Source organism: Exiguobacterium sp. s36 (assembly GCF_018618345.1).
Taxonomy (GTDB): domain Bacteria; phylum Bacillota; class Bacilli; order Exiguobacteriales; family Exiguobacteriaceae; genus Exiguobacterium; species Exiguobacterium chiriqhucha.
This window is the reverse complement of the sequence record NZ_JACSLW010000001.1, coordinates 807,402-922,744: the sequence shown is the minus strand read 5'-3', so window position 1 is coordinate 922,744 and position 115,343 is coordinate 807,402. Positions and strand designations below refer to the sequence as shown.

Annotated in this window: 116 protein-coding genes and 1 pseudogene (2 of these 117 cut by a window edge); 65 read left to right on the top strand and 52 right to left on the bottom strand. The window is 50.2% G+C overall.

The annotated features are described in order from the left end of the window. Both KNP95_RS04575 and KNP95_RS04570 read left to right on the top strand, forming a co-directional pair. Positions 1–1,282 carry the 3' portion of an ABC transporter substrate-binding protein gene (locus KNP95_RS04575; RefSeq protein ID WP_131471406.1) on the top strand. 29 nt of this gene lie to the left of the window's left edge, so the window shows 1,282 of its 1,311 coding nt (coding positions 30–1,311); the start codon falls outside the window, past its left edge; its stop codon occupies positions 1,280–1,282. 1 nt (position 1,283) lies between these two features. After that, positions 1,284–1,973, top strand: coding sequence for a glycerophosphodiester phosphodiesterase (locus tag KNP95_RS04570; RefSeq protein WP_214835723.1), 690 nt, complete (start codon positions 1,284–1,286; stop codon positions 1,971–1,973). A gap of 35 nt (positions 1,974–2,008) precedes the next feature. Here the strand turns inward: KNP95_RS04570 and KNP95_RS04565 are convergent, their stop codons facing one another. The 3 genes from KNP95_RS04565 to KNP95_RS04560 are packed head-to-tail and all read right to left on the bottom strand — an operon-like array spanning position 2,009 to position 5,629. Continuing rightward, positions 2,009–2,935 carry a glycoside hydrolase family 32 protein gene (locus KNP95_RS04565; protein ID WP_251138461.1) on the bottom strand — a complete coding sequence of 309 codons (927 nt, stop codon included), beginning with the start codon at positions 2,933–2,935 and terminating at the stop codon, positions 2,009–2,011. Beyond that, positions 2,925–3,293: a glycoside hydrolase family 32 protein gene (locus tag KNP95_RS16040; RefSeq protein ID WP_251138460.1), complete on the bottom strand. Its 369-nt coding sequence runs from the start codon at positions 3,291–3,293 to the stop codon at positions 2,925–2,927. Before KNP95_RS16040 ends, KNP95_RS04565 begins: the two co-directional genes overlap by 11 nt. Continuing rightward, on the bottom strand, positions 3,290–5,629 hold the full coding sequence (locus tag KNP95_RS04560) for a glycoside hydrolase family 65 protein (protein WP_214835966.1): 2,340 nt from the start codon (positions 5,627–5,629) through the stop codon (positions 3,290–3,292). The genes KNP95_RS16040 and KNP95_RS04560 overlap by 4 nt, the downstream gene beginning before the upstream one ends. Before the next feature lie 171 nt (positions 5,630–5,800). Between KNP95_RS04560 and KNP95_RS04555 the strand changes: the two genes are divergently transcribed. Beyond that, positions 5,801–6,514, top strand: coding sequence for a DUF1189 domain-containing protein (locus tag KNP95_RS04555; RefSeq protein WP_214835721.1), 714 nt, complete (start codon positions 5,801–5,803; stop codon positions 6,512–6,514). Here KNP95_RS04555 and KNP95_RS04550 read toward each other — a convergent pair whose 3' ends face one another. Beyond that, positions 6,515–7,531 (bottom strand): LacI family DNA-binding transcriptional regulator, encoded by a 1,017-nt coding sequence (locus tag KNP95_RS04550; protein WP_214835719.1) that lies wholly within the window; start codon positions 7,529–7,531, stop codon positions 6,515–6,517. Between the two features lie 230 nt (positions 7,532–7,761). Here KNP95_RS04550 and KNP95_RS04545 point away from each other — a divergent pair, with 230 nt between their 5' ends. Genes KNP95_RS04545 through KNP95_RS04525 form a run of 5 tightly spaced genes read left to right on the top strand, consistent with a single transcriptional unit; the run spans position 7,762 to position 13,233 of the window. Beyond that, on the top strand, positions 7,762–9,039 hold the full coding sequence (locus KNP95_RS04545) for an ABC transporter substrate-binding protein (RefSeq protein ID WP_214835717.1): 1,278 nt from the start codon (positions 7,762–7,764) through the stop codon (positions 9,037–9,039). 60 nt (positions 9,040–9,099) lie between these two features. Further along, positions 9,100–10,065: a carbohydrate ABC transporter permease gene (locus tag KNP95_RS04540; RefSeq protein WP_214835715.1), complete on the top strand. Its 966-nt coding sequence runs from the start codon at positions 9,100–9,102 to the stop codon at positions 10,063–10,065. A 12-nt stretch (positions 10,066–10,077) separates the two neighbouring features. Further along, the gene (locus KNP95_RS04535; protein ID WP_084592872.1) at positions 10,078–10,902 is read left to right on the top strand and encodes a carbohydrate ABC transporter permease; all 825 of its coding nucleotides are present in this window, start codon (positions 10,078–10,080) and stop codon (positions 10,900–10,902) included. 11 nt (positions 10,903–10,913) lie between these two features. Next, positions 10,914–11,564 carry a beta-phosphoglucomutase gene (pgmB, locus tag KNP95_RS04530; RefSeq protein WP_214835713.1) on the top strand — a complete coding sequence of 217 codons (651 nt, stop codon included), beginning with the start codon at positions 10,914–10,916 and terminating at the stop codon, positions 11,562–11,564. A gap of 55 nt (positions 11,565–11,619) precedes the next feature. Further along, positions 11,620–13,233 (top strand): glycoside hydrolase family 13 protein, encoded by a 1,614-nt coding sequence (locus tag KNP95_RS04525; RefSeq protein WP_214835712.1) that lies wholly within the window; start codon positions 11,620–11,622, stop codon positions 13,231–13,233. A gap of 11 nt (positions 13,234–13,244) precedes the next feature. Here KNP95_RS04525 and KNP95_RS04520 read toward each other — a convergent pair whose 3' ends face one another. The 6 genes from KNP95_RS04520 to KNP95_RS04495 form a co-directional block, all read right to left on the bottom strand. Next, a complete protein-coding gene (locus KNP95_RS04520; RefSeq protein ID WP_158001036.1) occupies positions 13,245–13,397 on the bottom strand; it encodes a hypothetical protein in 153 nt (50 codons plus the stop codon). 49 nt (positions 13,398–13,446) lie between these two features. Then, positions 13,447–13,593, bottom strand: a complete 147-nt coding sequence (locus tag KNP95_RS04515; protein WP_021066172.1) for a hypothetical protein — start codon at positions 13,591–13,593, stop codon at positions 13,447–13,449. Positions 13,594–13,669: 76 nt separating this feature from the next. Beyond that, complete coding sequence (locus KNP95_RS04510) at positions 13,670–14,836, bottom strand: sensor histidine kinase (RefSeq protein ID WP_251138459.1); 1,167 nt, start codon at positions 14,834–14,836, stop codon at positions 13,670–13,672. A gap of 204 nt (positions 14,837–15,040) precedes the next feature. After that, positions 15,041–15,730 (bottom strand): peptidoglycan DD-metalloendopeptidase family protein, encoded by a 690-nt coding sequence (locus tag KNP95_RS04505; protein WP_214835709.1) that lies wholly within the window; start codon positions 15,728–15,730, stop codon positions 15,041–15,043. A 427-nt stretch (positions 15,731–16,157) separates the two neighbouring features. Next, on the bottom strand, positions 16,158–16,739 hold the full coding sequence (locus tag KNP95_RS04500) for a YdhK family protein (RefSeq protein WP_214835706.1): 582 nt from the start codon (positions 16,737–16,739) through the stop codon (positions 16,158–16,160). A gap of 26 nt (positions 16,740–16,765) precedes the next feature. Beyond that, on the bottom strand, positions 16,766–18,265 hold the full coding sequence (locus KNP95_RS04495; protein WP_251138458.1) for a multicopper oxidase family protein: 1,500 nt from the start codon (positions 18,263–18,265) through the stop codon (positions 16,766–16,768). A 282-nt stretch (positions 18,266–18,547) separates the two neighbouring features. On the opposite strand from KNP95_RS04495, the gene KNP95_RS04490 reads away from it, so the two are divergent. Beyond that, positions 18,548–20,404 carry a heavy metal translocating P-type ATPase gene (locus tag KNP95_RS04490; RefSeq protein WP_483299316.1) on the top strand — a complete coding sequence of 619 codons (1,857 nt, stop codon included), beginning with the start codon at positions 18,548–18,550 and terminating at the stop codon, positions 20,402–20,404. A gap of 59 nt (positions 20,405–20,463) precedes the next feature. Then, positions 20,464–21,420, top strand: coding sequence for a F510_1955 family glycosylhydrolase (locus KNP95_RS04485; protein WP_214835703.1), 957 nt, complete (start codon positions 20,464–20,466; stop codon positions 21,418–21,420). 37 nt (positions 21,421–21,457) lie between these two features. Here KNP95_RS04485 and KNP95_RS04480 read toward each other — a convergent pair whose 3' ends face one another. The 3 genes from KNP95_RS04480 to KNP95_RS04470 all read right to left on the bottom strand — a co-directional run bounded on the left by KNP95_RS04480 (position 21,458) and on the right by KNP95_RS04470 (position 25,057). Next, on the bottom strand, positions 21,458–22,852 hold the full coding sequence (locus tag KNP95_RS04480; protein ID WP_214835700.1) for a sensor histidine kinase: 1,395 nt from the start codon (positions 22,850–22,852) through the stop codon (positions 21,458–21,460). Then, positions 22,849–23,526 carry a response regulator transcription factor gene (locus KNP95_RS04475; RefSeq protein ID WP_021066180.1) on the bottom strand — a complete coding sequence of 226 codons (678 nt, stop codon included), beginning with the start codon at positions 23,524–23,526 and terminating at the stop codon, positions 22,849–22,851. Before KNP95_RS04475 ends, KNP95_RS04480 begins: the two co-directional genes overlap by 4 nt. Positions 23,527–23,602: 76 nt before the next feature. Then, a complete protein-coding gene (locus tag KNP95_RS04470; RefSeq protein WP_214835696.1) occupies positions 23,603–25,057 on the bottom strand; it encodes a UDP-N-acetylmuramoyl-L-alanyl-D-glutamate--2,6-diaminopimelate ligase in 1,455 nt (484 codons plus the stop codon). A 172-nt stretch (positions 25,058–25,229) separates the two neighbouring features. Here KNP95_RS04470 and KNP95_RS04465 point away from each other — a divergent pair, with 172 nt between their 5' ends. Further along, on the top strand, positions 25,230–25,727 hold the full coding sequence (locus tag KNP95_RS04465; protein WP_058764755.1) for a DUF305 domain-containing protein: 498 nt from the start codon (positions 25,230–25,232) through the stop codon (positions 25,725–25,727). A 14-nt stretch (positions 25,728–25,741) separates the two neighbouring features. Here KNP95_RS04465 and KNP95_RS04460 read toward each other — a convergent pair whose 3' ends face one another. The 5 genes from KNP95_RS04460 to KNP95_RS04440 form a co-directional block, all read right to left on the bottom strand. Continuing rightward, positions 25,742–25,945: a hypothetical protein gene (locus KNP95_RS04460; RefSeq protein ID WP_214835694.1), complete on the bottom strand. Its 204-nt coding sequence runs from the start codon at positions 25,943–25,945 to the stop codon at positions 25,742–25,744. A 325-nt stretch (positions 25,946–26,270) separates the two neighbouring features. Continuing rightward, positions 26,271–27,188: a TerC family protein gene (locus KNP95_RS04455; RefSeq protein WP_058764751.1), complete on the bottom strand. Its 918-nt coding sequence runs from the start codon at positions 27,186–27,188 to the stop codon at positions 26,271–26,273. A 130-nt stretch (positions 27,189–27,318) separates the two neighbouring features. Beyond that, entirely contained in the window at positions 27,319–27,942 is a 624-nt protein-coding gene (locus KNP95_RS04450; protein WP_021066186.1) for a DedA family protein, read from the bottom strand. A 90-nt stretch (positions 27,943–28,032) separates the two neighbouring features. Further along, positions 28,033–29,013 (bottom strand): aldo/keto reductase, encoded by a 981-nt coding sequence (locus tag KNP95_RS04445; RefSeq protein WP_214835692.1) that lies wholly within the window; start codon positions 29,011–29,013, stop codon positions 28,033–28,035. Positions 29,014–29,026: 13 nt separating this feature from the next. Further along, positions 29,027–29,272, bottom strand: a complete 246-nt coding sequence (locus KNP95_RS04440) for a hypothetical protein (RefSeq protein WP_214714411.1) — start codon at positions 29,270–29,272, stop codon at positions 29,027–29,029. 156 nt (positions 29,273–29,428) lie between these two features. Between KNP95_RS04440 and KNP95_RS04435 the strand changes: the two genes are divergently transcribed. Beyond that, entirely contained in the window at positions 29,429–30,310 is an 882-nt protein-coding gene (locus KNP95_RS04435; protein WP_021066189.1) for an AraC family transcriptional regulator, read from the top strand. Between the two features lie 145 nt (positions 30,311–30,455). Then, positions 30,456–31,292, top strand: a complete 837-nt coding sequence (locus KNP95_RS04430) for a Cof-type HAD-IIB family hydrolase (RefSeq protein ID WP_214835690.1) — start codon at positions 30,456–30,458, stop codon at positions 31,290–31,292. Positions 31,293–31,314: 22 nt separating this feature from the next. On the opposite strand, the gene KNP95_RS04425 is transcribed toward KNP95_RS04430, so the two are convergent. Next, positions 31,315–31,749, bottom strand: coding sequence for an Rrf2 family transcriptional regulator (locus KNP95_RS04425; RefSeq protein ID WP_021066191.1), 435 nt, complete (start codon positions 31,747–31,749; stop codon positions 31,315–31,317). Between the two features lie 148 nt (positions 31,750–31,897). Between KNP95_RS04425 and KNP95_RS04420 the strand changes: the two genes are divergently transcribed. Next, entirely contained in the window at positions 31,898–32,758 is an 861-nt protein-coding gene (locus tag KNP95_RS04420; RefSeq protein WP_214835688.1) for an SDR family oxidoreductase, read from the top strand. Between the two features lie 157 nt (positions 32,759–32,915). After that, positions 32,916–33,092, top strand: a complete 177-nt coding sequence (locus KNP95_RS04415; RefSeq protein WP_214835686.1) for a hypothetical protein — start codon at positions 32,916–32,918, stop codon at positions 33,090–33,092. A gap of 35 nt (positions 33,093–33,127) precedes the next feature. On the opposite strand, the gene KNP95_RS04410 is transcribed toward KNP95_RS04415, so the two are convergent. Continuing rightward, entirely contained in the window at positions 33,128–34,654 is a 1,527-nt protein-coding gene (locus KNP95_RS04410; RefSeq protein ID WP_214835685.1) for a methyl-accepting chemotaxis protein, read from the bottom strand. A gap of 113 nt (positions 34,655–34,767) precedes the next feature. Then, the gene (locus KNP95_RS04405; RefSeq protein ID WP_214835683.1) at positions 34,768–35,415 is read right to left on the bottom strand and encodes a TVP38/TMEM64 family protein; all 648 of its coding nucleotides are present in this window, start codon (positions 35,413–35,415) and stop codon (positions 34,768–34,770) included. 205 nt (positions 35,416–35,620) lie between these two features. Between KNP95_RS04405 and KNP95_RS04400 the strand changes: the two genes are divergently transcribed. From KNP95_RS04400 to KNP95_RS04390, 3 genes are all read left to right on the top strand, one after another. After that, a complete protein-coding gene (locus tag KNP95_RS04400) occupies positions 35,621–37,330 on the top strand; it encodes a methyl-accepting chemotaxis protein (RefSeq protein WP_214835682.1) in 1,710 nt (569 codons plus the stop codon). Positions 37,331–37,908: 578 nt separating this feature from the next. Then, the gene (locus KNP95_RS04395) at positions 37,909–39,129 is read left to right on the top strand and encodes an ABC transporter permease (RefSeq protein WP_214835679.1); all 1,221 of its coding nucleotides are present in this window, start codon (positions 37,909–37,911) and stop codon (positions 39,127–39,129) included. Next, a complete protein-coding gene (locus tag KNP95_RS04390) occupies positions 39,126–39,788 on the top strand; it encodes an ABC transporter ATP-binding protein (RefSeq protein ID WP_034779127.1) in 663 nt (220 codons plus the stop codon). Before KNP95_RS04395 ends, KNP95_RS04390 begins: the two co-directional genes overlap by 4 nt. A 52-nt stretch (positions 39,789–39,840) precedes the next feature. Here KNP95_RS04390 and KNP95_RS04385 read toward each other — a convergent pair whose 3' ends face one another. Together KNP95_RS04385 and KNP95_RS04380 are read right to left on the bottom strand one after the other, a co-directional pair. Continuing rightward, positions 39,841–40,263, bottom strand: a complete 423-nt coding sequence (locus tag KNP95_RS04385) for a DUF1801 domain-containing protein (RefSeq protein ID WP_214835677.1) — start codon at positions 40,261–40,263, stop codon at positions 39,841–39,843. Continuing rightward, entirely contained in the window at positions 40,263–40,619 is a 357-nt protein-coding gene (locus tag KNP95_RS04380; RefSeq protein WP_214835674.1) for a DUF2200 domain-containing protein, read from the bottom strand. The genes KNP95_RS04385 and KNP95_RS04380 overlap by 1 nt, the downstream gene beginning before the upstream one ends. Before the next feature lie 141 nt (positions 40,620–40,760). On the opposite strand from KNP95_RS04380, the gene KNP95_RS04375 reads away from it, so the two are divergent. Together KNP95_RS04375 and paiA are read left to right on the top strand one after the other, a co-directional pair. After that, positions 40,761–41,213, top strand: coding sequence for a MarR family winged helix-turn-helix transcriptional regulator (locus KNP95_RS04375; RefSeq protein WP_214751200.1), 453 nt, complete (start codon positions 40,761–40,763; stop codon positions 41,211–41,213). An 8-nt stretch (positions 41,214–41,221) separates the two neighbouring features. Continuing rightward, entirely contained in the window at positions 41,222–41,743 is a 522-nt protein-coding gene (paiA, locus tag KNP95_RS04370) for a spermidine/spermine N(1)-acetyltransferase (RefSeq protein ID WP_214802428.1), read from the top strand. On the opposite strand, the gene KNP95_RS04365 is transcribed toward paiA, so the two are convergent. Then, complete coding sequence (locus KNP95_RS04365) at positions 41,718–42,404, bottom strand: haloacid dehalogenase type II (protein WP_034779117.1); 687 nt, start codon at positions 42,402–42,404, stop codon at positions 41,718–41,720. The genes paiA and KNP95_RS04365 overlap by 26 nt on opposite strands. A gap of 79 nt (positions 42,405–42,483) precedes the next feature. Here KNP95_RS04365 and KNP95_RS04360 point away from each other — a divergent pair, with 79 nt between their 5' ends. The 5 genes from KNP95_RS04360 (at position 42,484) to KNP95_RS04340 (ending at position 46,964) form a co-directional block, all read left to right on the top strand. Further along, positions 42,484–43,104 (top strand): FMN-binding negative transcriptional regulator, encoded by a 621-nt coding sequence (locus tag KNP95_RS04360; RefSeq protein WP_251138457.1) that lies wholly within the window; start codon positions 42,484–42,486, stop codon positions 43,102–43,104. Positions 43,105–43,209: 105 nt separating this feature from the next. Continuing rightward, a complete protein-coding gene (locus KNP95_RS04355) occupies positions 43,210–43,707 on the top strand; it encodes a hypothetical protein (RefSeq protein ID WP_214830302.1) in 498 nt (165 codons plus the stop codon). Between the two features lie 167 nt (positions 43,708–43,874). Continuing rightward, on the top strand, positions 43,875–44,912 hold the full coding sequence (locus tag KNP95_RS04350; protein ID WP_034779111.1) for an iron-siderophore ABC transporter substrate-binding protein: 1,038 nt from the start codon (positions 43,875–43,877) through the stop codon (positions 44,910–44,912). 10 nt (positions 44,913–44,922) lie between these two features. After that, positions 44,923–45,936, top strand: a complete 1,014-nt coding sequence (locus KNP95_RS04345; protein ID WP_034797063.1) for a FecCD family ABC transporter permease — start codon at positions 44,923–44,925, stop codon at positions 45,934–45,936. Then, complete coding sequence (locus KNP95_RS04340; protein WP_029594756.1) at positions 45,933–46,964, top strand: FecCD family ABC transporter permease; 1,032 nt, start codon at positions 45,933–45,935, stop codon at positions 46,962–46,964. Before KNP95_RS04345 ends, KNP95_RS04340 begins: the two co-directional genes overlap by 4 nt. Before the next feature lie 46 nt (positions 46,965–47,010). Here the strand turns inward: KNP95_RS04340 and KNP95_RS04335 are convergent, their stop codons facing one another. Further along, entirely contained in the window at positions 47,011–47,760 is a 750-nt protein-coding gene (locus KNP95_RS04335; protein ID WP_214835671.1) for an SDR family oxidoreductase, read from the bottom strand. 141 nt (positions 47,761–47,901) lie between these two features. On the opposite strand from KNP95_RS04335, the gene KNP95_RS04330 reads away from it, so the two are divergent. Further along, positions 47,902–48,471 carry a TetR/AcrR family transcriptional regulator gene (locus KNP95_RS04330; RefSeq protein ID WP_214835668.1) on the top strand — a complete coding sequence of 190 codons (570 nt, stop codon included), beginning with the start codon at positions 47,902–47,904 and terminating at the stop codon, positions 48,469–48,471. Here the strand turns inward: KNP95_RS04330 and KNP95_RS04325 are convergent. Then, positions 48,468–49,346: a LysR family transcriptional regulator gene (locus tag KNP95_RS04325; protein WP_214835665.1), complete on the bottom strand. Its 879-nt coding sequence runs from the start codon at positions 49,344–49,346 to the stop codon at positions 48,468–48,470. The two genes, KNP95_RS04330 and KNP95_RS04325, sit on opposite strands and share 4 nt — an antisense overlap. 104 nt (positions 49,347–49,450) lie before the next feature. Between KNP95_RS04325 and KNP95_RS04320 the strand changes: the two genes are divergently transcribed. From KNP95_RS04320 to KNP95_RS04305, 4 genes are all read left to right on the top strand, one after another. Further along, positions 49,451–50,182 (top strand): SDR family oxidoreductase, encoded by a 732-nt coding sequence (locus tag KNP95_RS04320; protein ID WP_131471375.1) that lies wholly within the window; start codon positions 49,451–49,453, stop codon positions 50,180–50,182. Further along, on the top strand, positions 50,182–50,742 hold the full coding sequence (locus KNP95_RS04315) for a sugar O-acetyltransferase (protein WP_214835662.1): 561 nt from the start codon (positions 50,182–50,184) through the stop codon (positions 50,740–50,742). Before KNP95_RS04320 ends, KNP95_RS04315 begins: the two co-directional genes overlap by 1 nt. Positions 50,743–50,804: 62 nt before the next feature. Continuing rightward, the gene (locus KNP95_RS04310) at positions 50,805–51,170 is read left to right on the top strand and encodes a cyclophilin-like fold protein (protein WP_214835659.1); all 366 of its coding nucleotides are present in this window, start codon (positions 50,805–50,807) and stop codon (positions 51,168–51,170) included. Between the two features lie 133 nt (positions 51,171–51,303). Further along, entirely contained in the window at positions 51,304–51,702 is a 399-nt protein-coding gene (locus tag KNP95_RS04305) for a cytidine deaminase (protein ID WP_021066236.1), read from the top strand. Between the two features lie 36 nt (positions 51,703–51,738). Here KNP95_RS04305 and KNP95_RS04300 read toward each other — a convergent pair whose 3' ends face one another. The 3 genes from KNP95_RS04300 to KNP95_RS04290 all read right to left on the bottom strand — a co-directional run bounded on the left by KNP95_RS04300 (position 51,739) and on the right by KNP95_RS04290 (position 54,780). Further along, complete coding sequence (locus KNP95_RS04300) at positions 51,739–52,461, bottom strand: polysaccharide deacetylase family protein (protein ID WP_214835656.1); 723 nt, start codon at positions 52,459–52,461, stop codon at positions 51,739–51,741. Between the two features lie 714 nt (positions 52,462–53,175). Continuing rightward, positions 53,176–53,892 (bottom strand): polysaccharide deacetylase family protein, encoded by a 717-nt coding sequence (locus tag KNP95_RS04295; protein WP_214835653.1) that lies wholly within the window; start codon positions 53,890–53,892, stop codon positions 53,176–53,178. A gap of 129 nt (positions 53,893–54,021) precedes the next feature. Then, complete coding sequence (locus KNP95_RS04290; protein ID WP_214835650.1) at positions 54,022–54,780, bottom strand: MBL fold metallo-hydrolase; 759 nt, start codon at positions 54,778–54,780, stop codon at positions 54,022–54,024. A gap of 118 nt (positions 54,781–54,898) precedes the next feature. Here KNP95_RS04290 and KNP95_RS04285 point away from each other — a divergent pair, with 118 nt between their 5' ends. Next, positions 54,899–55,306: an Lrp/AsnC family transcriptional regulator gene (locus KNP95_RS04285; RefSeq protein ID WP_029594764.1), complete on the top strand. Its 408-nt coding sequence runs from the start codon at positions 54,899–54,901 to the stop codon at positions 55,304–55,306. Between the two features lie 37 nt (positions 55,307–55,343). Here the strand turns inward: KNP95_RS04285 and KNP95_RS04280 are convergent, their stop codons facing one another. Next, positions 55,344–56,063, bottom strand: coding sequence for a GntR family transcriptional regulator (locus KNP95_RS04280; protein WP_029594765.1), 720 nt, complete (start codon positions 56,061–56,063; stop codon positions 55,344–55,346). Positions 56,064–56,209: 146 nt separating this feature from the next. Here KNP95_RS04280 and KNP95_RS04275 point away from each other — a divergent pair, with 146 nt between their 5' ends. Beyond that, complete coding sequence (locus KNP95_RS04275) at positions 56,210–57,559, top strand: 6-phospho-alpha-glucosidase (protein ID WP_214835649.1); 1,350 nt, start codon at positions 56,210–56,212, stop codon at positions 57,557–57,559. Between the two features lie 116 nt (positions 57,560–57,675). Continuing rightward, a complete protein-coding gene (locus KNP95_RS04270; protein ID WP_214835647.1) occupies positions 57,676–59,184 on the top strand; it encodes a PTS transporter subunit EIIC in 1,509 nt (502 codons plus the stop codon). Between the two features lie 51 nt (positions 59,185–59,235). On the opposite strand, the gene KNP95_RS04265 is transcribed toward KNP95_RS04270, so the two are convergent. After that, entirely contained in the window at positions 59,236–59,505 is a 270-nt protein-coding gene (locus KNP95_RS04265; RefSeq protein WP_214830310.1) for a hypothetical protein, read from the bottom strand. 84 nt (positions 59,506–59,589) lie between these two features. Then, positions 59,590–60,480, bottom strand: coding sequence for a helix-turn-helix transcriptional regulator (locus KNP95_RS04260; protein WP_214835645.1), 891 nt, complete (start codon positions 60,478–60,480; stop codon positions 59,590–59,592). A gap of 75 nt (positions 60,481–60,555) precedes the next feature. Here KNP95_RS04260 and KNP95_RS04255 point away from each other — a divergent pair, with 75 nt between their 5' ends. Continuing rightward, positions 60,556–61,074 carry a dihydrofolate reductase family protein gene (locus KNP95_RS04255; protein WP_214835643.1) on the top strand — a complete coding sequence of 173 codons (519 nt, stop codon included), beginning with the start codon at positions 60,556–60,558 and terminating at the stop codon, positions 61,072–61,074. 119 nt (positions 61,075–61,193) lie between these two features. Then, positions 61,194–61,616 carry a hypothetical protein gene (locus tag KNP95_RS04250; RefSeq protein WP_214835641.1) on the top strand — a complete coding sequence of 141 codons (423 nt, stop codon included), beginning with the start codon at positions 61,194–61,196 and terminating at the stop codon, positions 61,614–61,616. 36 nt (positions 61,617–61,652) lie between these two features. Here KNP95_RS04250 and KNP95_RS04245 read toward each other — a convergent pair. After that, positions 61,653–61,994 (bottom strand): annotated as a pseudogene (locus tag KNP95_RS04245) (FGGY-family carbohydrate kinase); the annotation flags it as partial. 98 nt (positions 61,995–62,092) lie between these two features. Between KNP95_RS04245 and KNP95_RS04240 the strand changes: the two are divergent. Next, complete coding sequence (locus KNP95_RS04240; protein ID WP_214835639.1) at positions 62,093–63,700, top strand: hypothetical protein; 1,608 nt, start codon at positions 62,093–62,095, stop codon at positions 63,698–63,700. 333 nt (positions 63,701–64,033) lie between these two features. Here KNP95_RS04240 and gntK read toward each other — a convergent pair whose 3' ends face one another. The 4 genes from gntK to KNP95_RS04220 form a co-directional block, all read right to left on the bottom strand. Beyond that, positions 64,034–65,539 carry a gluconokinase gene (gene gntK / locus KNP95_RS04235; RefSeq protein WP_214835636.1) on the bottom strand — a complete coding sequence of 502 codons (1,506 nt, stop codon included), beginning with the start codon at positions 65,537–65,539 and terminating at the stop codon, positions 64,034–64,036. A gap of 11 nt (positions 65,540–65,550) precedes the next feature. Beyond that, entirely contained in the window at positions 65,551–66,894 is a 1,344-nt protein-coding gene (locus KNP95_RS04230) for a GntT/GntP/DsdX family permease (RefSeq protein ID WP_214835633.1), read from the bottom strand. Positions 66,895–66,976: 82 nt separating this feature from the next. Beyond that, the gene (gnd, locus tag KNP95_RS04225; protein WP_021066251.1) at positions 66,977–67,861 is read right to left on the bottom strand and encodes a phosphogluconate dehydrogenase (NAD(+)-dependent, decarboxylating); all 885 of its coding nucleotides are present in this window, start codon (positions 67,859–67,861) and stop codon (positions 66,977–66,979) included. A gap of 138 nt (positions 67,862–67,999) precedes the next feature. Next, the gene (locus tag KNP95_RS04220) at positions 68,000–70,426 is read right to left on the bottom strand and encodes a bifunctional diguanylate cyclase/phosphodiesterase (RefSeq protein ID WP_285801144.1); all 2,427 of its coding nucleotides are present in this window, start codon (positions 70,424–70,426) and stop codon (positions 68,000–68,002) included. Between the two features lie 247 nt (positions 70,427–70,673). Between KNP95_RS04220 and KNP95_RS04215 the strand changes: the two genes are divergently transcribed. After that, positions 70,674–74,054 carry an InlB B-repeat-containing protein gene (locus KNP95_RS04215; RefSeq protein WP_214835630.1) on the top strand — a complete coding sequence of 1,127 codons (3,381 nt, stop codon included), beginning with the start codon at positions 70,674–70,676 and terminating at the stop codon, positions 74,052–74,054. A gap of 91 nt (positions 74,055–74,145) precedes the next feature. Further along, the gene (locus tag KNP95_RS04210) at positions 74,146–74,994 is read left to right on the top strand and encodes a MurR/RpiR family transcriptional regulator (protein ID WP_029594780.1); all 849 of its coding nucleotides are present in this window, start codon (positions 74,146–74,148) and stop codon (positions 74,992–74,994) included. A gap of 29 nt (positions 74,995–75,023) precedes the next feature. Here the strand turns inward: KNP95_RS04210 and KNP95_RS04205 are convergent, their stop codons facing one another. Further along, positions 75,024–75,902, bottom strand: coding sequence for a manganese catalase (locus tag KNP95_RS04205; protein ID WP_214714365.1), 879 nt, complete (start codon positions 75,900–75,902; stop codon positions 75,024–75,026). Positions 75,903–76,103: 201 nt separating this feature from the next. Here KNP95_RS04205 and KNP95_RS04200 point away from each other — a divergent pair, with 201 nt between their 5' ends. From KNP95_RS04200 to KNP95_RS04175, 6 genes are all read left to right on the top strand, one after another. Continuing rightward, positions 76,104–76,499 (top strand): hypothetical protein, encoded by a 396-nt coding sequence (locus KNP95_RS04200; protein ID WP_214835627.1) that lies wholly within the window; start codon positions 76,104–76,106, stop codon positions 76,497–76,499. 93 nt (positions 76,500–76,592) lie between these two features. Then, on the top strand, positions 76,593–78,113 hold the full coding sequence (locus tag KNP95_RS04195; protein WP_214835624.1) for an FAD-dependent oxidoreductase: 1,521 nt from the start codon (positions 76,593–76,595) through the stop codon (positions 78,111–78,113). Positions 78,114–78,327: 214 nt separating this feature from the next. Then, entirely contained in the window at positions 78,328–78,714 is a 387-nt protein-coding gene (locus KNP95_RS04190; protein ID WP_214835621.1) for a DUF2512 family protein, read from the top strand. 15 nt (positions 78,715–78,729) lie between these two features. Then, positions 78,730–78,930 carry a hypothetical protein gene (locus KNP95_RS04185; RefSeq protein WP_029594786.1) on the top strand — a complete coding sequence of 67 codons (201 nt, stop codon included), beginning with the start codon at positions 78,730–78,732 and terminating at the stop codon, positions 78,928–78,930. Positions 78,931–78,943: 13 nt separating this feature from the next. Continuing rightward, positions 78,944–79,240, top strand: coding sequence for a spore coat protein (locus KNP95_RS04180; protein WP_058764647.1), 297 nt, complete (start codon positions 78,944–78,946; stop codon positions 79,238–79,240). A gap of 88 nt (positions 79,241–79,328) precedes the next feature. Then, positions 79,329–80,921: an FMN-binding glutamate synthase family protein gene (locus KNP95_RS04175; protein WP_214835618.1), complete on the top strand. Its 1,593-nt coding sequence runs from the start codon at positions 79,329–79,331 to the stop codon at positions 80,919–80,921. 6 nt (positions 80,922–80,927) lie between these two features. Here KNP95_RS04175 and KNP95_RS04170 read toward each other — a convergent pair whose 3' ends face one another. Beyond that, on the bottom strand, positions 80,928–82,127 hold the full coding sequence (locus KNP95_RS04170; protein ID WP_214835615.1) for an MDR family MFS transporter: 1,200 nt from the start codon (positions 82,125–82,127) through the stop codon (positions 80,928–80,930). Positions 82,128–82,398: 271 nt separating this feature from the next. Here KNP95_RS04170 and KNP95_RS04165 point away from each other — a divergent pair, with 271 nt between their 5' ends. Beyond that, complete coding sequence (locus tag KNP95_RS04165; RefSeq protein WP_214835612.1) at positions 82,399–83,013, top strand: flavodoxin family protein; 615 nt, start codon at positions 82,399–82,401, stop codon at positions 83,011–83,013. A 42-nt stretch (positions 83,014–83,055) separates the two neighbouring features. Here KNP95_RS04165 and KNP95_RS04160 read toward each other — a convergent pair whose 3' ends face one another. From KNP95_RS04160 to KNP95_RS04150, 3 genes are all read right to left on the bottom strand, one after another. After that, entirely contained in the window at positions 83,056–83,544 is a 489-nt protein-coding gene (locus KNP95_RS04160) for a hypothetical protein (protein ID WP_214835611.1), read from the bottom strand. 207 nt (positions 83,545–83,751) lie between these two features. Beyond that, a complete protein-coding gene (gnd, locus tag KNP95_RS04155) occupies positions 83,752–84,633 on the bottom strand; it encodes a phosphogluconate dehydrogenase (NAD(+)-dependent, decarboxylating) (protein ID WP_214835608.1) in 882 nt (293 codons plus the stop codon). A gap of 61 nt (positions 84,634–84,694) precedes the next feature. Then, positions 84,695–84,907 carry a hypothetical protein gene (locus KNP95_RS04150; RefSeq protein ID WP_029594793.1) on the bottom strand — a complete coding sequence of 71 codons (213 nt, stop codon included), beginning with the start codon at positions 84,905–84,907 and terminating at the stop codon, positions 84,695–84,697. A gap of 435 nt (positions 84,908–85,342) precedes the next feature. Between KNP95_RS04150 and KNP95_RS04145 the strand changes: the two genes are divergently transcribed. The 5 genes from KNP95_RS04145 (at position 85,343) to KNP95_RS04125 (ending at position 89,996) form a co-directional block, all read left to right on the top strand. Further along, on the top strand, positions 85,343–86,296 hold the full coding sequence (locus tag KNP95_RS04145; protein WP_214835606.1) for an LCP family glycopolymer transferase: 954 nt from the start codon (positions 85,343–85,345) through the stop codon (positions 86,294–86,296). 61 nt (positions 86,297–86,357) lie between these two features. Further along, complete coding sequence (locus tag KNP95_RS04140) at positions 86,358–87,212, top strand: YihY/virulence factor BrkB family protein (protein WP_353048975.1); 855 nt, start codon at positions 86,358–86,360, stop codon at positions 87,210–87,212. Between the two features lie 103 nt (positions 87,213–87,315). Beyond that, on the top strand, positions 87,316–88,239 hold the full coding sequence (locus KNP95_RS04135; protein ID WP_214835604.1) for an LCP family glycopolymer transferase: 924 nt from the start codon (positions 87,316–87,318) through the stop codon (positions 88,237–88,239). 81 nt (positions 88,240–88,320) lie between these two features. Then, entirely contained in the window at positions 88,321–89,517 is a 1,197-nt protein-coding gene (locus KNP95_RS04130) for an alpha-amylase family glycosyl hydrolase (RefSeq protein WP_214835603.1), read from the top strand. Between the two features lie 128 nt (positions 89,518–89,645). Continuing rightward, positions 89,646–89,996 (top strand): hypothetical protein, encoded by a 351-nt coding sequence (locus KNP95_RS04125; RefSeq protein WP_214835601.1) that lies wholly within the window; start codon positions 89,646–89,648, stop codon positions 89,994–89,996. 23 nt (positions 89,997–90,019) lie between these two features. Here the strand turns inward: KNP95_RS04125 and galE are convergent, their stop codons facing one another. Both galE and KNP95_RS04115 read right to left on the bottom strand, forming a co-directional pair. Beyond that, the gene (gene galE / locus KNP95_RS04120; RefSeq protein ID WP_214835599.1) at positions 90,020–91,036 is read right to left on the bottom strand and encodes a UDP-glucose 4-epimerase GalE; all 1,017 of its coding nucleotides are present in this window, start codon (positions 91,034–91,036) and stop codon (positions 90,020–90,022) included. Positions 91,037–91,070: 34 nt separating this feature from the next. Next, entirely contained in the window at positions 91,071–92,303 is a 1,233-nt protein-coding gene (locus KNP95_RS04115) for a hypothetical protein (RefSeq protein ID WP_214835597.1), read from the bottom strand. Between the two features lie 195 nt (positions 92,304–92,498). Between KNP95_RS04115 and KNP95_RS04110 the strand changes: the two genes are divergently transcribed. The 13 genes from KNP95_RS04110 to KNP95_RS04050 all read left to right on the top strand — a co-directional run bounded on the left by KNP95_RS04110 (position 92,499) and on the right by KNP95_RS04050 (position 104,123). Beyond that, positions 92,499–93,221, top strand: coding sequence for a YveK family protein (locus KNP95_RS04110; protein WP_214835595.1), 723 nt, complete (start codon positions 92,499–92,501; stop codon positions 93,219–93,221). Next, entirely contained in the window at positions 93,214–93,930 is a 717-nt protein-coding gene (locus tag KNP95_RS04105; RefSeq protein WP_214835593.1) for a CpsD/CapB family tyrosine-protein kinase, read from the top strand. The genes KNP95_RS04110 and KNP95_RS04105 overlap by 8 nt, the downstream gene beginning before the upstream one ends. A gap of 14 nt (positions 93,931–93,944) precedes the next feature. Further along, entirely contained in the window at positions 93,945–94,712 is a 768-nt protein-coding gene (locus KNP95_RS04100) for a tyrosine-protein phosphatase (protein ID WP_214835591.1), read from the top strand. A 214-nt stretch (positions 94,713–94,926) separates the two neighbouring features. Beyond that, the gene (galU, locus tag KNP95_RS04095; protein ID WP_214835589.1) at positions 94,927–95,820 is read left to right on the top strand and encodes a UTP--glucose-1-phosphate uridylyltransferase GalU; all 894 of its coding nucleotides are present in this window, start codon (positions 94,927–94,929) and stop codon (positions 95,818–95,820) included. Between the two features lie 126 nt (positions 95,821–95,946). Continuing rightward, a complete protein-coding gene (locus KNP95_RS04090; RefSeq protein WP_214835945.1) occupies positions 95,947–96,579 on the top strand; it encodes a sugar transferase in 633 nt (210 codons plus the stop codon). Between the two features lie 2 nt (positions 96,580–96,581). After that, positions 96,582–97,052 (top strand): PssD/Cps14F family polysaccharide biosynthesis glycosyltransferase, encoded by a 471-nt coding sequence (gene pssD, locus KNP95_RS04085; RefSeq protein ID WP_353048974.1) that lies wholly within the window; start codon positions 96,582–96,584, stop codon positions 97,050–97,052. After that, positions 97,049–97,534, top strand: a complete 486-nt coding sequence (gene pssE, locus KNP95_RS04080) for a PssE/Cps14G family polysaccharide biosynthesis glycosyltransferase (RefSeq protein ID WP_214835587.1) — start codon at positions 97,049–97,051, stop codon at positions 97,532–97,534. The genes pssD and pssE overlap by 4 nt, the downstream gene beginning before the upstream one ends. 22 nt (positions 97,535–97,556) lie before the next feature. Next, on the top strand, positions 97,557–98,624 hold the full coding sequence (locus tag KNP95_RS04075) for a glycosyltransferase family 4 protein (protein WP_214835585.1): 1,068 nt from the start codon (positions 97,557–97,559) through the stop codon (positions 98,622–98,624). Then, a complete protein-coding gene (locus KNP95_RS04070) occupies positions 98,621–99,721 on the top strand; it encodes a glycosyltransferase family 4 protein (protein ID WP_214835583.1) in 1,101 nt (366 codons plus the stop codon). The genes KNP95_RS04075 and KNP95_RS04070 overlap by 4 nt, the downstream gene beginning before the upstream one ends. Before the next feature lie 20 nt (positions 99,722–99,741). Next, positions 99,742–100,989: a lipopolysaccharide biosynthesis protein gene (locus tag KNP95_RS04065; RefSeq protein WP_214835581.1), complete on the top strand. Its 1,248-nt coding sequence runs from the start codon at positions 99,742–99,744 to the stop codon at positions 100,987–100,989. A gap of 92 nt (positions 100,990–101,081) precedes the next feature. Continuing rightward, a complete protein-coding gene (locus KNP95_RS04060; RefSeq protein ID WP_214835580.1) occupies positions 101,082–102,416 on the top strand; it encodes an O-antigen ligase family protein in 1,335 nt (444 codons plus the stop codon). Beyond that, a complete protein-coding gene (locus KNP95_RS04055; protein ID WP_251138455.1) occupies positions 102,397–102,927 on the top strand; it encodes an acyltransferase in 531 nt (176 codons plus the stop codon). The genes KNP95_RS04060 and KNP95_RS04055 overlap by 20 nt, the downstream gene beginning before the upstream one ends. A gap of 29 nt (positions 102,928–102,956) precedes the next feature. After that, a complete protein-coding gene (locus tag KNP95_RS04050) occupies positions 102,957–104,123 on the top strand; it encodes a nucleotide sugar dehydrogenase (protein ID WP_214835578.1) in 1,167 nt (388 codons plus the stop codon). A 43-nt stretch (positions 104,124–104,166) separates the two neighbouring features. On the opposite strand, the gene KNP95_RS04045 is transcribed toward KNP95_RS04050, so the two are convergent. Together KNP95_RS04045 and KNP95_RS04040 are read right to left on the bottom strand one after the other, a co-directional pair. Continuing rightward, positions 104,167–105,042, bottom strand: coding sequence for a tyrosine-type recombinase/integrase (locus tag KNP95_RS04045; protein ID WP_214835577.1), 876 nt, complete (start codon positions 105,040–105,042; stop codon positions 104,167–104,169). 5 nt (positions 105,043–105,047) lie between these two features. Continuing rightward, a complete protein-coding gene (locus tag KNP95_RS04040) occupies positions 105,048–105,500 on the bottom strand; it encodes a sigma factor (protein ID WP_214835576.1) in 453 nt (150 codons plus the stop codon). Between the two features lie 268 nt (positions 105,501–105,768). Here KNP95_RS04040 and KNP95_RS04035 point away from each other — a divergent pair, with 268 nt between their 5' ends. Continuing rightward, positions 105,769–106,629 (top strand): NAD-dependent epimerase/dehydratase family protein, encoded by an 861-nt coding sequence (locus KNP95_RS04035; protein ID WP_214835574.1) that lies wholly within the window; start codon positions 105,769–105,771, stop codon positions 106,627–106,629. A gap of 91 nt (positions 106,630–106,720) precedes the next feature. On the opposite strand, the gene KNP95_RS04030 is transcribed toward KNP95_RS04035, so the two are convergent. The 6 genes from KNP95_RS04030 to KNP95_RS04005 form a co-directional block, all read right to left on the bottom strand. Next, complete coding sequence (locus KNP95_RS04030; RefSeq protein WP_214835572.1) at positions 106,721–108,046, bottom strand: glycoside hydrolase family 43 protein; 1,326 nt, start codon at positions 108,044–108,046, stop codon at positions 106,721–106,723. A 49-nt stretch (positions 108,047–108,095) separates the two neighbouring features. Continuing rightward, on the bottom strand, positions 108,096–109,880 hold the full coding sequence (locus KNP95_RS04025; protein WP_214835570.1) for a glycoside hydrolase family 2 protein: 1,785 nt from the start codon (positions 109,878–109,880) through the stop codon (positions 108,096–108,098). 21 nt (positions 109,881–109,901) lie between these two features. Then, on the bottom strand, positions 109,902–110,828 hold the full coding sequence (locus KNP95_RS04020) for a glycoside hydrolase family 43 protein (protein WP_214835568.1): 927 nt from the start codon (positions 110,826–110,828) through the stop codon (positions 109,902–109,904). Between the two features lie 10 nt (positions 110,829–110,838). Further along, complete coding sequence (locus KNP95_RS04015; RefSeq protein ID WP_214835566.1) at positions 110,839–111,669, bottom strand: carbohydrate ABC transporter permease; 831 nt, start codon at positions 111,667–111,669, stop codon at positions 110,839–110,841. After that, a complete protein-coding gene (locus KNP95_RS04010; RefSeq protein ID WP_251138490.1) occupies positions 111,666–112,679 on the bottom strand; it encodes a carbohydrate ABC transporter permease in 1,014 nt (337 codons plus the stop codon). Before KNP95_RS04010 ends, KNP95_RS04015 begins: the two co-directional genes overlap by 4 nt. A 71-nt stretch (positions 112,680–112,750) precedes the next feature. After that, positions 112,751–114,007, bottom strand: a complete 1,257-nt coding sequence (locus KNP95_RS04005; protein WP_214835562.1) for a type 2 periplasmic-binding domain-containing protein — start codon at positions 114,005–114,007, stop codon at positions 112,751–112,753. Positions 114,008–114,298: 291 nt separating this feature from the next. Here KNP95_RS04005 and KNP95_RS04000 point away from each other — a divergent pair, with 291 nt between their 5' ends. Next, a protein-coding gene (locus KNP95_RS04000) for a galactokinase (RefSeq protein ID WP_214835560.1) crosses the window boundary here: on the top strand, positions 114,299–115,343 show its 5' portion. Its footprint extends 140 nt past the window's final position; the window shows 1,045 of its 1,185 coding nt (coding positions 1–1,045); the start codon lies at positions 114,299–114,301; its stop codon lies off the right edge, out of view.

Here is a 115,343-nt window from a genome sequence, read left to right as displayed (position 1 = left end):
GGCCAGTTCGGTATTATTGCTCGGGGCATGTGGCAGTCAAGAAGCGGAAGAGGCAGCGGCGACCACGACGACGGATGGGAAGACAGAAGTCGTGTTTTGGCACGCGATGAGCGGGGACTTAGAGACCGCACTCAACAACCAAGTCGACGCTTTCAACGAGTCACAGGACGACTATGAAGTGAAACCGGTGTTCCAAGGCACGTATGAAGAGGCGCTCACGAAGTTCAACGCCGTCGCAGGGTCACCGGACGCACCGGCCATCATGCAGACGTTCGAGGTCGGCACGAAGTATATGATCGACTCGAACAAAATCACGCCGGTCCAGGAGTTCATCGACAAAGAGGACTTCGATACGGGCGTCTGGGAAGAGAACATCTTGAGCTATTACCAAGTCGACGGCAAGCAGTACTCGATGCCGTTCAACTCGTCGACACCGGTGCTCATCTACAACAAAGACGCGTTCGAAAAAGCAGGCCTCGACCCAGAGAAAGCGCCGCGCACGTATGACGAGCTGAAGCAAGCGGCGAAGGCACTGACGACCGACGGGCAGACCGGCTTCACGATGCTCAACTACGGTTGGTTCTTCGAGCAACTTGTCGCCGCGCAAGGCGGGCTCTATGTCGACAACGACAACGGCCGTAGCGGGGCACCTACGAAAGCTGTCTTTGATGGGGAAGAAGGGCAGAACGCCTTCAACTTGATTAAAGAGATGTATGACGAGAAGACGTTCATGAACGTCGGTCAAAACTGGGACGACATGCGTGCCGCTTTCCAATCCGGAAAAGTTGCCATGTATCTCGACTCGTCGGCTGGGATTCGTACCGTGGCGGACAACGCTGACTTCGAGGTCGGGGCGTCGTATTTGCCGGTGCCGAACGAAGCCGATCGTGAAGGTGTCATCATCGGTGGGGCGTCGCTCTGGATGGGTGACGGGATCGCCGACGAGACGAAGCAGGGCGCATGGGAGTTCATGAAGTATGCGGCATCGAAAGAAGCCCAGGCCAAATGGCACGTCGAGACGGGCTACTTCGCCATCAACCCAGAGGCGTATGACGAGCCGATCGTCAAAGAGATGTGGGCCGAGTACCCGCAACTGAAAGTGACGGTCGATCAATTGAGTGAGACGAAAGCCTCGCCAGCGACACAAGGCGCCCTCATCTCGACGTTCCCGCAGTCACGTCAAAGCGTCGTCAACGCGATGGAGAGCCTATACCAAGGCGTATCGGTCGAAGAGGCATTGAAGCGCGCGGCCGATGAGACGACTTCCACCTTGGGACAATGATATGTTGATTTACGCACATCGCGGCTATAGCGCCAAGTATCCGGAGAACACAATCAGCGCGTTCAAGGCGGCGTTTCCTCACGTCGACGGCATTGAGCTCGATGTCCAATTGACGCGCGACGGACGCCTCGTCGTGATCCATGACGAGACGGTCGACCGGACGACGAACGGAAGCGGCTTCGTCAAAGATATGACGCTTCGGCAGCTCCGCTTGCTCCGGACGGAGAGCGGGGAACGGATCCCGACGCTCGAGGAAGTACTCGTCTTGATTGAACCGTCCGACGTCACGCTCAATATCGAGCTGAAGACAGATCAATTTGATTATGAAGGAATCGAGTATCTGACGTGGCTCGCCGTCACCGAGTTCAAGTTAGAAGAGCGCGTCGTCTTCTCGTCGTTCAACCCGGACACGCTCGTCCGGTTACGGGACGTCGCCCGCGAGGCGCGAATCGCCGTCTTAACCGGGGACGGGCATCCACAGCTCGTCGAGTTCGTCGAACGAGTCGGTGCCGAGGCGGTCCATGCCCAGCCGGCATTTATCGGGACGAGGGATGCGGCGATGATTCGCGAACAAAATCGGTTGCTTCGCCTGTACACCATCAATGACCCGAGCGAGCTGCCGGACACGACCGGTGTCGACGCCATCATGACGGACGAGGTCGAGCGGTTTCAATCAAGGTCGCATCACTAAATAACACCCGAGACACTGGTCTCGGGTGTTATTGGTTAGAAGCGGTGTAAGGTTGCCGATAGGTCGCCATGTAGTTGATGGGTGCGTGAGGACGTCGAATAGACCCGACTCGAGAAGACGAATTCCCCATCGTTCACGAATACCTCCATGGAAGACGCGTCGACGAAGATTCGGAACGTCGTGCCCATTGCCTGTAGCCGACGGACATCTGTGCCTCGTGTCAATTCGAGCCAATCGCCTGTCTTCGAGAAAGTAGCGGCTTTCCCAAAACAGTCGAATTGAAAATCGCCATGTGTCGAAAGCGACAATTCGAACGCATTTCCTTCGAACTTCGGACCAGCCAACACATGACTCTGTTGTCGAAGCGAAATCATCTCTTCAATCGGTGTCATATATATATGACCGTCGCGAAGTGACGGTTCACGAGGAATCGTCATCTGGTTCGTCCATCCCTCGGCTTGTTCCGGCCAGTCGCGTTCCCACATCGCGTTCCAGCCGATTAATATTCGACGGCCGCGCTTGTCGAGAAATGTTTGAGCCGCGTAAAAGTCATGGCCATAATCGAGCTCGGTGAACGGACCGTGCGTGAAACGCGGGAGTTCGAGATCGAGCGTGCCGACGAAATAACCGCATTGATGCAAATTGTGATACCGGTCCCCGTCGGGCTCCATTCCTTGGGGGGATAGAAGCAAGACGTCTTGACCGTCAAGCGAGAAGAGATCGGGGCATTCCCACATCCAACCGTGGCGTCCGGTTTCGCCGGCAATGACGCCGCGCTCAGACCAATGGATAGCGTCATCAGAGTCGTACAAGACGACTTTCCCGTCCGTCGCGTCACGTGTGCCAAGCACCATATAGAAACGACCATCTACTTCCCATACTTTCGGGTCCCGGACGTGAGCGTTTCCCTGTTGTGGTATTTCAGAAATGAGCGGATTCTCCGCAGCCTTTTCAAACGTCAAACGTCACGCCGTCGACGGACGTGGCGAGGCACTGGACTTGATGTAGCGCCTCCCGCTTCTCGTCGAGCCATGTGTTGCCGGTATAGTAGAGATGAAGGACTCCGTCTTTCACCAAGGCGCTTCCGGAGAAGACGCCGTCACGGTCATAGTCATGATCTGGCCGAAGCGCTATCGGTTTGTGCTCCCAATGAAAGAGGTCGGTCGATGTGGCGTGTCCCCAGTGCATATCGTCCCACTCCACACCGAACGGATGATATTGATAAAACAAATGATAGACACCGTTGGACTGACAGAGTCCGTTCGGGTCGTTCATCCAACCGAAGGGCGGAGCGAAATGGTAACGGGGACGATAGCTCATACGGACAACACTTCGCTTGTGAACGTATCCGTGATTTCTCGTGTCTCTCCGTACACTTCGATGACGAGCGGTTCGGTCGAAGGCGTGCGACGCGTGATTGTGACTTGATCTTGAGACGCTTGAACGTTGAGCGTCTCACCTTTCCAATCAATCGAGTACGTGAGGGCGTTCCACGCTTTCGGGAGCATTGGCGAGATGCGCAAGTTTCCACCTGTCATCCGGACACCGCCGAATCCGTTGACGACTGCTTGCCAAATCCCACCGAGCGACGCTGCGTGGATTCCTGCGTCAGACGTCTTCATGTTCGGGCCGAGATCGATTTCAGACGCGCGACGGAACAAGTCGTAAGCGAGTTCTTGGTCTCCGAGGTCAGAGGCGAGGACGCTGTGTGTCGACAGAGAGAGCGACGAATCATGTAGCGTCTTCGGCTCATAGTACTCCCAGTTGGCACGTTTGACGTCTGTCGAGAACAAGTCTTCGAGCAAGTACATCAAAATCATGACGTCTGCTTGTTTCGATACCTGAATCTCATTCACTTGCTCGAGATTGTAGTCGTAGAACATCGAGCCGACGTTTTCTTGATTTTTGTATTTCGTCAAATCGATGATTTCTTTCTGCAAATACGTATCATCTTGTGGCAAGACACCGTCTTCACGGACTTGCGGTAAGTAAATCAAATCAAGGACGTGGCGGAACCGTTCGACAGCCGTCTCAAGGTCGAGCTTTTCGTTCAACCGCTGGAATAGCTCTGGTTTCTCATTGCGGAGCAGTTCCACGTATTCAATCGCTGTTTGGATGTTCCAGTGCGCCGTATAGTTCGTGAACGCGTTGTTGTCGACATGTTCCTTATATTCATCGGGACCGACGACTTGATTGATCTCATAACGACCCTCCGCTTCATCCCACTCAAGTCGGCTCGCCCAGAACTTAGCCGTATCGATGAGCAATTCATAGCCGTAACTGTCCATGAAGTCTTGGTCACCAGTGACATGATAGTACTGCCAAGCCGCGAACGCGATGTCAGACGTGATATGTTGCTCGATAAAACCAGACCATATTTTTGTGGCTTCACCTGTCACGATGTCGGCTGCACCCCAGACCGGTGTGACTTCACCGTCGTCGAGCCATGCCGATTCCCAAGGGAACATCGCGCCTTCATATCCGTTCTCTTTCGCTTTTCGGTGCGCTCCTGGCAACGAGAGATAACGATATTCGAGCAAACTACGTGCGATTTTAGGGTTTGTGTACGTGTAGTAAGGTAAGACAAAGATTTCTGTGTCCCAGAACGTATGCCCTTTATAACCTTCACCTGATAAACCTTTCGCCGCGACGTTCATCCGATTGTCATGTTTCGGTGTCATGACTGCCAAATGATATTGGGCGAACCGAACGGCCAACTGATCGAACATTTCTTCTGAGTCGATAGTGATCGGTGCGTGCGACCAGACGAGATTGTCCCAAGCATTGACGTGATCGATAAACAAACGGTCATAGCCACGTGCTTCGACTTCACGCGTCACACTCAAAGCATAGTTTGCAAGTTCTGCTGTCGTTTCTACTGTCAATTCTTGATCACGGGAAGTGAAAACAGTCGAATATTTCTCGATTGTCAGCGTCTCGTTCGCCGGGATGACAATGTTTGAATAGTCGAAGAAGATTTGGCGACGGTCCATCTTGATGATGGATTTCGGTTCGAATAATTCATTTTGACTGAATCGGTGGACGCTATGGAAAGCAAAGTCGATGCCGGATTCTGTCGTCGTTTGTAACTGCTGCATGAATCGACCGTCATAGAGACGTTTGTCGCCTTCTAAAAAGTGTTGGACCCCACTGTTAGTCATTTGTCCATTGATCCCGGATGTCATCGTCAACACGCTCTCTTGCTTTGGTGTGACGGTGACACGTTGGGCAATGACATGCAAGTTGGCCATCGATACGAAACGGTGGAAGACGAGATCATAGACGCCACCGTCAGGACTCTGCCACGTCACTTCACGAACTAGCTCGGCTTGTTTCAAATTTAACGTGCGGCGGTAGGCGAGGATCTCACCTTGCGTCAAATCAAAGCGGACTCCATTCAATGTGAACTCCATCCATAACACATCCGCCGCATTCGGCAGTTCTGTTACTTCGTTGTCAGCAAATTTGTTGAATGTTCCAGCGACGAATAAATTTCGTTGCTCGTTGGCATAGTGTTCCTCCGTAACCGAACGAAGTCCCATATAGCCGTTTCCGAGTGAAAAGACGGCTTCCCCTTTACCGAGCCATTTAGTGCGGAACCCGTCCTCTGAGACGAGCCAATGTTGTAACTCTCCAGTACCAGTCGTATAGTTCATCAGTGTATTCGTCACCTTGTAACCTCCTGTATGATAAAGCGCTTTCTTGATTCGACCCCATTCTATCCGAAACGTTTCGGATATTCAATACCAATTTTATTTTAATTCCTTTTCTTAGCTTGGAAAACGTGATTAAATGGGGTCAGAAACGTTTTAGAAAAGAGGTTTGACATGGAGCAGGTGATTGCTAGTCTTGGGTTTCAATTCGAAAAGGTACAAGCGTGGAGAAAACAATCAATCTGGAAGTCAATCTTCTATGTGATCATCGCGGTGTTATTGGCGAATGTGCTCGTATTTGGTTTGAAATGGGTGAACCAATCGAACGAAATAGCGACGGATTTGCCGGCTTTTACGGTCACGGATCAAGGAATCCGTTATGAAGAACCGTTCATGTTTAACATGGGAGTGCTGGATTTGGCAGTGATGGTAGGAGAGGAGCGTGAAACGGATGCGTTGCAGACGCTCTTGTTGGTGGATTCGGGCTGGGTATTCAAACGTAGTGGTGTTTCGACTGAGTTGAAGGAATACAGTAGCTTGCTCGTTTTTTTAGGCGAGGCGGAATTGACGGAACGAGATGTCGCACGAATTCTAGAGGATTTGAAATGGTTCTACCCGCTCTACATTTATGGGGCGATCGTCGTGGACGTGTTGATTCATCTCGTCGTCATTTCTTTCCTTGCCCTCGCAGGACTCGGATTCCGTCGCTTCGTGCCGATTCGCTACAAAGAGGCGTGGACGATTACGGCTTATGGCATCACGGCGCCGCTGTTAGTGCGAACGGTCATCGCTTTATTACCGGTCACTGTGCCGATGCTATCTGTTTTATATTGGGCGACCGTCGGCATCTTTGCGTTTATGACGATACGAAAAATCGGCGATGAGTGATCATCGCCGATTTTTTGCGACCGATTCTCTTAGAATCAGCTCATTATTGACGAACGCCTCGTGCGGCACGTCTTGTCCCTCGACGATATGGACGACCATCGAAGCGGCCTTCCGTCCCATCTCGTACGGCTGTTGGCCGACAGTGGTGAGGGGCGGGGACACATATTGGGACAATAAGATGTTATCGAACCCGATAATTGATAGATCTTCTGGCACATTCAAGCCGAGTTCGCGCGTGGCTTGAAGGACACCGAGCGCCATCACATCGGAAGCGCAGAAGAATGCGGTAACCTCAGGATGGTTCAGTAAAAACGGCAAGGCAGCGCCTTTGGAAGCGAGTTCTTCGAAATCACCGTTCAATACGTATTCATCACGAAGTTCGATCCCATTTTCTTGAAGCACTTGACGATACGCGTCATACCGGACCGTCGAGACATATGCGTGGGCGGCGCCGTTCATGAAGGCGATGTGACGATGTCCGAGTCGAATCAAATAGCGGACGGCCTGTTTGGCGCTTTCGAGTTGATTCGAAGTCACGTATCCGGTGTTCACGCCTTCGACAGGAATATCGACTAGCACGCAAGGAACAGTGCTCTCGATGGCTTCGAGCAAGTATGGGTCATCGCGTTTCAACCCTTGGATGACGACACCGTCAAGCTGGCGTTCGGCGCACATCTGACCGTATGTTTTATTTTTTTGTTTAGAAGTCGTCGTCGAGAGGAGGACGAACTCATAATCGAGCGTGGACAGCTCATCCGATACGCCACAGAGCGTCTCGAACAGAAAATTATCCTTCACACTTTCTCGTTTCAAGTCGGTGACGAGAAAGCCGATTGTCTTTGATTGCTTCTTCACTAAGCTACGGGCGAGGATGTTCGGACTGTAACCGAGCTCTTTAGCGACGCTCATAATCTTGTCCCGCGTCTCTTTATTTACATCGTCATACCCGTTCAATGCACGGGACACGGTCGTGACGGAAAAGCCTGACGCTTTGGAGACATCTTTCAAAGTGGCCATGGTGGTAGACTCCTTCTCTATGAAAACGTTATGGTTAATATTCAAATTTGATTTAGATATCTATAGTCTAGACGCATAGTGCGAGGTCTGTAAACCTCTAAAAATGGGGCTTTGTAACCCGTTTAAAAATAATACTTGATTTCCGAAACGTTTCGGGTATAAAATCAGGTTGTGAGTTGAAAGCGGTTACTTTAATTCGAGTTTGATCATCCATGAGGAGGAAATTACACATGAATAAAAAAGTATCAAAGCCATTATCTGTTTTCATGCTATCGGGTCTTGTCTTTACTGCCGCATGTGGCGGCGAGGAGGAAGCACAAGTCGCTTCAGACCCGTCTGAGCTCGAAGGAAAAGAAATCACGGTCGGGACATGGAAAGGGACAGACGCTGAAGTCAAAGCGTTCGATGAATTGCTAGCGGCTTTCACGGACAAGACGGGCATCAAAGTGAAGAAGAAAGTGTATAACGACTATCAAACGCAACTTCAAACAGACCTTGTAGGCGGAACAGCACCAGACGTCTTTTACGTTGATGCGTTTCTCGCTCCTGAACTTTCGAAGCAAGGGGTGCTCGAGCCACTCGATCAATATGTAGAGCAAACCGAAAAAGATTTAGGCGACTTTTATGAGCCGGCCATCAATGCGTTCAAATCGGAAGACCAATTGTTCGGGCTACCGAAAGACTACTCGACGCTCGGTCTCTATTATAACAAGAAGATGATTGAGGATGCCGGATTCACAGCGGACGATATTCCGACGGAGATGGAAGAACTTCCTGGGTTCTTGAAAGAGTTGCAGGGCGAGCTCCCATCGGGTGTGACACCAGCCATCACATCATCTGAGTTGGCGCGTCATATGTTCGTACTTCAATCAGGTGGCACAGATATCGTCGATGGAGACGGGAAAGCGGTCTTGTCGCAACAAGATCAAATCGCTGCCTTGCAACCGCTTGTGGATGCCTATCAAGACAAACTTGTTCAACGTCCAGCCGACCTTGGTCAAGGTTGGGCCGGTGACTCGTTCGGGGCTGAAAAAGCTGCCATCATGATTGAAGGGAACTGGGCGATTTCACATATCCAGCAGAACTTCCCGGATGTCGAGATGGGAACGAAAGAAGTTCCGACGATCGGTGGCGATAGCGGTTCGATGATGTTCACGGTATCGTACTCACTCAATAGTGATTCGGAAGAAAAAGCCGCGGGTTGGGAGTTTATCGATTACGCGACTTCAAAAGATGGCATGAAAATCTGGTCTGAAGGGGCAGGCGTCTTGCCGTCACTCAAATCAATTGCAGAAGAGCTTAACCTTCAAGACGATGAGTTGAAAGCGCCGTTTGTTGCTGCTGGAGCGTATGCGACTCCTTGGCAAAAAGGGGACTCACTCTCAATCGTTGCCCGTGAATACAATAACTTGTTGCCGGCAGCTCTAAAAGGCGACATGACGCTTGAAGAAGCGATGAAAAAAGCAGAAGAGACAGCGAATAAAGACATCGAGACGCAATTGCAATAAAGAAACAATTGGGCTCGCGTAACCGCGCGAGCCTCGTTGTGTTCGGAGAGGGAGGATCATATGGGCACACAGCTCGAAATCAATCGGCGTACGGATGCGGCATCGCAAGCACCACCGCCTAAAAAGAAAAAAGGTAGTGAGCGCAACCGTCGTGAATCGATGCAGGGCCTCACGTTCATGTTGCCGACGCTGATCATCTTAGTGACATTCACGTTACTTCCGATTGCGTACTCGCTGTTTTTGTCGTTTACGCGCGTCAATTTATTTGGCGGCATCGATTTCCAATGGGTCGGCTTTGAAAACTACGTCAACGCGTGGAACGATGACCGGGTCTGGACCGCATTGAAAAATACGTTCCGATATGCGTTGTTCGTCGTACCGATTCAAACGGCGATTGCCCTGTTGATGGCTGCCGTCCTTAATTCAGGGATTCGGTTTCAAAACACGTTCCGGACGATTTACTTCTTGCCGACACTCACATCGAGTTCGGCGCTCACGATGATTTTCATGTTCTTATTCAGTTTGAACGGTCCAATTAACAACGTCCTCGTCAGTCTTGGGTTTCTCGAGGCACCCGTCAACTTCATCAACGAGACCGACTTTGCGCTCACGACCATCATGGTCATGAACATCTGGTCGACGGTGCCGTTCTTCATGACAATTTATTTGGCGGGACTGCAAGATATTCCATCGTCACTCTATGAAGCGGCGTCACTCGATGGGGCGAACGCATGGCAAAAATTGATGAAGATCACGGTACCGAACTTGACGCCGGTCACAAACTACGTCTTATTGATGGGGATTATCGGTTGCTTCCAATTGTTCGATCAGGCGTATATCATCTCCGGAGGAACCGGGGGACCGAACAATGCGACGCTCACCTTCTCGCTCATCATCTATCAATATGCGTTTAAGACGATCGGGACGATGGGCTATGCGTCAGCGCTGGCTATCATCTTGACGGTCATCATTTTCACGGTGTCGATGCTTGCCCGTAAGTTGAACAAGGAAGAATCCAACTATTAAGGAGGAATGGATATGAAAAAGAAAAAATGGCCGCGTATCGTGATGTACGTCATTCTCATCTCCTACGCGCTCGTCACACTGTATCCATTCCTATGGGCAGTGCTCGCATCGTTCAAACCGTATAGTGAGATTGTGGCCGGGGGACTGACGCTATGGCCGGAAAACCCGACACTCGCCAACTTTGAACATATCTTTACGAAAGACCCACTGTTCCCGCGTTGGATCCTGAACTCGTTTCTGATTGCGACGGTCGGGACAATCGTGAACGTCATCTTCAACACGATGGCGGGTTATTCACTCGCGCGGCTTCGGTTCCCAGGACGGAACTATTTATTCCTCTTGATCCTCGCAGTCATGATGGTACCGGGACAGATTTTGCTCATCCCGAACTATTTGATTATGCGCTCGCTCGGGATTCTCGATACGTATTCCGCCTTGATTATTCCCGGGGCAATCAACTTCGCGTACATCTTCTTGATGCGACAGTTCTTCATCAACTTCCCTCGCGAAGTCGAAGAAGCGGCACAAGTCGATGGCCTCAACCGGTTTCAGACGTTTTGGCGCATCGTTTTTCCGATGGCGAAAGCTTCGGTCGCGACGCAAGCCGTCTTCGTATTCCTTGGCTTCTGGAACGAGTTCTTAAAACCGCTCCTCTACATCACGTCGCCTGAGAAATACACGCTGACGCTCGGGCTGCAGTCGTTCCAAAGTCAAAACGCAACACAGTGGAACTACATCATGGCAGCTTCGGTCGTCAGTATCATTCCAATCATCATTTTGTATATCTTGCTGAATAAGTACTTCATGCAAGGATTGCGAATCGGTGGGGACAAATAAGGAGATTGACAATGAAAGCTTTCATTTTTGATTTAGACGGTGTCATCACCGATAGTGCCGAATATCATTATTTGGCTTGGAAAGCACTCGGCGAAGACCTTGGCATCCCGTTTGACCGTGAGTTCAATGAGACGCTCAAAGGCGTTAGCCGGACCGAGTCGCTCGAACGGATCCTTCGCCTCGGAGGCCGAGAGAACGATTTTTCACTCGAAGAGAAGGAACGACTCGCCACGAAAAAGAATGAACACTATGTCTCACTCATCTCGAAGATTACGAGCGATGATATTCTGCCAGGAGTCGAGACGTTTTTAAGCGAACTAAAAGAGGCAGGCTATAAGATTGGGATGGCGTCGGCGTCAAAGAACGCTCACATGGTGACGCGCCAGCTCGGCTTGCTCCATGCGTTTGACCATATCGTCGATGCAGCAACCGTCGTGGATTCGAAACCACATCCAGAAGTGTTCTTGAAAGCGGCCGAAGCGCTAGCTGTCGAACCGAAAGATTGTGTCGGTGTCGAGGATGCCGTCGCCGGAATCACAGCGATTCATGCGGCCGGTATGTTTGCCGTCGGTATCGGCGATCCGCTTGTATTGACCGAAGCGGACATTGTCTTCACGGATACGACCGGTCTTACGCTCGATAACGTGTTAACGCGGATTTGAAAAACGAGACCTCGAGTGGTAACGCTCGAGGTATTTTTAATGAGGGGGAGATGAAATGAAGCGAACATGGTGGAAAGAGGCCGTCGTCTATCAAGTGTATTGGCGGAGCTTCTTGGATACGAACGAGGATGGCTACGGCGACTTAGAAGGGGTGCGCCGAAAGTTGCCATATATCAAAGAACTCGGGGCGGACGTCGTGTGGTTGAACCCGTTCTATGTCTCACCAGACAAAGATAACGGCTATGATATTGCCGACTACTACCGGGTCATGGACAAGGCGGGCACGATGGAAGACTTCGAGCGTTTGCTTCAGGAAGCGCACGCAATTGGGCTAAAGGTCATCCTAGACCTCGTCGTCAATCATACATCTGATCAGCATGCATGGTTTTTAGAGGCGAAAGCATCGGTCGACTCACCAAAACGAGACTACTACATCTGGCATGACCCTGTAGACGGAAAAGCACCAAACAACTGGCGCTCGTACTTTGCGCCGTCGTGCTGGGAGTATCATGCGGAGAGCGGGCAATATTATTATCACTCGTTCGCCGTCGAACAACCGGATTTGAACTGGGAGAATGCGGAGTTGCGGCATGAGATTTACAAAATGATGCGCTTCTGGCTCGATCAAGGCATCGACGGATTCCGGATGGACGTCATCAATTTGCTGGCGAAACGGAAGAATTTGTCGGATGTCGCCAACCCCTATGACTTGAGTTACTTGGCGAACAATCCTGGCATCCATGACTACCTTCAAGAGATGCACGAGCAAGTGCTGCAGCATTATGATTGCATGACGGTCGGCGAGATTCCGTTCGTGACCCCGGCCGAAGGGGCACTCTATGTTGATGAGTCGCGCCGTGAACTCGACACGTTGTTCCATTTCCAAATCGCCGACGAGATGCCGACGTGGGACATGTTGCGATTCAAGGAGATTCAACGTGATTGGTATGAAGGGTTGAGAGGACGGGGTTGGAACTCACAGTTCTTGAACAACCACGACCATACAAGGCAAGTGACGCGTTATGGCAATGACGGGGAACATCGCGTCGCCTCAGCGAAACTGCTCGCCACGCTCACGCATACGCTTCCGGGCATGCCGTACATCTATCAGGGCGAGGAGATTGGCATGACCGGTGTCACGTTTGACTCGATTGACGATTATCAAGATATCGCCATGCGAAATCGATACGCCGAAGAAGTGGCGAAGGGGCGTGAACCGAAAGAGGTATTGGCGAGCCTGCAATTACTCAGTCGGGATAATTCGCGGACGCCGATGCAGTGGAACGGTCAATCCGAAGCGGGCTTCACTAGTGGCAGTCCTTGGATGACTATCAACCCGAACTACGTCGAGTTGAACGTCGAGGCGGACTTGGCGCGTGAAGATTCCATCTTCCGCTACTATCAGCAGTTGATCCGACTGCGGAAATCGCATGAGGCGCTCATTTATGGCGACTTTACAGACTTGCTCCTACAAGACGAATCGTTGCATCTGTATGAACGGACGTTAGGAGACGAGCGGTTCATCATTATCTTGAACCATTCGGATCATCCCCACGATCTTCCGATTCAGACAGAGGGATACGAGCTCGTCCTGCAAAACCTCATCAATGACACCCATCAAATGATGCCACACGAGGCACGGATCTACATGACAAAGACCGCTCAATGAAGCGGTCTTTGTCATGTCTTCTTCGGCGAATCACTAAAAGCAAAATACAACCCGACGCCAATTGCGAGTCCAATCAAGTAGTGATCGAGCGCGATGGCAGTCGAGACACCGACGCCGAGGGCGAGCGGAAAGGCGTAGCTGCCGGTCGTTTGTTTATTGGACATGGAGCATGCCTCCTTTGTCCAATTACTACGGGCGCCGCCTCAAAAAGTTTCAAGCCTTCTTCTTCGTCCCTTGGAACGCGAAGAACATCGCGATGCCAATCCCGAGTCCGAGCCACCAGTTGTCGAACAACAGTCCGAAAATGAGAATAAAGGCGACGGCGACCGGGAGTGCCAAAAAGCCACGTTGACGTTTCATGCGAATCATCCTTTCTACGTTTCTCTTCTCGTCTGTTCCCGCTTTAAAGGTGATTCATTCAAAAAAGACGGTCTTGTCAGTCGGACGTCTCCCGTTCGGCGAGTGACGTCGCATGCGTCGAACTATTGGGATATAAGTAGATGGAGAACGTCGTGCCTTCCCCGTACACGGAGTCGGCATGGATGCCCCAGCCGTGCGCTTCGGCGATCCGTTTACAGATGCGAAGGCCGAGACCGGTCCCTTTGATCGGGCGGTGTGCATCCGAGTCGACCCGGTAATACTCATCGAACACATACGGGATGGCGTCACTCGGGATGCCGATTCCGGTGTCACGGACCGACAGGACATACGTGTCGTCTTCGGTCGTCAGCTCGACGTAGACCGTGCCGCCGTTCGGCGAATACTTGATCGCGTTCCCAATCAAGTTATGGAGCAGTTGCAACAGCTTCTCCTGATCGGCCTCGAGGGTCATGTCATCCGCAGACAAGATGACGTCATGCTGCGGTGCCGTCGCTTCATAGTGCGCGACGACGTCCTCGAGCAATGGTCGCAAGTCGAACGTCGACAACGACAAGAGCTCCACGGAATAGTTCGCGCGCTGATAATCGAGGAAGTTATCGACGAGGCGCTCGAGGCGCTCGGCCTCCCGTTTGACGAGCGTCAACATCCCATGCGTCTTTTCATCGTCGTGATGTTGATACATGAGCAGCTCTGCATAACCGTTGATGGCCGTGAGCGGGGAACGGAACTCGTGGGACAGTTCGGCCAAGAAGGTGTCTTTCTGCTCCTCGAAGCGGATCGAGTCTGTGATGTCTCGCCACATGAGGAATGCGCCGCGCGGCGTATGTGTGAAGTTCACAATGACTTGCATCGTTCGCTCGCCGATGCGGAGCGACTTCGCGTCCATGCTCGGACAACAGCCGAACCGGTTCGTCATGAGCTCCTCCCAAAACAGCGTTACATCCGTCATATTTGCACCGTTCCGCTCGAACGCTTCGTGGAAGAAGCGGGTCATATCTTCCGGACGCGAGAAACGCTGGGTGACCATCGAGGGACAGATGGCACGAAGCTGTTCATTCGAATACAGATGGTTTCGTGTGAAGTCGATATAACAGACCGCATCTTGAGCTTCTTCGACAATCGAGTGAATCGTTAACGTGTGGGGTACATGGGTCCGATTCATTCGCTTCGCCGTCGAGCGTCCATGGTACCGGCGAGCCGGATAGAATGACTTTCGAGTCATCGCGCGAACCTCCCTTCGATATAAAGCTATATATATACGTAAAGTAATATCCGACATACTCCTTTATTATACGATATTCGCCGATGATTCCCTATACCCCCCATAGACCTAGCTAGAAATGGGACACAACCGGGATAGTCGGACGGAATGCGCACGATTCTAGGAAAAAACACCTTCCTCGGATGTTAGAGGAAGGTGTTAGGATTAGAACAACGTATACGGGTTGACGCTATTCGCAGCCGTCGAGCTACTGTAGACATACTTATTTTTGTGAATCTCGAAATGGAGGTGGCTTCCGAACGAGTTGCCGGTATTGCCGACCGTTCCGATGTTCGCGCCTTTGGCGATTGTCTGTCCTTTGACGACGTTCAAGCGGTCCATGTGGGCGTAGACGCTCGTGTATGCTTGACCGTTGATTGTATGCGAAATCATGACGTGGTTGCCGTACGCACCGTAATTGCGGGCGACGATGACTTGTCCAGTTGCTGCTGCTTGGACTGGCGTGCCTTTCGCGGCCGCCAAATCAATGCCGTTATGGAATGTGTAGCCGTACTTGCCGCTCGCTGGCCCGTAGCCTTGCGTCAACGTGCCTTTCGTCGGTATGATGAAAGGGGCGCTATATTTTTTTACATATGTACTTGCGACGTATTTGGTGCTGCCGTTATAACTGATTTTTGTCCATGAACCGGTCGCGCCTAGATACTTGAATGTTTGGCCGAGTGTGGCGCTACCGACTTTTTGATAAGTCGTCGCAGGGCCGGTACGGACATTCAAAACATTCGTCGTGACTTTGACTTTATACGATGTCGAAGCCTCTACCGGTGTCGAGGCAGGAAGTGTCAAGCCGGAAACGAGAAGAGCGCCTAATGTGATCGTCATAAGTTGTTTTTTCATGGTATGGTAAATCCTTTCAATTATGTAACAATGCGACAAAACAATGATAATTACCTTACAAAAAAATTTTACCATCAAAAAATAGTTTCAAATATGTCATTTATATTTCAAAAAAGTATAATCGTTATGAAAACGATTGTGTATTTTAGAAAGTCCAGTCATATCAACGGAAATGAGACATACAACGTTTTGTTGATAAAAGAATATATGCCTAAAATTCAAAAAAACTCCGTTTTCTCGTAGTTTAGCTTTTGAAAAACAGGGTAATTTAATTTAGTTTAGCCTAAATCAAAAAGAGGTCGATGAGAATCAACCCCTTTTGTCAGTTGCTTCCTTGAAATGCTTCGTCCCATACATAAGAAAAACCGAGGCATGTGCCCCGGTTTAGCTTGCCTGTTCTTACTGAGAAAGTGTGACCACGTTTCAATTAAGGTGCTGACAATTCTTCCTCGGTGACCCATTTGTGGTTGGTCACTTCTTCACCGGATTCTAACGTGAAGTCGACCATATAGACAGTCGTCTCTTCGACAGAATCGATTGTACCAGTCGTGCCGCCCATACCGCTCATATGCTCGGCATCGACTTCCACCTCATCGCCGACTTCATACGGGTCGTTCTGTGCATCCTCAATCTCTTCATGGATGATCCATTTATGGTCTTTGACGCGCTCACCGCCATGCATCGGGTCATACGAGATACTGTAGGCGACTGTATCGTAGGTGCCGACGATGGTCGCTTCCGCGCCTTCCATGCCGGGCATATGGGCCTCGGTGATGACGGCTTTGTCCCCAACCGCGAACGTCGGGTTCTCTGCTGACTTCAAGCCATCGGGGACGTCACCAGACCCGGACATATCCATTCCGGAATGGTCGTTGCCGTCCATCGTCTCTTCCATTTGATCATTCATGTTCGTATCAGTATTCGTCGTGTCGTCTTCACCACAAGCAACGAGTAAACCGCTCAGCGAGAGTGCCATCGTCATCATGCCAAGTTTCTTATTCCATTTCATTTATATTCCCTCCAAGTTAAGTGTGATTAGTCTACTTTCAATTGTCCCATCATCCCGTTTTCCTCATGTTCGAGGATATGGCAGTGATACATGAACGTCCCTGTCTCTCGAAACGTCATTTCAATTTTTACTTTCTCGCCCGGTGCGACGGCGACCGTATCTTTCCAGCCACGTTCGTTGTCAGGCGGAGGCTTGCCGTCCCGTTCAAGTATCCGGAATTGGACGCCATGGACGTGGAACGGGTGGGTCATCCCGCCCATCATGTCTTCTCGGTTATAAATTTCCCACACCTCGGTCGAGCCTTGCCGGACGTTAATGTCAATCCGGTCAGGGTCGAACTGTTTGCCGTCAATCGTCACCATATTGCCCATCCCGAACAACGTGAGCCGGCGGTCGGCCTCGCTCGACTCGTTAGCGACAGGGGCTTCCGTGAAAGCATCCGTCCAATCACCGTCTTGCTCGGTATGGTCGCGCACCGTGAACGTCGTGAACGGAATCCGGTCAGCTTGAAGAGCGATATTGTCCCCGATCGACAAGTCGGAGAAGTCGATTAAAATCTCGACACGTTCGCTAGGTGTGAGCGTCAACGTCTCAAGCGAAACCGGTCGATCGAGCAATCCGCCGTCAGTCGCGATTTGAGTGAACGCCTCCCCGTTCGATAGGGAGAAGTCGAAATTTCGGGCGTTAGAGCCGTTGACGAGACGGACGCGTAACGTATTCGTCGTCACGTCGAACGTTGTATTGATCGCTCCGTTCGCAATCAACGTATCACCGACCGTCCCATCGACGTTCATCTGACGGTCGTAATCGAGTTGTCCGTCGTCTGTGAAGAGACGGTCTTGAACGATGAGCGGGATGTCATCGACACCGTATTCATTCGGCAACCCGGTCTCCGCTTGATCCGTCACGTACAAGAGTCCGGCCAAACCAAGGTATACTTGTTCGGCCGTCGCGCCCATCGGATGTGGGTGGAACCAGAGTGTGCCCGGTTCTTGGTCGATGTCGAGACGAACTTGTCTTTGTTCGCCCGGGGCAATCGATTGATGGGGTCCGCCGTCTTCGGCTCCCGGGATGACGAGACCGTGCCAATGGAACGAGGTCGGTTCATCGAGCTGATTGATTGTATTGATATAGACGGTCTTTCCAGCTGGCAATTCAATCATCGGTCCGAGCAAATTCCCGTTATAGCCGAGCGTCTCGGTACTGACACCTTGATTGAAAAATCGGTGCTCGCCACGTTCGGTACGAACCGTATAATAGAGCGCCTCGTCCGTGACACGGTCAGGTTGTAGCCGTTCCGGGATGGGGAGTCGTTGATTCGGTTCGTTCGACGCGACGAGCTCGACGGTACCCCCACGTCCCATCCCGCCGTTGCCATGCATCATGCCACCATCGTTTCGATCTCCCATGAATGAACCGTTGCCCATCATCCAGTTTCCAGGAGCAAACGTGAATAAAAGCAAGAACAATCCAATCACGATACTGACTATACCCATCCCGATGACCCATTTCATTACGCGGTTCATAAGGTATCATCCTTTCGGTTAAAAGCGAGAGCCTATTTAGTTATACCAACAAGTTATGAAATATTTGTTAAACGGAAAATAAGTTTTTATATACTATATAGGGGTATATGGTATACATAGGAGGTGGTCAACGTGGAACATTCACACCACGCGTCATCTCATCATGAACACGGGGAAGCGCATGACTCGCACGCCGGCGGACATGAAGGGATGATTGAAGAGTATAAGCGTCGATTTTTCGTCTCGTTAGGGCTGACGATCCCGATTCTCATCTTGTCAGATATGATTCAAGAGTGGGCCGATTTCGAACTCACGTTTCCTTATGAAAAGGAGACGCTATTCGTGTTGGCGACGATTGTGTACGTCTACGGAGGGTGGCCATTTTTGAAAGGGAGCATCGATGAATTGCGTCAACGAAATCCGGGGATGATGATGCTGATTGGACTTGCCATCAGCGTCGCGTACTTCTATAGTGTTGCCATCGTGTTCGGATATGGGCATGGACATGACTTCTTTTGGGAGTTGGCGACGTTAATCGTCATCATGTTGCTCGGGCACTGGATTGAGATGCGCTCAATCATGGGTGCGTCGAACGCGTTGCAACAGCTCGTTCGTCTATTACCGAGCGTGGCACACCGCATCAACGGGAGTGACATCGAGGACGTTCCCGTCTCGGCGCTCGCTGCTGGGGATTTGATTCTCGTCAAACCGGGCGAGCAGATTCCTGTCGACGGGGAACTGCTGAAAGGGCGGACGACGGTAGATGAGTCGATGTTGACCGGTGAATCGATGCCTGTCGAAAAAGAGACAGGGGATGTCGTCATCGCAGGATCAATCAACCAAGAAGGTAGCATGACGATTTCGACGACAAGCACGGGAGAGAGCACATACTTGGCGAAAGTCATCGACTTGGTCAAAGAAGCTCAGGAATCCAAATCGAAAACGCAAAACCTAGCCAATCGGGCCGCCAAGTTCTTGTTTTATGTCGCCGTCGGATCGGGAGTGCTGACGTTCGCCATTTGGGTCGCCCTCGGATATCCGGTCAGTATGGCCGTCGAACGAATGGTCACCGTCATGGTCATCTCATGTCCGCACGCGCTCGGTCTCGCGTCTCCGCTCGTCGTGGCGGTCTCGACAGCCCTGTCGGCGAAACGCGGACTGTTGATTCGGAATCGGACCCAATTCGAAGAGGCGCGTCATCTCGATGCGGTCATTTTCGATAAGACGGGAACGTTGACGCAAGGCGATTTCGGGGTGACGGACATTGAGGCCGCATCTGCTCATACAGAAGAGGACGTGTTACGTCTGGCCGCCGCGGTCGAGACGGCCTCGCAGCATCCGCTCGCACGAGGCATTCTTCGGGAAGCGGAAGCACGCAAATTGACGTTGCCTGAAGTCGTCGATTTCGCTTCAATCACGGGGGTTGGATTAGAAGGACAGGTAGAGGGAGGTCACGTTCAAGTCGTCAGCCCCCGCTATATTCGGAAGCATGAGCTCTCAATTGACGAAACGGCGTTCGACCAGTTATCAGCCGCCGGGAAGACCGTCGTCTTCACGATTCGAGACGGAGACTTGGTCGGTATGATCGCCTTGGCGGACATGGTTCGCGATGAAGCGAAAGAGACGGTCCGAGCGTTGAAAGACCGGGGCGTCCGTTCGATCATGCTCACTGGTGACAACCGAAAAGTGGCCGACTGGGTGGCGTCGCAACTTCATATCGAGGAAGTGTACGCCGAAGTGTTGCCGGATGATAAATCACGGCAAGTGCAAACCGTCCAAGCCGATGGCAGCAAAGTGGCGATGGTCGGGGACGGCATTAATGATGCACCGGCTTTGGCCCAAGCGGACGTCGGCATTGCCATCGGGAGCGGCACCGACGTCGCCGTCGAAACGGCCGATATCGTTCTCGTCCGGAGCAACCCGAAAGACGTGCTGTCGATTCTCGACTTGTCTCGCAACACATACAACAAGATGATTCAGAATCTGTGGTGGGCCGCCGGCTATAACATCGTCGCCATCCCGCTCGCGGCCGGTGTGTTGGCCCCAATCGGCATCATCTTGTCACCGGCCGTCGGTGCCGTGCTCATGAGTCTCAGTACCGTCATCGTCGCGCTCAATGCCCGGACGCTCAAGCTTTAACAATTCTTTCATCTTTGGTCTCTATAATGAGGAGGATGCTAAAGATGGAGGGAACTATTATGAAACGAAAGCTATTCGTACCGATGTTTTTGACGACTGTATTTCTTGCCTCGTGTGGGGGTGCGACACCAGCGAGCGAGTCGAAGGAACCGGTCACGGAAGAAAAAGAGACGTCGACGGAACAGGTGCCGGACCGCTGGACAGCGACAAAAACAGGCATCGTGGTCTCGCATATCCACGGTGCCGGCTTTTGGCCAGACGGGCGTCCGGTCATCGCGACGCATACGGGACTGATGGAATTCAGAGAAGACGGCTGGTACGAATTGTCGTCGAACCGTCACGACTATATGGGCTTCGAGCTCGTCAAAGACGGATTCTATGCGAGCGGTCACCCGGCACAGGATTCGCCGTATAAAAATCCGCTCGGTGTCGTCCGCGGGACCGATAAAGGGGAGACGCTCGAGATTCGTTCGCTAGAGGGCGAGGCCGATTTTCACTACATGAGTGCGGGCTTTGAATCCGAGAGCCTTTACGTGTATTTAGAAACGGCGACAAGTGAACTCGAACCAGATTTTTATCGGTCGCTCGACGGTGGTAAGTCGTTTGAGCCGATGAAGATGGATGGGATCGAAGGTCGAGGCATCGCCGGCATCACAGCCGATGCGAGCGAACCGAAACGCGTCTTCGTCTATGGCCCGGACGGCATCCTCGTCTCAGACGACGGGGGAGACACGTTCGAGGCGTTCAACAATCAAGGAAATATCGTCACGATGGCCGCAGCAAAGGGGCAACTGGCGTATATCGCTAAAACAGGTGCCTCGTTCGATCTTGTGGTCTCGGATTTGACCGACGAGACGGAGACGACCGTTGAGCTGCCCTCGCTGAACGCGGACAGCGTCCCGATCGAACTGGTCAGCCAAAACGGGCGATTTTTGCTAGCGACATCGGATAACAGTGTGTACGTCTTTGAAGACGAGGAATGGACGCAACTGTTGCAAGCAGGGAAAGTGAAATGAAAAAAATCCGGCACCTGAGCTCAGGTGCCGGATTTTTTTAGTGGAGCGGAAGCGTGATGGTGAACATCGTCCCAGATGAATCAGAGGCGACGGTCAACGTACCATCATGCAACCGGATGATTTGATGGGCGATGGCAAGTCCGAGTCCACTGCCACCCGTACGACGGGAGCGTGATTTTTCGACCCGGTACAGGCGATCGAAGATGTAAGGCAGATCTTCTTGAGGGATACCTTTCCCATCGTCTTGAATCGTGAAGTGGAGTGCTTCATCCGTAAGTTGCATATCGAATCGGACGTGGTGTGCCTCGCTATGTTGAATTGCGTTGTGGGCGATGGAGCGGAACACTTGTAAGATGCGATGTCGATCTAACTGCAAGACGACGTCCTTGGAGGAACAGTCGGTGCTGCTAGCAAACGCGATCGGTGTCACTCGGAACATCGTGGAGAGCACGCGTTGCAAATCGTCGCAGAGCGCACCGACGGCCACGGGTTCGCGATGCAACGTGAACGTGTTCTCGTCCAACTGGGCGAGCTGGAACGCGTTCTCGACGAGCTCGGTCAACGCTTGGCTCTCTTCGAGAATCGTCTGAATCGACTGTTCTTTTAACGACTCTGGCGTCTGCGGTTTGGATGCGATTTCGGCATATCCTTGCAGATACGTGAGCGGCGTTTTAATCTCGTGGGCAAGGTCGGACAAGAACTGATTTCGTTCTTTCCGGAGACGAGCCAGTTCAAGCGACATCGCTTCAATTGAGCGGGCCAACTCGCCGATCTCATCCTCTCGGGACGTCGGCAGGGTCAACGTCTCGGGATTCGTCAACACATCCTCGGTCGCTCGGCGCAACAGCTGAATCGGATTTGAAATCAACCGGCTCAGCAAGACGAACGTCATGATGGTGATGACGAGGGCGATGCCGGTGATATAAAGAAACCGGAGCTGGAGCCGATGGCTGATGCCATGAATAATCTCGGTCGGTAGAAACATATACACATACCCGTAGCGGGTGTCGCCTTCCATCGCATCAATCGGGGTCCGTACCGCGAGATACGGTTCGTTCTCCCAATCGTCTTCGAGGATGGTCGTCACATCGGCATCCCCTCGCTCTGCTTCAGTTTGGACGAGCACCGAGAGCGGGTCGGGGAAGCGGTTGGATGTCTGTAGAATCGAGTGGTCGGGAGCGGTGATGGCGACTTTCGTATCGGTCTCGCTCTCCATCGTCGCGACGTGGCCAATCGTCTCTTCATCAAAACTCATCGCCAGTACGCTCGCATGGCTTTCCGCTCTCGATTCGAGCCGGTCGATTTCTTCGACAACACGTTCACCTAGGAGCGTATGGTAGAGCAATAAGAACAAGACGCCTTCAATCAATAACGTCGTCAATAAAAAGATCAGGCTGATTCGGAACGGGAGGCTATTACGTCGGAATGTCATGAGTCCGACCGCTCCTCGGTCCAGCGATATCCGCGTCCCCACACCGTCTTCAAATAATCGTCAATCGGGAAGCCGGCCTCACCGAGTTTGTCGCGAATCATGCGGATATGGGCATCGACCGTGCGCGGGTCCGATTCGGATGAGTAGGGCCACACCAAGTCGTATAAATCCATCCGGTTGTATAGCCGGTTCGGATGTTGCAAGAACAGTTTCAAGATGGCCGTCGCTTTCGGCGTCATGACGACTTCTTGTTCTCGATAGAGGATCCGTCCGCTCGCTTCCTCATAGCGCAGCTGTCCGTAGTTCACATTGGTGACACGGCTCCGTCGCAACACCGCACGAATCCGGGCCAGGAGCACATTTCCTTCGAACGGCTTCGTGACATAATCGTCGGCACCTGCGTCTAACCCACGGATTGTGGTCTCACTGTCCGAGCGGGCCGTCAACAAGACGACGGGCAGTTCGGCATCGAGCGCCTTGATTTGGCGGCACAACGTGATCCCATCGACGCCGGGCATCATGATGTCGAGCATCACCAAGTCCGGACGTTCGGAAATCCGTTCCATCGCTTCTCGTCCGTCAGCGGCCTCGATACAGGTGTAGCCGTCGCCTTCTAAGAATAAGCGGAGCAACCGTCTCATTTTCATTTCGTCATCGACAATCAAAATTTTCATATGTGGTCCTCCTATGATTCTGAGCCGTCTCGTCTACGTAACGGTTTCGAGAGAAGGGGAACGTTCTCCTTGTCCCTCAGGGCAGTTCGGGCGATTGAAGAAAGCATCGGACGAGTGCGGGTTCGTCGAACGGCACGGCCTCGTCTCCGATGCGCTCGACGCGGTCATGCCCTTTCCCGAATAAGACACCACAGTCGTAGTCGTCCATCCGTTCGCAGAAGAACCGGATGGCTGCTTCGCGTTCGTCGAAACGTGCAAGCTCGGCAGATTGTTCGGTCGCCAAATCGTCAAGGATTTGTTGCGGATCTTCGTGACGTGGGTCATGGACCGTCAAAATCATAACTGCGCCTGAAGCAACGACGACCTCTGTCATGATGTTTCGCTTCATTCGGTCACGTTCGCCGGCAGCACTGAGCAGCACGAGTACACGAGGGTAGCGGTTCGTCAATGCCGTCACGACTTGTTTGATGGCGTCCGGCGTATGTCCATAGTCGATATAGACCGATTGTTCGATTCCGGTCACTCGTTCGAGGCGTCCGCTCGGCAACGTCAACTTCTTAACATGAGGAAGGACCTCTGCCAACGGAACCCCGGTTTGCAGGACAATGCTGATGGCGCACAACGTGTTATCGAGGTTATAGTCCTCATAGAATGGGAGGGGAGATTGGACCGCTTCGTCACCCAATTCGAGCATGAACTGCTCGTCTTTTCGATGCCCGACCAAGTCCGCGGCAGTCGACTGACGGCTGAACAAAAACGAGTTGGCGGCGGACGGTGCCATCGACAACATGAGCGTGTGATGCGGATCATCTTCATTGACGATCCCACATCCAGACTCCGTCAACTGTGCAAACAACTGGGCTTTCGTGTAGGCGTACGTTACCATCGTCCCATGATAGTCCAAGTGATCGTGGGACAGGTTGAGGAATGAAGTCGTCTCGAACTCCAAGCCGGCAATCCGTGCCTCCGCGATGGCCTGAGACGAGACTTCCATCAGACAGTCGGTGACACCTGACTCGACCATGGCGTGAAGGTGGCGATTGATGGTCAACGGGTCAGGCGTCGTGTTCGGTGTCTCAAACGTCTTCCCGGCGTACGTGATGCCGAGTGTGCCGATGAGTCCGGCTGACATGCCGACGTGATCAAACAATTGATGGGCGAGCGCCGTCGTCGTCGTTTTTCCGTTCGTCCCGGTGACGCCATGCAGACGAAGTCGCGTCGAGGGATGGTCATAAAACGCACTGGCGAGTTCGGCGAGGGCATGTTTCGTATCTTTACAATAGATGACAGGTACCTGGGCCTCAATCGGACGTTCGGCGACGATGGCGACCGCCCCGTTATGAATCGCCTCGTTCACGTAGTCATGGCCATCATGGCGATAGCCTGAGATACAAACAAATAAAAAATTTTGTTTAATTTCTTTTGAGGAGAAGGAAATGCCCTCAATCATCGTTTCGGCAGGGTTGTCTAAATATGTCCATGTCACGAGCTGTTTCAGCTCTGTCAACAGGTCTTGCAAGGTTTTCAACACTTCGAATTTCTCCTTTGTCGGCAAAGTCCATTTTGACAGTATAGCCCTTGTTTGTGAAAAAGAAGTGAAATGAGAGGAGGTCTCGTGTCGTGCATGAGGTCTCGATGTTTTAACAAAAATGGATTAGGCAATCAATTGTGTAGACAGACCATCAGCAAAGGAGGAGTAGACGATGAAACCTTACGCAAAATTCGGAGTGATGATTCTCGTGTCGACATTCCTCATGTATTGGCTCATGTATTTGAACGTGTTCCAACTCGACCACGTCTTCTTCAGTCAGACACGTTTGTATATGGCGCTCATCATGGGATCGGTCATGGCGTTCGTCATGTTGCTGTTCATGTGGGGCATGTACAAAAATAAGAAGTTGAACGCCATCATCTTGAGTGTGAGCGCGCTCGTGTTCGGGCTCTCGCTATGGCTCGTCCGGAGCCAGACGACGGTCGATGACGTCAGTTGGATGAAAGCGATGATCCCGCACCATTCGATCGCCATCTTGACGAGCGAGCGGGCCGAGATCGAGGATCCGCGCGTGAAACAGTTGTCTGAAGACATCATTGAAGCACAGCGGCGTGAAATTGAAGAGATGAAGCGGTTGATTGAAGAGTTAGAGAAGGAAGAAGAGGAAGCAGCAAAAGAAGCTAAATCGACAACAACAGCGACCGAGTGATACGGTCGCTGTTGTCATGTGTCGGGATGAAGTTGGGCCTCAATCAATGCGACGGCGATCGTCAGCGCTTGAATTCGCCGTTTGGCGAGTGTCAGTTGTGACTTGTAGCGCTCGGGGTGATCTTTCGCCTCGAGCGTCGTCACCGTCTCTTGCAGCTTGTGGAGAATCGAATCGATTTGACGTTTCGCCTCTGTCAGTTCTGTCGTTGAATAATCCATAGGTCCTCCTAGATGGGTTTTCTTCAGTATACATAAGAAAAACCGAGGCGATTGCCCCGGTTTAGCGTATTTGCGGTATATATTTTCTAGTACGGCGGTTTGTCGAGCGCGGTGCGACGAGGAAGAAGATTCCTAACATCACACCGACCCCAAGTCCCCAAAGACTGTTGAACAAAAGCATCAACACGATCCCGAAGACGAGTCCAATACTCACATCACCCATACGGTCAAACATTTGTAACCACCTTTTCTGTGTTTGCTAGACTAAAGGTTTACCCACAATTGAGAAGTGAACCACCTGGGAGGCTAGCACATCTCCCTTTTGTTATACGTGATTTTTCTGACCAGGTTTCGTTTTATAGAAACTATAGACGACACTGATCAAGATGACGAGGACGATTGCGCCAAGCGACATCCAAATCGGCATTTTGTATACGTCGCCCAATACCATCTTCGCTCCGATGAAGACGAGCATGAAGCTGAGCCCGTGCTTCAAGTAGTAGAAACGGTCAATCAAGTTGGCGAGGACGAAGTAGAGGCTACGGAGTCCAAGAATCGCCATGATGTTCGCATAGAAGATGATATACGGGTCACGCGAGTAGGCAAAGCTTGCCGCGACGGAGTCGACGGCGAAGACGATATCCGACAGCTCGATGAAGATGAGCGCGATGAACAGCGGTGTGAAGAACAGTTTGCCGTTGATGCGTTTCGTGAACTTACCAGACGAGATGTCTTGCGTGATTGGCAAGCGGCGCTCGAGCCAACGGATCGTCTTGTTCTCTTCGAGCGACTCGTCCTTGCCGATGTTTTTGAACATCATCCATCCTGTATAGATGAGGAAGGCACCGAACACGTAATAGACCCAACCGAAGTTCTCTAACAACGACACCCCGGCGACGATAAAGACGGCCCGGAAGAAGATTGCCCCGAGAATGCCCCAGAACAACACCTTGTGCTGATACTTGAGCGGAATCGCGAAGTAGGCGAACACGAGCGAGAAGACGAACACGTTATCGATGGCGAGTGCCTTCTCGATGAAGTAGACGCTCGCATATTCTGTCGCGACGGTGCTGCCTTGCGAGTAGAACAACCAACCGCCGAACGCGATGGCGATCCCGATCCAGACGAACGTCCATGTCCATGCCTCACGGAGCGAGACTTCGTGTGCCTTGCGGTGGAACACCCCGAGGTCAAGCGCGAGCATGAAGATGACGAGTGCCAAAAAGGCGATGAGTAATGTCAACAATAATTCCTCCTTTTTAAGTTCGTGTGAACTCTATATGTTTAATTTAAGGTCATAAGAACTTAAAGTCAAGAGGGTAAACTGCGATTCCACAAAAAAACACTCCGAATCGATTTCGGAGTGTGCAAACTTAACGCTGTTCAGAGCGACGTGACCAGATGACCCGGACGATGAAAGCGCCTAGTCCGAGAAGGATGACGGCGAGGACGCCATACATGACATGCGAATACGTCTCGATATGGCCGAGCCACACTTGCCAATTCTCCCCGACGTACACGCCGACAAAGATGAGCACCGTGTTCCAAATGAGCGTCCCGAGTGTCGTCAGCATCAAAAATTTGACGAACGGCATGTTCGACATGCCGGCCGGAATCGAGATGAGGCTACGGACGACGGGGACGAATCGACCGAAAAAGACGAGTTTCGGTCCAAAGCGGTCGAACCAGCGATCGGCCATGCGGACGTCATCCACTTTCAAATAGAGACGTTTGCCGTAACGCGCGACCCATGACTCGAGACGCTCCTTGTCGAAAAATAATCCGACGCTATACAAAACGATGGCTCCGATGACCGCACCGACCGTCGCGGCGAGAATCATCCAGACGGGTGTAAGCGTGGTCGTTGTCGTGAAGAAGCCGCCGAATATTAAAATGAGCTCGGACGGGATAGGTGGGAAGACGTTCTCGATAAAGATGAGGAAGAGCACGCCCCAATAGCCGAACTGCTCAATCATTTGTTGAATCCATTGTTCCATGAATCGGTTCTCCTTGCGTATTGTGACATCTCTGTCTACTTTACCCGACGGCAATGAGCACGCCCATACGACTTGAGGTTGAATTTTGACTCAAATCGCACCGACGACTGCGTGTGGAATGTACGGTTCTTCGAGCGAAGCCATCTCTTCTTTTGTCAACGTGACGGCCAACGCACCGACCGCCTCGTCCAAATGACGCTGCTTCGTGGCACCGACGATTGGCGAGGTGACCGTGTCTTGTTGCAAGAGCCAGGCGAGGGCGACTTGTGTCCGGGTAATTCCCCGCGTCTCAGCGATTGCGGCGACCCGCTCGATGATGAGCCGGTCGGCGTCCATCGTCGCGTCATACTTCGAACGTTGAATCACGTCCGTCTCAGAGCGGTGGGTCACGGTCGACACGTCGCGTGTCAGGCGCCCCGAGGCGAGCGGACTGTACGGTGTGACCCCAATTTTCTCTTCCCGGCAGAGCGGCAGCATTTCACGCTCTTCTTCCCGATAAATCAAGTTCAAATGGTTTTGCATCGACACGAACCGGGTCCAGTTGTTTCGTTCCGCCACGTGGAGCGCTTTTTGGAACTGCCAGGCGTACATTGCCGATGCACCGATATAGCGGGCCTTCCCGGATTTGACGACGTCATGGAGCGCCTCCATCGTCTCTTCGATTGGTGTGTCATAGTCCCAGCGGTGGATGATATACAGGTCGACGTAATCGGTGCCGAGCCGTTTCAAACTATGATCGATTTCCGACAGAATCGCCTTCCGCGACAAGCCGCCACCGTTCGGACCGTCGTGCATTCGACCGTGAACTTTTGTCGCGAGAACGATCTCGTCCCGGTTCGCATAATCCCGAAGCGCACGTCCGACGTATTCCTCGCTCGTGCCTTTCGAGTAGATGTTTGCCGTGTCAAAGAAGTTGATACCGAGGTCGAGTGCTTGTTTGATGATCGGACGGGTCGCCGCCTCATCGAGTACCCAGTCATGAATCCATCGGTTCGCGTCGCCAAAGCCCATACAGCCGAGACAGAGCCTTGAGACATCGAGTCCCGTATTGCCAAGTTTTACGTATTCCATGAAAATGCCTCCTTCAAAGTTGATACGTGGAGAGGAACCGTTCGAACTCATCCACGGTGCTGTCGTCGTTGACGGTCAATCGTAATTCGGTATGGGTGTCGATCGGAAGCGCTAGCGCCTCGACAAGTGCCTCTGGCGTCGGTTCGAGTCGGAATGAATCGAGCCGAATCACCACGTTATGGGCAAGTGCGAAATGCGCACAACGGGTGAGCAATGTCGCGAAGCCACGTTCGACCGTCACGTGATACGTCTTTTCCATGTCGATTCCCCTCCTTTGCCACCAGTATGACGCGAGATGTGGGGCGGGCGTTAGCGCGTTCATGTCGTGTTTTTGCCTAATCCTCTCAACAGGTTGGACAGGGCTCGTCCAAGAAAACGATCTGCCGTATACTGAAGGGGAGAAAACCGAGGGAGGGTGAACGACATCGAGACACGACTGCAACTGATTGACGTCATCACACGACACATACCGGGGGACGGGGTGCATCCGACGATCGTCCCGGCGATGACGTTCATTCATGAATCGATGGTGACCGAACCGATCACACGCGTCAATGAACCGTCATTTTGCCTAATCCTGCAGGGGGGGAAAGAGATGTTGTTCGGTGACGAACGGCTCGTCTACGAGGGCGGACATTACCTCGTTGCCTCGGTCGACTTGCCTGTGACGGGACAAGTGACGAAAGCGAGCGCAGACGTCCCATACGTGGCGTTGAAACTCGAGTTGACGATTGACGACTTGATCGATGCCGTCGGGCACGTCGAGCTGACCGAGCCGCGTGAACCGAAACGAGGCATGTATATCGCCGATGCCGACGAGGCGTTGTTCGATGTCGCGCTCCGTCTCGCTCGTCTCGTCGACACACCGGATCATGTGGCACTCGCGCCGCTCTATAAGCGCGAACTCCTGTATTGGGTGGCGCAAGGGTCGAACGGGGAGATGCTGCGGCAGTTGGCGTTCGAGGGGAGTCAGGCGTTCCGGATCAAACGCGTCATCGACCACATCATCGCGAACTTCAACGAGACGATTCGAAGTGAGGAATTGGCCCGCGTCGCCAACATGAGCGTCTCGACGCTCCACCGTCATTTCAAGGAAGTGACGGCGATGAGCCCGCTCCAATTCCAAAAGCAGTTACGGCTCCAAGAGGCGAGACGGCTGTTGCTCATGCAGGCGACGGACGTGGGCGAGGCGGCGTTCCAAGTCGGCTACGAGAGTCAATCGCAGTTCAGCCGCGAGTATGCCCGGTTGTTCGGGCTGTCGCCACGGGCCGACGTGCGGCAACAACGACAGCTTTGACAAAGGAAATGCGCGAGCGGTATGCTTGAGGAGAAAACGACATACATCAGGATTGTTACTGGATTGCCAGGCAAAACCTAAACTGGGCGCACATGTTGCGTCTGGTTTAGGTTTTTCTTGTATTCAGGACAAAAAGGAGGACATTATGCGACACATCATCTTTCTAGACGTCGACGGCACGCTCGTCGATGACCACGGCAATATCCCGGAATCGGCCAAAGAGGCCGTCCGCCAGGCGCGACAGAACGGCCATCTCGTCTTCTTGTCGACCGGGCGCTCGAAGGCCGAGCTGTTCTCGGACATTCTCGACGTCGGCTTTGACGGCATCATCGGGGCCGCCGGGGGCTACATCGAACTCGAGGAAGAAGTGTTGTACCATCAACAAGTCTCCGTCGATGATTTGAGCCACCTCATCTCCTTCTTCACGGAACAAGGCATCGATTTCTATCTTGAGTCGAACGACGGCCTGTTCGCCGGCGGCAACGCCAAGGCACGGGTGGCGACGATGATTGACGAGTTGATGGCGAACAATCCGGAGGCGAGTGCGACGATCGAGCGCGGCTTGAAGCCGTTCCATGACGCAATGATGGAAGGGGTCGACCTCGTCCGTCCCGATGTGAACAAAATCTCGTTCCTCGGCTCATCCGTGCCGCTCGACGTCATCCAACAAGAGTTCGCATCCCGCTTCACCGTCATCCCGAGCACGGTCGCCGTATTCGGTGCCAACAGCGGGGAGCTGTCCATCCCGGGCGTCAATAAAGCGACGGCGATTGCGACGCTGCTCGAACATCTAGGTCTCGAGCGAGCGCAGACGTTCGCCTACGGGGACGGGTTGAACGACATCGAGATGCTCGAATACGTCAAGGTCGGTGTCGCCATGGGCAATGCCAAACCCGAGGTCAAGCGTGTCGCCGACGATGTGACGGACGCCTGTGACCAAGACGGGCTTGCGAATAGCTTCAAAAAGTATCGACTCATCTGAAAAAAAGCCAAGCAACCTCTCTTCAGGTTGCTTGGCTTTTCGTCGCGACATCGTTCACGACATCGGCGAGGGTCACATGCTTCAATACCGATTCCATCGCCGATTGGGCGTGGATAAAGATCGGCTCGATCGTCGCTTGGATATGTTGCCCGACAGGACACGCCAGGTTTGGGTTGTCATGGATACTGAACAGCTCGTTCTCCTCGACGACACTGACAGCGCGATAGACGTCATAGAGCGAAATCTCGGTCAAGTCTTTCGTCAGTTTGGCTCCGGCGACGCCAGGCTTCACTTCAATCAAGTCGGCCTTCTTCAACATGGCCATGATTTTTCGGATTAGGGCCGGGTTCGTGTTGACACTGCCGGCCAAAAAGTCAGACGAGGTGACGCCGTCCTGATTGACCTCGATCAACGTCAAGATATGAATGCCGACCGCGAAACGGCTACTGATGGACATAGGCCACCACCTTTCTGCACAAGTCATGTAAGTGAATTGGTTACATCTTCAGTATAACAGGGAACAAACAATTGACAAACGAAAATGCTGTAACTATGATGATTACATGTAACTGATTTAATTACAGGTTAAAAGGAGGAAATGATTTATGAAATACTTAGTCACAGGTGCAACCGGGAAACTCGGTTCGAAAATTGTTGATGTGTTGCTCAAGTCAGTACCCGCAAGTGAACTCGCGGTCAGTGTCCGCAACCCTGAAAAAGCAGAAGCACTGAAAGCGAAAGGCGTCGATGTGCGACACGGCGACTTCGACCAGCCAGAGACACTCGATGAAGCGTTCAAAGGTGTCGAACGGCTGCTCATTATCTCGGCGGACGGGGACAACGACACACGCATCCGTCAACATGCGAACGCCGTCGAGGCGGCCGAGCGCGCAGGCGTATCGTTTATCGCCTATACGAGTCTCGCCGACGCGACAGAGAGCCAAAACTTGATGGCACCGCCACATGTCGAGACGGAAGGCGCAATCGAGCGGACGGGGATCCCGCACGCGTTCTTGCGCAACAACTGGTACTTAGAAAACGAACTTGGCAGTATTCAAGGTGTGCTCGCCGGCGCACCTTGGGTAACGGCGGCCCGTGACGGGAAGGTCGGTTGGGCGCTACAAGAAGATTACGCTGAAGCGATTGCGAACGTCCTGATGGCGGACGATTTCGAACAAGACATCTTCGAATTGTCAGGTCCGCTCCATACGCAAGCCGAACTCGTCGAGGCGCTCAGTGAAGTGCTCGGCCGTGAAGTGACGCTCCAAGAAGTGAGTACTGACGCTTACGCTGGCGTCATGCGCGGCGCCGGGGTGCCGGAAGGAGCGATTCCGATCGTCGTCGGCATTCAAGACAGCATCCGCAACGGTTCGCTTGAAGTTGAGTCGAATGATTTCGAGTTGGTGCTCGGTCGTCCGGTGACGCCGCTCAAAGAGGCGCTTCAAAAGCTCGTATCAACGTTATAAACGACAATAGTGACGTCACGTTTTCGATAATTGAGAACGTGACGTTTTTTGATGAATATTAGTGATTTGTCTTCACATATTTGTGCACACGTCATCCCCATCCTTTATATTAACAATAAATGGATAATCATAGATGTACATAGGAAGGATCGATTACATGAAAAACATGATGTTCTTAATCGGCGTTGTCTTAGGATTAGGATTATTGTTCGGGTTGAGATATGAATTCAATGTCATCGGGGATATGGGCTTTAGAATCGCGGCCATCCTTATGCTCGTATCGGTACTCGTCATTCGGTCGACTGCAAAAATTTCATTCTTCAGCCATTCATAAAAACAGACCGCGAATCCACATTCGCGGTCTGTTTTTTAGTTCGCTCGGGTTTCGAGCTGACCGGTCACATCTTCTAACGTGCTCGCGGTCGAGGCGAGTCGGTCCGACATGTGGCTCAACTCTTTTTGGATGGCAACCTGTTCCTCGGTCGCGGCGGCGACGTGCTGAATCTGTTGCTGCAGTTCGCTCGCCGCTCGTTTCGTCGTCGCAAGGCGCGTCTCGAGCGTCTCCATCTGAGACGTCACGCGTTGACGTGTCTCTTGAATCGAACTGATTTGACCGTCGATTTCGGAGACGTCTTCGGTCAAACGATGGAACACGGCCGTCACATCGGCCGAGACGGTTTGACAGTTCTCGGTCGCGCGTTTGAATAACTGTGCCGAATCGCGGACGACGATCGTATCGTCCATCAGTCCACCGAGAACGCGGGTCATCTCGGCTGCATAATCTCGGGACTGGACGGCGAGCTTGCCGACCTCAGAAGCGACGACGGCGAAACCACGACCGGCGTCACCCGCCCGTGCGGCTTCAATCGAGGCGTTCAAGGCGAGCATGTTCGTCTGGTCGCTGATTGTCTCGACGTGCTGCAGGATGGCTTGAATTTCGGTCGATCGGTTCGACATCGTCGTGACAACGCGTTCGAGTCGTTCCGATTCACTGATGATTTCTTCGACTTTCGCCTCCATCCGTCGCATGTCGCCGTCCCCGGCGATGGCGTCGGCCGCAATCCGTGACGAAGCGGCAGCTGTTTGGGCCATCCGTTCTTGGATGAGAGCCGTGAGGGAGCGAATCGATTGAATTTCCTCGGCCCCGTGGTTCATCGACGTCTCTTGCTCGGTCGCGTGGGCGACGATCGGATCGACGGTGACGGCGATTTGTTCCCCGGACTGGAGCGACTGGTTGGCTGCCGTCTCGAGTTCGGTCGCATGTGTCTTCAATGTCATGACGAGTTGACTGGCGTCGGTGACGGCTTGCTGTAACAGACGGTGCGTCTCATCTTCCTGTACTTTGACACGCGACGACTCGAGGTTACGGAAGTGAATCTGCGCGATAAGCACGGCGCTCAGTAGGATGAGATAGATCGCATGGACGAGCAATAGGCTGAACGGATAATCGGCCGTCCCGCAAATGATTTCAGGAACCAAGAAATATCCAGCGAGATGTTGAACGGCGAAGATGACCGTACTGTAGACGATCAAATCGATGCGGCGCATGAACGACAAAATCGCCAAGACGACGAAAATCGAGAAATGATATTCGACGAGCCCTTGCCCACCGGCGACGGTCGAGATGCTCGCGAACGTGAGCGTCAGCATCATCAAGTACGGGAAAAGATGTGGTTTTACGCGCTGGCTGACGACCATGGCGATCAATAATACGATCGGGACGGCAAACAGGACCCATGTCGCGATGGGATATGCGTAGCCGACGGCACCGTTTCGGAGCACGGTGTACGTATAGGCAAAATCCGTGAAGCGGTGGAGCAGATGGACGATAACAGACGTCAAGACGATGACGAACGTGGTGACGAGCATCAATTGATTGCGTTTTTCAGAACTCATGCAGATTCCTCCTGATAATAGGTCGATATAGCTACTAGAGTATCGTCCGATTGGCACGAATGTTTATCGTTTTTACACGCCGAAGCAAAAAAAAGAGAAGCGGATGCGCTTCTCTAGTCTGACGTGAGCCCGAGCCACCGTTTGACGGGTTCGCGGAAATAGTAGGTGACACCAATCAACGTGACGAAGACGAGGGCGGCGATGACGATCAAGGTGATGCTTCCCGAGGCTAGACTCGCCCCGAGAAAACTGTAGGCGAGCGTCCCTGGGATCATGCCGAGGACGGTCGCAAGGATAAACGATTTGAATTTGACTTTAGCGATCCCGCCCGCATAACTGAGCAAATCGAAGCCGACGAGCGGGATGAGCCGCAAGACGAACACGTATAGGAAGCCACGTTGCTCCATCTGCGTGAACAGCTTCTCTGACCATGGATAGCTCTCGACCTTGAGCACGGACCTGCCGAACAGTCGGGCCATGACGTAACCGGTCACGGCCGCCGCCGTCGCCCCGAACAGGATGTAGAGGACACCCGGCCACACCCCGAAGGCGAGACCGGCCCCGAGTGACAGTACCGACGTCGGCAAGAAGATGATTGGGCCAATCGCATAGATGAGGAAAAAGACGACAGGACCCCACCAACCGAACGACAGGACGATGTCACGGACGTCAGACGGACGGAGTTCATAGTGGAAATGAGTAATATAGAAGATACTCCCGAACACAATGAGCATGAGACTAAGTTTGAGCCAGCGGGGCACAGAGTACGCCTCCTTTCCATCAGTTCTTTTGTTTATCGTATCGCATTCCGTCTCCAAATGAAGGTGAGCCAGCTTACATATGCGTCGGCAATGTGCGATTGTGCTCAATAGGGTGGCTAAAAATGGAAACATAGGTCAACGCATGTGCCGAGGGGCTTCATTTTGAGGCTCTTTCCTACGATAAATCAGGTAGGGAGGGATCATCGTGAAAAATTTGAAGATGTCTAAAAAACTAACAGTACTGATCAGCGTATTCATCGCGACACTCGTTCTCATCGCAGCACTCAGCCACGTCTTCATGGGACGCATGGCCGATGCGGGAGAATCGATTTATGAAGATCGGTTATTGCCGATTCGCGCCCTCGGTCAAATCCGGACGGATAACCGTGCCTTGGACGGGTATTTACTCGAATTGATGCTGACGACGGATGCGTCTCGAAATGAAGAACTAGAGGCAAGTATCGAGGAACGGCGTGACAGCATCGGGACGAACCTCGAACTGTTCAACGAGACGTTCGCCTCAACAGATGCCGAGATGCAAGGTCGAGTCGAAGACTTGAATGCCGAGATTGCAGCCTATCTCGAAGGGACCGAGCTCGTGCTTCAGCCGGTGCTTCGGAATGAGAACACGGCGGCCTATCGCGTCTATATGAGTGACTTGCGACCGGTCCGTCAAGACTTGGTCGAGACGGCAACGGTCGTCATGGACGGCATCAATCAAGAAGCCGAGACGGCAAGCACGACGATGCAGAACGAGCGGACGGAATCGGTCACGTTGTTCTGGGCGCTTGTCGCCATCGGGGCACTCATCTCAATCGGGCTCGGTGTCTACATCACACGCCTTATCGTCCGCCCAATCCGTGAGTTGAATGGACTGATGAGCCGTGCCGGAGCCGGTGACTTGACGGTCGACAGCACGTACACATCGCGTGACGAGATTGGTTCGCTCGCCAACTCATTTAACGAGATGAAAGATAGTCTTCGCGACTTGATTGGCAACGTCACGGCGACAGCCGGACGTGTCGCGACGTCATCGGACGATTTGAAATCGAACGTCGAAGAGACTACGAAAGCGACCGAGATGGTCGCCGTCACGATGGAAGAGATTGCATCCGGTTCGGTCCGTCAATTGACGCGCGTGAAAGAATCGAACAGTACGCTCACCGAACTGACGAATGGGATTCATCACGTCTCAAATAGCGCCCAACACATGACCGAGTTGTCAGACGGGGCACTTCAAAAAGTCGGGACCGGCAACGAGTTGATTGAGACGCTCGAGTCCCAGCTTGAGGCGATGAACGAGAAAGTGAAGGCGTTGCAGACGGTCATCGGCCAACTCGACGTCCGCTCCCAAGAAATCGGCAGCATCACCGGTACGATCTCCGGTATCGCCGAACAGACGAACTTGCTCGCCTTAAACGCGGCCATCGAAGCGGCCCGGGCCGGCGACCAAGGACGTGGATTCGCCGTCGTTGCCTCAGAAGTTCGGAAACTTGCTGAAGAGTCGGCGATTGCGACGAAACGAATCTCTGGTTTGATTGGAGATACGCAGACAGAGACGAAACAAGCCGTCCAGACGATGCATGTTGTCGAGAGCGAGATGGGCCACAGCGTCACGAACGTCCAACAGGCGGGCGTCGCGTTCGAGGACATCAAGCGGGCGATCGAAGAAGTCGGTCAAAAAGTCGAGGAAGTGTCAGGCTCTGTCCAAGAGATGGCGGCCGGAGCGACCGAGATTTTACGATCAGTGAACGAGATTCAAGGCATTACGGAGACGACGGCGACCGACACCGAGAACACCTCGGCGGCGACGGAAGAACAGATGGCGTCGATGGAAGAAATCACGGCTTCGGCCCAAGAGCTGTCGAACATGGCAGACGAGATGCGTCAAATGACAAAACGATTTAACGTGTAACGAACAGGCAGGTCGACAATCGACCTGTCTGTTTTTGCGTATGTCGTAAATTGAGCTAGCACATTATTTCCTTCCGTTCCCTTTTAAATATAAATTATGTAAAATTGGCTCGTGTTCATTCTCTATGGTAAGGGGTGGCTTATGAAATATTCGTTATTTAGATTGAGTGACGCGCTAGAGGCGTTTGCCATCTATCTCATGTGCTTTGCTTCAAATTTGGCATTGGTTTATGTGCAAACTTCGAACGTAGAAATTGCATCTCTTTTAGAGGCCTTTATAGACAGTATTGTAGACTATCGACTGATTATAAGTATTTCCCTTACATTTATGATGATTGTGTTCCATTATCAATTTCTAAATCGAAAGAAGACAGAAATATCCTGCCGCATCCTTGTAGGTGATACACGGGAAGGGATAATCAAACGATACATTTTAAATAGTTTAACGATATTGATGATTAGCTTTGTAGCGTCGCTTTTATTCGGCTTTTATTTAAATGTGATTGTAACGAGCAATCTCTACTTAGTCTTTATTTTTACTACATACATACTAGTGAGTGCGGGGCAGGTGACGAACGAATGAAAATCTTACACTTTTTTATCACTAAAATATTTTTGAAGCGATGGATCTTGGTGCTGAGTACGGTCGCCTTGCTGTTTCTCGCGAACTCTCTTTCTTTTATTGCCGCGCGTTCCATTATTTCAACGTTTCAAGGTTATCAAGATATCGATGTGTTTAATCAAGAAGGCAATTTCATTGCGAACCTAGACCCAGATCAGGAAGCGAAGTTTGATGGAATCGATGTCGAAGCTACACAAAAGCTATATGACTATTTAAACGACAACTATACATACGCTTTTCAAGCCGATGGGTTTGCCACTTCATTACCTAACGAACAGAACATGGAAGTGTCTGTCAGTTATATCAATGAAAAGGCGTATCAAATCAACCAATTAAATTTACCGCAAGGGAACCATTTGAAATTCGATTATCAATTGGACACCGACCAAATCCCGGTTTTAATAGGGGCCGGTCTGGCCTCGACATATCCTGTCGGTTCAACGATTAAAATGACAGATCCGGTCACCCAACAAGCGGTCAATTTAAACGTTCAAGGAGTTTTGGAGAAGAATACGCACCGGTCGAATTTCTATGCGCCCAATTCAAAGAACTATTTTAACTTTGCGATTCTCGTCCCCGTGAACGAACAATTTATTCAACGAGCGAACATTGACCTTCATGTGAACGGGTTGATGGATCTGGTGCTACTCGATTCGACAAAAGAGGAAGCTGCGGAATTGAACGAATACGTACAAGAAAATATAGGTCTGAAACTTAACTTTTTTAGTCAACAAGAAAACTTTGATTACTTTGAGGCGTATTATGCGAACTCGATAAAAATCATCTGTGCCATCACCTTCGTTCTGCTTGTCATCCTTGTTAGTCTAGCAACGTGGACCAGTTTGACGAGTGTTCGGTTGATGATTAAAGATTTTACACTCAACTTATTGGTCGGATTAAGTTATTCCAAACTGAGAACGATTTTTTATAGTTACTTCGGAATGTTGTTTACATTGAATCTAGCCATGCTATTTGTGATTATCGCGTTCAATCGATACGGCTATTGGATTAGAAAAGATGCCATTTTTGCCACGTACGGGCTATTTGGTTTAATCAGTATGGATTGGTTTGCTTTACTGGTAGTTCTTTTAATCAATCTGATGATTGGGTTAACGATTGTGGAACTGACATTACGGAAAATAAAAAAGATTCCAATCTCGGTGGGGGTTTTAGAATGAATCGTATCATGAAGTTAGAAATCCAGAACAAAACGTTCAAACAGAAAGGTTTTTCAATCTTGAATGATTTTGAGTTGGAAGTTCAAACTGGGGAAAAAGTTTCGATCATCGGGGAGTCTGGGGTCGGAAAAACGTCGTTGCTTAATATTCTCGGATTGCTCGATACACAATACGAAGGAAGCTACGAGCTGTTTGGTTCAGTGGTTAATGAGTTGTCACGAAACAAACTGGCAGAGTGGCGCAATCAAAAGATTGGGTTTGTGCTTCAAGATTCCGCGCTTATTCATTCGTTAACCATCGAGGATAATATCAAGTTGCCTCTCATGTATGCCAACATCGAAAAAGACCGAAACGCTCAAGAACACTTTGAACGAATTGTTCAGAAGATCGGGATTGAGTCGATTTTGAAAAAGAAACCGCATGAGTGTTCGGGTGGCCAACGGTCTAGAGCTGTTTTTGCGAGAGCGATCATGATGAATCCCCAAATCATCTTATCAGATGAACCGACGGCGTCATTAGATTCAAAAAACAAAGAAAAAATCATCGATCTATTGTTTGAAATGAACAATGAATTTAATACGACTATTATCACCGTGACGCATGATTTAGATGTGGCTAATCGTCATGATCGGATTATCACGCTCGAAATGAATGAATGAGATATGTTCCATGCATGATGAAAGGCAGGTCGAAACAATTCGACCTGCCTGTTTAGCGTGATTCGTAAGCCGTAATCCATTGCTCCAGCGTCATCTTCGAGACGAGCTCGCCAATCAACTCGTACGGGATATGTTTGACGTTGCCGAAGCGGATACAGCTCTTGCCCATGTTCAATTTCGTCGGCACTTGGGCGGCGTATGACTCCTCGAACCAGCGGAGCAGTTCCGGGTCGCTATAGACGCCCATATGATACACGGCGACGTGGTTCTTCTGGGCGATGACACTCAAAAACGGGAGCGGGGTGCCCGGCGTGACGTGATACCCGGACGGATACGTCGATAGCGGGACGACATAATGGATGCCGTTCCCGTCGGTCGTCTTCTCGAACCCGGCCGGTAAGTTCGCATCGATGACGTCAATTAAACGGATGAAAGCGTCGAGCCGCTTGTCGTCGACGAGTGTCGTATAGTCCATCAGACGTCGCCTCCTCGTAAAATCTTCGCCATCGCCTTGCCTTTGGCCAGTTCGTCGACGAGTTTGTCCAAGTAACGGATTTCGCGCATGAGCGGCTCCTCGACATTCTCGACGCGGACGCCGCAGACGACGCCTTTAATCAAGGCGCGGTCTTCGTTCATCTTGGGTGCAGCGGCGAAGAATGTGTTAAAGTCGACCTCGGCAGCGAGTTGGCGCTCGAGCCCAGACTCGTCATAACCGGTCAACCAGCGAATAATCGTATCGACTTCGTCTTTCGTCCGGCCTTTCCGTTCGGCTTTCGCGACGTAAAGCGGATAGACGCTCGCAAAGCTCGTCGTGTAAATACGGTGTGCCATGAAATCCCCTCGTTTCGTGGAATGATACCTTCATTTTCTCACATAATCAAAGCCATATCCAAAATACTTTTTGTTGCAAATGCAACTAAATGGATTATACTAAACGTAACGTATTGTAAATACAACAATCAGGAGGATTGTATGAGAGACCATTTGCGTGAAATCGGGATGATTGCCCGTGCCCTCGATTCGATCAGCAATATCGAGTTCAAAGAGCTCGAGCTGACGAAAGGGCAATATTTATATTTGGTCCGGATTTGTGAGGAGCCGGGTATCATTCAAGAGAAGCTCGCCGAATTGATCAAAGTCGATCGGACGACGGCGGCGCGGGCGGTTCAAAAGTTGGAAACGAACGGGTTGATCACGAAGCAGGACGACCCGCACAATAAGAAAATCAAGCGGCTCGTCCCGACTGAACGGGGCAAGGCGCTGTACCCGGTCATCATCCGCGAGCATGAGCATTCGACTAACGTCGCGCTCGCCGGGCTGAGCGACCAAGAAGCCGAGCAGCTGCTCCGGCTGTTGAAGCGGGTCCGCCACAATATTGAAGGGGACTGGGATGCCGTGAAAAAAGGGAAGAAACGAGACTACTAGGGGGAACAATCATGATCACCATCAAAGCTTGTACAATCGAAGACGTTGACGCACTTCGCACCATCAGCATCGAGACGTTCACGGAAACGTTCGAAGCGGAGAATGACCCGGCGCATTTGGCCGCGTATCTCGAGCGGGCGTACAACGTAGCGCAACTTAAAAAAGAGCTTTCGAATCCGGACTCACAGTTCTTCTTCGCTATACTTGACGGGGAAGTCGCCGGTTATCTAAAAGTGAACGCCAACAACGCCCAGACCGAGGCCATGGGCGAAGAGGCGTTCGAACTCGAACGGATTTATGTGCGACGGAAGTTCCAAGGTAGTGGCGTCGGCAAGGCGTTGTACGACCAGGCCATCACATGCGCAGGCGAACTGAACAAACGTGAAATCTGGCTCGGTGTGTGGGAACATAACCATAAGGCACTCGCCTTTTACCGAAAGCACGGCTTCGTCCAGACCGGGGCGCATACGTTTTATATGGGTGACGACGCTCAAGTCGATTTGATTATGGCCAAGCCGCTTCGTCCGTGACCCATTCCAGTATGCCTGACAAGTCCTCGTAGACGGCGTCAGGAGCCAGGTCGGGCATATCGACCGGTTTGCCGTCGCGGTTAATCCAAGCCGTGTGGAACCCGAAGTTCTTCGCACCGGCGATGTCCCAACCGTTCGAGGATAGAAACAGCACCTCGTCCCGCTTCAGTCCGCTGTTTTTGAACCAATGCATGTAGGCGGCCGGTGACGGCTTGGCCTGTTTGATGCCGTCGATGCTGACGAGTTCATCGAACAGGTCGGTGAACCCGGCGTTATGGATGAGCGCCTCAAGCATCGCGTCCGTCCCGTTCGAGAGGACGATGGTCTGTTTATGATGCAGTTGATGTAAGACATCCGCGACCTCTTCATATGGCGACAGGTCGGCATAGGTGGCAATCAACGCATCCTCCGTCTCGGTCGTCCACGTCACGTCGGCCGTCTCTAAGGCATACCGTAAGGCGTCGCGCGTGACGACAGAAAAGTCCGCGTAACGGCCCATGATGTGGCGGGTGAAGAAGTAGTCGAGCTGTTTCGTCCGCCACGTCTGGCTGATTTGGTCACCTTTTCCGGGGAACTGTTCGTCACACGCCGCCTTGACGGAATGGACATCGAACAAGGTCCCGTAGACATCGAATACGAATGCTTTAACATGTGGTTTCATCATATCCCTCCTCAATCATTTAGCGTCATCTACTCTTTACCCTAGTTGTCGTGAATTATACGGGAGGGCCAGTCGGTTGATGAACGAACAAGACAGGAGGAAGACGATGTACGTTCCGAAACTATACGCTGTGAATGACCCGCAAGAAGTTCACGCCTTTCTAAAGGCCCATCCGTTCGGCACCGTCGTCACGCATGACGGACAGAAGCCGATTGCGACACATGTGCCGCTCCGTTTCCATGAGGAAGACGGCCGTGTCTGGTTCACGACACACATCGCCAAAAACAATCCACAGTGGCAAACGATTGAAGACCAGACCGTGCTCTTGATCGTCCAAGGCCCGGAAGCCTATGTGTCGGCGTCGTGGTACGGACATGAGGACGTATCGACGTGGAACTATCAGGCCGTCCATGCATACGGACAGGCCACCATTTTAAATGCGGACCAACTTGAGGAAGACTTGGCCGGACTGCTCCACGACCATGAAGGGGACCGCGAGCACGCCGTCGTCTGGGAGGAACTATCTGAGCCGGTGCAACGGCAGAAATATGGCGTCGTCGGGTTCCGCATCGACATCGAAGACATGCAGGCGGCGTTCAAGCTGAGCCAGAACCGGAACGAAGCGGACTATAATCGTATCGTCTCTGAGCTCGAGAGGGAAGGGTGTCCGATGGCGGATGTGATGCGTAAGCAACGATAATTTCGATTCATTGACCGGACGTTCGATTCTCATCTACCCAAGGGAAGTGTTGAGGCGTATCATCAATCGTGGAATCAAATTCAATGATGAAGCGAGCGAAGACAGATGAACAAGAAACGGTTGATGAGGTTGCTAGGTTGGCTGATTGTCATCTTGGCTTTGGTTGAACTGGCGACGGATTGGCCAGACCCACCGAACCCACCGATTGAACACCAGTTTGAAGAGCCGATTGCGTTTCCGTTTGAGATCACTCGGCGCTACAGTGAAATTGATATCGCAAAACCGCACCACATGCATCAATTCGTGTTTCACTATGTGAACGAGGAGACGACACAGGAGTTGCGCTACATCGTCCATAAAGTCGTCGATGAACCTGATGACATGGAAGATATTTCGTCATACGGAGACCAATATGTACTTGCGGACGGGACATCTGCTTTCTATGATGAGGCGGAATCGACGTCCCAAGGGTTATGGTGGATCAACAAAAATGGCTTTACTGCCCGAATCATCTACTACATCGATGGCAACTCCATCGAACTTGACGACGAGACCCGCTTACCGGTCCAACAACTGATCAACTTGGCCAACCAAACGTTATGACGTCAGCCTGCATCTCACCATTTGAGAGATGCAGGCTGTTTCTATTTTTCACAAGATATCTTGAAGTTCAGATTGACAGCACGCCCGGATTCATCCTATACTCATAAATGATAATGATTATCAATGTCGGCGTAAAACGTTGTCATACAGAAAAAGGGGACTAGGACATGAACAGCTACAAGAAAATGCTACATATGTTCATCATCATGTCTGCTTTCGTGCTCGTGCTCGCAGGATGCGGCTCGAACAATGAAGATGCAGCCACGACAGATGAATCTGCTGAAACGGCAGAAGGCTATCCAATCACAATCAAACACGCGTTAGGTGAGACGGTCATCGACAAGAAGCCAGAACGTGTCGCAACGGTCGGTTGGTCAAACCAAGACGTGGCGCTCGCGCTCGACGTCGTACCAGTCGGTTTCTCGGCTGCGAACTACGGTGTCCAAGACGGTAGCGGCATGTTGCCATGGACGGCTGACAAGTTGAAAGACCTCGGTGAAGAAAACCCGAACATCTATCAAGACACGGACGGCCTCGACTTTGAAGCGATCGCTGATTCACAGCCGGACGTCATTCTTGCCGCCTACTCAGGCATCACGCAAGAAGACTACGACACGTTGACAGAGATCGCACCGGTCGTCGCATACCAAGAGACGCCTTGGGTGTCATCATGGCAGGACACGGTTCGTTACGACTCAATGGCTATGGGCATGGAAGCAGAAGGCAAACAGTTGATTGAAGACACAGAGAAACTCATCGCCGACAAGGCAGCTGAAGTACCGGAGATGAAAGGGAAGAAAGCGGCATTCGTCGCGCTCAGCCCAGACGATCTCTCGAAGTTCTACATCTACACGACTGGTGACCCACGCGGTGCCTTCATCGAAGAACTCGGCATGGAGTACCCTGAGAACATCACAAGCCAAATCAAAGATGAGAACAGCTTCTACCTCGAGCTCAGCTCAGAGAACGCTGACATCTTGAACGACGTCGACATCTTCGTCGCCTACGGGAACGAAGAGACGTTGAAAGCACTTCAAGCTGACCCGCTCTACAGCAAAGTGCCGGCCATCAAACGCGGTTCGGTCGTCATGATCGAAGACAACACGCCGCTCGCGGCTGCTGGGACACCATCACCACTCTCGATCGAATATACGATTGACGACTATGTGAAACTCGTGTCAGAAGCACTCGCGAAAGTCGAGTAATCAAATGAATATGCCGAAGAAGTTACACACGCCGAAACGGTTCGGGCTCCTCCTCGTAGGGTCGCTCGTCCTGCTCGTCGTCTGTATGCTCGCTTCGCTTGCTTTCGGCTCACGGACAGTCGGATGGGATGAACTGCTTGACGGTTTATTCCGTCCGGCTGTTCAGTCGTATGAAGCGGACATCGTCCGGCAGCGGGTCGTTCGGACGGTATTCAGTTTCATGTGCGGGGCGGCACTCGGTGTCTCGGGCGCATTGATGCAGTCGGTGACACGCAACCCGATCGCCGACCCGAGCATTCTCGGAGTCAACACGGGAGCGGCGCTGTTCGTCGTCGTCGGGATCGCCTTCTTCAACATCTCGACCGCGAGCGACTATATCTGGTTCGCACTCGCCGGCGCGCTCTTGACGGCGGCGTTCGTGTTCGGGATCGGGTCGCTCGGGCGGGGCGGTTCGACGCCACTCAAACTCGTCTTGGCCGGCGCGGCGACGAGTGCAGCCTTGTCATCACTCGTCATGGCCATCATGATTCCGCGCTCGAACGTCATGGACCAGTTCCGGTTCTGGCAAGTCGGTAGCGTCGGGGCCGGGACGATGGATTCGATTATGACGTTCCTGCCGTTCTTTATCGGCGGTATCGTCATCGCCATCTTGGCGGCACCGTCCCTCAACATCTTGGCGCTCGGGGAAGAGCTCGCCACAGGTCTTGGTGTCCGCATCGGTACGTTGAAACTGATCGCCTCGTTCGCCGGTGTGATCTTGTGCGGGGCGGCGACGGCACTGGCCGGGCCAATCGGCTTTATCGGTTTACTCGCGCCGCACCTCGTCCGCTTGGTCATCGGAGCGGATGAACGCTATATCATCCCGATGTCGGCACTGACGGGCGCGATTTTATTGACGTTCGCTGACGTGGCAGGACGGTTGCTCGGCAGTCCCGGGGAACTCGAAGTCGGAATCGTCACGGCGTTCGTCGGGGCACCAATCTTGATCGCCTTGACGATGAAAGTGAAGGTGCGTGGCGTATGACGAACCAATCGATTCAACCCATCATCCATAACAGTCGCAAGCGTCGGCAACGGACCGTCTTCGTGACGCTCGTCTTGTTCGCGCTGGCCCTTACGTTGAGCGCGACGATGCTCATGCTCGGCAACACGATTTATCCGGTCGCAGACGTCATCCGTGTCTTGTTCGGGGAACAAGTACCGGGCGCCTCGTTCGCCGTCGGCACGATCCGTCTGCCGCGCATGCTCGCCGGCGTCTTCGCCGGACTCGCGTTCGGGATCGCCGGGACGGTGTTCCAAACGATGCTCCGTAACCCGCTCGCCAACCCGAACGTCATCGGCATCACGACCGGTTCGAGTGCGGCGGCCGTGTTCGGTATCGTCGTCTTACAGGCGAGCGATACGTTCGTCTCCATCATCTCGATTATCGGCGGGTTATTGACCGTCCTCGCCATCTACTTCTTGTCGAAAGGCGCCGCCTTCTCGATCGGCCGGCTCGTCTTAGTCGGCATCGGGATTCAAGCGATGCTGACGGCGGTCATCAATTATCTGCTGCTCATCAGCCGCCAAAACGATGTCGGGACGGCGATGCGCTGGTTGAGCGGTAGCTTGAACGGGGTGAAGATGGAGACGCTCCCGCCGCTCATGATCGCGGTCGCACTCTGTCTGCCGGTCATCCTCCGACTCAGCCGACAGCTCCAGATTTTAGAGCTCGGGGAGATGACGGCGACGTCGCTCGGTGTCAAGACGAACCAGACGCGCGTGTTGCTCATTGTCGCCTCGGTGCTCATGCTGGCGCTCGCGACGGCGACGACCGGACCAATCGCCTTCGTCGCGTTCCTGGCGGGACCGATTGCGAAGCGGCTCGTCGGGGACGGGCGTTCGACGATCATTCCGGCGGCACTCGTCGGGGTCATCTTGGTACTCGCGGCCGATCTCATCGGTCAGTTCGCCTTCACGGCCCGTTACCCGGTCGGTGTCATCACCGGCATGGTCGGAGCGCCGTATTTGATTTATCTCTTGATCCGGATGAACCGGAGAGGGGAGCTATAACGAGAAATGAGCCACATCCCGCTTAGGATATGGCTCATTTTTTGGTTTAATAGGCGGTCCAACCGCCGTCGATGGCGACGACTTGACCGTTGATGAAACTCGATTCGTCCGAGCCGAGGAAGAGGGCGAGCTGAGCGATCTCTTCCGGTTGTCCGATGCGTGGGTTGATGGCCATCCCGAGTTGCTGGCGACCGAACCCGGCCTGGCTCATGTTCGTCATCGTCGAGCCGATGTTCGTCGCGACCGCGCCCGGTGCGATTCCGTTACAACGGATGTTTTGATCGGCATACATGAACGCCGTGTTCTTCGTCAATCCGACGACGGCGTGTTTCGACGCCGTATAGGCCGCTCCGGCCCGAGCCCCGTATAAACCGCCGGCCGAGATGTTGTTGACGATGACGCCGTGCCCTTGCTTCGTGAACAAGTCGACGGCGATGCGCATCGATTTCATGACCGACACCGTATTGACGGCAAAGATTTTCTCCCAACGGTCGTTTGAGATCTCACCGACTGGCTCCATCCCGTCCATGATGCCGGCGTTGTTGACGAGGATGTCGACTTGACCGAACGTCTTCACCGTCTCGTCGAACAACTGCTGCAACGCTTCTTCAGACGTGACGTCCGTCTGGATGGCGATGGCCTCGCCTGAGATATTCTCGGCGACGTGCTTCGCCCCGTCAAGATTCATGTCCGAGACGACGACTTTCGCCCCTTCCTGCGCGTACAACTCTGCGATCGCTTTTCCCATTCCTGATGCTGCTCCTGTGACAATCGCCACTTTCCCCGATAACCGCATGACTGATTCCTCCTTTTATTGTACATGTGTTCAATAACTATTATAATGAATGTTGGAAAGCGCTTACAATCATCAAAAAAGAGACGTTCTGTTGAATAATCAACACTTCCAGCCATAACTGTTGAGGGGAATGTGCAAACTATGAAGCCGGACTTGCGTGTCGTCAAAACAAAACGAGCGCTCCATGAAGCGCTCGTCGAATTATTGAAGAATCATTCGCTCGAACAAGTGACGATTTCAGCACTTTGTCGTGTGGCAAATGTCAATCGGGGCACGTTTTATTTGCATTATGCCCGGGTCGAGGACGTGTTCGAGGAGTACTTCCAAGAGATTACGGCCGACCTCGCCAAGTCGTATGAGGAACCATATCGACATGTGGAGTTGCTCAACCCGCGTGAACTCGAGCCGTCGACGATCCGTATCTTTCATCACGTCCAGACGTACGTCGATTTCTATCGCATCGTCTTCTCGAAAAACGTACCGCTCGCGTACTATTACATGTTGTTCGACGAAGTGCGCAAGTTGCTCCTCCGCGACACAGCGTCGCACAAGCAAGACGAGATTGACCATGCGTTGTTCTGTTCGTATCAAGCAAACGCCATCGTCGGGATGATCATCCATTGGGCCGAACACGACTTTGCGGCCACCCCGGACGAGATGAACGAGCAGTTGGCGCACATATTGCGCCTCGATTCCGGCCGCCGTGTTTAGGTGGCCGTTTCCCGTTCGTCGAACAGCTCTAAAAATGTCGAGGCGACGTTCGACAGGCGACTCCCGTTCTTCCAAATCAAATGGACGGAAGACGTGAGGGGGGGATGGAGCGGGACGAACACCAACTCGGTCCCTTGCGTGTTGATGATTCCGTCGAGACAGAGCGCGTGGCCGATGCCTTCCCGGACGAGGAGCGAGGCGTTATAGAGCAGGTTGTACGTCGCGACGACGTCGGCTTCACTCAAATCGACGCCGAGCCGGGCCGACAAATGCCGGTCGACGAGCGACTGCTCTGACAAGATGAGCGGCAAGTTGAGCAAATCCTCGGTCTCGATGGCATGCTTTTGTCCGATTGGGCTGTCGCGGCGCGTCATGATGCCCCAACGATCGACATGAGGGAGCTCGCGCGAGGCGTACGTGGCCAGGTTGATCGGCTCGATGACGACCCCGAAATCGAGAATGCCTCGGTCCAGCTTGTCGATCACGTCGTCTCCGTTGCCGCTATACAGGCGCAACTTGACGTCGGGATGAAGCTGTTTCATCTGTCGGAACGTCTCGATGACCGAGGTGAGCGTCTCCGTCTCACCACCGCCGATGTACAGTTCTCCGCTGACGGGTGTCGCCGTGTTCAAGTTGATCGAGATCTTATCGGCCAGACGGACCATCTCTTTGGCGTGTTCGGCCAAATAGTAGCCTCGTTCCGTCAGCGTGACGCCGCCTTGGCTCCGCTCGAACAACGGTCCACCGAGACTGTCCTCGAGTTGATGGATTTGCCGGGACAGCGCCGGTTGCGACAGCCGTAAATGTTCGGCCGCGCGCGTGATGTTCTTTTCGCTCGCGACGGCGAGGAAGTACCGTAGTTGTTGTAGCTCCATGTCATCCCTCCATGCGTTTTCGTTATGGTTCTTAATCAAATAGTAGCATTAGACATGACGCTTGTCCGTTCCTATACTAGAGTCATTCAAAGGAGGAATGGATTATGACCATCAACAAAGTTGTCATCATCATGGGGGCGTCGAGCGGGATCGGCGAAGCGACGGCCCATCTATTGGCCGAACGGGGCGCGAAACTCGTGCTCGCCGCCCGTCGTCTCGACCGGTTGGAAGCCATCCAAGCGAAGCATCCCGAGGCTGACATCGTCATCCAGCAAGCCGATGTCACGGACTACGCAGCTGTTGAGGCGGTGGTGAAGACGGCACTCGACACGTTCGGGACAATCGATGTCTTGTTCAATAACGCTGGCATCATGCCGACCGCGCCTCTCGTCGACGGGCGCCGTGACGAATGGCAGGCCATGCTCGATGTGAACGTGACCGGGGTGTTGAACGGGATTGCCGCCGTGCTTCCAATCATGGAACGTCAACAGTCGGGTCATATCATCGCGACGGATTCGGTGGCCGGCCACGTTGTCTATCCGGAGTCAGCAGTCTACTGCGGGACGAAGTTTGCGGTCCGCGCCATCATGGAAGGCTTGCGCCAAGAACAGCGGGAGAACAACGTCAAATCGACGATCATCTCACCGGGAGCCGTCCAGACCGAACTGTACAACACGATCAGTGACAAACAAGCCGCCCAGGCGCTCCATGAGGCGCAAACCGAGTGGGGATTGACGAGCGAGGACGTGGCTGAAGCGGTCGTCTACGCCATCGACACACCGGACCGGGTCTCTGTCAGCAACCTCATCATCCGTCCGACGAAACAACAGGTGTGATGATGGGTAACGAATTGAGAGAACGCGTGTCCGGTCGAACGATCGCAGCGGGCGAAGCCGTCTTTGAAGAGATTCATCACATTCAACGAGCCATCGAGCCGACACTCATGCGCCTGAATTATCAGTACTTGCCGAAAGACGAGTTCCAGCGGACGCTCTCGGAGCTGCTCGGGCAAGACGTCGCGGACTCGGTCACGGTGCTGCCACCGTTCTATACCGATTTCGGGAAACACATCACGCTCGGGACAGACATCTTCATCAACCGCGGTGTCATGTTCACCGATCTCGGCGGAATCGACATCGAGGACCACGTCTTGATCGGCCCGTTCGCCAAGTTGCTGACGGTCAACCATCCGACCGACCCGACCGAACGGCGCGGCTTGATCACGAAGCCGATTCGCGTGAAACGGAACGCCTGGATCGGGGCCGGGGCGACGATTTTGCCGGGTGTCACCATCGGCGAGAACGCCATCGTCGCAGCTGACGCGACGGTGACGAAAGACGTCCCGGACAATGTGACGGTCGCCGGGACACCGGCCCGTGTCGTTCAGACGTCATGATCGTCATCCGGCTCGGATTAGTCGCTTCCATGTTGTTTCTCGCTGGGTGTGGGGACGACACGGTGAGGAAGCCGGAGAATCAGGAAGGAGTGACGTCACAAGTGGAAGAACTAAACGTCTTAATACGTTTCGAAACCAACCCGACAGCCGAAGCGCTCCAAGCCCGTCTGCCACTCACGTTGTCGATGCAGGACTTGCATCAGAACGAGAAGTATTTCTATTTTAATGAACCGTTCCCGACGAACCCGGAACGTGTCGGCTCGATTCGGGCCGGGGATGTCATGCTGTATGGAGATGACTGTCTCGTCTTGTTTTATAAAGACGTCGAGACAAGCTATGCATATACGCGCATCGGTCGGGTCGAGGATTTTGCGACGCTTGAACCGCTGTTTGGGAGCGGGACGGTCGAGCTGACGTTTCAAAAATGATAAAAGATTGTGACCGCTTTCAAAATTTCATTGACTTCTCTATCGCATGAGGTGTATGCTAAAAATCCTGCCCAAAAAAGAGAGGCCGGGAACTGGCATCAGTTCATTTCGAGTCAGAGAGGACAATGATCCCATGAACCAACAACAATTAGTCGAGCGTGCGCGCCAAGTGAAAGAGAACGCCTACTCGCCGTATTCGAACTTCCGCGTCGGAGCAGCGCTTCTCATGAAGGACGGTACGGTCATCGACGGTGTCAACGTCGAGAACGTCTCGTTCGGTGCGACGAACTGTGCCGAGCGTACGGCCATCTTCACAGCGGTCGCGCAAGGTTATAAAAAAGGTGACTTCGAAGCCGTCGCGGTGTCAGGCGACACGGTCGACTTCTTACCGCCATGCAGTATCTGCCGCCAAGTGCTCGTCGAGTTCGGCGACCCGGACTTCAAAGTGTTGCTCACGAACGGCAACGCCGACGTGAAAGAAGTGACGCTAGAAGAGCTCGTCCCGCTTGCGTTCACAGAACTCGAGATGTGATACAAAATGCTGAGCCCGCGGGCTCAGCATTTTTGTTTACCGGTGTGGTTTCCATTTATTGAAGAAGTTGTGCGGATTTTTAAGCCCTTGCAGCGTTCTGAACGCATAGCCGCGTTTTTTCGCTTTCGCGTTGCGGATGATGTAGTCGAGCGCGGTCGGAGTGATGGAGTGGTCGTGGGTCAGGATGATTGAGGCGATTCTTGTTTTGTAGTTCGCATCGAGCCGAGCGAACACTTGGTTTTGGACGCGGCGGTTGTCTGTCTTATACCGATAGTCGAGACTGTCGATATTCCAGTCCCACATTTGAAAGCCCGCTTTCGTCATCGCACGCCGATGCGCCAGCGTCATGTACGGGTCGCTGCCGTACGGGGTGCGGACGATGTTTGATTTGACGCCTGTCACTCGGAAGACGAGCCTTTGGACGTCCTGCATCTCACGTACGGCCGTCGTCGGTGTACGGTAAAATTTATGCCGGTCGTGCGTCATCCCGTGAAGCGCGATGAGGTGACCTTCTGCGACGATTCGTCTGAGCATTTTCTCGTTGCCTTTGATGTTGTTGCCTAGAATGAAAAACGTGGCTTTGACCTTATGTTTCTTCAACACGTCGAGCAATGCGCCGGTTTGACGGTGCGGCCCGTCGTCAAATGTCAAATAGATGAGGCTGCGGTCGTTGTACGCTTTCGGTGTCGCCGCCTCGGTGTGCGACAAGGGACTAATCAGTAGAATCGCCAATACGAACAAAATCAAACGTTTTCTCATCAACATACACACCTTCCTGTTGTAGAGCGGTGGTGTTAGACGGTGCCGGCATGATTGACGTTAGTCTTTACCCGATTCAAGTTCACGACACTACACGTGTGAACGACAAATACTGGGTTTCTCCCGAGACGTTGAGGTATTTCAGGAGCGAAATGAATAACGTGTAGATCGTTAGCTTTTTAGTCATGGTAGCGCTTTTTAAGATAGGCGTATCTCAAATTAAATCGCCGCACAAATGAAATACCTGAATAAAAGGATATTAATGACAAAAGACGAATAAATAATACCATCAAATCACCCAAAACAAAGGAGCGTCATGTACTTGAATCTAAAATATAGTAAGTACTCTCTCTTATTAAGTGTGATTGGGATTTTTATAGTCTATATGATTTTCCCACCATTTAATATCACATTCGGAAAGTGGTCGATGATTGCTATTCCAATTGGTTTTATTATTTATTTGATTGGTATCGTCTATGGGATTACTGCTTTTCGTCTGAAAGAAAAAGGATTTATGAAATATGTTTCCTTACTCTCTCTTCCTTTAGGCGTGCTATATATCGTCTTCATGTTTTACTTGTTCGGAGGAGAAATTTAATTGAATGGACTCATTTCATTTCTGGTGTAATCCCCTTTAACCATCGGAATGAAGCTTCGGTCGTTATGTCTAGTGATTGAGCAATGCCCCCACATTCATCGATGTGGGGGCATTCACTATTCATTCGGTTCCCAAGGATTGAAAAAGTTGTACGGGGGATGTACCCCTTCTAACGTCCGGAACTCATAATTGCGTTCTTTCGCATAGCGGATAATCGTATCGAGCGCTTGCGGTGTCATCGAGTGATCGTGTGCCAAGATGATGGAGGCGATATTCATCTCGTAATTCGCCTCGAGCCGATTGAACACACGCTGCTCGATCGGGTCGTTGTCTTTCTTATAAATATGATCGAGACTGCCTACGTTCCAGTCCCAAATCTCAAAACCGGCCTCGTCCATCGCTTGCCAGTGCGCAGGCGTCATGCCTGCGTCACTACCGTAAATCGTACGAGCCATATTCGTATGAATGCCTGTCACTTCATAAATGAGACGTTGCACGTCCTTCATTTGACGCACGGCCGTTATTGGTGACGCATAAAACTCCTCGCGCACGTGGGTCATCCCGTGCAAGGCGATGAGATGGCCTTCGGCGACGATGCGTCGGATGAGGTGCTCATTTCCCTTGATATTTTTCCCAAGGATGAAAAATGTCGCTTTGACCCGATGTTTCTTCAAGACGTCAAGCAGCGCTCCCGTCTTCCGATTCGGCCCGTCATCGAGCGTCAAATAGATGAGGCTGCGGTCGTTATAAGCTTTCGGTTTCGGAATCGCTGCCTGTGACAGGGAGCTGATCAACAAAAAAATCGACATGAGCAAAATGACACGTTTCATCATCCAAACAAAACTCCCTCTAGGCAAAAAACGGGTGACGTGGTATCGGTATGAAGCTTAGAATACCATAACAAGAAGGCAAAAATGAAGCTAAAAACGGCCCTGACGTGAAAGGTCAGGGCCGTCGTTTCGTTAGCGTGAAATCGTCTCGCCGTCTTCAGGAACGATGAGGCGATCGGCGAAGCCGTGTGATGCCGCATAGGTACGTAAGTCAGGACGCGATAGTTTCCAATGGTTGACCGCTTCCATATGGACCGCGATAATCGTCGCCGACGGGGCAGCCTCGTGAACATGGCGGACGTCCTCTTCGTTCATGACGAGCGACCCGCCTTCGACGAATTGGTTGTCCCCGGCGTTGACGACGATGACTGCTGGTTGATGCGCTTGAATCGTCTTGGCGACTTCGTCATACCAGACCGTGTCCCCGGCGACATAGAGCGTCTGTTCCGTAGGGTGGGTGAAGACGACACCGCACACGAGACCGGTCATTTCCAAAATCGGTCCGCGACCATGCTCCCCGGCTGTCTTCGTGAGTCTGATTCCTTCGAATGCTGTCGTGTCGCTCAACACGGTCACGTTCGTGAAGCCATCGCCTTCAATGACAGTCAAATCGTCCTCGTTTTGAACGAACAGCGGAATCGCTTTCGGCAGAACTTGTTTCGCGACCTCGTCGTAGTGATCGAGATGCAGGTGGGTCAAAATGACGGCATCGACGCCTGTCAGAATGTCGTCGATCGCGATTGGTAGGTCGGCCAATGGATTAGCGTCTTGCCGTTCCGAGTTCGGGAACGGTGGATAGGCGCCTTTCTCCCCGAGGAATGGGTCGATGAGGAACGTTTTCCCGGCGTATTCGACGCGGAGTGTGGCATTACGGATCAGTTGTACGTGCATAGAAAAATCTCTCCTTTTAGCTATAATGTATGTACAGTCTAACAAGCAACCGTCGTTTCATACATAACACGAATCAAGTGTTTGGACGGATTGGCTTGAACCGTGAAAGGAGTCACCTATGCTCGATCCAACAGACCGCCTCATCATCGAGGCGCTACAGGCGAACAGCCGGATAACGATGAAAGAACTCGGGGCACACGTGCACTTGACCGGGCAGGCGACAGCGACGCGCGTCAAGAAGCTCGAAGACCTCGGTATCATTGAAGGATATACGATTCGCGTGAACGAGGACAAGCTCGGGCTACCGGTCCACGCGATGATCACCATCTTTACGTCGAGCACATTCCACGACCCGTATCTCATGTTCCTCGAGGAACACCGGCCGTACGTCCGCAATAACTACAAGGTGAGCGGGGACGGCTGTTACGTCTTGGAATGCCGATTCCCGTCGAACCAAGAGCTGAACGCCTTTTTGGACGGGCTCAGTAAGTACGTCAATTATAAGTTGTCGATTGTCATTAACTGACGAAGGACCTGTGAATCGTTTGATTCACAGGTCCTTTTTAATGTCTTCGTCCGGCGCGGATGATGAAGCGGTATTCTTCACTCTTGAAATACGTTTCTGTGAACTCAAACCGACTGCCATCCATAAGAAACGAATAGAGTTCGACTTTGAGTACGGGCGTTCGTTCACTCACTCCGAGCATCTCGGCAATCTCTTTTGTCGGAAGCACCGGGATGAACTCTTGGACGCTGTCCGCAATCTTGAACTGTTTGACTTCTTCGATATAGGCGTACTTCGATTGCGACATCACTTCGTACGTCAAGTCGGGGAACAGCTTTAGCGGCAAGTATGTGTCCTCGACGATGAGCGGTTCGCCGTCTGCGAATCGTTGGCGCCTCACGTAGAAGACGAGCTCGCCATCTTCGAGTTCGAGTGCCTCTCGCACTTTCTCACTCGGTGGCTGCAACGTGAAGGTGAGTACTTTGTTCGTCACTTCTTTCCCTTCTCGTTTCATGTCTTCCGTGAAGCTTTTTAATTCGTACATGTTGTGTTCAATCTTTTCGGACTGGACGTATGTGCCGCTGCCCTGTCGTTTCCATAAGAGACCTTCCTCTTGGAGCAATTTGACCGCCTGCCGGACAGTCACTCGACTGACGCTGAACTCTTCGACGAGTTGAGCCTCGGTCGGAATCGCCTCACCGGGCGCCCACGTGCCGGACTCGATAAACGTGCGCATTTTGTGGGCGACTTGTTGGTAGAGCGGTGATTTTGCTTTCATGACTGACCCTCCGATTTCGACCTGAATTCATACTTCTAGTATACACAAAGTAAAATGTTTTCAAAAATATTGTTGACGTTTAAAATAATATGTATTAAATTTGTATTGTAATCAATAAGATATGTATTAGAAAGGGGAACGCACACATGAAACAAGGACAACGCCTCGTCGTCGTCGGTGGCGGCAGCACGTACACAATCGGTATGATTATGAGCTTGATCGAAGAGAAGGGTCACTTCCCACTACGTTCAATCACGTTTTACGATACGGATGGTGAGCGCCAGGAGCGTGTCGCCAAAGCGACTGAAATCATCTTGCGTGAGCATTACCCAGAGCTCGAGCTGTTCGAGTATACGACGGACAAAGAATACGCCTTCCGCGACAAGGACTTCTTCTTCGTTCAAATTCGAACGGGCGGCCTGGAGATGCGCGAGAAAGATGAACAGATTCCGCTCCGTCACGGCGTGGTTGGACAAGAGACGTGTGGACCGGGTGGGATGTCGTACGGGATGCGGTCGATTGGGGACATGATTGATCTCGTCGCAGACATCCGCCAAGGCTCACCGGACGGTTGGATCTTAAATTATACGAACCCGGCCGCAATCGTCGCTGAGGCGTTGAAGCGTGCCTACCCGAATGACAAAAAGATTTTGAATATCTGTGACATGCCGGCCGCAATCATGGTGAGCTACGCGAAGATTCTTGGCAAAGAAATTTGGGATCTCGTGCCGGAATACTTCGGCCTCAACCACTTCGGTTGGTTCACAGGCATCTATGACAAAGAAGGCAACGAATTGACGGAAGACATCAAGCGCGCCATCTTAGAGGACGGGTTTATCCCAGAAGACTCAGAGATCGCAAACGACCCATCTTGGATCAAGACGTTCAAGCAAGTCGAGAAGATGCTCACCGACTTCCCGGAATACTTGCCGAACACGTACCTTCAGTATTATTTGTATCCGTCCGACATGGTGGAGAAGGAAGACGTAGAGAACACGCGGGCCCGTCAAGTCATCAACGGCCGCCAACAACGTGTCTTCTCGACGTGCGATCAAATCATCGCTGACGACTCGCTAGAGAACGTGCATCTTGAAGTCGACATCCACGGTTGCTACATGATTCGCGTCGCAGCGTCACTCGCCTACAACAATGGCGACATCTTCATCGTCATGGTGAAGAACGACGGCATCATCGCTAACTTGCCGGATGATGCGATGGTCGAAGTGCCGGCGATGCTCACGAACCGTGGACCGAAGCCGTTCGCTGTCGGACACATTCCTCGCTTCTACAAAGGGATGATTGAAGGACAGCTCGCCTACGAACAGCTCGTCGTCGACGCCTATTTCGAGAACAGCTATGAAAAGGCACTTCAGGCACTCACGCTCAACCGGACCGTCGTCGATGCGCCGGTCGCACGTCAAATCCTTGACGATTTGATTAACGAGAACGAAAACTATTGGCCGGCCCTCAAACAACGGGAGACGGTCGCACGCTAAAGACGAAGGGGAGTTATTCCCCTTTGTTCGTTTTGTGAATTGATAACGCTTACACATGAGTAGTGAATCAAATGAGTCAATAGTTCGGGGTATTTCAAAAATTCGGGAAGGCGCTCATGGTACCAGTCGCGCTCTTGCCGGCGGCCGGTATTTTACTTGGTCTCGGCGCGGCGCTAACAGGTCCGCTTGCAGAAAGTTGGACGTTTTTACAGAACGGGACGGTCGAAGCGATCAGTGCCGGGATGCTTCAAATCGGGTTGAGTATCTTCGCCAACTTGCCAATCATCTTTGCGATTGGCGTCGCGGTTGGTCTGTCCGGCGGGTCGGGAATTGCGGCACTTGCCGCACTCGTCGGCTACGTCATCATGAACACGACGATTTCGATTGCCCTTGGGATCACACCGGAAATGGCGGCTGAGAGCGGGGAGTACGGCATGTTGCTTGGTATCCCGTCACTTGAGACGGGTGTGCTCGGTGGGATCGCGGTCGGCTTGCTTGCGGTCTGGGTGTATAAAAAATTCCACACGTTCAACCCGCCAGAGATGCTCGGCTTTTTCGCCGGAGATCGTTCGGTCGGTATCGTCATGGTATTCTTCTCCATCTTGCTCGGTTTCTTTATGATGCTCATTTGGCCGCCGATTCAGACCGGCCTCACGGCGATAGCGAACGTCATCGCGAGTGATGCGACGAATCCGGCTTACGTCGGGTTATACGGAATGCTCGAACGGTTATTGATTCCGACCGGATTACATCACATCTGGTACGCACCGTTCTTATGGACGTCACTTGGCGGCACGGCGACGGTTGGCGGTTCGATTGTGAGCGGGGACCAATATATTTTCCTCGCTCAAATCGCAGAAGGTGTCGACGTGACGGCCGGACGCTTTATGGCCGGCAAGTTCCCGATCGTCATGTTCGGTCTTCTTGGAGCGGCGTTCGCCATGTACCGTCAGGCCGACCCGGACAAGCGTCCCGTCGTGCGTGGCCTCTTGCTCGCAGCGGCAGGGACGGCGTTCTTGACCGGGATCACCGAACCGATCGAGTTCACGTTCTTATTCATTGCACCACTTCTTTACGTCGTGCATAGTGTGTTGACAGGGGTGTCGTTTGCGCTCATGTACGCTCTTGACGCCCATATCGGCTGGGACGGTGGCTCGGGATTGATTGACTATGTCTTGGTGAATGTGTTGCCAGGGACGCCGCGCTGGTGGATGAACCTCGTCGTTGGGGCCGGATTCTTCTTCGTCTATTACGGCATCTTCACGTTCGCGATTAAAAAATGGAACTTGGCGACGCCGGGACGAGGGGGACAAGAGACGAAACTGTTTACCCGCAAAGACTACAATGAAAAGAAATCAGGAAAGACATCAATCCAAACGACGGCACTTGCCATTCAAGAGGCGCTCGGTGGCCGTGACAACATCATCGATATCGATGCCTGTTTCACACGTCTCCGTGTCGAATTGAAAGATGTGTCCCAAATCGATGAGGACGAGTTGAAGGCACTCGGGGCAGCCGGGGTCGTGAAAGTGAAAAATAACATCCAGGCCATCTTTGGAGGACGCTCGGATTTGTACAAGAATGAATTGCTCAAACTGCATAAAGAGATGGACCAAGCGAATTGAAAAAAGAGCTCAACCGATTTACGGTTGGGCTCTTTGTCCGAGATGAGAAGGTTAGTTCGTAACCGACGAGGCACGATAAAATTGAGCGCCTTTGATGAGTGTCGAAGCGACGAGACCGATAGCGAGCGGCAGCGTGATGATGCCAATCCCTTGCTCGGTGACGATCATGTTGCCTTCCTCATAATAGCCTTTCAAGTAGAACAGCCCTGAACCGATCGTCTCGTTCAGTTCGAGCGTCGAGACGTTAAGGTACACCATGATAGCGAACAATGAGATGACACTGATTGAGACAAATAATTTTGAAAACGATAGCTTGGTCATGCGAACGCTCCTTTACATGTAGCAATATGGACTCATATTACCATATAAAGACAATTCTTATATGAGGACAAAGCATCGATTTGATTAACGATACCGGTTCCATAACCGCTCCGCCTGCTCTCGCATCATCTCCCGCAGTTCAGTCGGCTCGACGACCTCGACTTCCGCCCCGGCCGCGAGCAATTGCCGCGACAAGAAAGGCAACTCGGCTTCCGGTACGTCCCACTCATTCTTTTCAGCGATATCGGGTAATACGTCTTCAAGCAGACGGCGGCCGAGCGGGGTGATGTTGAGCCGGACGGTCCCGCCGCTTCGGTCGTCACTCGCCTCGAGCAGCGTCGCCAAATCGTCCGCTTCGAACGTCTCATCGAGCAGGCGCAGCGCTTCAATCCGGTCAATCCGATATTGGCGTAGCCCGTATTCCGAGAGACCATACACATACCATTTCGAATCGAGGAGCGCCATCCCGACCGGGGCGACGGTGAACGTGCGGCTGCCTTTCGTCGTCGCGTACGTCACCTCAATGTTGCGTCGTTGCTCGACTGCTTGAAACACGTCCTTCGTGAATGGGGCCGATGGGACGGTCTTGTTTCCGAGCCAGAGGATGTTCTTTTCGAGCCGGGCGATTTTCGTTTCGAGGTCGTGCGGTAATTCGTTCACGTACCAGTCGGACAGTGTGTCGCGTAGTTCACCGAACGGCACGTCCGGAATCTGTTCCATCCATTTGAGGGTGAGGTAGAGCGCGACCGCTTCCTGTTCCCGGAGCTGGAGCGGCGGGAGCAATCGGTTCGACAACATCTCATAGCCACCGCCTGTGCCGGGTATGCTCCAAATCGGATAGCCGAGTTCTTCGAGCGTCAGCATGTCGCGTTGAATCGTCCGGACCGAGGCACCCGTCTCAAGAGCGAGTTCGTCCGCCGTGAAGCGTCGTCCCCGATTCAACAATCGAATTAAGTACAGATGTCGTTTTTTCATCTTATCCATTCCCGTCATGTTTTGTCGTGTTTATCAAGTAAGCTGAATGTATCACGAATCAAGGAGGAATTCATCATGGCAAACGTCGTCTTATATATCGCGACAAGTTTGGATGGAAAGATTGCGCGCACGAACGACCAGCTCGACTGGTTGTTCGAAGTCGTTGGGGAAGGGGATAACGGCTACGCCGACTTCTTCCAAACGGTCGAGGCAGTCATCATGGGACGGAAGACGTATGAGGAAGTGCTCGTGCTTGAGCCGGACGGTTACCCGTACGACAAGATTCCGAACTATATTTTGACGCGGAGCCCGGACCGGGAAGCTGAGCACGTCACGTTCACCGATGAGCCGATCGAACAGCTCATTGAACGATTAAAGCAAGACATCGACGGGGACATTTGGATTGTCGGGGGAGGCGAAATCATCAAGGCGGCGATGGCGCACGACTTGATCGACAGCTATGAGATCGCCATTGCACCGATCGTATTAGGAGAAGGGATTCCGCTCTTCCCGGAAGGCACGAAAGAGACGAAGTTGAAACTGGCGAGCCAACGCACGTCCGGACAGTTCGTCATGGTGACCTACAAAAAATAAGTGGTAGATGAGCGTAAATATTAATAATAAAATTCAAACAATAGAAACAAGAAAAGAAATACTCGACCTCTAATAAATACATTGTACAGATTCTGAATACATTTATTAGGAGGGTACGTATGTCTAATGTGGAAGCTTTTCGAGATCATATTAATGAGTTAGAAGTTTTTATGGAAGAAGTGAAATTAGAGAACGGAGATACAGGATTCCGTATGCAAGAAACAATTAAAGGCGGAGGAAATGTCCTATTTGGTATCATATTCAATGCAGACGAAACGATTGTTGATATTAACGTATGGGGGCTTGCAGACATAACGAATCCAATGAAAAAAGAGGACTTGTTGTATCTTCTTAACACATTAAACCAAGATTACCGTTTCGCAAGATTCATCGAAAATGAGGGGCAAGTAAGTGTGAATTACTACTCGTATATCATTGATGATGGATACTTTAATCCTGGTAAAGTAATTCAACATTATGTTCTATTGTTGAATTGTTTAGAGAATGTTTATCCTAAATTTATGCGCCTCCAATGGGCGTAAACGAAAGACCAAGTTCGCAATGAACTTGGTCTTTTCTTATACATGCTTCCGCTGAAACGCGGCAATCGCTTCATACTCTTCTGCGAGATGACGGGAGAGTCGGATGTAGATCGGCAGCAACTCCTGGTAAATCGTGGTCACTTCATGATTTGGCGCATGTTCATGCGTCACTTGCGGCACGGCGGTGAAGTCGTCGTTGTAGCCAAACGCATACTCGCCGAGCATGATCGCTCCTAAACACGAGCTCTCGTGGCTCTCCGGCACGACGACCGGCGTATCGAAGATGTCGGCCATCATCTGGCGCCACAGGCTTGACTGGGCGAACCCACCCGTCGCGTGAATCCGATTCGGCGCGCCCTTCAATTCGTCGAGCGTCAATTTGAAATAATTACCCCTTCGTTAAAAAAACACCACTTCCCTACTAAAAAACATTATATGATGGACAATGTTGGGAAATTGTAGAAAAGAGGGTATTTATGAAGAAAATATTAGCATTTGTTCTCGGAGGATTAATGTCAATCAGTGGATTGATGCAAGTCGACGCAGCAGTGACAACACCAAATGTTAGCAAATTATCACAGGCAATCACTGACGAGTTCAAAGTGGTGGGTGACAAACTTTATGGTATTGGTGATAGAGATGGACTTGTTTTGTATGATTTAAAGACTGGAACACTGTTACGTGATTATGAAACGTATAGCTCATACTCAAAGTTGGCCGTATCTGATGACGAGTCTCATGTCGTATTGATGTGGTCATACGGTATTCGATCGTTTAATACGTTTGGTGAAGTAAAAGAGGAAATTGAAAAAATTGAATTTGGCCCGTCAATGATGGAAAGTTTTGAAGGCGGCGGAGATTTTCTTCCGAACAGTTCCGTATTGATTCTATCTGGTGATGAAAAGTTAACGGCCTACGACATGACAACAAATGAAGTAAAATGGATGCGTGGAGCCGAGTCCGGCAACGTAACGACCTCAGAGCATTACATCCTTGTTGAAAATCAAAACAGTGGTCGATTATACACGCATGAAGGCGAATTCGTCCATGAATGGACCGATGTCAATGACATCTCAATAAGTCAAAGTGACAAAGTTGTCGTCGTTGGAGACAAAATGGTCAGCAGTTTCGGAGCAAATTCATATGACAAACCTATTCATTCGTTACAAGTACAAGCAACGATTGCAGATATTGAATCGAGCGGACAATTCGTCACCATCAATAACACACCCTATACGTTTGATTTAAAAAAGATTTACATGAATACAGACTTTGGAGGCAAATCAATTGATTTAACCGCGAGCGCAAAATATGTGTTAGCGACAGATTGGGACTATACATATGTGTACTTGGCAAATGGATTCATGGAACGTTCAATATCAGCTTATATTCCATCTACTCTTCAGAAATTGACAGCAGGGACTACGTATAATACGTCGCTCATGGTTAAAGTAGCATCTGGAAAAACAACTAGTGTGAAAAAAGGAGTTGTCTGGACCACGGACAAGCCTCAAATCGCTTACGTTAAAGACGGAAAAATTGTTGCAAAAAGTAAAGGAACCGTCACGTTAAAAGCCACTTACGAAGGACTAACGGCTAAACGCACGGTTACTGTGTTACCGGATCCGCGTCCATCTGACTATAGTTGGCTATTATCACAGAAAGCTCAGATGGTGAGAGGGACTTTCGTTGGAAGTCCTCATAAACTGTATGGTGATTATGCAAAGGTGAAAGGTTCAGCTGGAACGTTTGAAAGCGATTGGGGCTTTGGATATAAAGGTCGTCACCAAGGCGAGTTCATGTTCACTTCAAGTTCCAAACCTCAAAAAATTAACATTATCACCATGTCGCCGTCTCTTCAAAAACGCGATATTACGAAGTACGAGTTTCAGAAAGTGTTCGGAAAACCACGGAATTCTAATGGGGACTATTGGGAAACTTTTGAATTTACAAAAGCAGGGAAAAAATTAAGCGGATATTATATTGAAGAAGTAGCTGAATATAAAATCAACAACAAATTACCGATGTATGTATTCTATGATTCGAACTACCGTGTCCGCTACATTTCCCTTTACTCAAAATAATGCTAGTTCAATAGGTGCTAATTCGTTTTTTTTGAACTGAAGCCTGAATGATAGACACTTGATAAAAAGTGCGCATTCAGGTTTTTTTTGCGTGCAATCGAATTTATATAACGAGCCTATTTATTCAGACGGCGGAACACATCCATGAGTAAAATCATCCTCAACGAACATCAGATTAGGCAGCTCGAGTCAAATCCGAACTTCGAGTCGGTCTAGGAGCGACTAATCCAGTACACGGGCGATTTCAAGGTACGGGCCGTCCTCGAGAATCAGGAAGGAAAGGCCACCCCTCAAATGACGAAAGACCAAGTTCGCAATGAACTTGGTCTTTTCTCATACATGCTTTCTTTGAAACGCGGCAATCGCTTCATACTCTTCTGCGAGATGGCGGGAGAGCCGGATATAAATCGGCAGCAACTCCCGGTAAATCGTGGTCGCTTCATGATTCGGCGTATGTTCGTGCGTCACTTGCGGCACGGTCGTGAAGTCGTCGATGTCCCCGAACGCATACTCGCCGAGCATGACCGCCCCAAGACATGAGCTTTCATGGCTCTCCGGAACGACGACAGGCGTATCGAAAATATCGGCCATCATCTGGCGCCACAGGCTCGACTGGGCGAAACCACCCGTCGCATGAATCCGATTCGGTGCGCCCGTCAACTCGTCGAGCGCCAGCATGACCGTATACAAGTTGAAGATGACACCTTCTAACACCGAGCGGATGAAGTGCTCGCGCTTATGGTGGATACTCAAGCCGAAGAACGAACCGCGTGCGTTCGAGTCCCAGAGCGGGGCCCGTTCACCCATCAAGTACGGATGGAACAACAGACCGTCCGATCCCGGCTTGACCGTCTCGGCGATGCGCGTCAACACGTCATAGGCATCCATCCCGAGACGTTTCGCTGTCTCGACCTCGCTCGCCGCGAACTCGTCGCGAAGCCAGCGTAAGATGATGCCGCCGTTGTTGACCGGCCCGCCGATGACCCAATGCTTGTCGGTCAAGGCGTAACAGAAAATGCGTCCTTTCGGGTCCTCGACCGGTTCGCGGACGACTGTGCGGATGGCACCGCTCGTCCCGATCGTGACGGCGACGACGCCTTGCTCGAACGCCCCGACCCCGAGGTTGGACAAGACCCCGTCGCTCGCCCCGATGACGAGCGGGAAGTCCCAGCCGAGCGTCTCAACAACATCCGATTTAAGCGTTAAAATCTCGGTCGTCGGCACGAGCTCGGACAGTTGCTCGGGCGTGACGCCAGCGACGTCGAGCGCCTCTGGATCCCAATCGCATTCCTTCAAATTGAACAGCCCTGTCGCCGAGGCGATCGAGTGGTCGATGACGAAACGTCCGGTCAGGCGATAGAAGACGTACTCTTTGATGGAAACGAATTTCACAGCCCGAGCGAACACATCCGGATGCTCGGCTTTCAGCCAACGCAGCTTCGATAACGGCGCCATCGGATGGACCGGTGTGCCGGTACGCATATGGAGCGCACTCGCATCGAAGTTCCGTTTGATTTCTTGCGTATACGGGTTGGCCCGGCTGTCGGCCCACGTGATGCTGTGGGTGAGCGGGCGACCTGACGTATCGAGCGCGATCAGGCTGTGCATCGCCGAGCTGAATGAGGCGAAGCGGACCGGACCGTCGGCTTTGGCGCGGACGGCGGAAATCGCCTCGAGCACGGCCCCGTAGATGACGACCGGGTCTTGCTCGGCCGTCTCCGTGTCCGGGGTGAGGAGCGGGTACAACACGTTATGTACCGCGAGTTGTTGCTGGTTATGGAACAGGACGGCTTTCGTGCTCGTCGTCCCGATATCGACGCCAATCGTGTACACACACATCACTTCCTAACTTAAATGATAAACAAGCTGATCAAGAAGACGACCGCGAAGCCGGTCAATCCGATAATCGTTTCCATGACGGTCCACGACTTGAGCGTGTCTTTCACGTTGAGCCCGAAGTAGCGGTTGACGAGCCAGAAACCTGAGTCGTTGACATGCGAGAGTACCGTCGCACCCGAGGCGATCGAGATGACGATGAGGCCGAGCGCGGCACCGGTGATATTTTGAAGTTCGAGAAGCGGCGTGATGAGTCCTGCCGCCGTGACCATCGAGACAGTCGCCGAACCTTGGGCGACACGGACGACGGCCGCGATCAAGAAGGCGAGCACGATCGCCGGGAGTGCTGACCCGGCCATCATTTCTCCGAGCACGTCACCGACACCTGAGTCGATCAACACTTGTTTGAACACGCCACCGGCACCCGTGACAAGGATGATAATCCCAGCCGGTTCGAGCGCTTTCGTCGCAATCTCTTGCACCTCGTCACGTGTATAGCCGCGGCGTGTGCCGAGGAAGATGAACGTGAGCAGCGTCGCGAGCGTCAAGGCGACGAACGGGTGACCCATGAACGTGAAGAACGTGCGGATGCCGTTGCCTTCTTCAAGCAAGACGGCGGACAACGTGTTGGCGAGAATCAACACGAGCGGAATCGAGATGAGCGAGACGATCATCTTGAAGCTCGGCAATTCTTTCGACGTATCAATCTCTTCGAACTCCATATAGTCCGGGATAGTGACGTGAATTTTCTTGGCGATATACTTCGCAAAAACTGGTCCGGCGAGAATCGTTGCCGGAATCCCTGCGATGACCCCGAACAAGATGACCCATCCGAGCTCGGCACCAATCAAGTTGGCAACGGCAATCGGACCCGGCGTCGGCGGGATGAAGCTGTGCGTGACGGCGAGACCCGCGAGGAGCGGAATCCCGTAGTACAAGAGCGAGCGGCCCGTCTTTTTGGCGAGACCGTAGACGATTGGCACGAGAATGATGAAACCGACGTCGAAGAAGACCGGCACGGCGACGATGAAGCCGGTGATGGCGAGCGCCCATTGCGCCTTGTCTTCGCCGAACTTATTGACGAGCGTCTGGGCGAGGCGTTCCGCGCCACCCGATACTTCTAACATCTTCCCGAACATGGCGCCGAGACCGACGACGACAGCGACGAAACCGAGCGTGCCGCCCATCCCGTTCTGGATCGAGGCGATGACGTCCCCGAGCGGCATGCCGGCCGCGATCCCGACGAGTAGACTGACGAGGAGAAGTGAGACGAACGCGTGGAGCTTCGTCCGCATGACCAAGAATAAGAGCAAGAAAATCCCTGCGACTGCGATTAAAATGAGTGTCGAACCCGACATATGTATTTCCCCCTTTACCGTATGTGTAACCGTTTACAAATATTCACAAAGGAAAAGGCCACCCCTGACCTTTTCCTTGCGGTTATTTCTTGACGACCGCGTGGCCACCGAACTCGTTGCGGAGCGCGGCGACGACTTTCCCTGAGAACGTGTCGTCCTCGAGCGAGCGGTAGCGCATCATGAGCGACATGGCGATGACCGGGGCCGCCGCCTGTAGCTCGAGCGCCGTCTCGACCGTCCATTTTCCTTCCCCTGAGGAGTGCATGACGCCGCGGATGTCGTCGAGTTTCGCGTCTTTCGAGAACGCGTTCTCGGTCAACTCCATGAGCCATGAGCGGACGACCGAGCCGTGGTTCCAGACTCGTGCGACCTGTTCGTAATCGTAATCGAACGGGCTCTTCTCCAAGATGTCGAACCCTTCGGCAATCGCCTGCATCATCCCGTATTCGATGCCGTTGTGGATCATCTTCAAGAAGTGGCCGCTGCCGGCCGGTCCCGTATACAAGTAGCCGTTCTCGACCGAGAGATCTTTGAAGATCGGTTCGATCGTCGGCCAGGCGTCGGCGTCACCACCGACCATCGTGCAGGCGCCGTTGCGGGCACCTTCTGTGCCGCCGCTCGTCCCGCAGTCGAAGAAGGCGATGCCTTTGGCACTGAACTGTTCGGCGCGTGCGACCGATAACTTGTAGTTCGAGTTGCCACCATCGATGACGATGTCACCTGGCTCAAGCTTCTCGAGCAGTTCTGCCAGTACGGCCTCGGTGATATCACCGGCCGGCACCATCGCCCAGACGACGCGTGGTGTCTCGAGCGAGTTGACGACGTCCTCGAGCGTCGGCACGATCTCAAACTTCGATGTCGCCTCGACGTTCCCGGCGTCCGTCCCGACGACGTTGTGACCGTGGTCGCTCAAGTTGAGCGCCAAGTTGTATCCCATCTTGCCTAATCCAATCAAACCGATTTGCATATCGTCACCTCTAAATCGAATTTTTTTCCATCTCTCCACTATAATATCAAATTAAATTCGATTTACAAGTCGAATGACGGAATTTTTTTCGAATAACAAAAAAAAGCGTCCCGACCTAACGAGTAGGCGGGACGAGGGTCAGACACTTTTCTTATACGGATACAGGAACGAGTCGAGCTCTTCGGCCGGCATCGGCTTGTTGTAATAGTAGCCTTGCGCCTGGTTGCAATCCTCGGCCTTGAGGAAGGCGACTTGCGCTTTCGTCTCGACACCTTCGGCGATGACGTTCAGCCCGAGCTCGTGCGCCATCCGGATGATCGTCTTGACGAGGGCGGCGTCTTTCGAATCCGTCTCGATGTTCTTCGTGAAGTGTTGGTCGATTTTCAGCGTGTCGATTGGGAACAGCTTCAAATAACTGAGCGACGAGTAGCCGGTGCCAAAGTCGTCGATCGACAAGTGGACGCCAAGGGCGACGAGTTCCTCCATCGTCTCGATGGCACTTTGCGCGCTCTGGATGACGGTCTCGGTCAACTCGAGCTCGAGGTATTCCGGTGCGAGCCCGCTCTCCTCGAGCGCCTGGCTGACAATGTCCGGCAAATCTTTTTGCGCGAACTGGAGCGCCGAGATGTTGACGGCGACGCGGAACGGTTCGACGCCCGCATCCTGCCACGCCTTGTTCTGCCGGCACGCCTCATTCAAGACGTACTCGCCGAGACGATGGATGCTGCCGGTCTCCTCGGCGATCGGGATGAACTCGGCCGGGGATATCATGCCGAGCTCGGGATGTGTCCAACGCACGAGCGCCTCGACACCGATGAGCACCTCGGTCTCGAGGTGCACTTGCGGCTGATAATGAATCGAGAACTCGCCGCGGCCGATGCCTTTCCGGAGCGCCATCGCGAGCTGTGACTTGCGCGCGACAGACTCGTTCATGTCTTTCGTGAAGAACTGGAAGCCGTTCTTGCCGTCCTCTTTCGCTCGATACATGGCGATGTCGGCGTTCTTCAACAAGTCATCGGCCGTCCGCCCGTCGGACGGATAGAGGCTAATGCCAATCGATAGGCTCGTGAACACGTCCTCACTTTCGAGCAAGAACGGTTGGTTCAACACGTTCGTAATCTGTTGGGCGCGGTGGGCGGCTAAGTTGCTGCCGGTGTTCGGTGACAGGATGACGAACTCGTCCCCGCCGAGACGGGCGAGCGTGTCGCTCTTAGTAATCGTCGTCAACAGCCGGTCCGTCACTTGACGTAAGAAGACGTCGCCTGACGAGTGGCCGAATCGGTCGTTGATGACCTTGAAGTTGTCGAGATCGATATAAAACAACGAGAACGTCGACTCGCTACCTTGGGAAAGAAAGGCGTCGAGCCGGTCGTTGAACAGGCGTCGGTTCGGTAGGCCGGTCAACGTATCCAAATAGACGAGGTCGTTAATTTGTTCTTCGATTTGCTTCCGTTCACTAATATCTCGGATGATGCTGCTGAAGAAGAGACCTTTCTCCGTCTCCCACGTGCCGAGTGACATCTCGAACGGGAACTCGGTCCCGTCTTTTCGCAAGCCGACGAGCTCGACCGTACGGCCGATGACGTTTGCTTCGCGCGTCTCGCGATAGCGTTTCATGCCTTGTTCGTGTGCGACTTTAAAGCGCTCGGGCATGATGAGCGTGATCGATTCCCCGAGCACCTCGCTTGCAGCATATCCGAATAGGCGCTCGGCCCCGTGGTTCCATTGCACGATGCGACGTTCGGCATCCGCGACGATGATGGCATCGTTCGCCGACTCGATGACGGACTGGAACTTCGTTTCGAGTTCGATGGACTGACGCTCGAGTTGCTTCTCATTGCGAAGCGAGATCAGCATGAGCACGAACAGCGTCGTGACACTGCCGCCGATCCAGAAGGCGAGGAGCGTGCTGTCCATCGAGAAGCCGGTCAATGCTTGAGGCGTCGCGAACGGGGTGAATTCGGCCGCGCCCATGCCGATATAGTGCATCCCGGATACGGCGAGCCCGATCAACAGCGAACAGACGAGCTTGCGCCAATGGAACCGTGACACGTCTGGGAGCGAGAACAAGAGATACAGCCCGACGAGCGAGGCGACGAACGCGACGACGGCCGATAACAGCCACATGACTGGGTCGTATGTCAACACGGCGTTCATCTGCATCGCTTCCATGCCGACGTAATGCATCGAGACGATCCCGATGCTGATGAAGACGGCGCTGATGACGAGGTCACGTGGTCGTGCGGTTTGCCGGCTGACGATATAGAAGGCGAACCCGGATGAGACGATGGCTGGAATGATCGAGGCGATGACGATACCGATATGGTAGGATACGCCGGCCTCTAAATGGAATGCCAACATCCCGATGAAATGCATCGCCCAAATGCCGAGCCCGAGACTGAGGGCTCCGGCGCTCACCCAACGGATGCGCGAGACTCGTTCGGCATATTTGAGCCGACTGCTAATATCGAGCGAGACGAAGGCCGAGAAGACGGCGACGGCGATGGATAACAAGACGAGGGGAAGACTGTATGTACTATGGAGATGGTGTTCGATGGGGACCAAACCTTTCTTTAATAATATCGGGACAAATGGACGAAAACGGACAGTTTCTCAAAAATGAGCTTTCCTAGCGTAGCATATTTGTCTTGACGTGAAGGGAATATTTTCCACGGTGGGTCAATAGTTTGGCACATTGAACTCAGCAAAATTGAAACAAAAGACGATTTGGAATATTTTTGAACAAAAGGTAAAACGCTACTTTCGGATTTACAATAGAACTATCTAACTATAAGAGAGTGAAAATCGACCTATGAAGAAGACCATCAATCTATTTATTTTGTTCATCTTAATGTGGGCAACGTTTGGAGTACGAGATGTGCAAGCCAGTACGGACATCCGCTATATTTATTCGGTAGATGATTTTAATCAAATCTCGAATCAGCTGAACGGGCATTATCGACTAATGAATGACTTGGATTTTAAGGGGACAGAACAGCTGCCGATCGGAACGAAGGATAAACCGTTTACCGGTGTTTTTGATGGGAATGGTTTCTCTGTCTCCAACTACCAATTACAACGAACCGATTCTATGACGCATATCGGATTGTTTGGTCATGCTAAAAATGCAACATTCCGTAATCTTTTCATTACGGAAACGCAACTAACGATTGGGATTGATAACAATTTAGAACTTTTTGGTGGTGCTCTTCTTGGACATGGCGAATCTGTCATGATGGAGAATATTCAAATTGATTCGTCTGTTTCTGTAACAATCGAACCGTTGTTCAAATCCACAGTGGGTGGTATCGCTGGGGAAATCAAAGGGACAAGTTTGAAGCCGTCTTTTGTACTGAACGTTTCGAATGAAGGGACGATCAGTGGGAAATATCGGATTGGTGGAATACTAGGAAGCGCATCTTACACGACGATTGAGTCTGCCAAAAATTATGGTGTCATCAAGGGGGGAGATTCAGCGGGAGGAATCGTTGGTTATTTGTCTCAAAGTAAGCTTTTCCAGGTAGAAAACGATGGTGACATCAAATCCACCCAATCGAGCGGAGGAATTGTCGGTAACGCTTCCTACTCGATTGTTGAAAAAGGATTGAATAAAGGTTTTGTTCAATCGAGTGGAAGTTGGAGTGATGTAGGGGGCATTATCGGGTTCATGAGGAAGACCAACTTGACGGACGCAAAAAACACAGGTAGTTTCTTTGGAAAAGGAAGCCAGACTGATATTGGCGGTTTGGTAGGGGATGCCGGCCAAGAAAGTATCATTCGTAATGGGATGAATCAGAGTGACATTGTCACATCAGATAGTTCGATTGGTGGAATCGTCGGAGAAGTTTCTCAATCGTTGATTCAGCAAACATACAATGAGGGAGACTTGTCAGGTTCTACTGGAGGCGGGATAAGCAGCGCAATTAGTAATTCAGTCATTCAGAACAGTTTCAATATCGGGAAAATACAAGGAAGTGTGACATCAGGTGGTCTGGTAGGCTATGCGTACCAAGATTCAAGAATCGAGTCATCGTATAATAGTGGCTTCGTAAGAAGATCTTATCTACATGGGGCATTGGCAGGGAAATACGAAGGGACCATGCAGGGCGTCTACGGCGTCACGCAATCTCGTTTAATAGGTGAAGGAGCAGCACAAGGACAAACCATTTCGCCTACTGCAACAGTCGTATCAGAACTCATGCCTCACTTCTCGTCGGCCGTTTGGGAGTTTTCTTCGGAGCATTATCCATTATTAAAGGACTTGGAGCGACCGACAGGAAAACAGCAATATCCAATCGTAGTGAAACAAATTAATTTAAAAAAGGCTACGTATCGCCAATATGAAGAGATTGATTTGACGGATGGACAAGCCTTGGTTGTGAGTAACACTGGAAAAGAAATATCCGTTCCGCTGAATGAGAGCATGTTGTGGCAGAATCACATACTTGAAAATACAGGAGAACAATCTGTCTTGTTTCAAATCTCAGGTCTCTCTAGTACAACGCAAGTCCAAGTGACACCTCGCTACCGAGCGATGTTCATGAATCATCAAAATGTTCAAATCGATGTTCAATATGTCGAACCTGATCAAAAGGCTCAACCGACTGTAATTCCAGATCGAGAAGGGTATACATTACAACAATGGACACCTGAATTTGAGCCTATGAGCAAGGATCAAATCTATAAACCAATCTATACAAAGAACACGTACAATATTCAGTTGAAAGACGGGGATCAGCTTATTGATACTGTACCTTTCTTCTACGGTGAACGTCTTTCATCGAAAATTCAAGAGCCTACGAAATCGAATCATTTTTTCATTGGTTGGTACAAAGATCAAGCGTTTACTGAGAAAATCGACTTATTTCAAAATGTGACAGAATCAATAGATTTGTATGCGCGATTTATACCTGCACCAGAAGTTACAAATTTGAAGGTGGTCTCAAAAGGTGGAGATGCCACCTTATCGTGGAACGGAACGGTCGGCACCACATTCTATTTCGTCGATGTCTCGAACGATCCCGACTTTGCAAGCTTTATACGTTATAAAGTAAACGAGCGAAACTATCATTTGTATCTTGCGCCAAAAGACACTCATTATATTCGAGTAAAACCGATACTTACACTTGAAAATCAAGATTGGGAAGGTTCTTCGAGTACCGTATTTCGGGATTCCCTTATCAAAAAAATTGAAGGAATCAAGATATCAGATGTCACATCGACATCAGTCAATCTCTCATGGAATCGACAAAACTATGATCATTTTTATGTGTATCGTGCAGTGGACAATGGCATGTTCAAACAAGTTGCTACTGTGAAAACAGCAGCCTGGGCTGATACGCGACTCGATCATCGCAAAGACTATCAATATAAAATTGTTGGTCATTTAAAATTAGACGAAACGGGAGGTTTGTTGAGCGAGGATAGCGATGTTGTTTCGGTTCGATTGAAGTTTCCTTATACGGGATCATGGGAAATCAATCCTATTGGAGAAAATAGTACGGTTGTGACGGGAAAGGCGCTTGAACCAAATGGACATGTGGAAGTATACAAAGGATCACAGCGACTTGGTCAAATGACGAAAATCATAAATGGATCTTACAAAGTAGTGATTCCTAAACAACCAGCAGGGACACTGCTAACCGTCAAGTTGTATCCTCATTCTATGTACGACGTCAGTATGAAAAAGGTTTATGTAAAAAAAATGCTACCTGCTTTCACTGTGTCTGCGCCAGCTGCCATGGACAAGGTTTTGACCGGTAAAGGGAAGCCTGGAGCAACTGTACGCGCCTACGTTGGATCGAACCCAATCAGTAAGTCAATCAAAATCGGAAGCAACGGGACATTCAAACTGACGATTACTTCACAAACTGGCGGTAGAGAGGTCCAAGTGAAAATGTCGCAATCCGGATACCTTGATCGCATAGTCAAAACTAAAGTGCTATACGTTTTCAAAACTTTCAAAATCGGAACAGTGAAATCAAGCCACACTTACATGGCGGGGAACGGCAACCGCGGTGCCAAGGTGCAAGCCTACGTAGGCACCAAGGCAATCAGTAAGCCGAGTACAGTCAATACAAAAGGTGCTTATCGTTTAACAATTCCGAAACAAAAGCAAGGGACCGTCATTAAGGTGAAAATGACTCAGAATGGTTATAAGACGCAAGATAAAACGATTAAAGTGATCAAGTGATGAATCAGAGGAGCGTTCGTATAAAACGTTCCTCTTTTCATTGCGGAATTTTTTTCGAAACGGTATCGTAAAAAGAAAAAGGGTGAGACATATGGAATCGATGAACGGCCTGGCCCGCATCCGTGGTGCCTATACGACACTCGGCAAGAAAGAGCAACGCATCGCCGACTATATCTTGAAACAGCCTGAACGCATCATCCACCATACGATCAATCAAGTCGCCGACGACCTCGACGTCGCTGAGTCGACCGTGTTCCGTTTCTGTCAGCGCGTCGGCTTCAAAGGCTATCAGGCGCTGAAAATCGCGCTCGCCACCGACGTTGTCGCACCGCTCCAAGACATTCATGAGGACATCTCGCAAGAAGACACGCCACTTGAGATTGCGGAGAAAATCTTCACGTCGAACGTGAAGACGCTCGAGGCGACACGACAAATCTTGGACGGGGCCTCACTCGATAAGTCGGTGGCGCTACTGTTGTCGGCCCGCCGCATCGAATTTTTCGGGAGCGGGGGCTCGGCCGTCATCGCGCTCGACGCGTATCATAAGTTCGTCCGGAGCGGGTTGTTCGTCACAGCGAACTTGGAATCGCATATGCAGCTCATGTCGGCGTCACAGCTGACGACCGACGACGTCGCCGTCCTCATCTCGCACTCGGGCGCCTCGAAAGACACGCTCGACGTCGCGAAAGTGTTGAACGAGCGCGGGGTGCCGACGATCGCCATCACAAACTATGCGAAGTCACCGCTCTCGAAACTGTGTGACGTCGCCCTTTATACCGTATCGCAAGAGACAGAGTTCCGTTCCGAGGCGCTCGCCTCGCGCATCGCCGAGCTCAGCCTGATTGACGCTTTGTTCACTGTCGTCATGATGCGCCGCGGGGAAGAAGGCCGAGAATCGCTCCAAAAAATGCGCGAAGCCATCTCGCTTCGACGCATGTGAAAAGGCTGACCCACGGGCCAGCCTTTTTCTTATTTCCGTTTGATTTGATCGGCGACTTTTTTGACAACTTTCTCGACACCACCCGGGGCATCCAAGTCATGATAGAGCGATTTGTCCGGAATTTCCATGACCGGCTTCTGGCCTTGCGGGGCCGGGTCGCTCAAGTAGACGAAGTCGCCGGCACCATCCGGCGCGCTGCCCGTCGCCCATTTGCCTTGGCTCGACTCATTGCCTTCCGACAAGTCCCAAAACTCTAGACCGTGTGGCTCAGCCTCTAGCTCATCCTTGGCAGTGAAGGTTGCTGGTACGATGACGCCGTTCTTCTGCTCAAGCTCATCGATGGCTGCCATCCATTGATATTGGTGATAGCGGTCACGGGCGAGCATCTTGCGGAACACTTTCCGGACCCCTTCGTCTTTCGTCATATGATAGAGACGGGCGACTTGAAGCCGTCCTTGCGTCTCAGCATGCAAGTTCGAGCGCATGTCGGCGAGCAAGTTCCCACTCGCGACGATATACGACCCGTTCCACGGCACCCCGTTCGAGTTCGTCGGTAGTCCGCCGAGCCCGCTGACAATCAAATGCTGGGGGTTCATCCCGCCAAGGATGGCTGCCGTCGCCGGGTCTTTGGCCGCCTCGGCCTGGTCGTCCGGTGACGCCCCGTCGAGCAGTTGCGAGATGAGGGCACAGAGCATCTCGACGTGGCCGATTTCCTCGGTCCCGATGTCCATAAGCATGTCCTTATACTTCTCTTCCCCGCGACAGTTGAAGCCTTGGAACAAGTACTGCATCATGACGGTCATTTCCCCGAATTGACCGCCGAGCACTTCTTGGATTTGACGGGCGAGCTGCGGATCCGGACGGTCGACGTTCACTTCGAACTGTAATTCCTTCTGATGGCGAAACATAGAACTCCTCCTTTGTTTGAACAACTGGTAAATGCACGACAAAGGTATAGTTCCACTATCAATATGTATAAAAACCTGGAATTTGAAAAAATTTACATATACAAGTAGGGGTATGGGTATCGTCTGAGGGTTACAATTGATTAAATCGTGGAATTAGTAGTAACAGATTGATTTTCGTCTATACAGAGAGGAACGACAGCTATGAACAACCTTGAATTCTTGACGACCGAACACTACGACGTGTTCAAACGGTTGGTCCAGCGCCTCCATAATCCCGGTGACGTCAAGAAAGAGTATTTCTCCGCCCTATACGTGATTGCCGGGAATGAGCGGGTGCGGAACCTCCTCTTGCCGTACATGGACCTTGAGCAAGGGAAAATCAGCACGGCGACCATCATCGACGACAACACGTTCGAGAAGCAGGATTTCATCCTCGTCAAACTCGTCATCCATTTGTATAACAACAAAGAATGGGTGCTCCCGACCGAGCTGATTACGTTACCTGAACCGGATTACCAGCTCGCGATGCAGGCGATCACGCTCTGTCGCGATCAACAATTCGATGAGGTGGTCATCCCGAGCGACCAAGAGACCTGAAGCAGGTCTCTTTTTTTTGTTTCTCGTTCCCAAATGAAGGGTAATTCATCCATGCATTCGAAACCGTTGGATTTTCCTGAAGGAGGGACACGTATGTTACAAGATTTTCCGAAATCGTATTGGCGCGATGTCGTCGTGAAGACGGTCAACCCGCTCAACGAAGACATCAACACCGAGGTCGTCGTAGTCGGGGCCGGCATCGTCGGCGTACTCGCCGCCTTGCAGTTGGTCGAACGTGGGAAGCAGGTCGTTTTAGTGGAAGCGGCACGTTTCGCGACCGGTACGACCGGTTATACGACGGCTAAAGTCTCGGCCCAGCATGGCGTCGTCTATACCGAACTGGTCAAATCGCTCGGGGAGGACAAAGCGCGGCTCTATTATGAGGCCAATATGGACGCGCTCCGTTTCCTCGAGGAGCAAGTCGACACGCTCAATATTGACTGTGACCTCGAGCGCCAGCACGCCTATATGTACGCCCACTCGTCCTCGAGCTCGGCGAAACTGCTCGAGAAAGAAGAAGAGGCATATGAAAAACTCGGAATCGACGGTGGTGACGCCACGGACGAAGTGAACGGTCTCTTGCCATACGACGTCAAGAAGGCGACCGTCATGCGCGACCAGCTTCAATTCCATCCGGTCAAATACTTACAAGGGTTGATGGACCGCTTCCTCGAACTTGGCGGGACGCTCTATGAGATGACGCGGGTGACGGGAATCGAGTACGGGACGCCACATCGACTCGAGACGATCACAGGTCACTCGATCGAGGCGCAAGATGTCGTCGTCGCGACCCATTTCCCGTTCAACGACTTCAAAGGTCTCTATTTTGCGAAGATGGAAGTCGAGCGCTCGTACGTCGTCTCGGCCGAGGTCGAGACGTTCCCGGAAGGCATGTTCATCAGCGTCGATAAACCAAGCCGTTCACTGCGGCACGTCAAACTCGACAACGGCAAGAAGATGGCCATGTTCGGGGGCGAGAACCATTTGACGGGTCATAAGGAAGAGACGATGTCCTGTTACGAGAAGCTCGGTGAGTTCGGGACCCGCCATTTCGGTGCCGAGACGTTCAGCCACCATTGGTCGGCCCAAGATTTGATCACGCTCGACAAAGTGCCGTACATCGGCCGAATGACGAACGATACGCCGCACGTCTTTGTCGCGGCCGGATTCTCGAAATGGGGAATGAGCCAAGGGATCGTGGCGGCCCGACTCATTGCCGACTTGGTCACGAATCAACCGAACCGCTATGAGGAGCTGTATGATCCGACACGTTCGAAATGGAAGCTTGCGGACGCGGCCCGATTCATCAAGACGAATGCCGATGTGGCCAAAGAACTCGTCAAAGGAAAATTGAAGCCGACGGACAAACGAGTGGATGAGCTCGGTCTCGATGAAGGTGCCATCGTCAAACATAATGGCGAACACGTCGCTGCCTATCGGGATCCCGAGGGACACGTCTCGATGGTCGGGTCGGCCTGTACGCACATGGGCTGTACGGTCAATTGGAACCAAGCCGAGCGCTCGTGGGACTGTCCGTGTCATGGCTCGCGTTTCAAACCGAACGGGGAAGTCATTGAAGGACCGGCCGTCAAATCCCTTCCGGACAAGGCATGAAATCAATTTGTAAATATTTCTAGAAAATCATGAGATCAAGTCATTACCGAAGCCGACTTGAGGTCCAGCATTTAACAGTCCACCTTTCCATTGTGATGGTTTGACTCTCATCATGTTCGTCCGATAATGATCGCTAAATTTTTTGTTTGAACGGGAGGACGAATGGAAACATGGTCCATGTACGAACGCCATCACGGGGAAAGGGTGAACGTCGATGCAAGTGAATCATGGAAAGGCACTGAGTCTCAAACTAGGGGCGTTGCTTGTCGTGTTTATCGCGGTCTTGACGCTCGGGTTTGATGTCCCATGGTACCACGCCGCTTGGATTTCGATTGCGGTCGGACTGATCGCTTATGGGGTGGGCGATATGTTCATCTTGCGGAAGTTCGGAAATCTGATCGCGACAGCGGCTGATTTCGGTCTCGTTTTCTTCTTGACGTGGTTCTTCCTGTGGATTTTAGATTTCGATATCGGCACGGAGACGAGCTTCGTCTTGCTCGCGCTTTACACGGCTCTTGTGACCGCCGTCGTCGAGTTTATCTTCCACGGATGGCTGCTCAAGCATAAACGAGAAGAAGCGCATGTCCATTCGACACGATGAAAAGGAGGAAGGAAGATGGCTAAAAACAAACTCGCGATTCATGAGGTGCTAGAGATTCATGAGATGTTGACCTTGAAACAAGCAGGGCTCGTCAAAGGGTATGTGAGCGAACCGCTCATCAAGGACGAAAAGCTTCAGAAGATCGCCCGGAAGCATTTGAAGAACACCGAACAAGCGATCAGTGAACTGAAACAATTGTTGCCGAATAAGGCGTAAGGAGGAGACACATATGGGAATCACCGAAAATTTGAAACGTGCCAGTAAGCAGCGGGACGAACTGATTGCGACCGATTTACTCATCACGGCGAAGTCGGCCGTTCGGGCCTATGCGGTGGCTGTGACCGAGACGGCGTCACCAGAAGTCCGGAAAGTGCTCATCCAGCAATTGAATCAAGCGATTGAAGACCATGCCGAGATCGCCGACTACATGATTAAAAACGACATGTATATGGCGTACGATATCGAAAAGCAGTTGAAGCACGACAAAGAAAAAGTCGACAAAGCGAGCAAATTGATCAAGAAGTGATGGCCGACGGAAACGTCGGTCTTTTTTCGTTTCAGGAATGGTGGCCCGTGGTATCGGATAAGGACTATACGTGAGGGAGGAGACACTCATGTCTGTAAATACGACGATGCTCGCCATCGTGCTCGTCCTGATGGTGTCGATGATTGCCGCCCCGTTCCTGTTCGTCTTCTATTTATGGCTCAAGGACCGCCATCAGCGTGAGCACTCCGTCCTCCGCAACTTCCCGATTCTCGGCAAGGTACGCTACATCTTGGAGAAGGTCGGGCCCGAGATGCGTCAATACTTGTTCTTGAACGACAACGAGGCGAAACCGTTCTCGCGAAACGACTATGAGGCGGCCGTTATTTCCGGGAAATATAAGTCGCGCATTATCGGGTTCGGCTCGGAGCGAGACTTCGAGCGGGGCGGGTTCTATCTGCAGAACGTGCTCTATCCGCCGAACCGGAACCAGCTCCGCATCGATAACAGCGAGACCGTGACGACGCATCTCTATCAAGTCGAGGAGGACAACCTGTTCACGCGGAAAGAGCGGATTGTCGAACGCGACGTCGGACCGTACTTATTGACAGAAGAGGACAGCATCGTCATCGGGAAACAGACGTGTCGGGAGCCGTTCCATGTCCGCGGTCTCGTCGGTCAGTCGGCGATGAGTTTTGGTTCGCTCGGCGAGAACGCCATCACGGCGCTGTCGATCGGACTCGGTCGGGCCAAAGGGACATGGATGAATACCGGCGAGGGTGGACTGTCGGACCATCATTTGAAAGGCGGGGTCGACCTCATCTGTCAAATCGGACCGGCACTGTTCGGCGTCCGGACCGAGGACGGGGCGTTCTCCGAAGCGGCGTTCAAAACGAAGAGTGAGATTCCGCAAGTGCGTGCCTTCGAGTTGAAGCTCGCCCAAGGTGCGAAGACGAGGGGCGGCCATATCGATGGCGCGAAAGTGACGGAAGAGATCGCCCGCATCCGGAACGTCAAGATCGGCGTCACAATCGACAGCCCGAACCGGTTCTCCGAGTTCAAAACGGACCGCGAACTGCTCGGCTTCATCGAACGGCTGCGGGACATCGGCGGCAAACCCGTTGGCATCAAGCTCGTCGTCGGACGCCTCGCAGACGTCGAGGCGCTCGTTTCAGAGATGGCGTCATCTGGGAAACACCCCGATTTCATCACGGTCGACGGCGGGGAAGGCGGGACCGGGGCGACATACCAAGAGCTCGCCGATTCGGTCGGACTGCCGTTGAAGGCGGCGCTCCCGTATGTGCATCAATTACTCTTGCAATATGGGATTCGTGACCGTATCACGTTGTTCGCTTCCGGCAAACTCGTCACGGCGGACAAAATCGCCGTCGCCCTCGCACTCGGGGCCGACTGCGTCAATATCGCTCGGGGGCTCATGTTCAACGTCGGCTGTATCCAGGCGCAAGTGTGTCATACGAACCGGTGCCCGGTCGGCGTGGCGACGACCGACCCGAAACTGCAGCACGCCCTCGTCGTCGACGAGAAGAGTTACCGCGTGACGAACTATATCATCTCGCTCCGCGAAGGGCTCTATAACATGACGGCCGCGGCCGGCCTCGATACGCCGACGAAGCTGTCGCTCGAGCATGTCGCTTACAAGTATCCCGACGGTCGGGTGAAGCGGGGCGAGGAATTATTCGATGGACAGGCGAAAGACGGATGACCGCGGTCATCCGTCTTGTTGTGTGAGCTGGTGGAACAGTTTGGCATACAGTCCCATCCCGATGAGCGCCGACAGCAAGATGAGCGTGAACACGGCGTACGGGGAGACGAAGCCCGAGGCGAGCACCGTCACCGGCGCGAGGAACTTGCCGATCGTGTTTTGGAGCGTATCGGCCGCGAGATATTGTCCGCGTGACTCGGTCGGCGCGTAGCGGCTGACGAAGCTTTGGCTGACCGGGGAGCGGATCAGTTCGCCGAACGTGAACAATGTCGTGACGACGAGCAAATACCAGATGTTCGACGAGAAGGCGACGAGGAACGTCCCGAAGCCGGCGAGGAACGTCGACAGCAGGAAGACGCGCCGTTCGTCCCACGCCCGGAACACGCGTGTGACCGGCATGATGAAGACGACGAACAAGAGCCCGTTATAGGCGACGAGCCAACCGAACAGGACCGTGTTCGAGACGTCGAACGTGACCGGGGCCTGTTCAATCAAATAGACTGGTACATACACGTCGAGCTGCATGATTGGAATCAAAGCGAACACGCCGGCAATCAAATAGAGGCGGAACAAGGGATCGCGCAGAATCGTCGCATACGAACGCCCTTGAGTGCGAAATGTCGTCGCGACCTTCTTTCCTGTCGAGCCCGGCCGTGTCTCACGGGTGAGCGCCGCGAGCAGCACTCCGTATCCGAATAGGACGAGGGCGCAGCCGAGGAGTAGCGCTTGGCGATTCTCGAAGAAGAGGACCGCCCCGAGAATCGGACCGAGCACGGCGCCGATATTGTTCGACGCCATGAACGTCGCGAACACATCCCGTAAATGTTCAGTCGGCACGAGGTCGGCGACCATGGCCGAGCTGGCTGGTTTATAGATGGCGCCCATGAAACCGATGCCGATATAGGTGACATAGTCGACGTAGGCGTTCGTCGAGAAGGCGAAGGCGAGGAACAAGAACCCTTGCGCGAACGTCCCGACGAGCATGACGGGACGGCGTCCGATTTCGTCCGCCAGCGAACCGCCGATTAAGCTACCGATTAGAAGAAACAGCGGCGGTACGGCCATGAGCAGACCGGCCAGCTCGACGCCGAGCGTTTGGGCGAAATAGACGGTGATGAACGGGAAGTACATCCAAAACAACAGGTTGAACAGGCCTTCGCCGAACAAGCGAACCTTCAGATTGAGGTCCCAGCGGTATGATTCCATCGTTGTGCTCCTTTCAAGAGTCTATCTCTACTGTATGGAGTCCAGCTGAGAAAGAATAGACTTATGTTGCGGGATTTGCTAAGCTAAAAATAGAAAAAGCGAATATATAGGCGCTTGTTTGCGCTGTACCATAAAACGAACATATGTTTGTTTAACCTTCTTAAAACGACCCGTCATCACATAGATGACGGGTCGTTTTTGACATACCATGACGATTATCCCTTCCTTAGACCGGGAACACCTAACTGTTGATCATCTAAGGAGGGATTCGATGAAAGCCTTATTCTTGAACTGCTCATTGAAAGGCGAGGGTACGACCTCGCACACGGAAGGGCTCATGAAAGATATCATCCCGCACTTCGACAAACTCGGGGTCGACTCGGAGATTGTCCGTGTCGTCGACTACAACGTCGCGTTTGGAGTGACGGAAGATGAAGGGGACGGGGACGAGTGGCCGCAAATCTTCGAGAAAGTGAAGGCCGCCGATATCTTAATCATCGGGACACCGCTTTGGCTCGGTGAGAAGAGTAGCGTCGCCACGCAAGTCATCGAGCGGCTGTACGGCGGAAGCGCCTTGACGAACGACAAAGGCCAGGCCATCTACTACAACAAAGTCGGCGGTGTCGTCGTGACGGGGAACGAGGACGGGGCGAAGCACGCCTGTGCCTCAATCTTGTACGGGCTATCCCATATCGGCTTCACCGTCCCGCCGAACGTCGACACGTATTGGGTCGGTGAGGCCGGTCCGGGCGACTCCTATATCGATGCCGGCCGCGACAACGCCTTCACGAAAAAGAACGGTCGTGTTATGGCTTACAACCTCTACCATTTCGCGAACCTACTGAAGCAGACGCCAATCCCGGCGGAAGGCAACGTCATGGAGTGAGGGACAGCGCGACAGCCCCTAGACATCTAGGGGCTGTTCACATTAGAACCTTGATCGGAGCTCGATCTTGCGGAACTCTTTCAGCAATAAAATCGAGATTTCGTCGATGAAATGATCCCCGACCCAGCATGGTTCAAAGTGGAGCCAATTCGCATACGAGTCCGGCTGGAGAATCAGAATCCCGTTCGACAGCCAAGCCGTTCGCGCCCGGGTCGCTACACCGTCAATATAAAACATGACGTAGATATCTTTCATTTCATGCAAATAAGTCACGTGCATCTCGACGCCGCGGCCATCCTCACACGTTCGTTTCAGCTTGAGCATGTGAATACGGGTGTGGACCAGAGCGTACGCCTCACATAAGAAGTACCCGCCATGCTCGAACGCATGGAACGCTTGGGCGACGAGTTTGTCAAAGCATGCCTCCATGTCCTGCCAGTTATGATTCCGTCTGCGGAACACGGGCCTGTCTCCTGGTTCATAAAGCTCTTTCGGGATGTAGACGTTATAGTCGTGAAGTTTACGCATCATGCCGGCTCCTTCTGTGTCACAAGATATGCTGCTCTTTCATCATACGCCTGCTGAAACGAAAAGAGTTTTACAGAAATTAGTACATTCAATCGCCAAATGTATAGAAATCCCATTCATATCAACGTTTGTTCGCATCGAGACGAGCGGATAACTGTCACAGTACAAAAAAACGTCGCCCGAGTTCGACTCGACCGACGCATACACCGATTATTTTTTCTCCACCGCATGCCCGCCGAACTCGTTCCGCAGGGCAGCGACGACTTTCCCGGAAAACGTGTCCTCTTCGAGCGAACGCTGCCGCATCATGAGCGACATCGCGATGACCGGTGCCGGTACCCCATACTCGAGCGCCGTCTCGACCGTCCATTTTCCTTCACCCGACGCATGCATGACCCCTTTAATCTCGTCGAGCTTCGCGTCCTTATGGAATGCGCTCTCGGTCAACTCCATCAGCCACGAGCGGACAACTGAGCCGTGGTTCCAGACGCGGGCGACTTGCTCGTGGTCGTACTCGAACGGGCTCTTCTCGAGAATCTCGAACCCTTCGGCGATGGCTTGCATCATCCCGTACTCGATGCCGTTATGGATCATCTTCAAGAAGTGGCCACTGCCACTCGGTCCGGCATACAAGTAGCCGTTATCCGTCGACACGTCGCGGAACAGTTCCTCGATTTTGCCGAACGCCTCCAAATCCCCACCGATCATCGTACAGGCGCCGTGTCGTGCCCCTTCCATACCACCACTCGTACCGACGTCAAAGAAGTAGATGAGCTTGTCCTTGAAGTGCTCGGCCCGCCGCATCGATTCCTTATAGTTCGAGTTGCCGCCGTCGATGACGATATCCCCCGGAGACAACAATGCATGTAGGTCGTTCAAGACATGCTCGTTCACGTCGCCCGCCGGTACCATCACCCAGATGACGCGTGGCGCTTTGAGCCCGTCGACGACTTCTTCGAGTGACTGTTTCGTTTCGAACTGGCTCGTCGACACGTTGCCCGGGTCGTAGCCGAGGACACGGTGCCCGCCGTCCGTCAAATTGAGTGCCAAGTTCAACCCCATCTTCCCAAGTCCGATCATCCCCAATTCCATATCGGTTCACCCCGTTCGTTGATTTGGTTTCCTTATAAGGGTTACCCGAAATGGATGGACTTCAAAAGAGGGGCGGGATGTCATCGATTCGATAGGCGAGAATCGAACCGACCTTCACTTGCTTGCCGTCACTCAATTCAACATAGTCATTGAGCGGGCTCGCCTCTTTCAACGTCTTCTCGAACGTGAACGCAGCCTCATGTTTTGACCCCCCGTACACGATGAACGAACAAGGCTCTTCCTTCTCTAAAAAGCACGTGACGACATAACGCATCTGCCGATTCCTCCAACCAATGAATGGATTTAAATTTACATTTTCATTACGAACAATACAATTATTACAAAAAATCATCCATTTGTCCCATAAAGGTTTTTGAATATAAGGAAACATACCTAAAAAACAGCGCATTCGACTAAATATTGACACGATTTCATATAGGTCCTAATCCAAAAGCAGGACCTTATACGTATGACTGAAATGTGATAACGGTTTCACCTCTAAAGAAGCGTGGTACTCTTACAAAGGAATGTCGACGAAACCCTAAACTTTTGATGAGGGAAATCCGATACTTAAAAACGAACGAATATTTCGACATCATTCGGCAATCATTTACCTTTTTTACAAATAATTTAAAAAGCCGCAATGTTTTGCGTGCTAAACTAAAACCTGGTCTATTTCATTCAAGGGTTCGAGGAAAGGTGTTATGTCATGGAAGAGCAAAAGAAAAAAAGAGTCAAGAAACGCCGGAGGAAGAATTCACCCGTCAAGCGCATCGCGATTATCGCGGGAATCGTAGTAGGGTTGTTCCTGCTCATCGGAGTCGGGGTAGCTACATATCTATACAATCAAGTCGATTCGACCGTCGAACGGTTGAACGAGTCGACGGGCCTCAGCCCGGAACGAATGACGACGGAAGCGATCAACGACAAGAAGCCGATCTCGGTCCTTCTCCTCGGCGTCGACCGTCGTGCCGACGAGCAAGGTCGCAGCGACTCAATCATCGTCATGACGCTCAACCCGAACACGGATCAAAGCGCGATGCTCAGCATCCCGCGTGACACGAAGACGGAAATCGTCGGCAAAGAGACTTCTGATAAGATCAACCACGCTTACGCGTTCGGTGGAGCCGAGATGGCACTCGACACGGTCGAGAACTTGCTCGACATCCCAATCGATTACGTGGCCGAAGTTGATATGAAGGGCTTCCAAGACACCGTCGACCTACTCGGCGGCGTCAACGTGACGAACAACTTGGCGTTCACGTCAGGTGAGCATACGTTCGAACCGGGCGCACTCACGCTCAACGGTTCAGAGGCGCTCGCGTACACGCGCATGCGCTACGACGACCCGAGCGGAGATTTCGGTCGCCAGGAGCGCCAACGTGATGTCATCACGGCGCTCGTCAATAAAGGCAAAGATGATTTCTCGATCTCGAAATTCAACAACATGCTCGACGTGCTCGGCAACAACGCCAAGACGAACATGACGTTCAAAGACATCCGGACGCTCTCGAGCGACTATATGGCTGCTTTCAAAAACCAAGACGTCCTTCGCCTCGAAGGAACGGGTGGGAAAGAAAGCGACGGCATCTATTACTGGAACCCGGACACTGCTTCACTTGAAGACGTGAAGTCGTATCTCGGACAATTGATGGAACAGTGACGCATCGCCTCATCCAATCGGATGGGGCGTTTTAATTTGTGCGATAATAAGAAGAAAAGGGGTGACCCGAGTGCTCGACCGCCTAATCCGCCTCGTCATTGACGTCCGCCATCGGTTCAAGGACCACCATATCAACGATTACAGCGCGACGCTCGCCTTCTTTTGGTTTCTCGCCATCTTCCCAACGTTCGTCCTCTTGTTCGCCGTCATGGCGTGGTTCGGGATTGACGATGCCTTGTTGATCGAACAGATCGAGATTCTCATTCCGGGTTCGAGCGTGCGCGACATACTGTCGATTGTCTATGACGTCAGCGGCAACATTAACGCCGGTCTCGTCTCGATCGGGGCCATCATCGCCGTCTGGTCGGCATCGAACGGGACGGCCCGCCTCGTCAAGCTGACCGTGTTCGCTTACGGGGAGACAGAAGCTCGGAGCTACGTCGTCCGCCGCTTGATTGGTTTGCTCACGCTCATCGCCTTCAGTATCGGTGCCGTCATCTTGATCGTGTTCCACATTTTCGGCCGCGAGTTCGTCGAGCTCATGTACACGTGGTTCCCGCGGCTTGAGGACTTCGACCGTTTGGCGACGCTTACGCGCTATACCGTATCGACCGTCATCCTCATCTTCGCATTCTCCATGTTCTATAAGATTGCCCCGCAACAACGCGTCCGTTTCATCGAGACGCTCCCGGGTGCCATCTTCGCCGTCATTTCTTGGCAGTTGCTGTCGACGGGTTACAGCGTCTATGTCGACCAGTTCTCGATGTTCGGGGACACGTACGGGACGATCGGTATCGTCATCTTGCTTCAAATTTGGCTCTACTTGACAGCGGCGACGATGCTGCTCGGGGCCGAGATCAATGCAGCCTGGCCCGACCATATGCGGCGTACCCGTTATAAGACACACTTCCCATGAAAATTGAAAAGATATGGTTAGCATTTTTTGACAACGTGCTATAATACAACACGTGAAGCGGGAATTATATCCATATCTAACGATTTTGAAAGCAGGTGCACGCATGGCGAGACATAAGAAGAAATCACGCTGGAAAAAGGTGTTGGCGATCACGCTCGGCGTCCTGACGATTTTCCTCGTCGCCGGTGGTCTGTTCGTCTGGTCGATGTACCGGGACGTCAACGAGACGGTGACGAAAGTGAATGACAATCTCGAAATCAGTCCGGAACGGAAACAAGTCGAGACGATCGAACAGAAGGAATCGGTGTCGGTGTTGTTACTTGGGATTGACCGCCGTGACGGGGAGCAGGGACGGAGTGACTCGATCATCGTCATGACGCTCAACCCGACGACGGACGAAGGGGCGATGCTCAGCATCCCACGCGATACGAAGACGGAGATCGTCGGCAAAGGCATGAACGATAAGATCAATCACGCCTACGCGTTCGGCGGGGCCGAGATGGCGATGGATTCGGTGGAAGCGCTCTTGGATATCCCGATCGACTACGTTGTCGAGGCGGACATGGAGGCGTTCACCGAGGTCGTTGACGCGCTCGGCGGCATCACGGTGACGAACAACTTCGCGTTTTCGTCGGACGGCTACTCGTACCCAGTCGGACAGGTCGATTTGAACGGGGCCTCGGCGTTGGCATACGCCCGTATGCGTTACGACGACCCAAACGGTGACTTCGGCCGTCAAGAGCGGCAACGCGCCGTCGTCGCGGCCATCGTCGAGAAGGGACGTTCTGACTTCTCGGTCGACAAAGTAACGAAGCTGCTCGACGTCGCCGGCAACCGGGCCAAGACAAACATCGAGTTCAATGAGCTCGTGGCGTTGTCGACGGACTATATGAAGGCGTTCCGCAACGCCAGCACGCTACGCATCGAAGGAGCGGGCGGTCTGGAATCGGACGGCATCTATTACTGGCATCCGAATGAAGCCTCACTCGCCGATGTCCAAGCCGAGCTACAGCGCTTGATGAACTGAGTCGTCCTTAGGGACGGCTTTTTTTGCGTTTGAAAATCTTGTATCGGTGGGACTGATAAAGAGACACTGAGGAGGGATCACATGCTTTGGGAAACTGTTGAACCGATCATCAACCGATTAGAGGATGACCATACATCAGAGGACTGGCAGGAGCTGTTCATGAAGTGGGATGGTCATCATTGGCACGACGGGGAAGGTGTGAGCGAGAAGACGAGCGTGCTCATGATGGACGCGAACGCCGTCACGACGGATGGGAGTCCCGACTTGGACGCACTCCATGACTTGTTGAAGGAACACGTCCAGGCGTCGATCAGCGACTTGTATCTCGTCTCGCTGTTCCCGTATCCGGCCAAACCGACCGATACGGCCATCAATCCGCGCATCCGATTATATGAGGACCTCGGACGCTTCAAGCATGAGTTCGAGCTCATGTACGATACGGAGCCTGACGTCTACAACGAGTTACAGTTCAATCTGCTCGAGGAGACGGACGCTTTCATCGAGCGGCTCGCCCAAGGCGCGACGAAACTGCGTGTCCACGTGCAGTCGTTCCGGGGGATGCCGGAAGAAAGCATCCAGCGCGTCATCGAATTGTGGCACGCGGTGCTCCATCACTATAAACCGAACGGCCAATTGATTCTCGCCTATGAAGGAGACGTTCAGGCACTCGGCTCATACATCAGCGTTGCCGATGCCATTTGTCACTTCGACCTCGCCTCGCATACGATGCTCGCCTTCGCGCAAGGTGACGCCAAGAAGTTGTCCGACTGGGCGAATCGGATCGAGGCGCCGGAAGCAGGGAAGACATACTTTAACTTCTTGTCGATTCACGAGCGTGACCCGTTCGAGAAAAATTTGATTGAGCCGAGCGTCGACATGATTCTCGCGGCTCACAGCATCCTATTCTCGCTTCAAGGTATCCCGACCGTTGATTATCGGACGCTGCTCGGCGTCCAGAATCCGGTCGACCATGACGCGCTCATTCAGGAGCTGAAGACGGACCCATATCGACTGCAAGTATTCTCTGGTATCATCAGCCAGTTGAATGTCAAACGGACACATACGGCCTTCTCGCCTTATGCTGAGCAGCGAATCGATACGTCCGACAAACGCGTCTTCACGGTCGAACGGAGAGGTGAAGGGGAGACACTCATGTTGTATACGAACGTCAGCCATGAGCCAGTCACCGTGAGAGCGAGCGGGACGAATCTCTTTACTGGTGAACCGGTCGAGACGATCGAACTCGAGGCCTATGGGTTTGTGTGGGTAAAATTTTAATAGGTCTTTTGGTTCAAAAGTGAAATATGTGAATTAGGTGTATTGACTCATGATTCGTTTGGTAGGAGAATGGATATAGAAGGAATTTCCATGACAAAATCCTACATACACCTAAGGAGCGAATTCCGATGGATCAATCACTATTCATCTATCTCTTCAGCATGACGCTACAATCATTCTTGTATTGGATGTTTGCGACGCTGTTTATCGCCCTGGCTGGCTACGTCGTCCTGTATATCGTGAACCGTGAAGTGGCGGCCGAGTACCGGACGCTATGGCGCAAAGGCTACTATTTGACGTTCGCGGCGTTCGTCTTGTTCGGCTTCATCGTCGGTGAGTTCACGTTTGACGCTGCCTGGGCGCTCGCCGGCATCGCCATCGTGATTGCCGTCCTCGACTTTGGGGTGCTCGTCACACCGGGTAAAGAACCAGAAATCATTGAAGTCGACATGACAAAACCCCTTACCGAAGAACAGTGATGTTCTCGTGTAAGGGGTTTTTCTTATGCCCGATAACCGTTCGGGTTGTTCGATTGCCAGTTCCAAGCGTCGCGGCACATGGCGCGGATGTCATGTTTCGCTTCCCAGCCGAGTACACGCTTCGACTTCGATGGATCGGCGAAGCACATGGCGATATCGCCTGGGCGGCGTGGTGTCACTTTGTATGGGACGTCTTTTCCACTTTCTGCTTCGAAGGCGTTAACAAGGTCGAGGACACTATAACCGGTCCCAGTCCCTAAGTTGAACGCCTCGGCGCCGGTGTGGTCCATGACGTAGTCGAGCGCTTTCAAGTGGCCCTCGGCCAAGTCGACGACGTGGATATAGTCGCGGACGCCGGTCCCGTCCGGTGTGTCGTAATCGTCACCGAACACACTCAGTTCGTTCAAGCGGCCGACGGCGACTTGCGTGATGTACGGCATCAAGTTGTTCGGGATATCGAACGGGTCTTCACCGATCTGCCCTGACTCGTGGGCGCCGATTGGATTGAAGTAGCGCAAAAGGGCGATGCTCCACGAAGGGTCGGAGATAGCGAGGTCGCGCATAATGTCTTCAATCATCAGCTTCGTCCGACCGTATGGGTTCGTCGCGCTGAGCGGGAACGACTCGTCAATCGGTGTCCGTTCCGGCATACCATATACGGTCGCCGATGAGCTGAAGACGATCCGTTTCACGTCGAACGCGTTCATCACTTCTAAAAGGACGGTCGTACCGACGACGTTGTTCTCGTAGTAGCGGAGCGGCTCCGATACCGATTCACCGACAGCTTTCAATCCGGCGAAGTGGATAACGGCATCGATTGTATGTGTCAAAAAAATTTGTTCGAGTAGTTCGCGGTCGAGGATATCGCCGAGATAGAACGTGACCGACTTTCCGGTCAATGCTTCAACGCGATCGAGCGCCTCGCGACGACTGTTCGATAAGTTGTCGACGACGATGACGTCGTGACCTGTTTCAAGCAACTGTAAGACGGTATGGGTGCCGATATAACCGGCACCGCCTGTGACTAAAATAGTGTTCATTATGAATAACCCCTTCCAAAAAATCCTCTATTGATTATTTCTCCATCAAGCGCACCCGGGTCTGTCCGTTTGAGCCTTCAAATAAACGAAGTGAATACGTCTCACTCTCATAAACCATTGCATCGTCTGTCTCGAGCACCGGTTCGCCGAGCGGGCTGAATACCTCGCGCGTCGTTTGTGTGTTCGTCCAATCGATGGCATGTACTTTGTCCTGTTGAATCACGAAGAATCCATCGTTATAGAATGCATAGGCGTTCAACGCATCCGTCTCACGTCCGTACGGCGCGCCGATTGTCTCTGTGAGTGCCGCTTCGTTCATAGCGAAGAAGTCAGGAATCGATTCGCCGAGCCAATCGTTGTTCAAGTTCGTGTTCACCCAGTCGAGTAGGGCGCTATCGGTCAAGTCGCGTGTCGGCCAGTCGGTCGTGACCGAATCGAGCGGAACCCATGCTGTCGTCCCATCCAAATTCACTTCGACATGGTCGTCTTGTTCCTTCAAAATCTCGTAGCGGTCGCCGATATCTCCTATATAGGTGACTGTCGTGCCGTTCGGTTCCGAGACGAGGTTGACGTTTTTAGAGGCGAGCCATACATAGTTCGTTTCTGGCTCTTGAACGACCGGTTCAGGATCTGGCTTCGGTGTCTCATCGACGACTTTGGCTTCTTGTTTTGGCTCCAACAAGTCCATTACATATGGATACCCGATATAGCCGCCTCCTATGAGTAAAGCGAGGAGGAAAAGGACACCGATCCATTTGCCCAATCTCCGGCGTGGTCGGGCTGGTTCAATCTTCCGTTGATATTTCGCCCGTTCCGCGCGTGATGGAACTGGAATTTCAGGTGTATAACGCGGTTTTGCGGCTGTGGCTCGTTCTTCCTGTTTTGGAGTTTCAACTACGGGTGGTTCAGGAGCGGGTATCGATGCCTTGTCCACAATCGGTGTTCCCTTGACGACTGTCTTGTCAATGGGTGTAGATTGAGGAACCGTCGCTTCTTTTTTCAACACGTCTTCATGCATCTCGAGTAAAGACACATAGTATGGAAGAAACGTAGCATCTTTCTTCCCATCCTTGATCCAACCAGCGAAGTCCGACGCCGATTTTTCTTCGGTGGGGAGCGATGACTCGGTCGTGCCAGTCAATTCTTTGAAGGACACGGTCAACGATTTCCCGTCCCCTAAATTTTGTTTGATGGCATCTTGCAGTTTTGTACGTGTTGCCGCATTCGTGTCTGCGTACAACTGGAGTAGGCGCTCACTAACGTGCACTGTTGTCTCCTCCTTTTGTTAAGTTCTTCCTAACAAAGTTTATCAGATTTACATACCAAAAAACCCAAATTTTAAAAAATGGGTCATCAACTGTGAGGATTTTTGCTATAATGTTTTGGTATTGGCATTGTTAAATATTATCTGCGGAATTTTTCCAGTAGTGAATTTAGAGAACAGAGGAGAGAAAACACGAGTATGAAAGAAGAAACGGTTTCCCTGGGAGAATTATTCTCCATCTTAAAACGGAGCAAATGGTTCATTGTCAGTTTAGCAATCATCGCGGCGCTTATTGCCTTTTTAGTTAGTTCATTCTTGATTAGTCCGACGTATGAAGCATCAACGCAGGTGTTGGTAGCACCTAAACAGAATGAAAATGTCCCTTTGGACAATAATCAAATTCAGTCTTCTGTGACACTTGTAAATACGTATCGTGTCATTATTCAAAGCCCTGCAATTTTAGATCAAGTGCAAGATAACATAGTAGGAGCACCTGACAATATTACTAAATTAATCACTGTAAATAGTGAACAAAACTCACAAGTTATTAACATAAAAGTACAACATACGAATCCGGTATTAGCTACAGACATTGCTAATGAAATTAGTGAGGTTTTCTCAAAAGAAGTACCAGATTTAATGAGTGTAGATAATGTTAAAGTTCTCTCTGAATCCTCTGTTCCAACAGAGCCTGTTAAACCCAATTTATTAATAAATACTGCGATTGCTCTAGTGCTTGGGCTTGCAATAGGTGTTGCTTTTGCCCTCTCGAAAGTACTGCTGGATCGTCGAATAAAAACCGAACAGGATGTTGAGAAACTACTCGAATTACCGGTTCTTGGATCCATACCTATTATTGATAAAGTAGAGATGATGCAACAACGTCAAGCTAACGTGAAAGGTGAAGAAGTTCATGTTTAAATTCGGCAAGAAAAAGAGTAAACACATCAAGTATGATAAAACGGGTCGCGATTTGATAACGGTTCATAAACCAAAATCACCAATCTCTGAACAGTATCGGACCATCCGAACAAACTTAGAGTTCACAGCCGTCGACGACGATCTTCAAACGATGGTCATTACTTCGGCTTCTTCAGGAGAAGGCAAATCAACCACATCGTCTAATCTAGCTGTCGTCTACGCGCAACAAGGGAAGCGAGTCCTACTTGTAGACTGTGATATGCGCCGCCCAACAGCTCACTTTACATTCCGCCTATCAAACGGTATTGGTCTCTCAACAGTCTTAGCAAAAAAGACGACCGTCGAAAAAGCAACACACTCTACTCAGGTCGAAAACTTAGATTTGATTGCAGCCGGACCAATTCCTCCGAACCCATCAGAGCTCTTGTCGTCGAAGATGATGGATCGAGTGTTAGAAGAGCTTCGAGCCAATTATGACGTCATCATTTTAGATGCACCACCAATGATGCAAGTAGCCGATACACGCCTCTTGGCTCGTAAAGTTGATGGTGTCGTTCTCGTTGTCGGCTGTGACAAATCAGACCGCCAAATGGTTGTCAAAGCTAAAGAACAATTAACGCTCGCCGAAGCGCATATTCTTGGGGTCGTTTTGAATAAACGTGAGCCACAAGGCAGCGATGATTATTATTACTACTACGCATACGAATAAAAGGAGAGCGTGCCATGATTGATATCCATTGTCACTTATTGCCGGCCGTTGATGACGGTCCGGAAACAGTTGAACAAGCGGTCGAGATGGCGAAACGCGCCGTAAGTGAAGGGGTGACTGCAATTGTGGTCACCCCCCACGCGTTTCATCCGCAGTTTGACACAAGTCAACTCGACGTAGCAAATGCTGTCACGAGATTACAAAATGTTTTGCGACAAGAAGGAATTAACCTCGATTTGTATGCAGGACAAGAGATTCGAATCTTTGGAGACCTTGTTGAATCATTAGAGCAAGGTAAAGCGTTATCCCTTGCTGGATCACGTTATGTCCTCGTGGAGTTCCCGAGTGACTCTGTACCAGCTTATGCCGAACAGCTATTCTTCGGTCTTCAAACGGAAGGCCACACGCCGGTTATCGCTCATCCTGAGCGTAATAAAGAGTTCGCAACCAACCCAAAACGGTTGATGGACTTCGTCTCGTCGGGTGCTCTTTCGCAGATTACGACGAGTAGTTTGACCGGAGAGTTCGGTCAGAACGTGAAAGAGCTCGCATTCGCTTTCCTTCGTAACGGGCTCAGCCATTTAATTGCATCAGATGCCCATAGCACGGGCCGCCGAACATTTTATTGGACAGAAGTCGAAAAGGCTGTTCGAGAGGAGCTTGGTCAAGATAAGTGGGGAAGTTATGTAGTCAATGCGGAAGCAGTTATGAAAGATGAGTTTGTATTCATCGATCCCCCGACACTACCGACTAAAAATTGGCGAGGGAAATGGAAAAAATAATTAACTTGATTTATAAGACTAATTATTGACAATTTACCTTGAAATATGCTTTATTTGTCGACAACTGTCGAACGATTTTAGGTTTATTTTATTCCTCGCATGTTTTTATATTAGGTCGAAAGTGATACCCTTAATTTATAATTTTGAAAGGATGTAAGCTACATCCTTTTTTATAATTAAAAATATATAATGCATTTATTTAGGAGGGACATTTATGGAAAAAAAAGTTAAAAAAGCTATAATTCCTGCTGCAGGACTTGGGACAAGATTTTTACCTGCTACGAAAGCAATGCCGAAAGAGATGTTACCAATTGTTGATAAGCCTACAATTCAATATATTATAGAAGAAGCTGTAGAATCTGGAATTGAAGATATTCTTATCGTTACAGGTAAAGGTAAACGATCTATTGAGGATCATTTCGATTCGGTTCCTGAGCTCGAGCAAATTTTAATTGAAAAAGGAAAATCTGAGTTCTTAAAGTTAGTTGAAGAAACTACTAATATAAATATTCATTTTATCCGTCAATCAAAACCAATGGGTCTTGGACATGCAGTTCTGCAAGCAAAAGCATTTGTTGGAGATGAACCCTTTGTAGTGATGTTAGGAGATGATATTGTTCAAGCTGACATCCCTTGCACGCGACAATTAATTGAACAGTATGAGATTACAAATAGTTCAATAATTGGTGTTCAACCTGTCTCAGAAGAGGATACACAAAGGTACGGTATTGTAGATTTAAGTTCAAGTATCAGTGAAAAATTGCATACAGTTACATCATTTGTAGAGAAACCTGAATTAGGCAGTGCTCCATCAAATTTAGCGATTTTAGGACGTTATTTATTTACTCCAGAGATATTTAAATATCTTGAAACACAAACACCGGGTGCAGGGGGAGAAATTCAACTAACGGATGCTATTACAAGACTAAACCAAATGCAAAGAGTGTTTGCATTTGAGTTTGATGGTAAAAGGTATGATGTTGGAGAAAAACTTGGATTTATTAGAACTACTTTGGAATTTGCATTAGCTAGAGAAGATTTAGGGTCAGATGTTAGAGAAATGATGCTGGAAATTTTGGAACAATCGATGGTACACAATGAAATTTAAGTTAGGAGGATTATCTTGAACAACCCTAATTCACCTAAATGCGAAACAGCAGTTACAGTGTTAAATGAGGATTTAGTAAAGAAAATCGACACAATAGATGTTAACTTTGAAACGAAAATAGTATCAATGAATTCTAATGTAAATAATCAAGATAAAACTTATATTTTTTTAAAACGTGCTGTAGATTTATGCGGCTCATTTTTAGGTTTGATTCTACTTAGTCCTGTTTTGATTTTGCTCATAGCTTTAATAAAAATTGAAGATCAGAAGTCGCCAGTATTTTTTTCCCAAAAAAGAGTTGGATTAAATGGAGAATTATTTACTATGTATAAGTTTAGGTCCATGATTCAAGGAGCAGAATCACAATTAGAATTACTGATGGAGAAAAATGAAACAACGGGTCCTATGTTTAAAATGTCAAATGACCCTAGAGTAACAAAAATAGGAAGATTTATTCGTAAAACTAGCTTGGATGAATTGCCTCAGTTATGGAACGTATTAAAAGGAGATATGTCTTTAGTCGGACCACGCCCACCCTTGCCTAGAGAAGTATTAAATTATACCTCTTATGATATGCAACGATTAAAAGTAGTACCGGGATGTACCGGACTTTGGCAAATTAGTGGAAGAAGTGATCTAGGATTTAATGAAATGGTTGATTTAGACATTCAATACATCAATCAGCGTAATATAAAAATGGATGTATGGATTATTTTTAGTACCGTTAAGGTTATGATAAGTTCTAAAGGAGCCTATTAAAAGTGGATAATAGAAAAAAAAAAATATGTTTTATAGCCTCTAGTGGTGGACACTTGCAGCAATTACTAATGTTAAAGCCATTGGTTGATAAATACCCAAGTTTTTTACTTACAGAAAAAAACGAGTTTTCATTAGGACAATCTAACTATCAAAAAGTTGAGATACCGCAAATAAATAGAAAAGAGCGTTTCTTTCTATTGAAATTTATGAAATTATGTTTTTTGAGCGTAAGAATTTATTTAAAAGAAAAACCTAATTACGTTATCTCTACGGGAGCACTCTGTTCGATACCTATGTCTATTATAGTGAAGATAGCAGGTGGGAAAATTATATTCATCGAGTCCTTTGCTAAAGTATCTACACCAACGATTACCGGGAAAATAATATATAAAATTGCTGACGAATTTATTGTACAGTGGCCAGAATTGTTAAAAGTATATCCGAAAGCTAAGTATGGGGGGGGAATATATTGATATTTATATCCCTAGGTACTCAAAAATTTCAATTTGATAGATTGTTAAAAGAGATAGATAATTTAATCGATAAGCATGTAATAACCTCGAACGAAGTATTTGCACAGATAGGGTATTCGACCTATAAACCTAGAAATTATCCCTATATTAATTTTTTAAATAATGAAGAATTCGAGAAAAATATTACTCATTGTAACGTTTTAATTACTCATGGTGGTACAGGTTCTATTATTACAGGATTAAAAAACAACAAAAAAGTTATTGCAGTTCCTAGAAATTTCAAGTTTGATGAGCATGTTGATAATCATCAATACGAGATAGTCCAGGAGTTCTCAAACTCTAAGTTAATTGAAGCTGTCTATGAAGTAGAAATGTTAGAGTCGGCATTAAGAAATATTCAAACCGTCGAATATAGAAGTTACCAGTCAAATACACAAAATATAATTAGGATAATCGAGGAATTTATTGATTTAGGGAAATAATAAAATAAAAGAGGTAGATTTTATGAATGTTTTAATGTTAGGTTCAGACTTAAATGTTCCTGGTGGAATAACTAGAGTAGTAAAAAATTATTATGAAGCAGGACTGGGTAAAAAGGTGAGGTTAACTTACCATTCAACATATCCCGGAAAAAAAATAATTGCAAACATTATTTTTTTTGTAAAAAGTTTATTCCTTCTGTCTTATATGTTGTTTGTAAAAAAATCTAAGTTTGATTTAGCTCATATTCATATGTCTTATAAAGGAAGCTTTGTAAGAAAAAAAATAATAATTAAAATTCTTAAAATGAAAAAAATCCCTATAATCCTACATATGCATGGATCTCAATTCAAAGATTTTCATGCAAGAAGTAGCTATAAAGGAAAAATGGAAATTTCTAAAGTGTTAAATTCAGTTGATTATATTTTAGCTTTAGGAGAAGAGTGGGAAGTTTTTTATAAATCTATTTCAGAGACTAAGGTAATATCTTTAAATAATTCTGTATTCCCTAAAGCACTCGATTTTTCAAAAAAAGATAAAAAATATATCTCAACTATGGGTGTTTTATCAGAAAGGAAAGGTACTTACGATCTGTTGGAAGCAATCAAACTAATTGACGATGAGATACCGGATTCATATACTTTCGTAATTGCTGGAAATGGGGACATAGAAGAAATTAGTACTATTGTCAAAAAATATGGCTTAGAAAATCGAATTGAAATTACTGGATGGATATCAAATCAAGAGAAAATTGATTTTTTATATAGAAATAGTTGTCTATATATCCTACCATCTTATAACGAAGGTATGCCTATGTCTATATTAGAGGCTATGAGCTATGGGATACCAATAATATCTACAGACGTTGGTTCCATTCCTTCTGTTATAAATAAAAAAAATGGAATTTTAATAAAGCCTGGAGATGTAAATAAATTAGCAGAAGTAATTAAGTTTTTACTTGATAATGAAAACTTAAGAGAGGAAATGACTGTAAGTAATTCAAAAAAAATCTGCGAGGAATTTAACATCTATAACTCAATTGATAGTTTAGAGAGTATTTATAAAAAAATTATAGCGGAGAATAAAAAATGAACATAATGCATCTGAACTCCCAATTTAAAAAAGGGGGAGGACTAGAAAAAATTCTTTTCGAACTTTTGAAAAATAATGAATTAGGAAACAATCATCTTTGCATCATAAACGATAGATACAGTCAGGAGTATATTGATTATATTCCGAGTAATAAAATATTATTGTGTGAGAGAAAGGAAAAAGAAAGAAATCCAGTGAAAACACTTTTAATGATAAAACAAATTTCAAATTTTGTTATTAATAATAAAATTGAAATAATTCACTGTCATGACAAACTGAGTATTAAAATAGGATATTTGGTAAAGAAAATCACAAAAAAAGTAAAAATAATTTTTACTGTTCACGACACAATGATTTTTACTAAATATTTAAGTGTATTTAAAGCCGATAAATATGTAGCAATCTCTAATGCAGTTTATAAGCAAATTAGATTATGGGTTCCAGAAAGAAAAATTGAACTGATCTATAATGGCGTTGACTTAAACAGTTATTATAAAGTAGAAAAACAAAAAAAAATAAACAAGTTAACTATTTCTTGTGTCGCAAGAATTGATCCGAAAATTAAAGGGCAAGATATTTTAATAGAAGCTCTGAATGTTCTGAAAAATAAATATAAAGTTAATGATTTTAGATGTTATTTTGCAGGTGAAATACCTTTAAACTTTGAAAATACAGAACTATTTAAAAATGTTTATCGCTACGGTTTACAAAATGAAGTAAAGTTTTTAGGAAATATAGATGAGATTGAGAAGATATATTCAGAAAGTGATGTAGTAGTTTTACCATCACGTCATGAAGGCCTAGGGTTAGTAATTATAGAAGCTCTTGCTTGTAATTGTTTTCCCATTGTGAGCAATAATGAAGGACCACTTGAAATCACTAAGAACGGCGAATTCGGTATGGTTTTTGAAAAGGAAAATCACCATGAATTAGCGGATAAACTTTTTTTAATAATTAATAACCCGGATCTTATAGAGAATAGCATTGAAAAAAAATACTTAAGAGAATATTTGTTTGAGAATTTTTCACTAGAAAATATGTTTAATAAATATCGAGCGGAATATAGAAGCTTAACTAAAATATTAAGTATGATATGACTATTCTAAGGAGTAAGTAAATGTCTAGCCTTAAAAGAAATGCAAATATAGTTTTGTTTGAAAGTATGAGTGCAAAAGGTATAAACTTTATCAATATATTGCTGTTAACATTCGTGTTAAGTGTTGCAGACTATGGGAAATACTCTTATGTATTTGTAAGTGTGGCTTTTCTTAGTGCATTTTTTGATTTAGGCATGGAAAATACCGCAATTAGATTTACGAATAAAGTAACTGGAAAAACTAAGAATGGGATTTTTGGTTTGTACCTTATAGTCAAAATTATAATAATGAGCGTTATAATTATTCTATTTCTCGTATTAGGTGAGGTTGTATTTCGGATTTTAGACAAAGAAGATATTATTTCATTTCTTCCCTATCTACTTCTAGGTCTATTAGGTGAAAGCTTATTTTTTTTAAACGATACTTATTTACAATCAAGTCAGAAGTTTATAAAGCGAGCAATTATCAATATTTCTAGGCAGTTAGTAGTATTGCTGATGTTAATATTCTTTTATATATTTGGTGTCGAATCTTTAAAGATTATTATGTTAACTTTTTTGATTCCTTTTCTTTATTCTTTATTTTTTTTAAAAAATTATATCTTTTTTTTCAAATCAATTAAGGTTCTTAAACTTGACTTAGTTAAAGAGATAATTAAATACGAAAAGTGGATGGTTATAGTATCTATTCCAAACAACATTCTAGGTAGGATAGATTTCTTTTTAATTGCTGTTTGGGCTTCTTACCAACAACTAGCTATATACAATTTCGGTTTCCAATTATCCGCAATTATTGCAATTATTCCTTATGCACTAGGTAAGGTTTTATTACCTCATATTTCAAAGTTCAATAATTATAAAGTTTTTCTAGAAACTAAAATGATTCTTAAAAAAGTTGTTAAGATTAGTGTTTTACTTACTATAGGAATTTTTGTTTTCGTAATAATTGCAAAACAGATAGTTACAGGGCAATATGCTTTTTCAATCAGTATTCTTCAATTTATGGCTTTAACTTCAGTTTTGACATTTATTTCGATTCCGATTGAGCAAGTGTTTTATTCTATTGGAAAACCTAAAATTATATTTAATGCAAAAGTTATTCAAATAATATTAATTTTGTGTCTATCAATTTTACCGTGGTATACAAAGAGTATTTTGCTGATGCCTATTATAATGTTTGGGACGAAATTAATATATTTATTCATTCTTTACAGAGGATACAAAACAGAGTATGAAAACTTACCTAGTAGTTTAGAAAGGACATCTTAAAATTGAATGGAAACCTTAATAAATTATATAGCTGGATTATTATAATCCTCATTTCGTTTTTTCAAATTATTGTTGCAATAAGAGGAACTGTTTTGATAGATCAAATTTTATTGTTAAATGTATTTTTTTTTATTGGAATAGTATTGTTTTTAGTTTCTGAAATTCGTGGAAAACATATTCTATACTTAAGTGTTATTCCTATAATGTATATATCATTGTTATTAACTGATGATTTGTATTTGATGGATTTTTACGGTGAGAATACTCAAAACATATTAGGCATCCACCCCTTTGCAATTTCATTAATTGTCATTATCTTTTTGGAAACTTTAAAATGGTTGCTTCACACTAAGAAAAGAAATATATTAATTCCTTTACTAACTATATCTATGGTATTTATCGTTATTATTCTATCTCTATTATCAGGAAACGGAGGTGGATTTTCCTTACTTTTACACAATTATGTTCTACCATTTGGAACTTTCTTTGTGTTATTTGTAATCAAAGATCAGATTGAGGTTACGAAGATTAAATCAATTTTGAATATCTATATAATAATAAGCGTTTTAATAGTTGTCTATGCGATATGTGAATACTTATTTAAATCTAATGTATTTGAAGTAGGTTTTAAAAATAGTGGAGCATTATGGTTTGATTCGGTCTCAAGAGAAGGATACAGAGTAAAAACTATTATTGGACATCCGTTAGATAATGCTGCAGTTTTTATATTTACTATGATTGTTATTCATATGAATATTCGAAAAGAAACTTATAAATACATTTTACTCCTCATCATGCTAATTGGTATTTTTTTAACGGGATCTCGAGCTGCACTTTTAATCGCAATTTTGGTCATGATTTATAATGAAAAATCTTCAAATATTATTGATGTGAAAAAAATAAAATCGCTTGGTGTATCATTTTTTTCTCTTATGATTGCAACCGTAGTTCTCTTTACGACCTCATTTGGAAATACACTTCTAAATCGAATAGGGTTCGAAGACAATTCTTCGCAAGCTAGATTGATATTAGTTGATTATTTTTTTAAGAATCTTGGCCATGTTTCGCTAAACGGTTTAGGCTATGCAACAGAAAATATAAAAATTAAATATGATGCATATAATACGATTATTTTAGAAAATCCTTGGATTATTTTGTATTTTGATTTAAGCTACTTCATGTTTATATATTTGATATTCTTACTCTATTTAATATATAAATCGAGATACAGTTTTCTTTTAATCCTTTTTGTAATATATCTATCTTCTTACAATTCTTTCGGAGTAAAGAATAATATGAATTTTGTTTTATATTTGCTTTTGGCTTTTGGTTACTTTTTTAACTATCAGCAAAATATATTTGTTACAAATACTTTAGAGTCAGGTGATGATTGTAATGAGAGGAATATTGAAAAAAATCTATTATAAATATGGTAATAATATTGATAAATACAAAAAAATGGGACTGAAGATTGGTAACAATGTTCATATCGGTCCAGAAGTCATTATCGATCATTCCCATTGCTGGTTGATTGAAATCGGAGATAATTGCACTTTAGCTCCTCGTGTTCACATTTTAGCGCATGATGCGAGTACAAAGAAGGGATTAGATTATACTAGGATTGGAAAAGTGAAGATAGGTAACAATACTTTTATTGGAGCGAGTGCAATCGTACTACCAGGAGTAGAAATTGGTGAGAATGTAATTATAGGAAGTGGCAGTGTAGTTACACGAGATATTCCTGATAATTCTTTGGCAGTAGGGAATCCAGCTAAAAGAATCAGTTCAACTGATAAATACCTTGCTCACCATCAAAATGAACTATCTGACTCTCCAATCTATGACGAAAAATGGACCCTGGACGGTGGCATCAATGAAAATCAAAAAAAACAAATGGTAATTGATTTGAGTAAAAAGAAAAATGGTTATGTTAAATAAACTTTAGTAGCTCGAAAAGAGGGATATTAATGAAAATTGGTATTATTGGTATTGGATACGTAGGTTTGTCTATAGCTGTACTTTTATCGCGTTATCATGAAGTTGTAGCCTACGACATATCAACAGAGAAAATTAATACGCTCAGAAACCATAAATCTCCGATTGTTGACAAGGATATTGAATCTTGTTTAAAAAATAATAGTCTTAATTTGTTGGCTACTGAAAATTTGTTAGAGGCTTGTGATTCAGCAGATTATGTTGTTATTGCAACGCCGACAGATTACGATCCCGTACGAAATTATTTCAATACACAGACTGTCGAAACTGTAATTGAAAATGTGGTTAAAATAAATCCGAATGCCATCATGGTCATTAAATCGACTGTTCCTGTTGGATACACAGACGAAGTTAAAGCGAAGTTCGATACAGAAAATATTATTTTCTCTCCAGAATTTTTACGTGAGGGCCAAGCATTACATGATAACCTTTATCCGTCACGTATCGTCGTCGGTGAGCAGTCAGAGCGTGCTGAAGTGTTCGCGAACTTATTAAAGGATGCTGCCATCAAAGAAAATATCGAAGTGTTATTAACTGACTCAACTGAAGCTGAAGCCATCAAATTGTTTTCGAACACATACTTGGCGATGCGTGTCGCGTTTTTCAACGAACTTGATACGTACGCAGAAGTTCGCGGTCTTGATTCGAAGCAAATCATTGAAGGTGTCGGTCTCGATCCGCGCATAGGATCACACTACAATAATCCGTCATTCGGTTATGGTGGTTACTGCTTGCCGAAAGACACGAAACAGCTCCTTGCCAACTATGAGGACGTGCCGAACAATATCATTGGAGCAATCGTTGACGCGAACCGCACACGTAAAGATTTTGTTGCGGAGTCAATCTTGAAGCAAAATCCGAAACGTGTCGGTGTTTATCGTTTAACGATGAAAACCGATTCGGATAACTTCCGAGCCTCGTCAATCCAAGGGATCATGAAGCGTATCAAGGCGAAAGGTGTCGAAGTCGTCATCTATGAGCCGGTTCTAAAAGAAGAATCGTTCTACAATTCACCTGTCATCAACGACTTTGAGAAGTTCAAAGAGACAGCTGACGTTATCGTCACAAACCGCTTACATCCAGAACTTGAAGATGTCGCGGATAAAGTTTACACGCGCGATTTATACAGTCGTGACTAATCATATGGCAGCACGAGGAACGAATCCCCGTGCTGCCATATTTTCAATCTTCCAAGTCGTTGACCGCATCTCGGACTTCTTTGTCTGTCACATGCAAGTAGCGCTCGGTCGTTTGGATATGTTTATGGCCGAGCAATTGACGGATCACCATTAAGCTGGCTCCATTTCGGTAACACGAGGTGGCAAAACTATGACGCAGCATATGAGTCGTCAAATGTATGTCGAGGTACTTCTCCGAAATGCTTTTTAAATCCTCGTTGACATAGTTGGCACGTACTTGTCGGCCACTCTTCATGAGAAACACGTAAGGTGAATTCGGGAACTTAGGGCGGTCTTTTTCGATATAGTCTTTGAGCTCTTTTGCTAGACGGGTTCTCATCGGAATGATGCGTTGCTTCTCACCTTTGCCTTTGTTGACATACAAAACGTTGTTCTCAAAGTCGAGGTGAGAAATTTCTAAATCGAGAATTTCACTGATCCGAAGGCCAGCGTCACCTCCGGCTAAATAGATGGCATATAACGTCGCGTTTTTAGCCTGATACAATACTAGATTTAACTGCTGTCTGGTGATGACGTTCGGTTTCTTTTGCACGCCGTCTTTGGTTATGATTTGGGCGAACGGATTATCCATGATCCATTTTTGTTGCACGGCAAACGTAAAGAGCGAACGGACTGACATGATATAGGCACGCACCGTACAATTCGATAGACCTTTCTCTTGAAGCGACAGTTTGTAAGGTAAGGCATGTTCGAGATAGGTCACATCCTGCAAATAGAGGACATTACGTTGGGCAACGAAATTCTCGAATCGGCACAACGTGTTTCGATACGTTTTAATAGTCGTCTTTGGCAATTCTCGACGAACAATTAAATCTTCCATATACAGCTCGATCGCGTCTTGCAACAAAATGTTTTCCATGTTAATCACTCCTTCGTTTGGATGGCCTCTCGAAGTTCACGTTGGACATCTGCCTTATAGGCTCGAAGCCGGCTTGGGGAATAAGGCAGTGTCGATTCGGTCCCGTCGATGAGGTGGCAAAGGAGCTCGAAGTGGCGAGGCGATAGCAACACCTTTTGCTCATCAAGCCAGTCGTGGAATCGACGTTCTGACTCGATACACGTCTCTGGAATTCGTTCAGCTGCGACTTCGTGTTTCAAATGGCGGGCGTTCTTTTGTTGGTGGTTGAGTATCGCTCCCCGGATGCGTTGGAAGCAGTACGTCTTCGATAAGGTACAGCCGCGGTTTAACGCTTCCCATAACGCAATCCGGGCGATTTGGGCACAGTCCTCCTGTTCGTTAGGGTGGATGGATAGGTGGCGAACGACATAATGGATCATCGGTTCCCACTCGCGAATCTGTTCGTCAATCATGTTCATCAAGTTGCTCTTTCCTGAGCGCTCGGTGTGATTCCTAGGTAAGACCGAGTATAATCGTTGTTCTTTACCTTTTTGGATGTTGATATCCCTTGCCTCTAAGGCTCCTCTCTTTATCATTGCGTCTTCGAGGAGATAATCCCCTCTATTTCAACCGCATAAGGTCATTGGTGCATCGGGAAGAACAACGATTACTCCCTTTTCAAGGTGAGTAAATTAGTTATAGATCATAGGGAAATACATAGTTAATTTTTATTGAGGAGGGCTATACATGAAAAAAGTTTTAATCACGGGAGCGAATAGCTACGTCGGAAATGCATTCAAACAATGGATTGAGGCACATCATGCTAATTCTGTTCAAGTCGATACGGTAGGGATGCGAAACGGAGAATGGAAAAACATCTCGTTCGATAGATACGATGCGATTTTACATGCTGCAGGAATCGCTCACGTTTCGACGAACAAGAGTATGGAGGACTTATACTATAAAGTGAACACAGATTTGACGGCTAAGGTTGCTGAGAAGGCGAAAAATGAAGGTGTGAAACAGTTCATCTTCCTCAGCAGCATGATCGTGTACGGGGATGCTTCGAACGCTCAAATGATTACCCGAGATACCATGCCGAAGCCGACGAACTTCTACGGGAACAGCAAGCTAAAAGCCGAGAAGAAACTTGAAGCGATTGCGGATCGAGATTTCCTCGTCGCGAATGTCCGTCCGCCGATGATTTATGGAAAGGGATCGAAAGGAAATTATATCAAGCTGGCTGGTCTGTCGAAGAAAATCCCATTCTTCCCGAGCTATCAAAATCAACGTAGTATGATCCACATCGATAACTTGTCTGAGTTTTTGGCACAGGTCATTCTTCATGAGGACAAGGGCACATTCCATCCGCAAAACAAAGAGTATGTCTGTACGTCGGAGCTCGTTTCGACCATCGGATCTGTTTATGGTAATCACGTGAGAGGAATAGGTTTGTTCAACGGTGTCATCCGTCAGCTCGTAGACCGTAACGTCACCATCAACAAATTGTTCGGTGACTTTGCGTATGCGAAAGAGTTGTCGAAGTATGAACATGACTACCATGTGCGTGATTTTAAAGATAGTATCGTTGCTACAGAAAAAAACTAATATTACGAATAAAACGTCCTCATCATGCATAAGCAGATGAGGACGTTTTGTTTTAAACCTATGATTAAATCGACCGAATGATGAACTTGTCTTAGCGACGCCGAAGCTCAATCCGCTTGATGTCAATTTCGATTTCACTTGCCAACTCAAATATTGTGGTGCCGTTCTGTAACTCAATTTGATCGAATACGACCATGGTGAGCGTCGGCGCATTCCCGTCGTTTTGAAGGGCCATACCGCGAATTATTTTGTCATCAATCGTGAGCGTGAGCGGGGTCTCGTCTTGATTCTCAATATAGGCGACGACTTGATAACGTCCGCTCTCTGGGATATCGAACCGCAGTGTCAAGGGGCTATCAGTTGTCATCGATTCATTCAGCTCGACAGCAAGTGCTCCTGTCTGGCCTGAAGGGAGTGAGAGACTCTCATCCGTCGAGACCGGATCGCCGAACACCGGGACGTTGTCCTTCCAGGTGAAGGGCTGCATCCGTACGTTCCGCGTCCAGCCACTCCCTTCGGCGCGGGCGGCGTGATAGACAATCCAGTCCTCACTGTCATCAGGGGAAGTCACAAACGAGGCGTGACCAGGACCGAAAACGTCCTCGCTCGATGAGAAGACAGGCTCTTCTTGCTTGGTCCAGGCGTTAGGATCCATCAAGTCGGCATCGCTAGGCGCCGACAACAGACCAAGTTGATAAAAGTCGGTCCAACTGCCGCTCGCCGAATAGACGATATGGATTTGGTCCTCTTTCATCAGGATTTGAGGCCCCTCGTTGATAGACGGTGGGGCACCGAGCGACTCCCAGTCATAGGTCGGACGAGACAACTCGACCCGCTCGCTCGAAATCGTCATTGGGTCGGACATCTCGGCGATATACAAGTATTGGCTGACGTTGACGTCGCCCTCCCAACCCGACCAGACGTAATATAGTTCATCGCCGTTCTTGAGAATCGTTCCATCGATGGCCCACTTACCGGATGGGTCTTCGATGACACCTTTTTCCGTGTAATCGGAGAACGGGTCCGCGGTCGCCGACTCGAGCACATACATTTTGTGCACCTCACCCGGCATGACGGCCGCATAGTAGACGTACCAGCGGTCGTTCACGAAATGAATCTCAGGGGCCCATATGTCCCGTTCGCCTTTCGTCGGTTGCCAGATGACCTTCGATTCGGCTGTCGCCAGCTCGGTCGGGGCATCGGTGCGCCAAAGCGTGACGTTACTGCCGGTCGTCTGCGTGTACACGTATGATCCGTCATGCTCATACAGGAACGGTTCAGCCCCGTCTGGTAAAATCGGGTTCCTAAACGTATCACTCTCGGTCAATTGATCCGCTCTCGTCAGCGACCAACCGATGAGTACGATGGCAATCACACCGACAAGGGCGGCGACAATCCACATTGTTTTTCGATTCATAAGCTCCTCCTTTAGAAGAAAAGGTGCCCCGAGAGGCACCTATGATGGATTAACGGATTTCGTGATGCCACTGGTCGTTGATTTGGCGAATCGTCTCGAGCGGGACTTTCGGTTCCCGGTCATACGTGAGCAACCCGTTAATCTCTTGTTCGACATCTGTCAGTTGGGTATAGCAATAGCCGTGAAGTGCACGAGATGCATAGACGGCGTCCATGATGCGAGCGTAGTCGTTCACGAACGTCTCCCCGTCGGAGACCGACGTGTACCCCCAGCCGGCGTCGCCACCGATCTTGTAGCCGATTCCGCCGAACTCGGTCAATAGAATCGGCTCTCCTTGATGGCTGAAGCCGTTCGCATATATACGACGACGGGCCGGTTGTGAGGCGAGGAGCGATTCGGTCGTCGCGAGGTCTTGCTTATACACCTCGTATTTCTCCGTCTCTTCTGCTTGGCCATGATTATAGTTATGGATGGCACAAATATCGCTCACGGTCAGTTCCCAGCCGTCGTTCGAAATGACCGGACGTGTCCCGTCGATTGAGTGAATCAAGTGGTACATTGCCTGTGAGTGATGCTGTTGCATCGCATCCGACCGGACGAGCGGGATGCCCCAGCTCTCGTTCAGTGGTACCCAGGCCACAATCGACGGATGGTTATAGTCACGTTCAACAATCTCAATCCACTCTCTCGTCAGGCGTGCCGCCGCGTCTTCTGTATAGAAGGCAGATGCAGCCGATTCGCCCCAGACGAGATAGCCGAGGTGATCCGCCCAGTAGAGGAAACGAGGGTCTTCGACTTTTTGATGCTTTCGACAGCCATTGAAGCCCATCTCTTTGGCGAGCTCGATATCACGCTTTAACGCGTCGTCCGACGGTGGGGTGAGGAGGCTCTCACGCCAGTACCCTTGGTCGAGGACGAGTTTTTGATAGTATGGCTTGTTGTTCAAATAGAACATGCCGCCCTCGGTATGAATTTTTCGCATCCCGAAATACGACGTTACTTCGTCAACGATTCGTTCGTCGTCTTTTAGTCGGAACACGATATCGAACAAGTTCGGGTTCTCCGGGGTCCACGTCCGGCCGTCGTGATGGAAATTCGTATGGAAGATATGCGGCCCCAGGACGTTGACGGCGCGCTTCCCGGTCGTCGAGACGAGTCGGGTTTGCTCTAAGCTGACGAGCTCGCCTTGGAAGGAAATCTCGGTCTCGAGCGTGAGTCCGACCGCGCCGGGCGAAACGTCGTAGGCGAGTCGAATCTCGCCTTGATCGAGGTCAGGTGTCATCCGGACGCGTTGGAGCGAGGCGTGTGGCACATGCTCGAGCCAGACGCTCTGCCAAATACCGGTCGTTCGCGTATACCAAATCGAGTCGGGCGCTTCTTGCCAGAACTGTTTGCCACGTGGAATCGTCTCATCCGTGGACGGGTCGAACACACGGACGGAGACGCGTTCTTCTCCGTGATTCAAGACGTCGGTGATGTCGAACGAGAACGGGGTCTGCCCGCCAATGTGCGTGCCGACCAATTGATCATTCACATATACGGCCGTCTCGTAATCGACCGCGTTGAAATGTAAGATGACGCGCTCTTTCCAATCGCTCGGCACGTCAAACGTCCGCTCGTACCAGACAACGTCATGGAAGCTCGGGTCGTTTACACCGCTTCGTTCTGTCTGATAGGCGAACGGGACGTTGATGGTGAGCGGGAAGTCGTGTCCTTTGAACCAATGTTCTTGGAGTCCTTTGTTGTCATCGTCGAAAGCGAATTGCCAGGCGCCGTCGAGGGACTGCCAGTCGTTCCGGATGAATTGTGGTCGAGGGAAGTGTGTGATCGTCATAAGTGTCTACTCCTTTGTTGGTTACTGAATCATCAGTCCATCATTTGTCTCGATTAACGAAAAGAACGTCGGACGTTCCATCCCGTGGGGCGTGTCCGGGGAATGTGTACAAAGCATCAGCTCGCCTGAGAACGTACGGAACAGGCTACAGTGCCCGGCGTCCTTGTCGAGGAAAAGCGTCTCATCTTCGACCCAGGGCCCGAAAATCGAACCTGACGTCGAACGGACGACGGCGACCGTGTAGCCTCCGGCACCGCCGGTCACATGTGCGTCGGCATAACTCGACCAAAACATGAGCAGGTCCCCGTTCGCCGCTTTATAGAAGAAGGGGGCGTCGGTCAAATAGCCTTCCTTCTGAATGCGTGGGTCACTGAACTTTCGAATCCACGACTGGTGACCGGCGCGGACGATTTGAAACGGTCGACCGATGGGGCGCCCGGCATCAAGTTCGATGGCCTTGATTTCTCCGTAATATTGCTGCGTCCATTCATGGCAGTAGACGAGGAAACGTCTGCCGTCCTCCTCGTATAGGGTCCCATCGAGCGCCTCTTCATCCCGAGGTGTGGTCGCTTCGTTATAGAGCGGGTGATACGGCCCGCCGGGATGATCGGCTTGTAAAATCGTTGTGCCCCGATGGACGCCGATCCCGCCTTTACACGTCGCGAGCATCCAATAGCTGTCGTCGACGCGATGGACCTCGGGCGCCCAGTAATGACGGACGCCCCAATACCCGGCCGGCGGGGAGAAGGCGAGATAAGGTCCGGTCCAGTCCTCGAGATTATTGCTCGTGTAGACGTGGAAGCCGGGTTCGATGTCGCCGACGCCGTCGGCGAACGTCGTTCCGAATAAGTAATAGGTCTGTGTCGATTCATCCGAAAAAACGAACGGATCACGCATATGAAGATCCGTACGTTTCACGGTTTGAATCGGAAGATGTGTCGCTTGCATTAACATCGCCTCACTTGATTCCAGAATTGGTGACGCCTTTGACGAAGTATTTGTTCGCCCAGAGGAAGATAATCAGTGCTGGTACGGTCGCGACGACGGTCGAGGCCATCATGGCCGCCGGGTTGACGAAGTTCGAGCCTTGCACGAGCGTGGCGACCCCGAGCGTGAGCGTCTTCATCTCGTCGCTGTTCGTGACGAGTGACGGCCAGAGGAAGTCGTTGTAGATGGCAAGGAACGTGACCACCCCGAGCGTCGTGACGACGGGTTTAATCGAGGGGAATATGACTTGCGTCAAGACTTGCCATTGCGACGCGCCATCGAGATAAGCCGCTTCTTCGAGTTCTTTCGGGAACGAGCGCAAGAAGTTGTAAATCAAGAACACGCCGAGCGTCCCAGCCGAATACGGCAAGATGAGCGGGGCGTACGTGTCGAGTAGGTCCGCGCTCTTGAACAGATAGAAGGCGGGGAACAACGTGACGATTCCCGGTACGGTCAAGGCGATGACGACGATGCCGAGAATGACCTTCTTGAACGGGATGTTGAGGCGAGCCAGCGCATAAGCCGCGAGGACGTCGACGAAGATGACGAGCACGGTACCGATTAACGTGACGATCGCCGTGTTGATTGTCCACTGGACCATGTTCGAGTCGGCTGAGGCCGAGAAGATGCTGGCATAGTTCTCAAGCGTCCATTGACGTGGGAACAGCGAGGCACTCGCGAGTGATTCGCTAAGCGTCTTAAAGGATGTGAACACCATCCAAACGAGCGGGAAGAGAAAGAGCACGGCGAGTACAGAAGCGACCGCAACAAGAATGCCTGATTTGATTCGTTTCTGTCTCATGTGATTTTTCGCTCCTTTTTATCGATTGTGGCAGCAGGGTGCTGATTGACGTTCGTCGGTCCGGCATTGACGGTCCGTTTCAAACGATTCCGCTCTTTGCGACTCGGTTTCGCGACGTCGTCTTTGTCACTCTTATACGAGATCCAATATTGGATGCCGGTGATGAGCATCATGATGACCCCCATGAGGAGCGCCATCGCCGACCCGACACCGAGCTGGTTGTTGCCGAAGACGGTCGTGTTGATGCCCATGATGAGTGAGCTCGTCGACTGTTCAGGTCCGCCTCGTGTGATGAGGAGCGATTGCCCGTACAAGTTGAATGAGGCGATGACGGTCGTGATCATGACGAAAATCGAGATGTTTCGAATCTCTGGCAACGTGATGAAACGGAATTTGTTCCAAGCCGAAGCCCCGTCCAAGTCAGCGGCCTCGTAAAGCGTGCCGTCGACTTCGTCGAGCGCGTTGACGAACAACAACATGTTGAAGCCGATTGTCCACCAGATGGTCGCGATGACGATGACGAGCCAGGCATACGGTTGGTCACCCGTCCAGTTGATTGGCGACGAGATAAGTCCGGCCTTCATCAAAATATTGTTGATATACCCACCGTTCGCTCCGAAGAGCCACAAGTAGATGGCGGACACGGCGGTGACTGAAATTGAGTAGGACAAGAAAAAGACGGTCCGGAAGAACGTCTTCAATTTTTTCGGTAAGTGCTCGATCAGTAAGGCGAGACCGAGACTGATCAAGATGAGCGGCGGTACGCTCAACACGATGAACATGAGGGTGTTTTTGAGCGAGGTCATGAACGTTCGGTTATAAATCGTGTCAGGTGTCAAGATGTCGACATAGTTCTTCAAACCGATGAATCCATTGTTTCCGACCGACAACCGGAAGTCGTGAAGACTGATCCAAATGCCGTATAAGAGCGGGACTAACCAAAAGACTAGGAAGCTTACCAGGAATGGGACAACGAAGATGAACCCAAGCCACTTTGATTTGTTCGTCATATGCACGGGGAAGACCCTCCTTCATAAGAAATCAGTGCAGGATACCCTGCACTGACCTCGTGTCCTTCAGCTTATTGAGTATCTGCAATCTGTTTAGCGGCTTTCGTCGCTTTTTTAAGCTCATTCATGAGCGCATCTTTTGTAAGATTTGGTTCACTCGTCAACTTCGTGAAGACGACTTCGTTCATGTAACGCATTTGCTCATCGAACTGATAGACGCGCGGTGCGGCCACATATGTGTCGAGCTGCTCTTGGTTCTTCGCAGCCAACTCATATTTCTCTGGGTCTTCCGTGATCAAGTCGAGTGTCGCAAGGTGTGATGGTGTCTGGCCAGATTCAGCCCAGTTCGCCAAGTTTTCTGGTGTGTAGAGATACTTCAAGAACTCAGAGATACCGTCTTTCACTTCTTCGTCCTCGACGGAAGCGGCGACCGAGATTGTATGGGCGTTACCTGTCGTCGCTGCCGTTTCGAATAGTGTCGGCATGGCACCGATGCCGAGGTTGTCCGCGTACTTCTCTTTCACGGCTTGATAGTACCAAGGACCGGTCATCGTGACGGCCGTTTGTTTGGCCCCTTCATCCGCTGACTTCATGAACGCTTGGAACTCACCGTCGAGGCCGAGTTTTTCAGGTGACGTGTTGTCTTTGAAGACCATGTCGTGATACTGCATGAGCGCATCGGCATAGTCGCTCTGCGTGAAGTCGAGATATCCATCTTTCGCAAGGTCGATGCCGTTTTGCGCGGCGGCGGCCGTGAAGTAGAACGTCGTCAATCCGGTCGATGGGAGACCAAACGCATACAGGTTCTCGTTCTCACTTTGAAGCGTTTCGCCGAGTGCCTTCAATTGCTCGTAATCCGTCGGGGCTTCGCTGACGAGTTCTTCGTTATAGAACATCGTGAGCGGGTGAATGTCGAGCGGCACCCCGAACAGTTTGTCTTCGACCGTACCCGACTGGATACCTGCCGCGTTGAAGTCATCTTCTGCTAATCCGGCTGTTTCCATATAAGGGCCGGCGTCTTGAATCAATTGATCTTTTTGGTACGTCTCAAGGCTCGTCTCGTGGATGACGACCAAATCGTAATTCCCTGACTTAAATTTCGTATAGTGATCCTTCTCTTGCGACTGGACGACCTCGAACTCGTCCTGGCTAGAGTTGAACCCGTCCACGATTTTCGTCATGAAGGCACCGTCCCCGCCGGTGAAACCGTTGATGAACTTGATTTGTGTTTTCCCGCTATCACTTGAAGAGTCGCCCCCGCTACAAGCTGCGAGAGAGAAGACCAACAACCCCGTTGAAGCCGCTGCTCCAATTTTTTTCATGTTCATATGAATCCTCCTCCAATAATTGTGTAACCGCTTTCAAATAAAACTTAACGAATTTTAATGAATAATGCAACATATTTTTTACTAAAAAATTTAACTATTATTTTTATTTCATTTAATACAGACGATTAAATTATTCTCATCTAGGAAGTTATGTCGCAATATGAACGTTTTAAATGGCTATAATAAACGATTTAGACAAATTTAATTAGTAAAATTACATTGACTTTTAGTAAAATAATGACGAGAATGGAGTTGTGAAAGCGTTTACTCAATCGTCCGAGGAGGATTACTATGAATCAAAAACAAATGATTGCGTCGTATAAACAAACGTTCGAGACAGAACCGACGCATCTCTTTTTCGCACCTGGTCGAATCAATTTAATCGGCGAGCATACGGACTACAACGGGGGACATGTCTTTCCGGCTGCGATTACGTTTGGAACGTACGTCTTGATGCGGAAGCGTGAAGACGATGTCGTCCGCTTCTATTCAGAGAACTTTCCTAAAGTGGGGGTGATTGAACGTCGACTAGGCGATTTAGCGTTCCGGGAAGAAGATGACTGGGCGAACTATCCGAAAGCGATGCTTCATTTGTTGCAGGAACGGACTCAGGCCATCACCACGGGCATCGACATGTGGTTCTTCGGAAACATTCCGAACGGTGCCGGATTGTCTTCATCTGCATCAATCGAGCTGGCGACGGCGTTTGGACTGAATGTGATCGAGCGACTCGACCTTGAACCACTTGAGCTCGTGAAGCTGGGGCAACGGGCCGAGAACGAGTACATTGGTGTCAACAGTGGGATTATGGATCAGTTCGCCATCGGCATGGGCAAGCGAGGTCACGCGATGCTCCTCGATTGCGACACGCTCGCGTGTGAATATGCACCCATCGACTTGGATGGTCTCTCAATCGTCATCATGAATACGAACAAGCGACGGGAGCTGGCCGACTCGAAATACAATGAACGTCGGGCCGAGTGTGAGACGGCGCTCGAGCAGTTGCAACGTACGCTATCGATTCAGTCGCTCGGTGATGTGACACCGGAGACGTTCAAATCGAACGTCTCTCTGCTTCAAAACGAGACGCTCGTCAAACGGGCCCGACACGCCGTCTATGAAAACGATCGGACGCTCCAGGCGCTCGTCGCGTTAAAAGAGAATCGGCTCGAGGATTTCGGCCGTCTCATGAATGCGTCGCATGTCTCGCTTCGAGATGATTACGAAGTGACGGGGAAAGAGCTCGATACGCTCGTCGAGGCCGCTTGGGCGAACGGGGCCATCGGGGCCCGGATGACCGGTGCCGGTTTTGGAGGATGTGCGATTGCCCTCGTCC

Bases quoted from the DNA above. Each gene is read 5' to 3' on its own strand.
- KNP95_RS04570 (WP_214835723.1), top strand. From the start codon at position 1,284: ATGTTGATTTACGCACATCGCGGCTATAGCGCCAAGTATCCGGAGAAC.
- KNP95_RS16040 (WP_251138460.1), bottom strand. From the start codon at position 3,293: ATGAGCTATCGTCCCCGTTACCATTTCGCTCCGCCCTTCGGTTGGATG.
- KNP95_RS04560 (WP_214835966.1), bottom strand. From the start codon at position 5,629: ATGAACTATACGACTGGTACTGGAGAGTTACAACATTGGCTCGTCTCA.
- KNP95_RS04555 (WP_214835721.1), top strand. From the start codon at position 5,801: ATGGAGCAGGTGATTGCTAGTCTTGGGTTTCAATTCGAAAAGGTACAA.
- KNP95_RS04550 (WP_214835719.1), bottom strand. From the start codon at position 7,531: ATGGCCACTTTGAAAGATGTCTCCAAAGCGTCAGGCTTTTCCGTCACG.
- KNP95_RS04545 (WP_214835717.1), top strand. From the start codon at position 7,762: ATGAATAAAAAAGTATCAAAGCCATTATCTGTTTTCATGCTATCGGGT.
- KNP95_RS04540 (WP_214835715.1), top strand. From the start codon at position 9,100: ATGGGCACACAGCTCGAAATCAATCGGCGTACGGATGCGGCATCGCAA.
- KNP95_RS04535 (WP_084592872.1), top strand. From the start codon at position 10,078: ATGAAAAAGAAAAAATGGCCGCGTATCGTGATGTACGTCATTCTCATC.
- pgmB (WP_214835713.1), top strand. From the start codon at position 10,914: ATGAAAGCTTTCATTTTTGATTTAGACGGTGTCATCACCGATAGTGCC.
- KNP95_RS04525 (WP_214835712.1), top strand. From the start codon at position 11,620: ATGAAGCGAACATGGTGGAAAGAGGCCGTCGTCTATCAAGTGTATTGG.
- KNP95_RS04520 (WP_158001036.1), bottom strand. From the start codon at position 13,397: ATGTCCAATAAACAAACGACCGGCAGCTACGCCTTTCCGCTCGCCCTC.
- KNP95_RS04515 (WP_021066172.1), bottom strand. From the start codon at position 13,593: ATGAAACGTCAACGTGGCTTTTTGGCACTCCCGGTCGCCGTCGCCTTT.
- KNP95_RS04510 (WP_251138459.1), bottom strand. From the start codon at position 14,836: ATGACTCGAAAGTCATTCTATCCGGCTCGCCGGTACCATGGACGCTCG.
- KNP95_RS04505 (WP_214835709.1), bottom strand. From the start codon at position 15,730: ATGAAAAAACAACTTATGACGATCACATTAGGCGCTCTTCTCGTTTCC.
- KNP95_RS04500 (WP_214835706.1), bottom strand. From the start codon at position 16,739: ATGAAATGGAATAAGAAACTTGGCATGATGACGATGGCACTCTCGCTG.
- KNP95_RS04495 (WP_251138458.1), bottom strand. From the start codon at position 18,265: ATGAACCGCGTAATGAAATGGGTCATCGGGATGGGTATAGTCAGTATC.
- KNP95_RS04490 (WP_483299316.1), top strand. From the start codon at position 18,548: ATGATTCAAGAGTGGGCCGATTTCGAACTCACGTTTCCTTATGAAAAG.
- KNP95_RS04485 (WP_214835703.1), top strand. From the start codon at position 20,464: ATGAAACGAAAGCTATTCGTACCGATGTTTTTGACGACTGTATTTCTT.
- KNP95_RS04480 (WP_214835700.1), bottom strand. From the start codon at position 22,852: ATGACATTCCGACGTAATAGCCTCCCGTTCCGAATCAGCCTGATCTTT.
- KNP95_RS04475 (WP_021066180.1), bottom strand. From the start codon at position 23,526: ATGAAAATTTTGATTGTCGATGACGAAATGAAAATGAGACGGTTGCTC.
- KNP95_RS04465 (WP_058764755.1), top strand. From the start codon at position 25,230: ATGAAACCTTACGCAAAATTCGGAGTGATGATTCTCGTGTCGACATTC.
- KNP95_RS04460 (WP_214835694.1), bottom strand. From the start codon at position 25,945: ATGGATTATTCAACGACAGAACTGACAGAGGCGAAACGTCAAATCGAT.
- KNP95_RS04450 (WP_021066186.1), bottom strand. From the start codon at position 27,942: ATGGAACAATGGATTCAACAAATGATTGAGCAGTTCGGCTATTGGGGC.
- KNP95_RS04445 (WP_214835692.1), bottom strand. From the start codon at position 29,013: ATGGAATACGTAAAACTTGGCAATACGGGACTCGATGTCTCAAGGCTC.
- KNP95_RS04440 (WP_214714411.1), bottom strand. From the start codon at position 29,272: ATGGAAAAGACGTATCACGTGACGGTCGAACGTGGCTTCGCGACATTG.
- KNP95_RS04430 (WP_214835690.1), top strand. From the start codon at position 30,456: ATGCGACACATCATCTTTCTAGACGTCGACGGCACGCTCGTCGATGAC.
- KNP95_RS04425 (WP_021066191.1), bottom strand. From the start codon at position 31,749: ATGTCCATCAGTAGCCGTTTCGCGGTCGGCATTCATATCTTGACGTTG.
- KNP95_RS04420 (WP_214835688.1), top strand. From the start codon at position 31,898: ATGAAATACTTAGTCACAGGTGCAACCGGGAAACTCGGTTCGAAAATT.
- KNP95_RS04415 (WP_214835686.1), top strand. From the start codon at position 32,916: ATGAAAAACATGATGTTCTTAATCGGCGTTGTCTTAGGATTAGGATTA.
- KNP95_RS04410 (WP_214835685.1), bottom strand. From the start codon at position 34,654: ATGAGTTCTGAAAAACGCAATCAATTGATGCTCGTCACCACGTTCGTC.
- KNP95_RS04395 (WP_214835679.1), top strand. From the start codon at position 37,909: ATGAAAATCTTACACTTTTTTATCACTAAAATATTTTTGAAGCGATGG.
- KNP95_RS04390 (WP_034779127.1), top strand. From the start codon at position 39,126: ATGAATCGTATCATGAAGTTAGAAATCCAGAACAAAACGTTCAAACAG.
- KNP95_RS04385 (WP_214835677.1), bottom strand. From the start codon at position 40,263: ATGGACTATACGACACTCGTCGACGACAAGCGGCTCGACGCTTTCATC.
- KNP95_RS04380 (WP_214835674.1), bottom strand. From the start codon at position 40,619: ATGGCACACCGTATTTACACGACGAGCTTTGCGAGCGTCTATCCGCTT.
- KNP95_RS04375 (WP_214751200.1), top strand. From the start codon at position 40,761: ATGAGAGACCATTTGCGTGAAATCGGGATGATTGCCCGTGCCCTCGAT.
- KNP95_RS04365 (WP_034779117.1), bottom strand. From the start codon at position 42,404: ATGAAACCACATGTTAAAGCATTCGTATTCGATGTCTACGGGACCTTG.
- KNP95_RS04360 (WP_251138457.1), top strand. From the start codon at position 42,484: ATGAACGAACAAGACAGGAGGAAGACGATGTACGTTCCGAAACTATAC.
- KNP95_RS04355 (WP_214830302.1), top strand. From the start codon at position 43,210: ATGAACAAGAAACGGTTGATGAGGTTGCTAGGTTGGCTGATTGTCATC.
- KNP95_RS04350 (WP_034779111.1), top strand. From the start codon at position 43,875: ATGAACAGCTACAAGAAAATGCTACATATGTTCATCATCATGTCTGCT.
- KNP95_RS04345 (WP_034797063.1), top strand. From the start codon at position 44,923: ATGCCGAAGAAGTTACACACGCCGAAACGGTTCGGGCTCCTCCTCGTA.
- KNP95_RS04340 (WP_029594756.1), top strand. From the start codon at position 45,933: ATGACGAACCAATCGATTCAACCCATCATCCATAACAGTCGCAAGCGT.
- KNP95_RS04335 (WP_214835671.1), bottom strand. From the start codon at position 47,760: ATGCGGTTATCGGGGAAAGTGGCGATTGTCACAGGAGCAGCATCAGGA.
- KNP95_RS04330 (WP_214835668.1), top strand. From the start codon at position 47,902: ATGAAGCCGGACTTGCGTGTCGTCAAAACAAAACGAGCGCTCCATGAA.
- KNP95_RS04325 (WP_214835665.1), bottom strand. From the start codon at position 49,346: ATGGAGCTACAACAACTACGGTACTTCCTCGCCGTCGCGAGCGAAAAG.
- KNP95_RS04320 (WP_131471375.1), top strand. From the start codon at position 49,451: ATGACCATCAACAAAGTTGTCATCATCATGGGGGCGTCGAGCGGGATC.
- KNP95_RS04315 (WP_214835662.1), top strand. From the start codon at position 50,182: ATGATGGGTAACGAATTGAGAGAACGCGTGTCCGGTCGAACGATCGCA.
- KNP95_RS04305 (WP_021066236.1), top strand. From the start codon at position 51,304: ATGAACCAACAACAATTAGTCGAGCGTGCGCGCCAAGTGAAAGAGAAC.
- KNP95_RS04300 (WP_214835656.1), bottom strand. From the start codon at position 52,461: ATGAGAAAACGTTTGATTTTGTTCGTATTGGCGATTCTACTGATTAGT.
- KNP95_RS04295 (WP_214835653.1), bottom strand. From the start codon at position 53,892: ATGATGAAACGTGTCATTTTGCTCATGTCGATTTTTTTGTTGATCAGC.
- KNP95_RS04290 (WP_214835650.1), bottom strand. From the start codon at position 54,780: ATGCACGTACAACTGATCCGTAATGCCACACTCCGCGTCGAATACGCC.
- KNP95_RS04285 (WP_029594764.1), top strand. From the start codon at position 54,899: ATGCTCGATCCAACAGACCGCCTCATCATCGAGGCGCTACAGGCGAAC.
- KNP95_RS04280 (WP_029594765.1), bottom strand. From the start codon at position 56,063: ATGAAAGCAAAATCACCGCTCTACCAACAAGTCGCCCACAAAATGCGC.
- KNP95_RS04275 (WP_214835649.1), top strand. From the start codon at position 56,210: ATGAAACAAGGACAACGCCTCGTCGTCGTCGGTGGCGGCAGCACGTAC.
- KNP95_RS04270 (WP_214835647.1), top strand. From the start codon at position 57,676: ATGGTACCAGTCGCGCTCTTGCCGGCGGCCGGTATTTTACTTGGTCTC.
- KNP95_RS04265 (WP_214830310.1), bottom strand. From the start codon at position 59,505: ATGACCAAGCTATCGTTTTCAAAATTATTTGTCTCAATCAGTGTCATC.
- KNP95_RS04260 (WP_214835645.1), bottom strand. From the start codon at position 60,480: ATGAAAAAACGACATCTGTACTTAATTCGATTGTTGAATCGGGGACGA.
- KNP95_RS04255 (WP_214835643.1), top strand. From the start codon at position 60,556: ATGGCAAACGTCGTCTTATATATCGCGACAAGTTTGGATGGAAAGATT.
- KNP95_RS04250 (WP_214835641.1), top strand. From the start codon at position 61,194: ATGTCTAATGTGGAAGCTTTTCGAGATCATATTAATGAGTTAGAAGTT.
- KNP95_RS04240 (WP_214835639.1), top strand. From the start codon at position 62,093: ATGAAGAAAATATTAGCATTTGTTCTCGGAGGATTAATGTCAATCAGT.
- gntK (WP_214835636.1), bottom strand. From the start codon at position 65,539: ATGTGTGTGTACACGATTGGCGTCGATATCGGGACGACGAGCACGAAA.
- KNP95_RS04230 (WP_214835633.1), bottom strand. From the start codon at position 66,894: ATGTCGGGTTCGACACTCATTTTAATCGCAGTCGCAGGGATTTTCTTG.
- gnd (WP_021066251.1), bottom strand. From the start codon at position 67,861: ATGCAAATCGGTTTGATTGGATTAGGCAAGATGGGATACAACTTGGCG.
- KNP95_RS04215 (WP_214835630.1), top strand. From the start codon at position 70,674: ATGAAGAAGACCATCAATCTATTTATTTTGTTCATCTTAATGTGGGCA.
- KNP95_RS04210 (WP_029594780.1), top strand. From the start codon at position 74,146: ATGGAATCGATGAACGGCCTGGCCCGCATCCGTGGTGCCTATACGACA.
- KNP95_RS04205 (WP_214714365.1), bottom strand. From the start codon at position 75,902: ATGTTTCGCCATCAGAAGGAATTACAGTTCGAAGTGAACGTCGACCGT.
- KNP95_RS04200 (WP_214835627.1), top strand. From the start codon at position 76,104: ATGAACAACCTTGAATTCTTGACGACCGAACACTACGACGTGTTCAAA.
- KNP95_RS04195 (WP_214835624.1), top strand. From the start codon at position 76,593: ATGTTACAAGATTTTCCGAAATCGTATTGGCGCGATGTCGTCGTGAAG.
- KNP95_RS04190 (WP_214835621.1), top strand. From the start codon at position 78,328: ATGCAAGTGAATCATGGAAAGGCACTGAGTCTCAAACTAGGGGCGTTG.
- KNP95_RS04185 (WP_029594786.1), top strand. From the start codon at position 78,730: ATGGCTAAAAACAAACTCGCGATTCATGAGGTGCTAGAGATTCATGAG.
- KNP95_RS04180 (WP_058764647.1), top strand. From the start codon at position 78,944: ATGGGAATCACCGAAAATTTGAAACGTGCCAGTAAGCAGCGGGACGAA.
- KNP95_RS04175 (WP_214835618.1), top strand. From the start codon at position 79,329: ATGTCTGTAAATACGACGATGCTCGCCATCGTGCTCGTCCTGATGGTG.
- KNP95_RS04170 (WP_214835615.1), bottom strand. From the start codon at position 82,127: ATGGAATCATACCGCTGGGACCTCAATCTGAAGGTTCGCTTGTTCGGC.
- KNP95_RS04165 (WP_214835612.1), top strand. From the start codon at position 82,399: ATGAAAGCCTTATTCTTGAACTGCTCATTGAAAGGCGAGGGTACGACC.
- KNP95_RS04160 (WP_214835611.1), bottom strand. From the start codon at position 83,544: ATGATGCGTAAACTTCACGACTATAACGTCTACATCCCGAAAGAGCTT.
- gnd (WP_214835608.1), bottom strand. From the start codon at position 84,633: ATGGAATTGGGGATGATCGGACTTGGGAAGATGGGGTTGAACTTGGCA.
- KNP95_RS04150 (WP_029594793.1), bottom strand. From the start codon at position 84,907: ATGCGTTATGTCGTCACGTGCTTTTTAGAGAAGGAAGAGCCTTGTTCG.
- KNP95_RS04145 (WP_214835606.1), top strand. From the start codon at position 85,343: ATGGAAGAGCAAAAGAAAAAAAGAGTCAAGAAACGCCGGAGGAAGAAT.
- KNP95_RS04135 (WP_214835604.1), top strand. From the start codon at position 87,316: ATGGCGAGACATAAGAAGAAATCACGCTGGAAAAAGGTGTTGGCGATC.
- KNP95_RS04130 (WP_214835603.1), top strand. From the start codon at position 88,321: ATGCTTTGGGAAACTGTTGAACCGATCATCAACCGATTAGAGGATGAC.
- KNP95_RS04125 (WP_214835601.1), top strand. From the start codon at position 89,646: ATGGATCAATCACTATTCATCTATCTCTTCAGCATGACGCTACAATCA.
- galE (WP_214835599.1), bottom strand. From the start codon at position 91,036: ATGAACACTATTTTAGTCACAGGCGGTGCCGGTTATATCGGCACCCAT.
- KNP95_RS04110 (WP_214835595.1), top strand. From the start codon at position 92,499: ATGAAAGAAGAAACGGTTTCCCTGGGAGAATTATTCTCCATCTTAAAA.
- KNP95_RS04105 (WP_214835593.1), top strand. From the start codon at position 93,214: ATGTTTAAATTCGGCAAGAAAAAGAGTAAACACATCAAGTATGATAAA.
- KNP95_RS04100 (WP_214835591.1), top strand. From the start codon at position 93,945: ATGATTGATATCCATTGTCACTTATTGCCGGCCGTTGATGACGGTCCG.
- galU (WP_214835589.1), top strand. From the start codon at position 94,927: ATGGAAAAAAAAGTTAAAAAAGCTATAATTCCTGCTGCAGGACTTGGG.
- KNP95_RS04090 (WP_214835945.1), top strand. From the start codon at position 95,947: ATGAATTCTAATGTAAATAATCAAGATAAAACTTATATTTTTTTAAAA.
- KNP95_RS04075 (WP_214835585.1), top strand. From the start codon at position 97,557: ATGAATGTTTTAATGTTAGGTTCAGACTTAAATGTTCCTGGTGGAATA.
- KNP95_RS04070 (WP_214835583.1), top strand. From the start codon at position 98,621: ATGAACATAATGCATCTGAACTCCCAATTTAAAAAAGGGGGAGGACTA.
- KNP95_RS04065 (WP_214835581.1), top strand. From the start codon at position 99,742: ATGTCTAGCCTTAAAAGAAATGCAAATATAGTTTTGTTTGAAAGTATG.
- KNP95_RS04050 (WP_214835578.1), top strand. From the start codon at position 102,957: ATGAAAATTGGTATTATTGGTATTGGATACGTAGGTTTGTCTATAGCT.
- KNP95_RS04045 (WP_214835577.1), bottom strand. From the start codon at position 105,042: ATGGAAAACATTTTGTTGCAAGACGCGATCGAGCTGTATATGGAAGAT.
- KNP95_RS04040 (WP_214835576.1), bottom strand. From the start codon at position 105,500: ATGAACATGATTGACGAACAGATTCGCGAGTGGGAACCGATGATCCAT.
- KNP95_RS04035 (WP_214835574.1), top strand. From the start codon at position 105,769: ATGAAAAAAGTTTTAATCACGGGAGCGAATAGCTACGTCGGAAATGCA.
- KNP95_RS04030 (WP_214835572.1), bottom strand. From the start codon at position 108,046: ATGAATCGAAAAACAATGTGGATTGTCGCCGCCCTTGTCGGTGTGATT.
- KNP95_RS04025 (WP_214835570.1), bottom strand. From the start codon at position 109,880: ATGACGATCACACACTTCCCTCGACCACAATTCATCCGGAACGACTGG.
- KNP95_RS04020 (WP_214835568.1), bottom strand. From the start codon at position 110,828: ATGCAAGCGACACATCTTCCGATTCAAACCGTGAAACGTACGGATCTT.
- KNP95_RS04015 (WP_214835566.1), bottom strand. From the start codon at position 111,669: ATGAGACAGAAACGAATCAAATCAGGCATTCTTGTTGCGGTCGCTTCT.
- KNP95_RS04010 (WP_251138490.1), bottom strand. From the start codon at position 112,679: ATGACGAACAAATCAAAGTGGCTTGGGTTCATCTTCGTTGTCCCATTC.
- KNP95_RS04005 (WP_214835562.1), bottom strand. From the start codon at position 114,007: ATGAACATGAAAAAAATTGGAGCAGCGGCTTCAACGGGGTTGTTGGTC.